We start from the raw sequence: 109,133 nt of genomic DNA, 5'->3' as shown, positions 1-109,133 counted from the left end.
ATCGGCCGACCTACAAGCGCTGAGCGACGCGCGCACGATCGAAGCGCAGGACCGGCTCGCCGGCCTGACCCCGGTCGAGATCGCCACCGCGGAAGCCCTGTTGCGCAGCGACGGCGTCGCGCTCGCCGCGCGCTGACGCGAGGGTGGGATCAACGTTCGTTGCGGCCGTGACCCCAAGACCTTGATCCGTCACCCCGGGCTCGACCCGGGGTCCCGCTTTGTCCCGATCGACACGTTCAAGATGCAGCGGGACCCCGGATCAAGTCCGGGGTGACGAGGCTTGATGTGGCGGGGTCGCGACCGCGACGAACGTCGCTCCGGCCGCGCGTCGACCGCTTCCGGTCATTCGACCAGGAAGCCCTCGGGTGGCGTGCGGGTGATGAAATGGCCCTTCACGCCCGCGGGCCATTGCTTGAACGCAACCTGCCCGGTGTCGCTGGCGGCGTAGAGCGCGGCATAATCGAGGATCGCGCGCGCCGCTGCCTCGTCCGGAGTGAAACGGCCGAGGACGTAGCCGACCTTGCCCGGCGCGCGCAGGTGGACGGTGCAGAAATCGGCGCAGGCGAACAGGCACGGCATCTCCTGTACCGCGACGCCGGCATAAGCGGGATCGGCAGCGCGTGCCGCATGGAGCGCCGCGACGAGCAGCGCGCCGCCGCGACGGCCGTCGCCATCCTCGCGCGCGTCCGCGGTCAGGCGGCAGGTGCTGCATGCGACTACGGCGGGCCCGGCGGCAACGGGGGTGAGCTTCATCGCGCGACCCGGCGGTGTCCGTCCCGCACCGTCCGCTCCGCGGCGCGGCCGAACAGATCGGCGGCGACCAGCCAGAACAGCGCCTGCGTGCCGATCGCGGCGAGACGGAATTGCCAGAGCAGCGTCGCCGGGAAGCGCGCCGGCACCTCGTCGATCACCGGCAGCAGCCGCTGCACCAGCGCCACCGTGGCCGCATAGATGCCGATCGCGATCAGCAGCCGGTCGAGCCCGGCGATACGGCCGGCGAGGCGGCGATAGCTCCACAGCGCCAGGGTCGCCGCCGCCACCGACAGCGCGAGCATCGCGAAATAGGCGGCGGTGCGCAGCCGCACCGTCTCGTGCAGCCCGACCGCGGGCGGGGTCGGCGGATATTTGATCGCCGGCACCAGCACGATCGCGACGAAGGCCGCGAGCGCGAGCAGCAGCGCGAGGCTGCGCGGCCCGACCCGCGCGAGCCGGCCGTACAGCCCTGCGAAGACGATCGCGAGCAGCCCGCCGAGCGCGGTGCCGTACAGGCCCATCGCGGTGTAGAGGCCCCAGGTCTTCTGCGTCGCGCGGCTGACCAGTTCCTCGTCCGCCGCCATCGCGTGCGCGGCGTTATGCGCCTCCAGCGCCACCGCGGCGTCGATCTGCGGCTCGGCGAACAGCAGCGCGAAGGTGGCGGCGACCAGCGCGCCGATCAGTCCGGCGAGCATCCCCCGCCAGAGCAACGTCCTCATCATGACCGTGCGTCCGTCGGGATCAGTGACAGGGGAAGCCGAGCAGGTGGCGGCCGTCGTGGACATATTCGTGGACGTACATGCCGTCGAACAGCGCGAAGGCGCCCTGTTCGGTGCTGACGAAATACAGCAGGATCAGCGCGACGACCGCGGCGAACACCGCCCAGGGGGCGATATCGGCGAGCGGGATGTGCGTGGTGCCGACGGGAAGAAACGCGTCGTCGAAGGCGGCGGTGGTGCCGGACATCAGTCAGTCTCCTGCCGGGAAAGCGCGCCCGGATGGGGTGGAGGCGCCGGGCGGGGTCTGACTCTCGACAGGCTGGCGCCCGGCGATCACAGTGGCGCGACCGCGCCGGATTTCCACCGGCTTCCCGCCCGGCTCCGATCCGCCATGCTGTGGACGCGGGGCGGGGATGCGTCAACCGATCAGGAGATCCCGCCCGATGCCGACCCGCCTCGTCCTGCTCTGCGCCGGTGCCACCGCGGCGACGCGCGCGGCGCGCTTCGCCGATCCGGCCGAGCCGCTCGACGCCGGCGGGCGCGCCAAGGTGCTGGCGCTCGATCTCGCCGGGGCGGCGGCTGCGCATTGCTGGGTCAGCCCGGCGGCGGCGGCGCGCGAGACCGCCGCACTGATCGGTGTCGCCGCCGAGGAGGCACCGGCGCTCCGCGACATCGATGCCGGCGCATGGACGGGCCGCAGCCTCGAGTCGCTCGCGCCCGCGGCGGTCGCGGCGTGGCTGGCGGCACCCGAGGCGGGCGCGCCGGGCGGCGAAAGCATGGCGGCGGTACGCGCGCGGGTCGGGCCGTGGCTCGACGGGCTGGGCGAGGGGCGTGTGCTGGCGATCAGCCATGCCGCGGTGCTGCGCGCGGCAATCGCGCACGCGCTCGACGTGCCGGTGGCGGCGACGCTGGCGATCGACGTCGCGCCCTTGTCGATCGTCGGACTGTCGCGGCACGGCCGCTGGCGGGTGCAGGAGCTGCGCCGCGGCTGAGGCGTCAGCGTTCGACGATGCGGTCGGCGAGCGGTTCGCGCGCCTGCCAGCCGCGGCGCGCCAGTTCGGGGGTGGCGGCAGGTGCCTCGGGATAGCCGATGCAGAGCACAGCGATCAGCGTCCACTCCGCCGGTACGTCGAGCAGGGCGGTGACATAGGTCGGATCGAGGATCGAAACCCAGCCGAGGCCGATGCCGCGCGCGCGGGCGGCGAGCCACAGCGTGTGGATCGCCATGACGGTGGAATAGCGCAGCATCTCCGGCATCGTCGCGCGGCCGAGGCCGTGGCCGGCGGCGGGCGCCTCGTCGCTGAACACCGCGAGCAATTCGGGCGCCTCGCGCAACCCGTGCAGCTTGAGCCGGGCATATCGCGCGCGGCGCTCGGCATCGGGCAGCCGGTCGGCCGCCGCGGCGCTGGCGCTATCGACATGCGCGGCGAGCGTCTCGCGCAGGCCGGGCGAGCGCAGCCGCACGAAGCGCCACGGCTGGGCGTTGCCGACCGAGGGCGCCAGCGCCGCGGCGGCGAACAGCGCCTGCATCGCCCCCTCCGCCACCGGATCGCGGCGGAAATGGCGCACGTCGCGGCGCCAGTGGAGCAACAGGTCGAGCCGGTCGCGGAGCGCCGCGTCGAAAGCGGGGGCGGTCACGCGGCCGTCCGGCGCAGGAGATAGGTGTCCATGATCCAGCCGTGGTCCGCACGCAGCGCCGCGCGCCGCGCGACGATCGCCGCGCCGGTGTCGGCGAGCGGACCGGCGGCGAGCGCCTGCTGCGGCATGCCGAGATAGGCGCCCCACCAGATCGTCACGCCGGCGGGGTCGAGCGTCGTGAATGCGCAATCGCCGTCGAGCATCACCGCCAGCGTGTCGATGGCCGCCGGCCAGCCGCTCGCGCGCAGCCGGCGGCCGGTGGTGACGAGCACCGGCGCGGCGAGCGTGTTGAGCGGGATGGCATGCGCGGCGGTCAGCGCCTGCAGGCTGGTGATGCCGGGCACCACCGTGACCGTCAGCGCCATGCCGCCACGGCGCAGGCGCGCGGCGATCCGCAGGCTGCTGTCGTAGAGCGAGGGGTCGCCCCAGACGAGCAAGGCGAGCCGCCCGCCGGCGGGCAGGTTGGTGGCGATCGCCCCGGCCCAAGCGGCGGTGATGGCGTCGTGCCAGTCGCGCACCGCCCCAAGATATGGGCCGAGATAGGGGCCGTCCGCGGCGCGTTCGGGCAAATCGAAGACCACGACGCGCGTCGTGTCGGTCAGCACCTCGGCGCAGAGCGCGCGGCGCAGGTCGAGGAGATCGGCGGCTTCGGCGCGCTTGCGCGGCAGCAGGATCAGGTCGGCGGCGCGCATCGCGCGTTCGGCGGCGCGGGTGAGATGATCGGGATTGCCGGTGCCGATGCCGATGAGGTCAAGGTGGATCACGCCTCCTCCATCAACGGGCCATAGAGGATCAATGCCGGTGCCTCCGACACGGTCGCGCGCAGGCGGTCGGCGAGCGCGGCGACGGTGGTGCGGGTCAGCCGCTGGTCGGGGTGGCCGACGTTCTCGGCGAACAGCGCCGGCGTATGGGGTGGCAGACCGTGCGCGACGAGATCGTCGGCGAGCGCCGGAAAGGTGCGTTTGGGCATGAAGACGACGGTGGTCGCGTCGGGATCGGCGAGCGCCGCCATGTTGCGCGCCTGCGGCAGCGTGCCGGTGACGTCGTGGCCGGTGACGAACTGGACGCGCCGCGCCGACAGCCGCCGGGTCAGCGGGATCGCCGCCGCCGCCGCCGCGGCGCTCGCCGAACTGATGCCGGGGACGATCTCGAAGCCGATCCCCGCGTCGCGCAGCGCGACGATCTCTTCCTCGAGCCGGCCGAAGATGGCGGGATCGCCCGATTTGAGGCGGACGACGCGCGCGCCGGTCGCCGCATGCGCGACGAGCAAGGCCGAGACGTGGCTTTGGCTCGGCGAGGGGCGGCCGGCGCGCTTGCCAACCGCGACCAGATCGGCGTCGGCGCGGACGTGACGCAGCACCGGCCCGGCTGACAGATCGTCGAACAGCACGATGTCCGCGGCGCGCAGCCGGTCGACCGCTTTCAGCGTCAGCAACTCGGGGTCGCCCGGTCCCGAGCCGACGAAGGAGACGAAGCCGCTCATCCCACCGCCGCGATCAGGTGGAAGAAGGTGCCCGACACGCGGCGCCGGTACGAACCGGTGTCGGCGAGCTCGGTCCCCTCTGCATCGATGACCCGCGCCAGCGCGGCGTCGGGCTGGTCGAGGATCGTCGAATAATGGAAATCGTGCCCGGCGAGCGTCGTCCCCGCCGGCAGCGCGGCGAGCGGCGCGTGCAGCGCGGCGCGACGATAGCCGAGGTGCATCCGCCGCCGTTCGTAGCTGGTGACGAGGCCGAGCAGCCCGGCCATGCGGTGGCGCACGCCGGCGGCATCGATCAGCCCCTCGCCGAGCGCCATATAGCCGCCGCACTCGCCGTGGACCGGCCGCGTTTCGGCATGGAGGTGGAGCGCGGCCCGGAACCGCTCCGCCGCGGCGAGGCGGCCGGCGTGGAGTTCGGGATAGCCGCCGGGCAGCCAGACCAGATCGGCGGCGGCGTCCGGCGCCTCGTCGGCGAGCGGCGAGAAGGGCAGGATTTCGGCACCGGCGGCGCGCCAGCCGTCGAGCAGATGCGGATAGGTGAAGGAGAAGGCCGCGTCGCGGGCCAGCGCGATGCGTTGCGCGGGCGGCACCAGCGGCGTCGATGGGACCGGCAGGCGCGTGTCGGCGCCGGCGGCGGCATGGAGCGCGTCGAGATCGACGTGCTCCGCCAGGAAGGCGGCATAGGCAGCGATGCGCGCGTCGAGATCGTGATGTTCGGCGGCCTGTACCAGGCCGAGGTGGCGTTCGGGCAATTGCAGGTCGGCGCGCCGCGGCAGGCTGCCGAAGACGCGGAGGCCGATCGCCGCCATCCCGACCCGCGCGAGCCGTTCGTGGCGCGGGCTGGCGACGCGGTTGAGGATCACCCCGGCGATCCGTACCGCGGGATCGAAGCGCGCGAAGCCCAAGGCAGTGGCGGCGGCGGATTGCGCCTGACCCGATATGTCGAGCACCAGCACCACCGGCCAGCCCATCCGTGCGGCGATGTCGGCGCTCGCGCCATTACCGGTCGCGCCCGCGCGGGCGACGCCGTCGAACAGCCCCATCGATCCCTCGGCGAGGACCAGATCGGCATCACCGGCGCGGTCGGCCAGCCCGTCGAGCATCGCCGCCGGCATCGCCCAGCTGTCGAGGTTGAACGACGGACGCCCGCTCGCGGCGCGGTGGAAGGCGGGATCGATATAATCGGGGCCGCTCTTGAACGGCTGCACGGTCAACCCGGCGTCGGTGAAGGCGCGGAGCAGGCCGAGCATCACCGTCGTCTTGCCGGCGCCCGAGGCGGGCGCGGCGATCATCAGGCCCGGAATGGGGCGGGGCGTCATGCCGCATCGCCTCCGGCGAAGCGCGAGTCCACCGATTGCGGGCGGAAGCGACGATCGTAACCGGGCGAATAGAGGCTGCTGTCGCCGAACCCCTCGGCGGCGAGGACGCGGCCGACGAGGATCAGCGCGGTGCGCTCGGGGCCGCCCTCCGCCGCCGCGACGATCGTGGCGAGCGTGGCGCGGACGATGCGCTCGTCGGGCCAGCTCGCCCGCCAGACGATCGCCGCCGGACAGTCCGCGCCATAATGGTCCGCGAGCTCGGCGGCGATCTCGGCGAGGCGGTGAATCGACAGATGGATGGCGAGCGTCGCGCCGGTCGCGCCGAAGGCCGCGAGCGTCTCCGCCGCCGGCATCGCGCTGGCGCGGCCGGAGGTGCGGGTCAGCACCACCGATTGGGCGAGGCCGGGCAGCGTCAGTTCGGCCTCCAGCGCCGCCGCGGCGGCGGCGAAGGCGGGCACGCCGGGGGTGATCGTGACCGGGATGTCCAATGCGCGCAGCCGGCGGAGCTGTTCGCCCATCGCCGACCAGATCGACAGATCGCCCGAATGGAGGCGAGCGACGTCCTGACCCGCCTCGTGCGCCGCGACGATCGCGGCAACGATCTCGTCGAGCGACAGCGACGCGGTGTTCACGATCCGCGCGCCGGGCGGGCAATGGTCGAGCAGCGCGGCGGGCACCAGCGATCCGGCGTAGAGGCAGACCGGCGAGGCGGCGATGCGGTCGCGGCCGCGCAGCGTCAGCAGATCGGGTGCGCCGGGGCCGGCGCCGATGAAATGGACGGTCATGCGGGAATATCCTGTGAGATGGCGAGCGCGCAGGTCGCCATACGGTCCGGCGAGATGCGGCGGGATGTGAGCAGGCGGGCGCCGCGACCGGCGGCGGCGAGCGCTGCGGCCTCGGCGACGCTGCCCGTGCCGCGTGCGGCGAGGCTGGCGGGCGAGCGGGTCGGCGTAACGATGGCGGCGAGCGCATCGGCGGCGATGCCGACCAGCGGCAGGTCGAGCGCGTCGGCCAGCGGCCGGGCGATCGCGAGCCGGTCGGCGGGGATGGCGAGCATCGTCGCGCCATAGTCTTCGCTCGCGACGACGAGTGCGGCGTGCAGTGATGCGGCGGTGGCGCCGGCGCGGCACCCGAAGCCGGCGACGATCATAGCGTCACGCTCCACTGGACCAGCGGATAGCTCGACCTCCAGCCGCGGCGGCTGCCGAGCGACACCGCTTCGGCGAGTTCGATGCGCAGCATTTGCCCGCCGCGCCGCGCGTGCCAGCCGGCGAGCAGGGCTTCGGATTCGAGCGTCACCGCATTGGCGACCAGCCGCGTGCCGGCGGGCAGGTCGGCCCACAGCCGGGCGAGCAAAGCCTCGCCGAGCCCGCCGCCGACGAACACCGCATCCGGTGGCGACCGGCCGGCGAGCACGGCGGGGGCGTCGCCCTCGACGACGTCGAGCCGGTCGACGCCGAGCGCGGCGGCGTTGGCGCGCGCGCGGGCAGCGCGGACGGGATCGCGCTCGAAGCCGATCGCCCGGGTCGAGGGGCAGGCGAGCAGCCATTCGATTGCGATCGATCCCGATCCGCTGCCGATGTCCCACAGCGTCTCGCCGGGCCGCGGCGCGAGTGCCGAGAGTGTCAGCGCGCGCGTCGGGCGCTTGGTGATCTGGCCGTCATGCGCGAACCAGTCGTCGGCGAGGCCGGCGGTGCAAGGCAGGACCGCGCCGTCGCCGGCGAAGGCGATGCCCAGCGCGACGGGATGCGCGATGTCGTCCAGCGCCAAATCCATCGCGGCGGCGTGGCGGATGCGTTCGCGGGGACCGCCGAGCGCTTCGAGGACGGCGATCCGCGATGCGCCGAAGCCGTGGTCGGTCACATAGCGCGCGGCGGCCAGCGCCGCCTCGCCGTCGCGGACCAGCACGATCGCGCGGGCACCCGGCGCCAGATGCCGGCGCAGCCGCGTCGGCGGCGCGGCGTGGAGGCCGAGGCAGACGGTCTCCTCCAGCCGCCAGCCGAGTTGCGCGGCGGCGAGCGCGAAGGTCGAGGGGGCGGGATGGGCGACCCATTCGCCGGGCGTGAGATGGCGGGCGAGCGTGCCGCCCGCGCCGAACCAGAACGGATCGCCCGACGCCAGCATCACCACGCGCTGCCCGCGCCGCGCGAGCAGCGGCGCGATCCCCGCCTCGAACGGCACAGGCCATGGTTCGACCGGGCAGGCGAGCGGCGGCAGCAGCGCGAGATGGCGGCGCGCGCCGGTGACCCATTGCGCCGCGTCGAGCGCGGCCCGGCTTGCCGCGGACAGGCCCGCGGGTCCATCCTCGCCGATCCCGACGATCGTCAGCCACGGATTGCCTTCAGCCATGCCCCATCTCCTGATCCTCGGCGGGACGACCGAGGCGAGCGCGCTCGCCGCCGCCTGCGCGGCGCGCGGGGTGGCGGCGACGCTGAGCTATGCCGGACGTACCGCGGCCCCCGCGGCACAGCCGGTGCCGGTGCGGATCGGCGGCTTCGGCGGGGTGGCTGGGCTGACCGAGCATCTCCGGCGGGAGGGCGTCACGCATCTGGTCGACGCCACCCATCCCTTCGCCGCGCAGATGAGTGGCCATGCCGTCGCCGCCGCCACCGCCGCGGGCGTGCCGCTGCTCGCGCTGACCCGCCCGGCCTGGGTGGCGCAGGCCGGCGACCGCTGGACGCACGTGCCCGACATCGCCGGCGCGGTGGCGGCGCTCGACGGACCGGCGCGGCGGGTGATGCTCGCGCTCGGGCGGATGCACGTCGAGACCTTCGCGGCGCGGCCGCAGCATCGGTATCTGCTCCGCTTCGTCGACCGTCCGGACGTGGCTCCGCCGCTGCCGCAATACGATCTGGTGGTCGATCGCGGGCCGTTCACCGTCGCTGGCGACCGCGCGCTGATCGAGCGGCACGGCATCGACCTGGTCGTCGCCAAGAATGCCGGCGGCAGCGGCGCGGCGGCGAAGCTGGCGGCGGCCCGCGACCTCGGCTTGCCGGTGCTGCTGATCGACCGGCCGATGCTGCCGGCGCGCGCCGAGGTGCACGACGTCGCCGCGGTGATGGCGTGGCTGGGTCATGCCGAGCGCGGCGTATAGAGGATCGGCGCGCCGGTGCGCGCGATTAGCCGGGTGCGGCTCGATCCGACGATCACCATCGTGCGCATGTCGGCCATCGCGCCGCGCGCCGCGGGCAGCGGCACGATGCGCAGCGCTTCCTCCGCGGTGGTGACGGCGCGCGCGAAGAGCACCGGGCGATCGTCGCCGCATGCCTCGCGCAGGATCGCGAAGGCGGCGTCGAGCGTGTCGGGCCGCGCGCGCGAGCGCGGATTGTAGAAGGCGATGGCGAAATCCGCTTCGGCGGCGAGCGCGATCCGGCGTGCGAGCAGCGGCCAGGGCTTGAGATTGTCGGAGAGGTTGATCGCGCAGAAATCATGGCCGAGCGGCGCACCGGCGCGGGCGCTGGCGGCGAGCATCGCGGTGATGCCGGGCAGCACGCGGATGTCGAGGTCGCGCCAGTCGGGCGGCCCCGCCTCCAGCGCCTCGAACACCGCCGCTGCCATTGCGAACACGCCGGGATCGCCCGACGACACCACGACGACGCGTCCCCCCGCCGCCGCCAGCCGCAGCGCGTGGCCGGCACGATCGATCTCGACGCGATTGTCGCTCGCGTGCAGCCGCAGGCCCGGCCGCGGCGCGATCCGCGCGACATAGGGGATATAGCCGACCACGTCGGTCGCGCGGGTTAGCGCGTCGGTCACCTCGGGCGTGATCAGCGCCGAATCGCCCGGTCCCAGCCCGGCGATCGCCAGCCAGCCGCTGTCGCTCATGGCCGCCGCCCCTGGCCGTGGATCAGCAGGATCGCGAAATAGGGTGCGGTCTCGCCCGCCTCGGCGAGCGGGGTGACGCGTTCTTCCGGCATCGCGGCATATTCGACCAGCCAGGCCGCGTCGGTGCGCCCGGCGGCGGCGATCGCGCGGCGCAGCTTGGCGAGGTGGCGGCCGATCTTCATCACCACCAGCGCATCGGTATCGCGGATGCGGCGGGTCAGCTCCTCTTCGGGCAGCGTCGCGGTGGCGATGGTCAGCACGTCGTCGCCCCAGGTGATCGGCCGGTCGGTCGCGGTCCAGGCGCCTGACATGCCGGTGATCCCCGGCACGATCCGCACCGGCACGCGGCCGGCGAGCCGCGCATGCAGGTGCATGAACGATCCGTAGAAGAACGGATCGCCCTCGCACAGGACCACCACGTCCTCGCCCGCTTCCGCCAGCGTGGCGAGATGCGCGGTACAGTCGGCGTAGAAGGCGGCGAGGCAGGCGTTATAGGCGGGGTCGGCGACGGCGATCTCGGTGGTGACCGGATAGTCCATCGCATATTCGACCACGTCGGCACGCAACAGGCCGTCGACCAGCCGGCGGGCACGGCCGGCGCGACCCCGTTTGCGGAAATAGGCGAGGTGGCGCGCGCCGCGCACCAGCCGGTCGGCGCGCACGCTCATCAGGTCGGCGGCGCCGGGGCCGAGGCCGACGCCATGGACGGTGCCGGTCGTCATTCGGCGCGGCTCGCCAGCGCGTTGACCGCGGCGACGGTGATCGCGCTGCCGCCGAGCCGCCCGGCGACGATCGCGCAGGGCACCGGCTGCTCGGCCCAGAGCGCGTCCTTCGACTCGCACGCGCCGACGAAGCCGACCGGGCAGCCGATGATCGCCGCCGGGCGCGGGCAGGCGGGGTCGGCGAGCATATCGAGCAGGTGGAACAAGGCGGTCGGCGCGTTGCCGATCGCCACCACCGCGCCGGCGAGATGCGGCCGCCACAATTCCAGCGCGGCGGCGGAGCGGGTGTTGGCCATCGCCGCGGCGCGCGCCGGCACCTGCGGATCGTGCAGCGTGCAGATCACCGCATTGCCGGCGGGCAGGCGGGCGCGGGTGATGCCCTCGCTGACCATGCGCGCGTCGCACAGGATCGGCGCCCCGTCGGCGAGCGCGGCGCGGGCGCGGGTCGCGAAGCCGGGCGAGAAGCGGATCGCGGCGGCGAGCTCGACCAGTCCGGCGGCATGGATCATCCGCACCGCGACCGGTTCCTCCTCGGGCGGAAAGCGGGCGAGATCGGCCTCGGCGCGGATGATGGCGAACGAGCGGCGATAGATTGCGGCGCCGTCGGTTTCGTAGCTATGCGACACGGGAGGGGCTTTCGAGCAGGGCGATGAGGTCGTCGGGCGACAGGCCGGCGACGGCGGCGGGATCGCCGGCACGGGCGTGGAAGGCGAGATCGAAACGGCCGTCGCGGCCGGTGACGACGACGTCGGCGGGGGCGGCGCGGGCGCAGCCCTTGGCGCATCCAGAAACGTGCAGCCGTCCGGCGACGTGCGGCGCGACACGCAGCGCGAGCGCGCGCGTCGCGACGGTCGCCTGCGGACAGGCGGGTGCGCCGACGCAGGCGTCGACGGCGAGGTCCGCAGCCGCGCAGGCGGGGAGGCCGGCGGCGGCGGGATCGAGCCCCTCGACCAGCAAATTGCGCCACGGCGTCACGCGGATGCCGGTGACGCCGGGCCGGTCGGCGAGATCGGCGAGCATCGCCGCGTCGGTCCGGCCGAAGGGGAGGCCGATCGTGGTGCCTTGGGTGGGTCGTAGCGGATGCGTATTGTGGTCCCCGGCGGAGGCGAGATCTTCGCGCAAGCCGACGCCATCCCCCGTTCTCCCGCGAAGGTGGGAGCCCAGGGCCCCCACTCCAAGACGGTGTCCTGCTTGGTCCTGTGTTCCCGCTTTGGCGGGAACACTGGGGGTGGTGGCACCCCCCGCGAGGTTCGCCGGCAACGGGGCGACATGCCGCGCCATTCGTCCCGCCGCGACGCCGCCGCTGGCGACGAACCATTCCGCCAGCGCGATCAGCGCGGTCGTTTCCTTACCCGGCGCCAGCGCGTACCCACCGGCGCGGCCGTCTGCGCGCAGGATCAGCCCACCGGTCGCATCGCGTTCGATCCGGAAGTCGGCGGGGCTGTCGATCAGGACCGGTTCGCGCCCCGCATCGATCGCGATGCCGATCTTGCCGGGCAGCGGCGGCAGCGCGTCGAGCCGGTCGAGCAGCGCGCAGGCGATGCGATGCGTGTCGTCGCCCTCCCGCCAGTCGGGCGCGACCAGCAGCGCGCGGGCCTCGCGGACCGGATCGGGATCGACCAGCCCGGCGGCGACCAGCGCGGTGAGGGCGACCGCCCAGCCCGCCTCGTCCAACCCGCGCAGCTGGAGCGCGGCGCGGTTGGTGAGGTCGATCAGGCCGTTGCCATGCGTGCGGGCCACCACGGCGATCGTCCGCGCCTGCGCCGGCGTCAGCCGCGCGAGCCGCGGGCGGACGCGCAGGATCAGCCCGTCGCCCGCCGCCATCGGCCGCCATGCGGTCGGGCACCAGCCACGCACGACGCTCATGCCAGCGACGCCACAATGGCGTTGCGCCGCGTCGGCCACAGGCCCGAGCGATGCAGCGCGGCGAAGCGCGCCTCCATCGCGGCGAGCGCGGTGGGATTGGCGGCGGCGAGGAAGGCGCGCACCGCGTCGCGGCCGAGCGTCGCGTCGTGATAAAGGTCGATCAGCTCCGGCGTCACCACGCGCGCGAGATGCGCGAAGGCGCCGAGATGGTCGAGCGTCGCGGCGATCTCGGCGGCGCCGCGGAAGCCGTGGCGCATCATGCCGTCGATCCACGCCGGCTGCGTCGCCCGGCCGCGGACGACGCGGGCGATCTCCTCGCGCAGGCTGCGCGCGCGCAGCCGCTCGGGATCGCGCGCATCGAGATGATAGAGCGCCGCCCGGCCGCCCGCGACCGCCTGGGCGGCGGCGAACCCGCCTTCGTGCGCCGCATAATCGGCGGCGAGCAGCAGGTCGCTTTCGGGCAGGTCCTGCAGATGGACGAAGGCGTCGGCGGCGGCGATGCGCGCGCGCAGGCCGGCGGCATCGGCGCGCGCGTCGGTGTCGTCGAAGGCGAAGGACGAGGCCGCCAGCCACGCCTCGCCCGCCATTGCGCGCGCGGCGTCGGTATAGGTGTCCGCAGCCTCACCCAAGCCGAGCCCGAACCGCCCCGGCGCTGGGCCATAGACGCGCGGCGCGGCGGCACGGCCGACGAACGGGTTCCAGTCGGCGGGCTCGTCGCGCGCCGCCAGCGCCCGTACCGCCTGGCCAAACAGCGTACACAGCGGCGCGAACGTGTCGCGGAACAGGCCGGAGATGCGCAAGGTCACGTCGATCCGCGGCCGATCGAGCAGCGCGAGCGGCAGGATGTCGACGCCGGTGACGCGATCGGAGCCGGTATCCCAGATCGGCGCGGCGCCGAGCAGGTGCAGCGCCATCGCGAATTCCTCGCCGGCGGTGCGCATCGTCGCCGATCCCCACAGATCGACCACCAAGCCGCGCGGATAGTCGCCGTGATCCTGCAGATGGCGGCGGATCAATTCGTCGGCGAGTCGCTGGCCCTGCACATGCGCCGAGCGCGACGGCACCGCGCGCGGATCGACCGCGAACAGGTTGCGCCCGGTCGGCAGCACGTCGGTACGGCCGCGATGCGGCGATCCCGCCGGGCCGGCGGCGACGCGGCGGCCGGCGAGCGCGGCGAGCAGGCCGTCGCGCTCCGCCGCGCCGCACGCGCCGCGCCCGAAGACGTGCAGGCCGTCGCCGAAGCGGCTGTCCTTCACGTCGCAGACGAAGGCGTCGATGCGGGTGATCGCCTCGGCGGCGGTGGCCGCGCCGGCGAGATCGAGTTCGGCGGCGAGTCCGATCGCCTGCGCCTCCTCGGCGATGTCGCGCTGCAACCGGTCGCGCCGCGCCGGGTCGAGCCCGTCGGCATTGGAGAATTCGTCGAGCAGCGTCTCGATCCGCGCGAGACCCACGCCGCCGTCCGCCGCGATCATCGGCGGCGGCAGATGGCCGAGCGTCACCGCGGCGGTGCGGCGCTTGGCCTGCGCCGCCTCGCCGGGATCGTTGACGATGAACGGATAAAGGATCGGCAAGGACCCGGTCAGCGCCTCCGGCCAGCAGGCGTCGGACAGCGCCACCGCCTTGCCGGGCAGCCATTCGAGCGTGCCGTGCGCACCGATCTGGATCGCCGCATGGCACCCGCGGCTGCGCAGCCAGAGGTAGAAAGCGACATAGCCATGGCGGGGAACGCGCGACAGATCGTGATAATCGTCGGCGCGGGTCGCGGGCGTGCCGCGTTCGGGCTGGAGCGCGACCAGCGTCGCGCCGCGCCGCGTCGCGGCGAAGCGGAAGGCGCCGTCGGCGACCGCGGGATCATGCTCGGGCTCGCCCCAGGCTGCGGCGAGATCGTCGCGCAGGCTGGGCGGCAAGGCGGCGAGCGCGGCGCGATAGGCGGCGACCGGCCAGCATAGCCACTCCGCCGCCAAGGCCTCGGCCAGCGGTACGCCGGCGGTGGCGGCATGTCCGGCCGTGGCGAGATCGGCGAGCATCGCCTCGGCCGAGGCGAGCGCGTCGAGCCCGACCGCATGCGCCATCTGGTGGCTCTTGCCGGGATAGGTGGAGAGGATCAGCGCCAGCCGCCGCGCCGCCGGTGCGGTCCGGCCGAGCGAGACCCAGGCGGCGACGCGATCGGCGATCGCCGCGATGCGGGCGGGGTCGGCGCGATGCGCGCGGCGGGCGTAATCGAGATCGGGGTCGCGCACCGCATCCTGCTTGCAACTGGCGATCCCGGCGAAGATGCGGCCGTCGACCTCGGGCAGGACGACGTGCATCGCGAGATCGGCGGGCGACAGCCCGCGCGCGCTCTCCGCCCAGGCGGCCTGCGTCGAGGTGGCGAGCGCGACCTGGAAGACCGGCACGTCGGCGCCGTCGAGCGGCGACTCGGTCTCGTCGCGCGCCGAGAAGGCGGTGGCGTTGAGGATCGCGACCGGGGCCAGCGCCTTGACCCAGCGCGCGATCCAGCCGCGCGCGTGCGCGTCCTTGAGCGACGGCGCGAACAGCGGGACGACGTCGAAGCCGCGCGCCGCCAGCGCCCCGGCGAGCGCCGCGACCGGATCGAGATCGGCGGCGAGCAGATAGGAGCGGTAGAAGGTGAGCAGCACCCGCGGCCGCGCCTCCGGCCGGATCGCGAGCGCCGCGGGGCAGGTGACGCCGTCCGTCTGCGTCCAGCCGCCGACCGGCGGAACCGCACGCACCCCGCCTACCGGTCCCGCCGCCAGCCCCGCGGCGAGCGCGAGCTGCGCCAGCGCCGCCTGCGCCGCGACCGCGCCGCCGGTGTCGCACAAGGCGGCGAGCCGGCCGAGCGTCGAGCCCGGCACCGTGGAGGCGGCGGCCAGCGCGGCGTCCTCGCGCCCGTCGGCGGCGAGCACCGCCAGCGCGATGCCCTGCGCCCGCGCCAGCGCCTCGACCTGTTGCAGGCCGTAGGACCAATAGGACCGCCCGCCGATCAGCCGGATCAGGATGCCCTTCGCACCCGCCAGCGTCCGCTCGACATAGGTGTCGACCGACAGGGGATGCGCGAGATCGGCGAGGTTGGCGAGCCGCAGCGACGGCAGCGGCACGCCGCCACCGCGCGCGGCATGCCAGCCCGCGGCGAATGCGCCGAGGTCGCTGTCGGAGAAGGACAGGACGACGAGATCCGCCGGCCGCTGGCCGAGATCGCGCGGCGTCGCGATCTCCTCCAGGCCGTGGCTCTCGCGGAAGACGACGTGCATCGTGGGGGCTCAGCCGTTCAGCACGGGCCCGATCGTCGCGGGGTCGATGCGGTCGCGCTCGGCGATCACGACCAGCCGGGTGGCGCGCGCCTCGCCCGGCCGCCACGGCCGGTCGTATTGCGTCCGCACCCGCGCGCCGACCGCCTGGACGAGCAGCCGCATCGGCTTGCCGCGCACCGCCGCATAGCCCTTGACGCGCAGCACGTCGGACTCGCGCGCGAGCCGTTCGATCCGCGCGACCAGATCGGCGGGATCGTCGATCTCGCCGGTTTCGTGGACGAGGCTGTCGAAATCGTCGTGCTCATGCTCGTCCTCGCCGTCATGATGCGAGGGGCGGGCGGCGATGTCGTCCTCGGCCGCGGCGTCGAGACCGAGGATCACCGCGGGATCGATCACGCCGTCGGTCAGCTCGACCACCGGCACCGGCCGCGGCGCCTCGGCGGCGATCACCGCTCGGGCGGCGGCGACGCCCTCCGGCCCGGCGAGGTCGGCCTTGGTCAGCAGCACCATGTCGGCACAGGCGAGCTGGTCCTCGAACACCTCCGCCAGCGGCGTCTCGTGGTCGATCCCCGGATCGGCGGCGCGCTGCGCGTCGAGCGCGGCGACATCGGTGGCGAAGCGACCGGCGGCGACCGCCTCGGCGTCGGCCAGCGCGATGACGCCGTCGACGGTGATGCGCGAGCGGATCGCCGGCCAGTCGAACGCCTTCAGCAGCGGCTTGGGCAGCGCCAGGCCTGATGTCTCGATGAGGATATGGTCGGGGCGCGGGTCGAGCGCGAGCAAGGTCTCCACCGTCGGGATGAAATCGTCGGCGACGGTGCAGCAGATGCAGCCATTGGCCAGCTCGACGACATTCTCCGCCGGGCAATCGGGGATCGCGCAGCCCTTAAGGATGTCGCCGTCGACACCCAAGGTGCCGAATTCGTTGACCACCACCGCGAGCCGGCGGCCGTTGGCGTTGCGGATCAGATGGCTGATCAGCGTCGTCTTGCCGGCGCCGAGGAAGCCGGTGACGATGGTGACGGGGATCTTGGCGAGTTGTGGATCGGCCACGGATGTTCCTTCGCGAGCGCCGCGACGACGAGAACACGGTGGGGCCACATATCGCCGATGCGCGAGCGACGGACGGGCGCTTCGCATGTCGCCCGCGCCACGCACCGATGCGGGCCAACCGCATGGGTCTTCGTCGCTCAGACGGAACACCGTGCCCCGGCCATCCCCTGGACCAAAGCAAGAGCGACCCTATCGCCGGCAGGTTTCCTGGCTCGCGGGTCGTCGCTCGGGGCACGGCCTTCCCGGATCGGGCGAACCCTTGCCAGTGGCCGCCTTCCCGCGGGGGGAAGGCATGTGTCCGTCGCTCGCCGCTTACAGTTGCAGGGACAGCCGCGGCATTGGAGCCGAGGCCCCGCACCGCATTCCCATTTACGCCCTCTTGCGAAGGGCACCGACGCGATCATGGCACCGGAGACCGGCGCCGCCGGTCGACTTAGCCGCTACCGCCGGCTTTGCCAATCGCGCAGGCGGGCGGAGACGGCGATCGCTGTGTACGGTTTCGTACATAGCCCGTTTCCGGTCGACTTGCCGCCGTTAACCATTAGAGCCCGTGCGCAGCAGGAAGGGTTCTCCCGATCCTTCGTGTGCAGTTCTCCAGGACTGTCGGAGCCGTCGCCGCATCATGCCGGCGGCGGCTCCACCCCGCCCCGTCAATGCGCCGCGAGGTGTGCGGCCTCATCCTCGATCAGCCGGCTGATCGAGCGTTGCAGCGTATCGTGCGACACCGGCTTTTCGATCACCGTCGATCCCGGCGGGCATTCGCCGCAGCGTTCGGGATAGCCGGTGACGTAGAGGATCGGGATGCGGCGTCCCTTGGCGATCCGCTCGACCGCACGGACCCCGGAGCCGTGGACGAGCTTGACGTCGGCGATGATCATGCCCGGCATGCAGCGCTGCGCCGCCGCTTCCGCCGCTTCCTGCGTCTCCACGATCTCCGTGCTGCCGGCACCGGCGAGCACCGCGGCGTCGGCGACGAACTGGCCGAACAAATAGGAATCCTCGATGATCAGCACATGGGTCATGACCGCTCCCGGCAGTATCCGGGGGCCGGCAGGCCAGAGGTGGCGACGCCGTCTCCCGAACCGGTTCCTAATGCGTCATGCTGATCTAAGTTCCTGATAGAGGTCATTTTCCGCATGTTCGACGGGCGATGCGTCCGGTCCCCGGCACGGTGCGTTGACGCCGCGCACGAGGAGAGAATGATGACCGACACGACCGATCAGAATGGCCCCGCCGAAAGCTACGGCGACCTGCCGATCCAGCCGACCGGATCGGGTGTCGCCGATCTCGAGATCGCCTATGAGCAGATGAAGCTCGCCGAACAGGCCGAGGCGGATGTCGGCGCGGTCGCGGTGACGCCGACCGATGCCAGCGACGCCGCCGCCGAGAGCGCCGCCCACCCGAGCTGAGCGACGGGACGGCGCTTGCGAGGCAGCGGCGGCACGGTGCCGCAAGGAGAATGACGATCTTCCACCTGATCTTTGCGACGCCGTCCCTGTACGTCATCGTCCGTTGGCTGCTGCCGCTGTCCCTGCCGCTTTGGGCGAAGGGCGGCGTCGCGGTGACGCTGCTCGCCGCCTCGCAATATCATTTATGGAGCCGCCTCTCGTCGGGATCGGTGTTCGCGCCGGAATTCCCGCGCGCGATCGTCATCCTGTTCAACTGGGCCTTCGGCGCCATCCTGTTGCTCGCGCTGCTGCAGATCGTGCTCGATCTCGGCACGCTCGCTACGATGGTGGTGCGGCGCGAGGTGGTGGGGGCGCCCGATGCGGCCCGCTATGGCATCGCCGGCGTCGCGGCGCTGCTCGCTGCGATCGGCGTCGCCGGGGCGATCCGCGTGCCGCCGGTGCGCGACATCACCGTCGCGGTGCGCGACCTGCCGCCGTCGTTCGACGGCTACCGGCTGATCCAGCTCACCGACCTGCATATCAGCCGTCTGTTTCCGCAGCGCTGGACCCGTGCCGTCGTCGATCGCACCAATGCCGCGGGGGCCGACCTGATCGTCGTCACCGGCGACTTCATCGACGGATCGGTCGACATGCGCCGCGCCGACGTCGCCCCGCTCGCCGGATTGCGTGCGCCCGACGGCGTCTACGCCATTCCCGGCAACCACGAATATTTCTTCGATTACGGCGGCTGGATGCGGCACCTCGCCGGGCTCGGCTTTCGCATGCTGCCGAACGCGCATCGCGTGCTGACGCGTGGCGGCGACGGGCTGGTGCTCGCCGGGGTCACCGACGCCTCCGCGCCGTCGCATGGCGAGCCCGGCCCCGATCTCGACGCCGCACTGTCACGCCGCCCGCCGGGCGCGCCAGTCCTCCTGCTCGACCATCAGCCGCGCAACGCGCGTCGGGCGGCGGCGCGCGGGGTCGCGCTGCAACTGTCCGGCCACACGCATGGCGGGATGATCGTCGGGCTCGACCGATTGTTCAGGCCCGCGAACGGCGGCTTCGTGTCGGGCCGTTATGCGGTGGACGGCATGACGCTCTACGTCAGCAACGGCACCGGCCTGTGGCCGGGCTTCGCGCTACGCCTCGGCCGGCCGCCGGAGATCACCCGGATCACGCTCCGCGCCGCAGCTGGCGGAGGCTGAGCTACAGACCGAGCTTGTCGAGCGCGGCGGCGAGTTCGGCGTCGATCGCCGCCGCTTCGCCCTTCGGCGTGAGACGGTTGAGTGCGGTCTGCACGCGGGTCTGCGCGACCTGAAGCGTCTTGTAGCGCACCTCGCGCGTCGCATTGGTCCGCCACGACGGGCTCTCGCCGAGCAACGCCGCCCATTTCGCCTCTTCGACGGCGAGGATCGCCAGCGCCAGCCGCAATCCGTCGCGCCGGCCGCGGGCATAATCGTCGGAAGGGGGCGGGGTCTTCAAACCGGGGCCACGCCGTCGGCATTGACCAGATCCGGCCCGACCAACGTGCCGACCAGCCGCACGCGTTTCTCGACCAGATCGACAGGCGTGCGATGAAGCTCCAGCTCGAACCGCCCGCCCGAATCGCGGCGCAGGTAGAAGGCGCCGCCGTCGCGGATCAACGTGCCGGTTTCATCGACCCGGGTTCCGATTGCGATCATAAGGAATTGGGCCTCGTGCTGGGATGCCGGAACAGGCGGCGGGGGAGAGCCGAAGGCTCGATCCCCCGCCCAACCGGTCGGGCCGTTGCCGGTCTTGCCGGCGGCTCCTCTCCTGCCGTTTCTGTTTCGATCCGCCCGGACACGGTAACTGGAACCTGCCGGAGATCGGGACAAAAAGAAAGGCCGATCGAAACGACCGGCCGTAAAAGTTTTTAGGAGAGGATGCCTGAAAGGCACGCTCTTTGTGCAGCGCAGCACCCGATCTCGCAAGTGCAAATGGTAGCGCTCAACCTGCAAAGTTTGCAATCGCAACCAATGCGGCGTTCCGGGCCGGTCAGTCGCGCTTCTTGCCCGAATTGGCGAAAAGGACCGCTGCCGCCACCGCGGCGGAGCCGATGCCGACACCGATGATCCGCATCGGCCAATGGCTCTTGGTCGACGGATCGCGCGTGTTCGCGGCGGCATCCTGTTGCGCCTTGGCCGCGGCGGCCGCGGCGAGAATCTCATTGGGCTGATCCGACATATTACTCTCCCTTGCCCCGCTTGTAGCGCGCGCGGAACGCGTTCGCGAACGGGGTCAGTTCCTGGGCTGCAATGGCGCGTCGCAGGTCCGCCATCAAGCATTCGTAGAACCAGATGTTATGCTCGGTCATCAGCATTGCGCCGAGAATCTCGCCGGACCGGACGAGATGATGGATATAGGCCCGGCTCCACGTCGTGCAGGCGGGGCAGGCGCATTCGGCGTCGAGCGGCCCCTGGTCCTCGGCGAATCTGGCGTTGCGCAGGTTGATCGGCCCGTCGCGGGTAAAGGCCTGCCCCGTCCGTCCGGACCGCGTCGGCATCACGCAGTCGAACATGTCGATGCCGCGCTCGACCGCGCCGACGATATCGTCGGGCTTGCCGACCCCCATCAGATAACGCGGCTGATCCGCCGGCAGCTGCGCGGGCGCAAAGTCGAGGCAGCCGAACATCGCCTCCTGCCCCTCGCCGACGGCGAGGCCGCCGACCGCATAGCCGTCGAAGCCGATGTCGACGAGCGCGTCCGCCGACGCCTTGCGCAGCCCCTCGTCGAGCGCGCCCTGCTGGATGCCGAAGATCGCATTGTTGGCGCCATGGTCGCCGCCCGCGTCGAACGCGGCGCGGCTGCGCTTCGCCCAGCGCATCGAGCGCTCCATCGCCGCGGCCTGTACCTCGCGCGTCGAGGTGGTCGGCACCAGTTCGTCGAAGGCCATGACGATGTTGGAGCCGAGCAGGCGCTGGATCTCGATCGACCGTTCCGGGCTGAGCAGATGGCGGGTGCCGTCGAGATGCGACTTGAACGACACGCCCTCCTCGGAGCGTTTGGTGAGATCGGCGAGGCTCATCACCTGATAGCCGCCCGAATCGGTGAGGATCGGCCGCTCCCACCCCATGAAGGCGTGGAGCCCGCCGAGCCGCGCCACCCGTTCCGCACCGGGACGCAGCATCAGGTGATAGGTGTTGCCGAGGATGATGTCGGCGCCGCTCGCCGCGACGTCCGCCGGCTTCATCGCCTTAACCGTGGCGGCGGTGCCGACCGGCATGAAGGCGGGGGTGCGGATCGTGCCGCGCTGCATCTGGATGGAGCCGGTGCGGGCACGGCCGTCGGTGGCGGCGATGGTGAAGGCGAAACGCGGGGACATGATCGTCCCGCTTTGGCGAAGCCGGCGCGCGGTGTCGAGCGTCGGGGTGCGATAGCAAGGCGATGGGCTGGCGGCTGGAACGACCTCAGGGATTTCGCGCGTTCGCTCCTTCGTCACACCGGATCAAACCGACACCTCGCCGAAGGTCCGCATCATCGGTTGAGCAGTACAGTGCTCCTGCGAAAGCAGGAGCCTAGGATCAAGCAAAGCAACGCCTTATGGCGCTCGGGACTCCTGAGCTCCTGCTTTCGCAGGAGCGCGGGGCAGTGTTGCAGACGTCTCGAGTCCAGTCCGGTTGACGGATCTCGTTTGAGTCGCAGCCTCAGCGGATGTCGACCGGTCTCAGCGCTTGCGCTTGCCGGGCGGCCCCATCGTCCGGCCGGCCATGGCGCGGATCGTCAGCAGCTCCTTGCGGGTGACGAAGCCGTCTTTGTCGACGTCGAGCCGCGCGAAGATGCGCGCGAACGCCGCCTGCAGCTCGGCGAGGGTGATCCGATTGTCGCCGTCGCCGTCGACCTCGAACGGGCTCGGCAGCGCATTGCGGTCGCCGAGCCAGCGCTCCGCCCAGTCGGCGAAGGCGATATAGCCGATCGTGCCGGCCTGCGCGCTGTCGACCGCGGCGAAGCTGCGGCGCACGCCTGCGTCGAGCTCGGCGCGGCTGGTCCGCCCGTCGCCGTCGGCATCGAACCCCGCGATCGCCATGCCGACCGGCTCGACGACGAAGGTCGCCGGCGGCTGGCCCGGCGCGGCGGGCGCGGGCGAGGCCGGGACGGCGGCCTGGAGCAGCAGCGCGAGCAGCATCACGATCGCGCCGGCAGCAGCAGCGACGCATCGCCATAACTGTAGAAGCGATAGCCCGCGGCGATCGCATGCGCGTAGGCCGCCTGCATCCGCTCCCGCCCCATCAGCGCCGATACCAGCATGAACAGCGTCGATTTGGGCAGATGGAAGTTGGTCACCAGCCCGTCGATGCCGCGGAAGGCGTAACCGGGGGTGATGAAGATCGCGGTGTCGCCCTCGAACGGGGCGATGACGCCATCGGCGCGCGCGGCGCTTTCGATCAGGCGCAGCGATGTGGTGCCGACCGCGATCACCCGGCCGCCGTTCGTACGCACCGCGTTGAGCCGGTCGGCGGTCGCGGCGTCGATCCGGCCCCATTCGGCGTGCATGCGGTGATCGGCGGTGTCCTCCGCCTTGACCGGCAGGAAGGTGCCGGCGCCGACGTGCAGCGTCAGCGTCTCGTGCGCGATCCCCGCCGCGGCGAACGCGTCGATCAGCGCCGGGGTGAAGTGCAGCGCCGCGGTGGGCGCGGCGACCGCACCGGGTTCGGCGGCGAACATCGTCTGGTAATCGGTCGCATCCTGCGCGTCGGTCGGGCGCTTGGCGGCGATATAGGGGGGCAGCGGCATGCGGCCGGCGCGCTCGAGCAGCAGCTCGACCGGCTCGTCGCCGGCGAAGTCGAGCGCGAAGCTGCCGTCCTCGCCGCGATCGGAGGCACGCGCGCCGACCCCCGCGCCGAAGTCGATCGTATCGCCGTCGCGCAGCCGCTTGGCGTTGCGGATGAAGGCTCGCCAGCGGCGCGGCCCCTCGCGCTTGTGCAGCGTCGCGCCGATCGTCGCATCGCCACGCCGCCCTTCGAGCTGCGCGGGGATGACGCGCGTGTCGTTGAACACCAGGCAGTCGCCGGCGCGCAGCTGGCCGGGCAGGGCGCCGACGGTCAGGTCACGCGTCGCCTCGCCGTCGAGGACGAGCAGCCGCGCCGCATCGCGCGGCACCGCCGGACGCAGCGCGATCCGCTCGGCCGGCAGGTCGAAGTCGAAAAGGTCGACCCTCACTTGCGCGCGGGCGCAGCCCCGGCGGGCGCACGCTTGGGCGCGGCGGTGCCGGCCGGGCCCGCACCGGGCAGCGTCACCGGCGCGCCGAGCGTCACCGGCGCCGGCGCGGCCGCGGCGGTATAGGGCGGGGGATTGTCGGCGGCGATATAGGCGCGGACGATCCGGGTCGGATTGGCGGGCGGCTCGCCGCGTTCGATCGCGTCGACATATTGCATCCCGTCGATCACCCGCCCGAACACGGTATACTTCTTGTCGAGGCTGAGCCGCGGTTGGAAGACGATGAAGAACTGGCTGTTGGCGCTGTTCTCGGCATCGGCCCGCGCCGCCGACACCGCGCCGCGGACGTGCGGCAGATAGTTGAACTCGGCCGCGACGTTGGGCAGCGTCGAGCCGCCGGTGCCGTCGCCCTTGGGATCGCCGCCCTGCGCCATGAAGCCGTCGATCACGCGGTGGAACAGCAGGCCGTTGTAGAAGCCCTGCCGGGTCAGCGTCTTGACCCGCTCGACCATCTTCGGCGCGACATCGGGGCGCAGCCAGATCGTCACCCGGCCGCCGTCCGACAGATCGATCAGCCAGAGGTTTTCCTTGTCGGTGGTCGCCGGCGGCGTCGCCCGTTCGGCGACCCCGGGCACCGCCTGCGCCGCGGCGGCGGTCGCTGCAAAGGGCAGCGCGAACAGGCAGAGAAGAAACGCGAACAGACGGGCGAACGGGCGCATGGAATATCCAACCTTGGGTGGTGCCGGCGGCTTAAAACAAAATGCGGATTGCACCAAACTGAACGTGGTCAGACGTTCCTGATACTTGGTCTGCGTCTCGCGCCGCTGCCCCGCTGGTCGATCCGCTATCATACTCACGTCGTCACCCCGGACTCGTTCCGGGGTCCACCCTGCGGCGAGGAGAGGCTTGAGGAGCAAGCGCGCAATTGCGGCCCGGTGGACCCCGGAACCAGTCCGGGGTGACGGGCCGTTGGGGAGATCGATCGAGCCTCGTCACGCCACCTTGTCCGATAGCCTTGGCCGTGGGGTACCGTGCGGAGCGCCCTCAGCTGCCCTTGCGGCCGATCACCTCGACGCGGGCGACCACTTCGGCGCAGACCGCGGGGGTGACGAACTTGCCGATCGGGCCGCCGAACAAAGCGATTTCCTTGACCAGCCGGCTGGCGATCGGTTGCAGCGCGACGTCGGCCATCAGGAAGACGGTCTCGACCCGCGGATTGATCTGCTGGTTCATCCCCGCCATCTGATATTCGTATTCGAAGTCGGCCACCGCGCGCAGGCCGCGGATGATGACCCTGGCGCCCTGGCGTTCGGCGAAGTCCATCAGCAGCGAATCGAAGGCGACGACCTCGACCGTGCCGCCGATCCCCGCCACCTCGCGGCGGACGATCGCCATCCGCTCCTCGATCGTGAACATCGGCGACTTGGACGGGTTGGTGGTGACGCCGATCATCAGCCGGTCGACCAGCTTCGCGCCGCGCCGGATGATGTCCATATGCCCCAAAGTGATGGGGTCGAAGGTGCCGGGATAGACGCCGATCCGCTCTGCCATGTCGTTCCCCTTCAGCGATCGCGTTCGACGACGTAGCGCGCGACCTCGCGCAGCACGTCGGCTTCGGCGCCGTACCCGTGGAGGTGCCGTACCGCCTGGTCGACGAGCATGCGGCATTGCTCGCGCGCCCGGTCGACGCCGAGCAGCGACAGGAACGTCTCCTTGCCCGCCTCGCCGTCCTTGCGCAGCGCCTTGCCGACCACCGCCTCGTCGCCCTCGGCATCGAGCAGGTCGTCGGCGATCTGGAAGGCGAGGCCGAGGTCGTGCGCATAGCCGTGCAGGCTGCGCCGCCCCTCCGGCGGCACGCGGCCGAGGATCGCACCCAGCTCCACCGAAACGGAGATCAGCGCGCCGGTCTTCATCTGCTGCAGCCGGGTGACGGTGGCGAGATCGAAGCGCGAGCGTTCGGCGACGAGGTCCATCATCTGCCCGCCGGCCATGCCGCCCGGCCCGGAGGCGCGCGCCAGTTCCATCACCAGCTCGGCGCGGACGAAGGGATCGGCGTGCGTCCTGGGATCGGCGAGGATCTCGAACGCCAGCGCGTGCAGGCAGTCGCCGGCGAGGATCGCGGTCGCCTCGTCAAATGCCTTGTGGACGGTCGGCTTGCCGCGGCGCAGGTCGTCGTCGTCCATCGCCGGCAGATCGTCGTGGATCAGCGAATAGACGTGGATCGCCTCCACCGCGAGCGCGACGTCGCCCGAACAGTCGCGGTCGACGCCGAACAGATCGGCGGTCGCGCCGACCAGCAGCGGCCGCAGCCGCTTGCCGCCGCCGATCGCCGCATGCCGCATCGCGCGATACAGATCGGCGCGGGGATCGTCGGGGATCGCCAGCAGCCGGTCGAACCGCGCGTCGATGTCCGCGGACATGCGCGCCAGTGCCGCATCGAGCGTCGTCGTCACGCGATCAGCCTGCGGCAAAGGGGCGCGTCGCCGTCGCCTTGCCCTCGGCATCGAGGCGGATCGCCTCGATCCGCGCCTGCGCGGCGTCGAGCCGCTCGGCGCAGCGCTGGCGCAGACGGTCGCCGCGCTCGTAGAGCTGGATCGATTCGTCCAGCGTCGCCTCGCCGCTTTCGAGCCGGCCGACGATCCGTTCCAGCTCCTTGAGCGCGTCTTCGAACGACAGGCTTTCGATAGGATTATCCATGGCCTCGCTATGCGGCAGCGCCGCAGCAGGCGCAAGCACGGGCGGCGGCATCGCCGCGTCGGCTCAGCGGCGGGCGGTCCAGGTGTAGAGCACCGACACGCCGACCAGCCCGAGGTCGATCGCCGCCTGGACGCGATGCGGGCGCGGATCGCCGATGTCGTGGGTGAGCAACCGGATGTCCGGCGTCGGGTGGCGCAGCGCGAGCAGCGAGGCGAGCGCGATGCCTGCCACGGCCAGTTTCCGACGGTCCCTCATCGCGCAATCCTCCCGATAAGTGAATTCCTACCAGAAAGCCGGCCCCGCTGCCAGCGGGTCATGCCACCTGGGCGAGCGGGGCGCCGTGGCGGACGCGGTCGCGTCCGGCCGCCTTGGCGGCGAACAGGGCACGGTCGGCGCAGCGGTACAGCGCCTTCCAGTCGGTCTCGCGGCGCAGCGTGCCGGTGCAGGTGCCGATACTGGCGGTGACGATCAGGTCGAACGGCATCCGCTCCATGCGCAGCCGGTCGAGCACCGCGCGCGCGTCGAGCGGCGTATCGGCACGCACCAGCAGCGCGAATTCCTCGCCGCCGATCCGCGCGACCAGCGCCTCGGGCGTGGCGGCGGCGCGCAGCGAGCGGGCGATGAGGCGCAGCACCTCGTCGCCGCCGTCATGGCCGATCGTCTCGTTGATCCGCTTGAAATGGTCGATGTCGACGAGGATCAGCTGATGCTCGTCCTCGCGGCCGATCGCGCCGTCGAGGAAGGCGCGGCGGTTGAGCAGGCCGGTGAGCGGGTCGGTCGCGGCGAGCAGGCGGGCGGCGATCTCCTGCTCGCGCGCCGCGTCGCGCTCCAGGCTGAGCAGGCGGATGCGATAGGCGACGCCGAGCGACGACAGCGCCGCCTCCAGCGCCATCGCCAGCAGCGTCGAATTGTCGATCCACAATTGCCAGGCGAAGACGTTGAACGCCGCCAGGATGCGGACGCTGCCCAGCACCACTGGCGCGCCCCAGGCGAGGCCGAAGACCCACAGATAGTTGCTGCGCCGGCGATAGGCGCGGATCAGGATCGGGGCGAGCAGGGTGATGACGAACAGATAGCTCGAGGTGCTGATCAGATCGGTGAACGCGGCGAAGCGCGGGGTCAGTCCGGCGTAAGCGGCGGCGGCGAGCAGGACGAAGGCGATGACCGCGCTGCTGTACGGCCGCAGCCAGCCGTCGAACACGCGGCGTTCGAAGAAGGCGCGCGCGAAGACCAGTGCCGCGGCGGCGGAGCCGGCGAGCAGCACGTAATTGATCCGCTGGCGATCGTTGTTGTCGATGCCGGTGATCTGGCCGAGCAGCCCCGACGAGGTGAAGGCATAACCGAGCAAACACAGCACCATCAGGCAATAGGCCGGCTGGAACGCCTGGCGCAGCGCCGCCCAGAGCGCGAGATTGTAGACGAGCAGCGCGAGGCACATGCCGGCGAACGCCGCATAGAGCGCGGCCATCGTCATGTCGGCGGCGGCGGCGGCGTCGCGGTCGATCAGCGTCGGGCCGATCACCACGCCGCGGCGGTTGAGCGCCCCCTCGACGTGCCACAGCAACCGCACCGGCGGCGCGGCGTGACGCGGCAGCGCGAGTTCGATGATCGCACCGAGGCGCAGGTGCCGGCCGGCATTGGCGCTGGTGAAGCCGGTCCGGCGGATCGCGCCATCGGCATAAAGCACGTAAAGCGTCGCGCGCGTCTGCCACAGGCTCGCCTGGCGCACGCGCAGCGGCGCGTCGCCGGTGGCGGGCAGGGGTTGCGACAGCACCCAATAGTCGCCCGCGCCATAGGCGGTCTGCTTGCCCGCGCAGTCGAAGCGCTGCGGTTGGGTGAACAGCATCGCGGCGGTGCGGCCGTCCGCCTGACCGGTGGCGGGGAGGATGCAGGCGCGCAGCGGGACGTGGACGGCGGCGTGGGCCGGATCGGCGGCGAACGCGGTCAGGACCAGCAACAGGACGGTGAGGATCCATCGTATTGCGGGCGCGCTCGACATGAGCCGCGGGCTAGCAGTCGAGTGCAAACCATTGGTTAACAACAGGGTAAGCCGATTTGCCCGGTGGCGGCGATCGGGCATACCGGTGCCCGGGGAAAGATCGACGTTCAGCTCGTGGACTATCGCAATGCCCCCCCCTTGCGGGCAGGGCAATCGCATATGGACGCCCGTTTGAGCCTGTCGTCTTCCAAGCTTACCCCGTCACCCCGGACTTGTTCCGGGGTCCACCCTGCGGCGAGGAGAAAGGCTTGATTCGATTCCATTCCCTCACGGCCCAGTGGACCCCGGAACGAGTCCGGGGTGACGATCCTGCTAAGGAAATCGATCGAACCTCATCACCGCATCCATATGCGATAGCCCTGCCTTGGCGCGCGAGGAATTTGTGACCATGATCATCGGCTCCACCCGGGGAGGCATGCATGCAATCCATGACTGAACCGCGCGTCGGCTGCGGCGCGGCGATCGTCGTCGATGGCCAGATCCTGCTGCTGCGTCGGCTCAAGCCGCCCGAGGCGGGCTGCTGGGGCCTGTCCGGCGGCAAGATCGACCTGTTCGAAACCGCCGAAGCGGCGATGCGCCGCGAGGTTTCGGAGGAGCTCGGCATTACCGTCGGTGCTGCGGAGTGGCTGTGCTGGGTCGACCAGATCGATGCCGACGCCGGCACGCATTGGGTCGCGCCGGTCTATCACGTCCGCGACTTCACCGGCACGCCGCGCAATTGCGAGCCGACGAAGCATGAGGGACCGCGATGGTTCGCACTCGACGCGCTGCCCGAGCAACTGACCACGCCGACGCGGGTCGCCGTGGTGGCGCTGGGGGTGATCGGGGCATAGGGTAGCGTGCGCGCCTCCGGCGGCTGTCCCCGCAAAGCGCCGTGATATCGACGGATCAGCACCGTATTCCTGCGAAAGCAGGAACCCAGGGCCAAGCAGACAATACCTTACGGTACCCGGGACCCCTGGGCTCCTGCGTTCGCAGGAGCACTGGTCGGGTATCGCCCTTGCCGGGGTAAATCGAGCAAACCACCACCCGCGCGAGGACGTCCGCGTGACGCACAGTCTGTCGACCGTACGCCGCACTCCCCAACCAAAACGGGCCGGACTGTCGCCAGTCCGGCCCGCTCTGCATCATCATCCAAACCCTATTTGGCGTCGACCGGTTCGGCCTTGCCCTTCTTCTTGGGCTTCTTCGGCGCCGCGGGCTCGATGCCGAACGACAGCGCACCGTCCTTCATCCGCACCGTGACCTCGCCGCCATGGACCAGCTTGCCGAACAGCAGCTCCTCGGCGAGCGGCTGCTTGATCTTCTCCTGGATCAGGCGACCCATCGGCCGCGCGCCGTACAGTTTGTCATAGCCCTTCTCGGTGAGCCAGCTCTTGGCGGCATCGTCCAGATTGATGTGGACGTTGCGGTCGGCGAGCTGGAGTTCGAGCTGGAGGATGAACTTGTCCACCACCCGTGCAACCACCTCGGTCGGCAGATAGCCGAACGGCACGATCGCATCGAGCCGGTTGCGGAATTCCGGCGTGAACATCTTCTGCACCGCCTGCTCGTCCTCGCCCTCGCGGGTGAGATTGCCGAAGCCGACCGTCTCGCGCGCCATGTCCGACGCGCCGGCATTGGTGGTCATGATCAGGATGACGTTCCTGAAATCGACCGACTTGCCGTGCTGATCGGTGAGGCGGCCGTTGTCCATCACCTGCAACAGGATGTTGAACAGATCGGGATGCGCCTTCTCGATCTCGTCGAGCAGCAGCACGCAATGCGGATTCTGGTCGACCGCATCGGTCAGCAGCCCGCCCTGGTCGAAGCCGACATAGCCGGGAGGCGCACCGATCAGCCGGCTGACCGAATGCCGCTCCATATATTCGCTCATGTCGAAGCGCTGGAGCGGGATGCCCAGGATCGACGACAATTGCTTGGCTACCTCGGTCTTGCCGACGCCGGTCGGGCCGGTGAACAGATAGTTGCCGATCGGCTTCTCGGGCTCGCGCAGGCCGGCGCGGGCGAGCTTGATTGCCGAGGCGAGCTTCTCGATCGCGCTGTTCTGGCCGAAGACGACGCGCTTCAGATCGGTCTCGAGGCTTTCCAGCGCCGCCTTGTCGTCGGTGCTGACCGACTTCGGCGGGATGCGCGCCATCGTCGCGATCACCTGTTCGATCTCCTTGGCGGTGATCGTCTTCTTGCGCTTGTTGAGCGGCACCAGCATCTGCATCGCGCCGACCTCGTCGATCACGTCGATCGCCTTGTCGGGCAATTTGCGATCGTTGATGTAGCGCGCCGACAGCTCCACCGCCGACTTGATCGCATCGGGGGTGTATTTGACGTTGTGATGGTCCTCGAAAGCCGAGCGCAGGCCGGCGAGGATCTTGATCGTATCCTCGATCGTCGGCTCGTTGACGTCGATTTTCTGGAAGCGCCGCAGCAGCGCGCGGTCCTTCTCGAAGTGGTTGCGGAACTCCTTGTAGGTGGTCGAACCGATGCAGCGGATCGTGCCGCCCGACAGCGCGGGTTTCAGCAGGTTGGACGCGTCCATCGCGCCGCCGCTGGTCGCGCCGGCACCGATCACGGTGTGGATCTCGTCAATGAACAGCACCGCGTGCGGCAGCTTCTCCAGCTCGTTGACGACCGCCTTCAGCCGCTCCTCGAAATCGCCGCGATAGCGGGTGCCGGCGAGCAAGGCGCCCATGTCGAGGCTGTAGATCACCGCTTCGAGCAGCACGTCGGGCACCTCGCCCTCGACGATCTTGCGCGCGAGCCCTTCCGCGATCGCGGTCTTGCCGACGCCGGGATCGCCGACATAGAGCGGGTTGTTCTTCGACCGGCGGCACAGGATCTGGATCGTGCGATCCACCTCCGGCCCGCGCCCGATCAGCGGATCGACCTTGCCGATCTTCGCCTTCTCGTTGAGGTCGACGGTGAATTGCTTGAGTGCGCTTTCCGTCTTGCCCTTCTCCTGTCCCTTGGCGGGCTTGTCGTCCTCGGCGCCCTTGGGCGTCGTGGCTTCGGTCGCGGCGCCGCCCTTGCCGACGCCGTGGCTGATGAAGCTCACGGCATCGAGGCGGCTCATGTCCTGCTGCTGCAGGAAATAGACGGCATAGCTCTCGCGCTCGCTGAACAAGGCGACGAGCACGTTGGCGCCGGTCACTTCGTCGCGACCCGACGATTGCACGTGCAGGATCGCGCGCTGGACGACGCGCTGGAAGCCGCTGGTCGGCGACGGATCGGTCGCCGCATCGACCTTGAGCGCGTCGAGCTCGGTATCGAGATAATGCGCGACGGTGGTCTTGAGATCGCCGAGCTCGACGTGGCACGCCTCCATCACCTTGGAGGCATGTTCGTCGCCGATCAGCGCGAGCAGCAGATGTTCGAGCGTCGCATATTCGTGCCGACGCGAGGACGCGGCTTCGAGCGCCTTGTGCAGCGTGGTCTCGAGCGCGGGGGCGAAGGATGGCATTCAGATTACTCCAGTCGGGTCGCGGTGGGTCGCCGCGCCCTTTCCAACCATGTCGGTATCGCGGGCGTCCGCATCAAGCACTTGACGTCGCACCGTCGGCATCCTGCACGCGGCCGGTCGAGTGCCCTGCCGGTTCATCGCCGGAATAACGCGTCGGCGGTTGCGCGGTGGTTAACGGATCGCTCGCGCGCCAGCCGGGTCCGGACGATCTCGCCCTCCAGCGCGTCGAGCCGCGCGTCGAGCTCGGCGACCGACAGCGGATCGAGATCCTGCCGCAGCAGCTCGATCAATGCGTCATTGGGACGCGACGGGGCGTCGTCCGATTCCATCGTCGCATAACGTTGACCCCCGCCCGCACGATGTCAATAAGGCCGTCATGCCCGTATCTCCGCGGTCGGGCGAGCTACGGACAGGATGCGACCGGATGAGCGAAGTGCCCGAGACGATGCAGGCGATCGATCCGGAGGCGCCCGGCGGCCCCGAAGTGCTGACGCTGGTTGAACGGCCGGTGCCGCGTCCCGGTGCGGGCGAGGTGCTGATCCGCGTCGCCGCCGCCGGGGTCAACCGCCCCGACGTGCTCCAGCGCAAGGGCGGCTATCCGCCGCCGCCGGGCGCGCCGTCGATCCCCGGGCTGGAGATCGCCGGTACCGTCGTCGCGCTCGGTGCCGATGTCGATGACGCGCTGCTCGGCCAGCGCGTCTGCGCGCTGCTCGCCGGCGGCGGCTATGCCCAATATGCGGTCGCGCCCGCCGGCCAGTGCCTGCCGGTGCCCGCCGGGCTCGACATGATCGAGGCGGCGGCGATCCCCGAGACGCTGTTCACCGTGTGGACCAATCTGTTCGAGCGCGCCTTCGCCACCGAGGGCGACAGCGTGCTGCTGCACGGCGGCACCAGCGGCATCGGCACGATGGCGATCGCGCTCGCCAACATCTTCGGCCTGACGATCATCGTTACCGCCGGCTCGGACGCGAAATGCGCGCGCGCCCGCGAACTCGGCGCGACGCATGCGATCAACTACAAGACCGAGGATTTCGTCGAGCGGGTCAAGGCGATCACCGACGGCAAGGGCGTCACCGCGGTCATCGACATGGTCGGCGGCGACTACGTGCCGCGCAACCTGCAATGCCTCGCCGACGACGGCCGCCACGTCTCGATCGCGGTGCAGGGCGGCGCGCAGGCGACGATCCCGCTGTTCGAGATCATGCGCCGCCGCCTGACGCTGACCGGATCGACGCTGCGCCCGCGCGACACCGCGTTCAAGTCGCTGGTCGCCGACGAGATCGGCCGCACCGTCTGGCCGCATGTCGAGGCCGGCCGGCTGCGCCCGATCATCGATCGCGTCTTCCCGCTCGCCGAGGCGGCCGCAGCGCACGCCCGGATGGAAGAGGGCGATCACGTCGGCAAGATCGTGCTCACCGTCTGATCCGCGCCGGCGCCGGATACGATCGGGGCCCCGCCACCATCGGTGACGAGGCCCCTCGGCATGGTCGAAGGATCAGTTGCTGTCCGAATCGTCGTCGTCGCCGGTGGCGACCAGCACGCCGACGACGAGCGCGGCGAGAATGCCGATGCTGATCAGCGTGGTGCCGGGCACCAATGCGCCGAGGTGGCTCTTCGACGAAGCCGGCGCCGCGGCGCGGGCGACCGACAGGCTCGCCGCCGGATTGGCGGCCGGGGCGACGGGGGCGGCCGAGGCGGCGACGGGGGCGGCGAGCAATGCCGTTCCGGCGATCGCCGTGCGCAGGCGCTTGATCGTGATCATGTTGTTAACTCCCTTGTCTTTAAACGGTAACTTATTGAAATCTATCCGACGGACATGCGCCGCGGTTTGTGTTCGGAGGTCCTTTCCGATGCAAGTGGAATCTTGACCCGCGGCAGGTGCGGTTCCGTACCGCACGCGTCCTTACTGGCGAAACTCTTGCTCCCCTCGCCGCTTGCGTCCATGCCTGCGGTTCATCCCCAATGGATTGTCCCGCGCGCGTCATGACTCTTCCTCCCGCTTCTCCGCCCCGCTCCTCCCGCCGGGCGGGTTCCGCGCCGACGATCAGCGACGTCGCCAAACGCGCCGGCGTCTCGCCGATGACCGTCTCGCGCGTCATCAACGGCGAAAGCAACGTCCGCCCCGCCACCCGCGACCGGGTCAACGACGCGATCTCCGCGCTCAATTACGCCCCCAATCCCGCCGCACGCAGCCTGGCGGGGGCGGGGCCGTCGCGCGTCGGGCTGCTCTACAGCAATCCCAGCGCCGGCTTCCTCAGCGAATTCCTGCTCGGCAGCCTCGACCAGGCGAGCCGCAGCGACGTGCAGATCATCGTCGAGAAATGCGACCTCGGCGATCACGAGCTGGAGGTCGCGCAGCATCTGATCGACGGCGGCATCGACGGTATCATCCTGCCGCCGCCGCTGTGCGAGGCGCCGGCGCTGCTCGCATTGCTCGACGCGGCCAATATCCCGAGCGTCGCGGTCGCCACCGCGCTGCCCGCGGCGAGCCAGATGGCGATCCGCATCGACGATCGCGCCGCCGCGGCGACGATGACCCGGCATATCATGGACCTCGGCCATCGCCGCATCGGCTTCATCGCCGGCAATCCCAATCTCTCCGCCAGCGACCAGCGGCTGGAAGGCTATCGCGAGGCGCTGGCCGAGGCGGGGATCGCGATCGATCCGGACCTGATCGTCGATGGCCTGTTCACCTATCTGTCCGGCCTCGACGCCGCCGAGCAACTGCTCGGCCTGACCGACCCGCCGACCGCGATCTTCTCGTCCAACGACGACATGGCGGCGGCGACGGTGGCGGTGGCGCATCGCCGCGGGCTCGACGTGCCCGGCGACCTCACCGTCTGCGGCTTCGACGACACGACGCTGTCGACCGCGATCTGGCCCGAGCTCACCACCATCCACCAGCCGATCGCCGACATGGCGCGCGCCGCGGTCGCGCTGCTCGTCGGCACCATTCGCCGCCAGCGCGGCGGCGACGCCCCGCGTCATCAGGTGCTCGACTATACGCTGATCCGCCGCCAGTCCGACGCCCCGCCGCGGCGGCGGCCGCGCGCCAGCCTTTAGGTTGGATCGACGGTCCCGAAGCGCCTAGAAGAAGAGGAATGTTCGCGCGGAGGCGCGGAGGCGCGGAGATGGACCGGATAGGCGATGTGGTCCTGTCATCGCCGTCGTTCGATAGGAAGGACCGCAGATCGGGCGAGCGCAACACCTCCGCGCCTCCGCGTGAACGTCACCTCGGCTCGTGCGAACCGGCGGCGCGGACCTCGATTGGTCGCGGCGGCCGGTTATGGGTTGCGTCGCGGCGCGCAAGCGTAGACGGTGCCGGGCAGGGCGGATGAAGGTGACACGCTAGGCTATGGCGACGCAGGCAGCGCCTCTCTTGGACGCCGCGACGCATGCGCGGCGCTGGATCACGGATTATTGCGCGCGCACCACCGCGGGCGACGTGCTGTGCGGCAGCGACGACGCCGCCTGGGCGGCGATGTTCGAGGAACTCGCCACCGTCGCCTCCGACGACCTCGACCACGTCCGCGAGCGCGTCCGCCGTCACGCCGCCGACATCGGCATGGGCTTCCGCATCATCGGCGAGGCGGACGAGCGGCCCTGGCCCGTCTCCCCCGTGCCGCTGCTGATCGCGGCGGACGAATGGGCGCAGATCGTCCGCGGCGTTACCCAGCGCGCCGCGCTGATGGAGACGGTGATCGCCGACCTCTACGGCCCCGGCCGGCTGGTCGAGCGCGGGCTGATCCCCGCCGCTCTGGTCACCGGCAGCCCCTATTTCCTGCGGCCGATGGTCGGGCTGGAGCCGCAGGGCGGCCGCCACCTGCATTTCATCGCGATCGATCTCGGCCGCGGCCCGACCGGCGAATGGCGCGTGCTCGCCGATCACCTGCGCGCGCCCGCCGGCGCCGGCTATGCGCTGGAGAACCGGCTCGCGGTCAGCCGCACGCTGGGCGGCCTGCAGGCGCGGATCAACGTCCAGCGCCACGCGCCCTTCTTCGCCGCCTTCCGTGCCGGCATCGCCGCGATGTGCCGCCGCACCGACCCGCGTATCGGCCTGCTGACGCCGGGCCGGTTCAACCCGAGCTATCCCGAACAGGCGCATCTCGCGCGCTATCTCGGGCTGTTGCTGGTCGAGGGCGCCGATCTCGCCGCGCTCGAGAACCAGCTCTACGTCCGCACCATCGCCGGCCTCAAGCGCGTCGATGCTCTGTGGCGGCGCGTCGATCCGCGCATGCTCGACCCGCTGGCGTTCGATTCGCATTCGCAGATCGGCGTGCCGGGGCTGATCGATGCCTATGCCGCGGGCAATGTCGTACTCTCCAACGCCCCCGGCGCGGGCGTGCTCGAGGCGCCGGCGTTCGGCGCCTTCCTGCCGCAGCTCGCGACGCGACTGTGCGGCGAGAGCCTGCATCTGCCCAATATCGCGACCTGGTGGTGCGGCCAGCCGTCCGAGCGCGCGCGCGTCGAGGAAGACCTCGACCGGATGCTGATCGGATCCGCGTTCGGCCCGGTGCCGCTCGGCCTGCCCGGTGGCCGTACGATGCCGGGCGCCGAACTCGACGCCGGCCAGCGCGCCGCGCTGCTCGCCGACATGGAACGCCGGCCTCAGGATTATGTCGGGCAGGAGATCGTCCGCCTGTCGACCATGCCGGTGGTGATCGACGACCGATTGGTGCCGCGGCCGTTCACGCTGCGCGTCTTCGCTGCGCGCGACGGCAATGGCGAATGGACGGTGCTGCCCGGCGGCTTCGCGCGGATCGGCGAGGCGACCGACCCGCGCGCCAGCGTGCTTGGCGAGGGGACGTGGTCCGCCGACGTCTGCATCCACGGCGCCGACACGGTCGAGCCGGTGTCGCTGCTCCCCGCGCCCGATTCGCATCAGGTCCGCCGCAATCCCGGCACGCTGCCGAGCCGCGTCGCCGATAATTTCTATTGGCTCGGCCGCTATCTGGAGCGCGGCGAGGCGCTGCTCGCGGCGATCCGCGTCATGCTTGGCAATTCGATCGATGCCGATGGCGGCGCGGCCTTGTCCTCGGCGACGGTCGGCAAGCTCGTCGGGCTGATCGCCGGCGGCGGCGCGGCGCCGCATCCCGCCTCGCTGCGCCGCGCCGACCTCACCGGTTTCGCCAGGACCGCGATGGAGGACGAGGGCTGGCATTCGGTCGCGACGATCAACCGGCTCGCGCGCGGCATCGGTGAAGGCTCGCGCGACCGGCTGTCGGCGGACATGGTACGCCTGCTTGAAGCGCCGTTCCCGACGCATCGCGGCATGCTCGATCGCGCCGGCTCGCTCCAGCGCCGCTATGTCGCGATCGCCGGCCTGTCGGCGGAGCATATGGGGCGCACCGCGGCATGGCGGTTCCACGATCTCGGCCGCCGCGTCGAGCGGGCGATGGCGATGACGCGCGCGCTGCGGCTGTTCGGCATGCCGGGGGCGACCGCCGACGATCTGTCGACGCTGCTCGACCTCGCCGACAGCCAGATCAGCTATCGCCAGCGCTATCTGACGGGAATCGCGCGCGTCCCCGTCGTCGACCTCGTCGCGCTTGATCCGGGCAATCCGCGCAGCCTCGCCTATCAGGCGGAGCGGATTGGCGAGCGGCTGCGCGACCTGCCGGTGCTCAGCGACGACGGCATGCCCGAACCGCAACAGGCGCACGGCCGCAGCCTCGCCGCCGCACTGGCGATGACCACCGCGGCGACGCTCGATGCCGACGTGCTCGGCGACCTCGAACGGCGGCTGGCGCAACTGTCGGAAAGCGTCGCCCGCCGCTATTTCCTGCAGGGCGCCGAGCCGCTGCGCGAAGGCGGGCTGACGCTGGCATGAGGGCGATGCAGTACGGCGGATGGGGGGCGGAACCGGTCCACTTACACTTCGTCACCCCGGACTGGTTCCGGGGTCCACCGGGCCGCAGGCGCGCGCTTCCGCCTCAAGCCATTCTCCTCGCCGCGGAGTGGACCCCGGAACCAGTCCGGGGTGACGGGGAGGGGCAGGCAAGCGATCGCCCCAAGCCAGTCGTCACAAGCCCGTATTCCGCGCACCGGACAGAAACGGCATGATCGGTGAAATGCTCTACGATATCCGCCACATCACGCGCTTCGACTATGGCGGCAATGTCAAGTTCGCGCGCTGCAACCTGCGGCTGAAACCGATCGACTGGCCGGGGCAGAGCCTCGAGGAGTATGCGCTCACCGTCGAACCGGTCGGCCGGCTCAGCCCGGCGCGGGCCGAGGCGGGACTCGCCAACGTCACCCGGCTGGTGATCGATACGCCGGTGCGCAGCCTGACGATCGAGAGCCGCTCGCGGATGCGCGTCGACCGGCTGGTGCCGGTGGCCTCGCCCGACGACCCGACGCTGGCCGAGGTCGCGGCGCTGGCGCGCGCCAGCCGCGACCTCTCCGCGGCGAGCCCGGCCAATTACCTGTTCCCGTCGCCGCTGATCCCGCTCGATCATGCCATCGCCGCTTATTGCGCGCCCGATCTCGACCCGGCGCGCGGCGCGCTGGAGGCGGGGATCGCGCTCGCCCGGCGCATCCAGGACGATTTCACCTTCGATGCGACCGCGACGCTGGTCGACACGCCGCCGCACGAGGCGTTCCTCAAGCGCAAGGGCGTCTGCCAGGATTTCGCGCAGATCATGATCACCGGCCTGCGCGCCGCCGGCCTGCCCGCCGCTTATGCCAGCGGCTATATCCGCACCATCCCGCCCGCGGGCCAGCCGCGGCTGGTCGGCGCGGATGCGACGCACGCCTGGGTGCTGTTATGGTGCGGGCCGGTGCACGGCTGGGTCGGGCTCGACCCCACCAACGGCATCTGGATGGCGGGCGACCATATCGTCATGGCGGTCGGCCGCGACTATGCCGAGATCGCGCCGGTCGACGGCGTCGTGCTGGGGTCGCAGGCGCAGAACATGGCGGTGAGCGTCGACGTCGCGCCGCTGGCCTCCGACGTCTGATACACTTCCCCCGTTCGCCCTGAGCCTGTCGAGGGCAGGTGGGACTCACCGTGCTTCGACAAGCTCAGCACCAACGGGGGAGGGGGTATCGTGCAAGGCGCTGCCCCTCACAAATCCGGCAACACCTGCTCCGCCACGCCCCAGCCCGCCAGCGCCCGCGACGTAGCGCGCTGCAACAGCTCATCGGCATCGCGCACGCCCCAGCGCGCCGCGGTGTCGATATCGCGCAGCTCGGTCCACGACACCGGCGCCGCGACCGGCGCGCCGGGGCGCGCGCGTGCCGAATAGGGCATGATCGCGGTGCTGCCGCGCTGGTTGCGCAGGTAGTCGATGAAGATCTTCCCCTTGCGCTTCGCCTTGGTCATCACCGCGACGTAGCGGTCGGGCTCGGCCGCCGCCAACGCCCGCGCGAAGCGATCCGCAAAGTCCTTCACCGCCGGCCATGCCGCCTGCGGCGTCAGCGGCACGACGACGTGGACGCCCTTGCCGCCCGACAATAATGGAAAGCTGACCAGCCCCAGTTCGGCGAGCTGCGCGCTGACATGCTCCGCCGCGCGCTTGGTGTCGGCGAAGTCGAGCCCCTCGTCGGGGTCGAGGTCGATCACCAGCCGGTCGGGCTTTTCCAGATCGTCGATCCGCGATCCCCAGCCGTGGAATTCGATCGTCCCCATCTGCACGCAAGCGACCAGCCCGTCGGCATCGTCGACATAGAGATAGGGCTGCACCGAGCCGTCCTTCTCCTTGACGTCGACATGATGCACCGTGTCGCCGAAACTGCCCGCGTCATGCTTCTGGAAGAAACATTGCTTGGCCCGCCCCTGCGGACAGCGCACCAGACTGACCGGCCGCCGCCCTGCCCAGGGCAGCATGATCGGCGAAAGTTGCGCATAATAATCGGCGAGCTCGCCCTTGGTGACGTCGCTCTCCGGAAAGATCACGCGGTCGCGGCTGCTGACCTTGATATGCACCTCGGGCGCCGCAGGTGCGGGTTCGGCGATCTCCGCCACCACGTCCGCCGCCGCCTTGTCGCCGCGCAGGCCGAGGAAGCTCGAATGGCGCAGCACCTTGTCCGGCGTCACCTCGGCGAAAGCGATTTCGGCGACGAGTTCTGGCTTCACCCATTTGGCGCCGCGCAGCGCCGCCTTGAACGGCTTGATGCTCTCCGCATCGACCGGCGGCGTCTTGATCGCGAGCCCCGCCAGCCGCTCCGCGAGGTCGTCCATCATCGCCTGATCGAAACCGGTGCCGACCTTGCCGGCATAACGGAAGCCGCCATCCTCGTGCAGGCCGAGCAGCAGCGACTTGAAGCCGCGCTTCTTGTCCGACGGCGTCCAGCCGATGATGACGAACTCCTGCCGCCGCGTGCATTTCGCCTTGAGCCACGTCCGGTTGCGCTTGCCGGCATAAGGCGCGTCGGCGCGTTTCGACACGACGCCCTCCAGCCCCTCCTTGCACATCGCCTCGAACAGCGCCTCGCCCGAACCGAGCACGTGCTCGGCGAACTGGAGGCGCGGCCCGTCGGTCAGCATCGCGCGCAGCCGGTCCTTGCGTTCGACGGTGGTCAGCGCCGCCAGGTCCTCGCCATCCAGTTCGAGCAGGTCGAAGGCGAACAGCGTCATGTCGCCGCCGGCCGAAATGGCGCCCTTGAGCGTCGAGAAATCGGGCCGTCCGTCCTTGAACGCGACGATCTCGCCATCGATCAGCGCGCTGTCGACGGGCAGCGCAGCGGCCGCCTCGGCGATCGCGGCGAATTTGTCGGTCCAGTCGAGTCCGCTGCGCGTGAAGACCTTCGCCTCGCCCCCGGCGACCGCGACCAGCGCGCGATAGCCATCATATTTCACCTCGTGCAGCCAGCCGGTGCCCGCGGGGACGGCGTCGACCAGGGTGCAAAGCTGCGGTTCGCGGAACGTCGGCAAATCCTCCCCGGCACGGGGAGGGGGACCGCGGCGCTTTCGCGCCGTGGTGGAGGGGGGCTTGCCACGGACGCTGCGCTTTCGGCCACCCCCCTCCACCAGCTTCGCTGGTCCCCCTCCCCGTGCCGGGGAGGATTTGGGTGGCTTGCCCGCGGCGATCTCCGCCATCGTCCGGCCCGTATCGACGCTGGTCAGCGCCTCCTCGACCAGCGTATCGGTGCCGCCGGCATAGGCGTCGTCGAGCTTGCGCAGCAGCCAGTTCTCGCGCTTCTCCTTGGCGCGCGGCTTCAGCCGGATCAGCAGCCATTCGCCCTTCATCCGCTCGCCGTCGAGCGTGAAGTGGAGATGCCCCTTGTCGATATCCTTGGCCGATTTGCCCGCCACCGGCGCCCAGGTGCCGCGATCCCACAGCATCACCGTGCCGCCGCCATATTCGCCTTTGGGGATCGTCCCCTCGAACGTCGCATAAGACAGGGGATGGTCCTCGGTGCGCACCGCCAACCGTTTCTCGTCGGGATCGAGGCTCGGCCCGCGCGTCACCGCCCAGCTCTTGAGCACCCCGTCGACCTCAAGCCGGAAGTCCCAGTGCAGCCGCGTCGCGTCATGCTTCTGCACCATGAAGCCGTTGCCGTGGCCCGGCGCCAGCGTCCCCGCCGGCTCGGCGGTCTTCGCGAAGTCGCGCTTGGCGTTATAGCGTTCGAGCGGATCAGGCACGTTTCTTCGCCGGCGCCTTCCTGGCCGGTGCCTTCTTCGCGGGCGCCCCCGTCTCCGCCTTGGTCTCCGCGTTGGCCGCGCCCGATTTCTCCATCGACTTCTTGAGCGCCGCCATCAGGTCGACGACGTTGCTCGACGTCTTGCCGCCGTCGTCCTTCTCCTCGATCACCTTGGCGCCCTTCGCCTTGCGCTTGCGCTCGACGAGGTCCTTCAGCGCATCGACATAGCGGTCGTGGAATTCCTGCGGATCGAACGCCGAGGTCTTCTTGTCGATCAGCGCCTCGGCGAGGTCGAGCAATTCGGCGTCGGGCTTGCCCTCGGGGATCTCGCGGAAATAGCTCTGCGCCTTGTTGACCTCGTCGGCATAGCGCAGCGTCTCGAGCACCAGCCCGCGACCGCAGGGTTTCAGGCTGACGACATATTCGCGCCCGCGCATCGCCAACTGCCCCAGGCCCACTTTCTTGGTCCGCCGCAGCGCCTCGCGCAGCACGATGAACGCTTCCTCGGCGAGATCGTCCGCCGGCACGACGAAATAGGGTTTCTCGTAATAGAGCACGTCGATCTCGCTCGCGTCGACGAACTGGGTCAGCTCCAGCGTCTTCTTCGATTCAAGCTTCACCGCGTCGATCTCGTCCTGCTCGAGCAGCACGAACTCGCCCTTCGACACCTCATAGCCCTTCATGATCTCGTCGGTGTCGACCGGGCCGACGCCGGTGACGATCTTCTCGTAATGAATCGGCTGGCCGGTCGGCTCGTGGATCTGCTTGAACGCGACCGACGCGCCGCTTTTGGTGGCGGCATAGATCTCGACCGGGATCGACACCAAAGCGAGCCGGATCTGTCCTTGCCAATAGGCGCGTGCGGGCATGTGTGGGTCTTTCCGTTGCGGAAGCGATTCAATCCGCGGGCCCGGGAGTCGTTCCGCCGAGGTCAATCCTCCCCCGGCGGGCAGGGCCATCGCATACGGGCGTTCGAGTGGGTCTATCGCTTTCCAAGCCTACCCCCGTCACCCCGGACTTGTTCCGGGGTCCACTCCGCGGCGAGGAGAGCGGTTTGATTCGAGGCCGTTTCCCTGCGGGCCGGTGGACCCCGGAACGAGTCCGGGGTGACGAATCTGATGAGGAAATCGATCAAACCTCATGACCGCAACCATAGGCGATAGCCCTTCCCCGGCGGGGGAGGAATTGATGGCTGCATTTCCCGTTGCATCAACATGCGCTAAGGGCAGCGCATGGCTGACGACCCCTTTGCGCTGTTCGACTCCTGGTACGCCGAGGCGCGCGACAGTGAGATCAACGATTCCAACGCGATGGCCTTGGCCACCGTCGATGCGACGGGGCAGCCGTCGGTGCGCATGGTGCTGCTCAAGGGCCATGGCCCGGACGGCTTCGTCTTCTACACCAACCGCGAAGGGCGCAAGGCCGCCGATCTCGCCGCGGTGCCCAAGGCGGCGCTGCTGTTCCACTGGAAGTCGCTGCGCCGCCAGATCCGCATCGAGGGACCGGTAAGCCTGGCCAGCGACGCCGAATCGGATGCCTATTTCGCCAGCCGCGGCCGCGATTCGCAGCTCGGCGCTTGGGCGTCCGACCAGTCGCGCCCCCTCGACTCGCGCGAGACGTTCGAGGCGCGGGTCGACGCCGCCAAGGCGCGGTTCGAAGGCCGCGACGTCCCGCGCCCGCCGCATTGGGGCGGCTATCGCGTCACCCCGCATGCCATCGAATTCTGGCAGGACCGCGCGCATCGCCTGCACGAACGCCGGCTGTTCACCCGCGCCGGCGACGGCTGGCGCGAAGGGTTGCTGTTCCCATGACGCGCGACGAACAGCGCCGGCTTCTGCCGCTGGCGACGCGCGCCGCGCTCGCCAGCGTGGCGATGGCGTGCTTCCTGCTCGCGCTCAAGGGCTTCGCCGCCTGGCATACCGGTTCGGTGGCGATGCTCGGCAGCCTTGCCGATACCGCGCTCGACCTGCTCGCCAGCCTCGTCACGCTGTACGGCGTCCGCCTCGCCGCGACGCCGGCGGATCACGACCATCGCTTCGGCCACGGCAAGGCGGAGGCGCTCGCCGCGCTGTTCCAGGTCGCGCTGATCACCGCCTCGGCGGCGGGCATCGCGTGGCGCGCGATCACCGCATTGTCCGAGAACGGACCGACCGCCGACGCCGAATTCGGCATCGGCGTGTCGATCGTCGCGATCGGCGCGACCATCGTGCTGCTCTGGTACCAGCGCCAGATCATCCGCCAGACCGGCTCGGTCGCGATCATGGCGGACAACATCCACTACCAGTCCGACGTGCTGCTCAACGGTTCGGTCATCATCGCTTTGGTGCTCGATCAATATTTCGGCTGGCACAAGGCCGATCCGATCCTCGGCATCGTTATCGCCCTGTGGCTGGCCTGGGGCGCGTTCCAGGCGTCGTCCAACGCCATCGACCAGCTGATGGACAAGGAATGGCCCGACGACGAGCGTGCCGCCTTCCTCGACGTCGCCGCGCGTCAGCCGGGGCTGAAGGGCATCCACGACTTCCGCACGCGCCGCTCGGGCAGCCACGATTTCGCGCAATTCCACATGGAGGTCGACCGCGACCTCACCGTCGGCGCGGCGCACGACATCGTCGAATCGGTCGAGCGTAACCTCCGCCGCACCTTCCCCAAGGTCGAGGTGCTGATCCACCTCGATCCCGAGGGCCATGTCGACACCGACAATCCGCTGGTCGAGGCGGACGTCACCCCCCATTGGTTCGGGAAACGCCTGTGAGAATACCGTTCGCGCAGATCGACGCCTTCGCCGACGCGCCGTTCGGCGGCAATCCCGCCGCGGTGATGCCGCTGTCGCAATGGCTCGCCGACGACGTGCTGCAGGCGATCGCCGCGGAGAACAATCTGTCGGAAACCGCCTTCCTGATCCCCGATGCGAGCGGCGAGGCGGATTTCGAGCTGCGCTGGTTCACGCCGGGGCATGAGGTGCGGCTGTGCGGTCATGCCACGCTGGCGAGCGGCCATTTCGTGCTGTCGTCGGACACCGACCGCACGCAGGTCCGCTTCCGCACCCGCCGGGCGGGCGTGCTGACCGTAATGCGGGAAGGCGCGGGCTATACGCTGGCGCTGCCGGCGTGGAAGCCCGAACCCCGGCCGCTGCCCGAGGTCGTCGCGGCGCTGGGCGTCACCGATGTGGTCGAGACCTTGTGGCGCGAGGGGGGGTACGGCGTGATCGTGCTGGAGTCGGAAGCCGCCGTCCGTGCCGTCCGCCCCGACCTGCGCGCCCTGGCGGCGACCGGCGACCATCAGGCGATCGTCACCGCGCGCGGCGAGACCGCCGCGGTGGTCAGCCGCATGTTCGCGCCCGGCGCGGGCGTCGACGAGGACCCGGTGACGGGCTCGGCGCATGCGGTGATCGTGCCCTATTGGGCGGAAAAGCTCGGCACCGACCGGTTCGCCGCCTATCAGGCGAGCGCGCGCGGCGGCGCTTTGTCCTGCCGGCTGGAGGGCGACCGCGTGGTGCTCGGCGGCGCCTGCGTGACGGTGATCGAGGGAACGTTCCTGCTGCCGTAGATCCGCCTTCGCTGTGGCGTTCCCCCAAAGTCTGTCATCCCCGCGAAGGCGGGGATCCAGACGCGCAGGTTCCCGATTGAGCCGCACCGTCAGCGTTTATGGATCCCCGCCTCTGCGGGGATGACGGAACTGGGGTGGACGCGTAGGCGCGCACCGGTCGGTCTGCTGATCGGGCGGCGAATACGTTGCCGCTGGCGTCCGCACCATCCCTCCTGTCGTCATCCCGGCGAACGCCGGGACCCATGGACACGATGTCGCGGATGGTAGTGTCCCTCATCAGCCGCCCGCAACCATGGGTCCCGGCGTTCGCCGGGATGACGAAGCGGGCAAGGGTGTCGCACGGCGAAGGGAGCGGTGCGTTGAGCGCAATACCTCCCCCCAATCTCCGAATGCACCCCTCGCGCGCTACCGCCCCCGCCGCTTGGTCATCGGATCGGGCTTGACCGGCTTCACCCAGCCTTCGGGGGGCACCACCCGCGACTGGCTCGTGCCGAGCCCCATCGCGCCCGGCCGCTGCCGCTCCAGCCCGGCCGGATCGACATCCTCGCCACCGGCGCGCAGCAGGCTGATCCGGTCGCGCAGCCGCCCCGCCGTCTCGAAGTCGAGCGCCGCCGCGGCCGCCTCCATCTCCAGCCGCAGGGCCTCGATCGAGACGGTCACGCCGCCGCCGCCTCGGCCAGCGCCGGTTCGGTCGCCGCGATCCAGCCGCCGCCGAGCACGCGCTCGCCCGCATAGAGCACCGCCGCCTGGCCCGGCGCGACGCCATATTCGGGCGCGGCGAAGCGCAGCCGGTCGCCATCGAGCCGCGCCGGCACCGGCTTGGCCATCGAGCGCACCTTGGCGGTGATCGGGCCGGCATGATCGCCGCCGATCCAGTTGAGGCCCGTCACCTGCGCCGCCGCCACCGCCAGCGCCGCGCGCGGGCCGACCACCACCTGCCGCGTCGCCGCATCGACGCGCACGACGTAGAGCGGCTCGGGCGTGCCGCCGATCTCGAGCCCGCGGCGCTGGCCGACCGTGAAATGGATGATGCCGCGATGGCTGCCCAGCCGCCGGCCGGCGAGGTCGACGATGTCGCCCGCGGTATCCGCCTCGGGGCGCAGCTTGCGCACCAGCCCGGCATAATCGCCGTTGGGGACGAAGCAGATGTCCTGGCTGTCGGGCTTGGCGGCGACGCCGAGGCCGAGTTCGGCGGCGATCTCGCGCACCCGCGCCTTGGGCAGCGCGCCGAGCGGGAAGCGCAGATAGTCGAGCTGCGCCTGCGTCGTCGCGAACAGGAAATAGCTCTGGTCGCGCGCCGGATCGGCACCGCGATGCAGCTCCGCCCCCGCCGGACCGACGACGCGGCGGACATAATGGCCGGTCGCGAGGCAATCGGCGCCGAGGTCGCGCGACAGGCTCAGCAGGTCGGTGAACTTCGGCCCGGTGTTGCACTGGACGCAGGGGATCGGCGTCTGCCCCGCCAGATAGGCGTCGGCGAAGGTGTCGACCACCGTCTCGCGGAACCGCGTCTCGTGGTCGAAGACGTAATGCGCGATGCCGAGCCGGTCGCACACCGCGCGCGCGTCGCGGATGTCGCGCCCGGCGCAGCAGCTGCCGGCACGGCCCGTCGCCTCGCCATGGTCGTACAGTTGCAGCGTGACGCCGATCGTCTCGGCGCCGGTCTGCGCCGCCAGCGCCGCGACCACCGAACTGTCGACCCCGCCCGACATCGCCACGACGATCCGCTTGCCGGTAAGCGCGTCGCCGAGCTGGAAATCCACATCGTCCATCCGGCCATCATACCCGGTCCGGCGGCGAACCGCAAAACAGCTACGGTTAACATCGGCTCACATAGGTTCGCACAAAAGTGACGGCGGCTTTACCCCGCCTTCATTGCTCGCCGCTACAAGGGAGGTTCGAACAGGCAACACGAGTGGATCAGCGTTGGACCTCAGCTTTCCAGGCTTCGACAGAAATACGGAGGTCACCAAGCTTCCGGGCGATCTGGCGGTGCTCATGGTCGGGATCGCCGCACGGCAGACGGCGTCGCCGACCGCCGTCGCGCAGGCGCGCTTCGGCCGGATCGGTCATCCCTCGCGTTTGCTGCAGCCGCTCGACGGCGCCTTCAACGGTCCGACCGCGGCGCTGCTTGCCCAATGGAGGGACGGAATTCCGCGCCCGGAAGAATGAAACTGCCGTTAACCTTGGCGTGCAAGGCGATCTTCAAGACCGTTCGCTAAGGTTCAGTATCGCGTTTGAGAGGGGGCCCCCAGCCCCGATCGAGGTTGAGTGATGATCGAGAACCAGAAAATCCGTCCTGCCAAAGTGATAGGCCCGCTCGGCGAGTCGCTCACGCTGGATTCGCTGCCGCCGCCGTCGACGACGCGCTGGGTGGTGCGGCGCAAGGCGGAAGTGGTCGCGGCGGTCAACGGCGGTCTGCTGACCGTCGACGAGGTCTGCGCGCGCTATGGTCTGACGGTCGAGGAATTCGCCAGCTGGCAGCGCGCGATCGACCGCTCCGGCATGCCCGGACTGCGCGTCACCCGCATCCAGCACTATAAATCGCTATACGAGCGCCAGCAGAAATATTGAGCGATCCGACGCCCCTGGCGCCCTAAAAACGAAACGCGTGCGGAACATTGTTACGGGGTTGAGAGTCTTTCCGAGCGGAGCCCACGGCGGGCACAACGGAGGGACCTATGGGTATCATTCTTTGGCTTATCATCGGCGGTGTCATCGGCTGGCTGGCCAGCATCATCATGCGCACCGACGCCCAGCAGGGCATCTTCCTGAACATCGTCGTCGGCATCGTCGGCGCGTTCATCGGTGGCCTGATCCTGTCGGGCGGTTCGATCAACAATCAGCCGCTCAACATCACCTCGTTCCTGGTATCGCTGCTCGGTGCGGTGATCCTGCTTGCGATCGTGAACCTCGTGCGTCGCGGTAGCGTCCGCTAAGACGTTCGCTTCGTCACGCGAAACGAAAGGGCCGTCCGGGCAACCGGGCGGCCCTTTTCGCGTCATTGCAGCAGGAAGCGCACCGACAAGGTGACGGTGACGTCCTTCTCGCCCGGCGCGATCTCGGTCGATGCGGCATCCGCCTTCATCGCGCGCGCCATGAACATCGGTTGCGGCCCCGGTCCGCCGGCATCCTGCCCCGCCTCGGCGATCGAGATCACCCGCGCCACCTTCATCCCCGCCGCCGCCGCATACAGATCGGCCCGCGCGCGCGCCCGCTTGACCGCATCGGTCCGCGCCTCGTCCAGCGCCGTCTCGGGCGTGTCGATCGACAGGTTGGGGCCGTCGATCTGGTTCGCGCCCTGCGCCACCAGCGCATCGAGCACGCTGCCCGCCTTGGTCACGTCGCGGAAGCGGACGCTGACCGTGTTGGTCGCCTGATAGCCGGTGATCGCGGGCGGCTGGCCGTCGGTATAGCGATATTGCGGGCTCAGTCCGACGTTCGACGTGGCGAGGTCGCGCGGCGCGATGCCGGCGCGCTTCAGCGCCGCGAGCACGCGCTGCATCCGCTGCGCATTGTCGGCGAGCGCGGCGGCGGCCGTCGGTGCCTGCGACACCACGCCGGCGCGGATCGTCGCCAGATCGGGCACCCGCGTCGTGCGTCCCTCCGCGCTGACGTCGAGGATCGTCCCCTGCGCCGGCACCAGCGGCTCGACGCTGGTCGCCGCGCTCTGCGCCAGCGCCGCCGTCGGAACCATCATTAGCGCCATTGCTGACAGATATTTCACTTAGTCTCTCCCGTGTTGGTGAACGCCAGGCCGAGCATTTGCCCTGATCGAGGTCAACCCTAGCTGAACGGGCGATCATGTTGCGGACACTGTGCATTTCGGGCATGGCAGCGCCATCGCGCCAGCGGGGGCTTGAGCGTGGTGATTTATTCAGATAACACAGTCGCGACGGACGATGGCCCGGCAGTGGCCGGCACGGGGATGGGACAGGCATGAACGACTATCAGGGTTCGATCGGTCACGAGGAACGGCTGGCTCTGCCGGTTGAATCCGCACCGTCGGGCCGCCGCCGCAAGATCGTCGTCGTCGCCGTCATCGTGCTGCTGCTCGCCATCGTCACCTGGGCGATGTTCGGCCGCAAGAAGGCCGATCCCGCCGCCGGCCAGAAAACCGAGCAGATGCCGACCGTCACCGTCGTCGTCCCCGGCCGCAAGACCGTCGACCGCACGCTGACCGCCACCGGCACGCTCGCCGCGCGCCGCGAGATGCCGGTCGGCGTCGCCGGCGAGGGCGGGATGATCACCCGCGTCCTCGTCGAGCCCGGCCAGTGGGTCAATGCGGGGCAGGTGCTCGCCACCGTCGACCGCTCGGTACAGACGCAGACCGCCGCCTCGCTCGCCGCGCAGGTCGCGGTCGCGCGCTCCGACCAGACGATCGCGCAGGCCGAGCTCGACCGCGCGCAGCAGCTCGTCGACCGCGGTTTCATCTCCAAGGCCGATCTGCAGCGCAAGGCCGCGACCCGCGACGCCGCCGCCGCGCGCGTGCAGGTCGCCGCCGCCAGCCTGCGCGAGGCCAACGCCCGCAACGGCCGGCTCGACATCCGTGCGCCCGAAGCCGGCCTCGTCCTCACCCGCGGCGTCGAGCCCGGCCAGATCGTCAGCTCGGGCAGCGGCGTGCTGTTCCGCATGGCGCAGGGCGGCCAGATCGAGATGCGCGCGCAGCTCGCCGAGGCCGATCTCGCCAGTCTGCACGCCGGCGCGCGCGCGCAGGTGACGCCGGTCGGCAGCGACCGGACCTTCGCCGGCGAGGTGTGGCAGGTCTCGCCGATCATCGATGCGAACACGCGGCAGGGCATCGCGCGGATCGCGCTGCGCTACGATCCGGCATTGCGCCCGGGCGGCTTCGCCTCGGCGACGATCGTCGGCGGCGCCGCGGTCGCGCCGTTGCTTCCCGATGCGGCGTTGCAGAGCGACGACAAGGGCAGTTTCGTGTATATCGTCGGCAAGGACGACAAGGTCGAGCGCCGCAACATCAAGATCGGCCAGGTCTCCGACGCCGGCGTGACCGTGGTGGCGGGCCTCGACGGCAGCGAACGCGTCGTCCGCTCGGCGGGCGGGTTCCTGGCCCCCGGCCAGAAGGTGAAACCGGTCGTCGCGACCGCCCAGCCAAAGGCGAGCTGACATGAGCTTCCGCAACATCTCCGCCTGGGCGATCCGCAACCCGGTCCCGCCGATCGTGCTGTTCCTCGCACTGACGCTGGCGGGGATCGTCAGCTTCATGCGGATGGACGTCAACAACGACCCCGACATCGACTTCCCGGTCGTCATCGTCGTCATCAGCCAGCCCGGCGCCGCGCCGACCGAGCTGGAGAATCAGGTCACCAACCGCGTCGAATCGGCGGTCCGCTCGCTCCAGGGCATCGACGAGATCACCTCCACCGTCACCGAGGGCCAGTCGACCACCGTCGTCCAGCTCGCCATCGGCACGCCGATCGACCGCGCGGTCAACGACACCCGTGACAAGATCGCGCAGATCCGCAGCAACCTGCCCGAAGGCATCCTCGAGCCGCAGATCTTCCGCGCCGACACCACCGACAACGACCTCGCCAGTTACTCGGCGATCGCCAGCGACATGACCGTCGAGCAATTGAGCTGGTACATCGACAATACGGTGACCAAGGAGCTGCTGTCGGTGCCCGGCATGGCCGCGGTCAATCGCAACGGCGGCGTCAGCCGCGAGATCCGCGTCATCCTCGATCCGCTGCGTCTGCAGAGCCAGGGCCTCACCGCCAGCCAGGTCAATGCCCAGCTGCGCCAGATCAACCTCAACGCCGCCGGCGGCCGCGCCGAGATCGCGGGCTCCGAACAATCGGTGCGCGTGCTCGGCAACGCCCGCAACGCCAACGACCTCGCGCAGACGCAGATCAACGTCGGCAACGGCCGCACCATCCGCTTGGGCGACATCGCCACCGTCCGCGATCTCTATGCGGAACAGCGCAGCCGCGCCGCGGTCGACGGCCGTCAGGCGATCAGCTTCGACTTCCAGCGCGCCAAGGGCGCCTCCGACGTCACCGTCTTCAACGAGGCGGTGAAGAAGCTCGCCGACCTCGAGAAGCGCAACCCCAATGTCCATTTCATCCTGCGCTCGAACAGCGTCAAATATACCGAGGCGCAATACGAATCCGCGATCCATGCGATGATCGAGGGCGCGGTGCTCGCGGTGCTCGTCGTGCTGCTGTTCCTGCGCGACTGGCGCGCGACGATGATCTCGGCGCTGGCGATCCCGCTGTCGGCGATCCCGACCTTCTGGTTCATGGAGCTGCTCGGCTTCAACCTCAACCAGATGACGTTGCTCGGCCTCAGCCTCGTCGCCGGCGTGCTCGTCGATGACGCGATCGTCGAGATCGAAAACATCGTCCGCCACATGCGGATGGGCAAATCCGCCTATCAGGCGTCGATCGACGCCGCCGACGAGATCGGCCTCGCGGTGCTCGCCACCACCATGTCGATCGTCGCGGTGTTCATGCCGGTCAGCCTGATGCCCGGCATCTCGGGCCAGTATTTCCAGAATTTCGGCCTTACCGTCGTCGTCTCGGTGCTGATGAGCCTCGCCGTCGCGCGTCTCATCACGCCGATGATCGCTGCCTATTTCCTCAAGAGCTTCGGCCACGCCAGCCACGGCGAGGGCAGGCTGATGGACGTCTATATGGCGGTGCTGCGCTGGACGCTCGACAGCAGCCGGCAGAAGGCGAGCGCGGCGCGCGGCGGCGTCCACCGCTTCACCAGCCGTTGGCGCGATCACCGCATGTGGGTGATGGGCTTCGGGTTCCTCACCTTCATCGCGACGATCCTGATGTTCGGCGCGGTCCCGATGCAATTCTCGCCCGCCGAGAACAGCGACAATTCGACCGCGACGATCGAGATGGTGCCGGGCGCGACGCTCGCCCAGACCGACGAGGTCGTGACGCGGGTCGGCGAGCTGCTGCGGCGCCAGCCCGAGGTCGCCTCGGTCTATACCCGCACCGGCTCGAACGGCGCGGTCAACACCGGCCGCGTCACCGCGACGCTCAAGGAAGACCGCACCGTCACCAGCACCGAATTCGAGCGCAACCTCGCGCCCGAACTCGCCAAGATCGCCGATGCGCGCGTCGGCTTCCGCTCGCAGTTCGGCTGGGGCTCGTCGGGCCGCGACATGACCGTCGTGCTCGGCGGCGACGATCCCGTGCTGTTGCAGAAGACCGCGAACACGCTGGTCGACCAGATGGCGACGCTGCCGACGCTCACCCAGCCGCGCATTTCGGGCAACCTCCAGCGGCCCGAGATCGTCATCAAGCCGCGCTTCGACCTCGCCGCCAATCTCGGCGTGACGACGCAGGCGCTGTCCAGCGCGATCCGCATCGCGACGCTCGGCGACATCGACCAGAATTCGGCGCGCTTCTCGCTGTCGGACCGGCAGGTGCCGATCCGCGTCGCGCTCGATCAGGGCGCGCGCACCGAATTGTCGACGATCCAGAACCTGCCCGTCTCCACCGCGAGCGGCGGGTCGGTGCCGCTGTCCCTGATCGCCGACATCAGCCTGGGCTCGGGCCCGACCCAGATCGACCGCGTCAACCAGCAGCGCCGCATCGCCGTCGGCGCCGATCTCGCCCCCGGCATCGTCTCCGGCACCGCGCAGAAGCAGATCGACAATTTGCCGATCATGAAGAACCTGCCGCTGGGCGTGAACAAGCTGACGCTCGGCCAGGCCAAGTGGCAGCAGGAGATGCTCAACAACTTCGTCGTCGCGGTGATCGCGGGCACCTTCCTCGTCTTCGCGGTGCTCGTGCTGCTCTACCGTCGCGCGCTGCCGCCGTTCGTCAACATGGCCTCGCTGCTCCTCGCGCCACTGGGCGGGCTGATCGCCTTGTGGGCGACGGGCAATCCGCTGTCGCTGCCGGTGTTCATCGGCCTGCTGATGCTGCTCGGCATCGTCGCCAAGAATTCGATCCTGCTGATCGACTTCGCGCTGGAGGAGATGAACAAGGGCGTCGACACGCTCACCGCGATCATCGACGCCGGCCACAAGCGCGCGCAGCCGATCGTCATGACGACGGTGGCGATGGTCGCCGGCATGGTGCCGACCGCCGCGTCGATCGGCAGCGACGGGTCGTGGCGCGCGCCGATGGGCATCGTCGTGATCGGCGGCCTGCTGCTCTCGACGCTGCTGACGCTGGTGATCGTGCCAGCGGCGTTCAGCCTCGCGGTCGGCATCGAACGCTACATCGGCCCCCGCCTCGGCAGCCGCCTGCTCACCTACCGCCCCGGCGACGACGGCAGCACCGTGGTCGGCATCGCCGGCCCCGATCAGCCGAGCATCGCGCCAGTCCCGGGCCGCATCAGCCGCGACGATCCGGGCGCGCAGCCCGCGGAATGACGGGACGGGCGTAGAGTCCGTCCCGCATGATCGTCATCCCGGCGCAGGCTAGGGCCATCGCATATGGACGCTCGTGCAAGCCTGTCGTCTTCCAAGCCCATCCCGTCACCCCGGACTTGTTCCGGGGTCCACCCTGCGGCGAGGAGCAAGGCTTGAGTCGACACCCTTCTCTCGCGGCCCGGTGGACCCCGGAACGAGTCCGGGGTGACGAATTCGGTAGGGAAACCGATCGAGCCTCATCACGCAGCAATATGCGATAGTCCCGCCGCGCAGGTCGGGCTTGGGCCGCAACCTCAGCGTATATGGATCCCCGCCTGCGCGGGGATGACATAGGAACAAGTGGTATCGACCGACGCCGCGCCACTCCAATCGCCCCATCCACTTGAACTTCCCCCGCGCTCGGGGATTGTTTCGCATATGACAGCCTTCCCCCGCGCCAGCACCACCGAGGCGGCACCGCCCGCGCTGGTCCGGATGCGGCGTATCGCCGTCGGCCTGCTCGTCGCGATGGCGGCGCTGTTCCTCGTCAGTCGCCAGCTCGCCCCGACGCACCCCGGCTGGGGGTTCGCGCAGGCGTTCGGCGAGGCGGCGATGGTCGGCGGGCTCGCCGACTGGTTCGCGGTCACCGCCCTGTTCCGCCACCCGCTCGGCCTGCCGATCCCGCACACCGCGATCATCCCGCGCAACAAGGACCGGATCGGTGATACGCTCGCCGCATTCCTGCGCACCAATTTCCTCCAGCCCGCGGTGATCGGCCGGCGCATGCGCCGCGTCGACGTCGCCACCGCGATCGCGCGCTGGCTCACCGATCCGCCCGAGGGGGCAGGGGGCCGTTTCCGCCAGGGCGCGTCGAAGCTCGTCGCGCAGGTGCTCGAAGGGCTCGACCCGCAGCGGCTCGGCGGCATGGTCAAGGCCGGCATCGCCGCCCGGCTGCGCGAGACGGAGGTCGCGCCGATCCTCGGCCGGGTGATGCAGGCGGCGCTCGCCGAACAGCGCCACGCGCCGCTGCTCGACGGCGCGATCCGCTGGGGAGCGAAGGCGCTCGCCGCCAACGAGCATCTCATCCGCCAGATGGTCCACGACCGCGCCGGATCGATCCTGCGCTGGACCGGGCTCGACGAGACGGTGGCGGACAAGCTCATCGCCGGGCTCGACAAACTGGTCGCCGACATGGCCGACGATCCGCAGCATCCGCTGCGCCTCAAGGCGGAGGAGGGGCTCGACCGACTCGCCTGGGACCTGCAATTCGATCCCGCCACCCGCGCCCGCGTCGAGGCGATGAAGGTCGAACTGATCGCCAATCCGGCGATGCAGCGCTGGCTCGACGGGCTGTGGGAGTCGGCACGCGCCGGCCTGCTCCGCATCGCGCGCGATCCCGAGGGGGCGATGCAGGGCCAGCTCGGCGACATGCTGCGCCAGCTCGGCCAGACGCTGACGCAGGACCCGCGGCTGTCGCATACGATCAACCGCTTCGTCCGCCGCGCCGTGGTCGGCATCGCCGCGGATTATGGCGACGGCATCGTCCGTTTGGTCTCGGAGACGGTGCGCGGCTGGGATGCCGATACGATCACCAGCCGGCTGGAGAATGCGGTCGGTCGCGACCTGCAATATATCCGCATCAACGGCACGCTGGTCGGCGGGCTGGTCGGCCTCGCCATCCATGCCGTCGACGTGCTGTTGTGAACCCGCGCTGTCCGGTCAACCCAACCGTCCCGTATGATAAACGCCTTGCCGTGGATCGGAACTTGCCGCACAAGCGCAAGCGATGAGCGCCACAGCCGAATTCGAGCAGGACAGCGGCGGAACCCTTCGCTTTTCCGGTGATCTGCTGTTGCGGACGCTCGGCACGCTGCCCGACCGGCTCGACGCGATCAGCGGCCCGGTCGAGCGGATCGATCTCAGCGGCATCGGCCGGATCGACACCGTCGGCGCCTGGGTCGTCCATCGCCTCGCGACCCGCCACGAGGCGGCGATCGAGGGGCTCGACGAGGACGGTTGCTATCTGCTCGATTCGGTGGTCGCCGCCGACCGTCCGGTCGCACTGGCCCCGCATGCGCGCAACGCCTTCAGCAAGATGCTCGGCGAGATCGGCGATGCGGTCATCATCACGCTGCGTACGCTGTACGGCCTGCTCGGCTTCATGGGCGCGACGACGATCGCCTTCGTCAACGTCGTGCGTCATCCCAGCCGTTTCCGCTTCAACGCGACGGTGCACCGGTTCGAGGTGGTCGGCGTCCAGGCGCTCGCCATCGTCGGTCTGATGAGCTTCCTGATCGGCATCGTCATCGCCCAGCAGGGCGCGGTCCAGCTCCGCCAATTTGGGGCAGAAGTATTTACCATTAATCTGGTCGGCCGGCTCACATTGCGTGAACTTGGTGTACTTATGACCGCGATCATGGTCGCCGGCCGCTCCGGCTCGGCCTTCGCCGCGCAGCTCGGCACGATGAAGCTGACCGAGGAGATCGACGCGATGCGCACCATCGGCGTCTCCCCGATGGAGGCGCTGGTGCTGCCGCGGACGATCGCCGCGGTGCTGCTGATGCCGCTGCTCGGCTTCTATTCCTCGCTGATCGCGATCATCGGCGGTGGCCTGCTCGCCTGGGTGTCGCTCGACATCCCGCCGGTCACCTTCATCCAGCGCATCCGCGAGGTCGTGCCGATCACCGACCTCTACATCGGCCTCATCAAGGCACCGGTGTTCGGTGCGATCATCGCCATCGCCGGCTGTTTCCAGGGCATGCTGGTCGAATCGGACGCCGAACAGGTCGGGCTGCGCACCACGTCGGCGGTGGTGCAGGCGATCTTCCTCGTCATCGTGCTCGACGCCTTCTTCGCGGTGTTCTTCACCTGGGTGGGGTGGAACTGATGGCGCAGCGCGAGCCGCAGGACGACGCACCGATCATCCAGGTGCGCGGCCTCAAGAACGCCTTCGGCGACGCGGTCGTCCACGACAATCTCGACCTCGACGTGCGTCGCGGCGAGATCCTCGGCGTGGTCGGCGGCTCGGGCACCGGCAAGTCGGTGCTGATGCGCTCGATCATCGGGCTGCAGACGCCGGTCGAGGGCGACATCACCGTCTTCGGCGAACCGACGATCGGCCGCGAGGAGACCGAGGCGACCGACATCCGCAAGCGCTGGGGCGTGCTGTTCCAGGGCGGCGCATTGTTCTCGACGCTGACCGTCGCCGAGAACGTGCAGGTGCCGCTGCGCGAGTTCTACGGCGACCTCAACCCCGCGCTGATGGCGGAGATCGCCGCCTACAAGGTGGTGATGACCGGCCTGTCGCCCGACGCCGGACCCAAATATCCCGCCGAACTGTCGGGCGGCATGAAGAAGCGTGCCGGCCTCGCCCGCGCGCTCGCGCTCGATCCCGAATTGCTGTTCCTCGACGAGCCGACCGCGGGGCTCGACCCGATCGGCGCGGCGGCGTTCGACGGCCTCACCAAATCGTTGCAGAAGACGCTGGGGCTCACCGTCTTCCTGATCACCCACGATCTCGACACGCTCTATGCGATCTGCGACCGCGTCGCGGTGCTCGCCGACAAGAAGGTGATCGCGGTCGGCACGATCGACGAACTGCTCGCCCTCGACCATCCGTGGATCGAGGAATATTTCAAGGGGCCGCGCGGCCGCGCCGCGATCGCGACCCAGGAAGCGCATGCGGACGCGTCGCAGCATCCGACCGAAGTGAAGACGCAGCAGATCGCGGCAAGTCCGGCCGCCGCCACCGAACCGGCCGAACCGGCCCGACCCCCTGTAGGGACCGACTGATGGAAACCCGTTCCAACCATGTGATCGTCGGCGCGGTGGTGCTGATCCTGCTCGCCGCGCTCGCGATCTTCACGATCTGGATCGCCCGCCTCGGCGGTGCCACCGAGCGTGAATACGACATCTTTTTCAAACAGTCGGTCGACGGTCTGGCGAAGGGATCGACGGTCACCTATTCCGGCGTTCCCACCGGCCAGGTCAAGACGATCGCACTGTGGAAGCCCGATCCGCAGTTCGTCCGCGTCCGCGTCACCGTCAACGAGGAGACGCCGATCCTGCTCGGCACCACCGCGACGATCCAGGGCAGCTTCACCGGCACCAGCACCGTCGCGCTCGACGGCGCCCGCAAGGGCGCGCCACCGATCGTCTGCCCCGAGCGTGCCGATGCGACGCAATGCCCCTATGGCGTGCCGGTCATCCCGACCAAGCAGGGCGGCATCGGCGCGATTCTCAATTCGGCGCCGCAGCTGCTCGAGCGGCTGTCGACGCTGACCGAGCGGCTGACCGGGCTGCTGACCGACCGCAACCAGGCGTCGATCGCCGGCATCCTCGAGAATACGAACCGTCTGTCGGGCGCGCTCGCCGATCGCGGGCCGGAGATCGCGGCGACGCTGGCGCAGACGCGCATCGCGATCCAGCAGGCGGGCGACGCCTCGCAGCAGATCGGCAAGCTCGCCGAGACGACCAACGGCCTGCTCGCCGAGGACGTCAAGCCGACGATGCAGAACCTCAACAAGGCGATCGCCTCGGCGCAGCAGAGCGCCGAGACGCTCAACTCGGCGATCCAGGACGCGCGGCCGGGCCTGCAGACCTTCTCCAAGCAGACGATACCGGAGGCGAACCGGCTGGTCCGCGACCTGCGCGTCACCGCGACGGCGCTGTCGTCGATCGCCGACAAGGTCGATCAGGGCGGCGCCAGTTCGCTGATCGGCCAGCAGAAGCTCCCCGATTACAAGGGCAAGTGAGATCATGAAGACCAAGCTTCTCCTCCTCGCCGCGGCGCTGCCGCTCGCCGGCTGCATCAGCTTCGGCGCCAAGCCGCCGCCCTCGCTGCTGACGCTCGACGCGACCTCGGCGCCCGCGGTCGGTGCCGACCAGAATTCGGCGAAGACGCGCTCGATCACCATCCAGGTGCCGTCGACGCCGACCGCGATCGCCGGCGGGCGGGTGCCGGTGCAGGCGACCCCGACGACGATCGCCTACGTCAAGGACGCGTTATGGGCCGAGCCGCCGGCGCGGCTGTTCGCGCGGCTGCTGTCAGACACGGTGTCGGCGCGCAGCAACATGGTGGTGCTCTCGACCGTCCAGTCGATCGCCGACCCGAGCGCGACGCTCGCCGGCGAATTGCGTCGCTTCGGCCTCGACGCGACGACGCGCGAGGCGGTGGTGACCTATGACGCGTCGCTGACCCGCGCCGGCAAGGAGACGGTCGAGAAGCGCCGGTTCGAGGCACGCGTACCGGTGACCGCGATCGACGCGGCGAGCGCCGGCCCGGCGATCAGCCAGGCGGCCAATCAGGTCGCGGTCGAGGTCGCCGCCTGGGTCGCCGCGAGCTGATCGGCTAGCGCGGCGTGCGCCGGACCGCCGGCAGCACGTCGCACACCGCCGCGCCGCCCAGCCCGACCGTCGGCGCGTCGGGGGTTTCGCGCTTGGCCACCGCGGCGGCGAACCGTGGATTGTCGGCGCTGCGATACTGGAAATGCGGCCGGTCGCCCGCGGCCATGTCGCTGACCAGCCGCACCGAGACGATCGGCAGCCGCTCCGCCGCGGTCGCATAGACGCCCATCGCCGCATCGCTGCGCGGCAGGCCCGACAGATACCCCATCCCCTCGACGATCCGCCCGACGACGGTATAGTTGCGATCGAGCCGCCGCGCCGACTGGCCGATCGGCGTGAACAATTCGGCACCCGAGCCGGTGCTCGGCAAGGCGTCGCGCGCGACGCCGACCATGCCGTAGCAATGCGTCAGCCACGCCTGCCGCCCGTTGGTCGCAACCGGCCAGCCGTCCGCGGTGATGCCGCTCGCGGTCGAATAGCTGTCCGCCTTCGTCATCCGTACCGCGGGCCGGAAGGCGGCGATCTCGAACTCGGCGGCGGGATGATCGGTGATGCCGGCGGGCAGCGGCTTCTTCTCGGTGGCGTCGCCCCATTGCGCCACCCAATTCTCCTGCACCCGATAGACGCTGGCATCGTCCCACCAGCGCGCCCGGGCGAGCGTGCGGATGTTGGCGACGTGCGCGGGGGCGAAGCCCGGCGCGAGCCGGATGACGACCTGCTTGCCGGTGGCGAGAGTCATCACCAGCAATTCGTCGTCGGGCACCGCGCGCCAGTCTGCCTCGACCGGGTCGGCGGGGGAGGCGGCGGGGGCGGCCTGGGGCGGCGGCGCGGCGGCGAGAAGGAGCAGACTCAGCATGGCCGCGAGACTGGCCCAGGCGCGCCGATCACGCAATCACTTGCAGCCCGGATGCGGACCGGCTACGCGCGCCTTTCCAGGACATGCGGAGCGGTGGCCGAGTGGTCGAAGGCGCTCGCCTGGAAAGTGAGTATACGTCAAAAGCGTATCGAGGGTTCGAATCCCTCCCGCTCCGCCACTTCAGTCCCAAGCTGGGCACGCCGATTGCCGCCGATTTCCCGCTGGAAACGGCGGAGAGCGTGCGCAGCAGCTCTCCCTTCGATCCCATGATGCGAACTTCGGTCTCTGCGACCTCGACCCGCTGGGCGAAGGCACGCAGATGATCCCGCCGATAGCCGCCCCCATCGAGCCGGATGCGCTGGCGCGCCACGTCGGCGAATCGACGCACCGTGGCGGGTGTGACGGCCTGATTGCCCGAGCTTTCGAGCATGGCCTGCGCCCGTTCGGCATCGACCTGCGCCTGGTCGCGGAGCGCCTTCAAGCCGGCGATACGGTCCTTCAGCGCTGGATCGGAGATATCGGCGACGCCTGATTCGATCGCGTCATAGAGGCGCTTCAGGCGCAGGTCGGTCTCGGCCGCACGGCGGTTCAACTCGGCGATATGGTCCTGCCGCCGTTCGGCCCGCTCGTGCCGGCGGTCGAGGACGGAGGCCAGCACCTCCTCCAGCCGGTCGGGCTGGAGCAGCCGGTCCTCGATATGGCTGGCGACGATCGTGTCGAGCTTCTCCATCGGGATCGAGCGGCCCGAGCAGCCGGTCTCGCCCTGCCGCGCCTTGATCGAGCAGGTGTAGTAGCGATAGCGACCGCCCTTGCCGGTGCGGATGGTCATGGCTCCGCCGCACTTGGCGCAGAAGCAGATGCCGGTCAGCAAGGTCGGGCCGCTGACCACGCGCGGCGGCGTGACCTTGGGATTGCGGGCTTTCAGATGCGCCTGCACCGCGTCGAAGGTTTCAAGGTCGATCAGCGGCGGCACGGGAACCGTCACGATCTCGCTGACGGGCTTCAGTTCCTTGGTCTTGGAGCGCTTGTTGAACTCGTGTTCGCCGATATAGGTGCGCCGCGTCAGGATGCGGTGAAGCTGGCCGATGCCCCAGCGCCCGCCGTCTCGGGTGAAGATGCGGCGCGCGTTCAGATGGCTGACGATGGCTTTGACGCCCATCGAGCCGGACATGCCGTTCCCCTCCAGCGCCAGCCGGTAGATCAGCCGCACGGTGTCGGCGTGGAGCGGATCGATCTCCAGCTTCTTCTTAGTCTTCGTCCCGCGCTGCTCGGCCGCGACGATGCGATAGCCGATGGGCGGCAGCGCGCCATTCCAGAAGCCCTGCCGGGCGTTCTCCTTCAAGGCGCGCATGACGTGCTTGCCGTTCTCCTTGGACTGATACTCGTCGAACAGCGCCATGATCTGGCGCATCATGACGTGCATCGGGTCGTCGCCCATCTCCTGGGTGATGGAGACGAGCTTCACCCCGTTCTTGGCCAGCTTGCGGACGTAGAACTCCAGCTCGAAGTGATCGCGGAAGAAGCGGCTGAACGAGTGGACGACGACGATATCGAACGGTGCGGGCTTGGACGTGCCCGCTTCGATCATGCGCTGGAACTCGGGGCGGCGATCGTTGGTGGCGGTCGCGCCCGGCTCGACGTAGGTGTCGACAAGCTGATAGCCACGCGACAGACAGTAAGCCTCGCCCTGGCGCTTCTGGTCGGGAATGGAGACGTCATGCTCGGCCTGACGCGCGGTCGAGACCCGAAGATAGAGGGCGGCGCGCGTGGCGACCATGGGAGCTTCTTTATTCATGGTCGGTCTCCTTGCGGCGGGATGGCTGGCGGCGCGGGCCGGTCAACGCCAGTTCCAGCACGACGCGATCGTGGATGAGCTTCGGTGCAAGCTTGCGACCATCGCGCTCCATACGGATCAGGCCGTAGCCGATCATGGCTTTCAGGGTACGGGAGAGGTTGGACTTCGCACGCCCGGTCAGTGCGGCCAGAGCGTCGAGCGAATCCGGCTTTTCGTGCGCGATGACGCGCAGCATCTCGCGATTGGGAGCCGACAAGACCTTGGCGAAGGATTCCGTCGAGACGAACCAGGCAGCCGGATCACCCGGCGACGGCTTCTCCTCCCCCCGCGCAACGCGCTGCGTGCGGGCCTTCATCTCTTCGGGATCGGCTATACCGACCTTCAGCGTGGTCACGGGCGTGGCCTCCCTTGGGGCGCTTGCCGACCGACGAAGGTGTCAAAACGGCGAACCAGATACTCGCCGATATAGTTATCATACCGACGCAACTTTAACAAGCGAAAACGGCGCAGCCGCGCCTATCCGCGATGCGCGAACGCATCATGTAGACGGTCCGAATATCTCGTCGAAGATGTCGCCGAACCATGCCTCGAACAGGTCGATCTCAGCCTCCGTCACCGGCACGCGCTCGGGCCAGTCGTCGGTCACGGTCCAGGTTTCGACGTCATGCTTCGGCGGCCGGCCGATGCGCGGGGCCGGCGTCTCGATGTCGTCCTGCGGGATATAGTCGTAGAGGTCGTCGGGCAGAGCGCCGGACACGATACGGAGCCGGCGTTGCGGGCGATCAGCGGCGCGCCGGGACATGGGAATCGCGTTCTGTGAGATGACCAACCGTAACGACACCTGACCCTTCATCCTGATGCTGGCCTTCGCCCTGACGCCGCGCAATTCTCCCAGCATCGGCGGTTTGCGCTGACTGTGAAGACGGCGCGCTGCGATACCTCGATCGGGTTTCGCGATCGGTCACGCGAACATGGGCGGCCCTCGTCATCATGATTGCCCACCCCTGCCGGAGGGCGTGATCCGCCGCGCCTTCGCGAACGCCCGATCGGTGGCGATGAACCGCTCCAGCATCGGCACGATCAGGCGAACGGGATCGGTCGGCGGATGGTTGTTCTCGCGGCCGAGTACGTCGGCATAGGCCGTGAGGTCGCGATGCAAGTCGGCGGGCAATTCCACCGTCACCTTCACCGGCTTGTCGTCGGCGATGGGGCCGAGCTTCAGCTTGGTCATGGCGTGGCTCCATAGGGTTCGAGCACGAGATCGCGGGTGACGATGACCCGGACGGGGAAGCCCGGCCGGATGGTGAGCGTCGGGGCGATATTGAGCTGGCGCTGGACGATCTGCCGGCCTGTCTGGGCGATGCTGTCGGAAGCACCGTCGCGGATGGCGCTGAGCAAATCGCTTTCGTCGCTGGACGATCCCGTGTTGGCGCCGATGCTGAGCAGCGTCGAGAGCGCCGCCGCCTTGAACAGTTCGCCCCAGTGATAATCGACGCCATCCTCGAGGCCCGCATAGCCTTCGGCGTCCGCGCCCGGCTGGCGTTCCAGCACGATCGAGCGGCCGTTGGGCAGGATGAGGCGGTTCCAGACCAGCAGGACACGGCGTTGCCCGAAGCCGACGCCATTGTCATACTGGCCGATCAGCCGGGTGCCCTGCGGCACGAGCAGGATGCGGCCGGTGGGGCTGTCATAGACGTTTTCCGTGACCTGGGCGGTGATCTGGCCGGGGAGATCGGAGCGGATGCCGGTGATGAGCGCCGCCGGGATCACGGCACCTGCCTGAAGCACGTTCGGCGAGGCCGGTGCGGCGACACGATCGGGCGCGACGGTGCGCTTGTCGGGCGTCTGGTTGAGGAAGGCGAGTTGGCGGTCCTGCGCCGAAGGTGTTGCCGGCTGTGGAGCCAAGCCAAGGCTGGTCAGGTCCGGCATTGGCGGCGTGGTATTGGTGGTCGTGGCCGCCGGTGACGTAACGTTGCGCGTCTCTGTCGATGCGAACAGCTTGCCGGTTCGCGCCGCTTCGATTTCCTGAAGCCGGCGCTGCTCTTCGGCGCTGAGACCCGGTGGAGTCGCGGCGGGTGTGCCAATGCCCGGCGCGGGCACGGGCTGACCGCGGTTCTGGGCGTCGAGGATCGGTCGCCCGAGGTCGCCCGGCAAAGCGGGTCCGAGGATCGGGCCGGTATAATCCTTCGGCAGACCATTGAGCCCATCGGCGGTTGCACGGTTCTCGGTCGAATGGAGTTCGACATTTCCGCCGCCGCCATCACGGGTCTGGAGCGCATAGATCAGCGCGCCGCCGATCCCGGCGCTGGCGACCAGGCCGAGACCGATCAGCACCTTGCGCGACAGGCGGGTAACGCGCGGCGGCTCGGCGCGCAGGCGCATGGGCGCGACCGGCTCCCCGGTCAGCGGCTTGGCGTCATCGTCATCCGTGTCTGGCGTCGGCCCAGGCTTGGCGCTGTTGTCGGGATCGATCTCGCTCACGATGCCGGCCTCCCGTCGGTTCGGGTGATGCGGACACGGCGCTGGGTGTCGCCCGTGCCGAAACGCAGTTCGGCGGCGGCGAACAGCCGGTCAACGATCATGTGCCGACCGCGCACCCGGTAGTTCACGAGCTCGGAGGTGTCGCCCTCGGTGCCGACGACGAACAGCGGCGGCATCTCGCCCTGGGCGATGCCGCGCGGGAACTCGATGAACACCTGCCGACCATCGTCGAAGGCGCGCAAGGGCCGCCACGGTGCCCGGTCGCCCTCGATCGCATAGCGGAAGTTGACGTTGGCGAGATCGACGCCGCTGGCGATCGGCTGCGCGGCCTCGGCCTGTTGGTTCTGGCGGCGCAGCGCGATGAGCTGATCCTGCGGATACTGCCAGGACACCGAGGCCATATAGGTCCGCTCGGTCGAGCGCAGTTCCATGTGATAGGTGCGCAGGTTGGTGTTGATGATGAGGTTGGTCATCAGCTCGGCCCGGGTCGGCTTGACCAGGATATGGACCTGTTGCGTTGCGCCGGAACCGCTGAGCGTATCGCCGATGATCCAGCGCACGGTGTCGCCGGCCGCAACGGGTCCGGAACCGACGAGGGTTTCGCCCGGCTGGAGCGCGATGTCGGTGATCTGGCCGACGGCGGTGTAGACCTGATAGAGCGCGCCGCCGGTATAGGGATAGACCTGCATGGCGTTGATGAAGCCGTCGCGCACCGGCTGGATGCGCGCGGCGGCATTGGCCTGATTGACGCGGGCGGCGGGATCGATTGGTTCTGGCGCGCGGCGGGATTGCTCCACCGGCTTCATCTGGCCGGGCACCGGCAAGGGTCGTGGCAGTTCGACGACCGTCACGGGCGATGGGGCATCGACAGTCTGCACGACCGGCATGGCATCGTCGTAGGCGATCTCGGGCGGCTTCTGCATCGTGGCGCAGCCGGCGAGCATCGTGGCGGAGAGCAACAGAACCGCGAATGCGGCTCTACGCTTCCGCGGCTTTGCGGGAATACGGTTCGCCGGAGATCCGGCGGTCAGTTGAGACGGCCGGATCATTGTCCAAGCTCCTTCGACCAGTTGATGGCGTTGATGTAGATGCCGAGCGGATTGGCCCGGAGTTTCTCTGCGTCGCGCGGGGCGACGACGGCGATGGTGAGGATGGCGGTCCAGCGCTCGGTGGAAGCGAGGCTTCCGTCCTGATAGCGGCGCTCGACCCAGGCGACGCGGAACGAGTCCGGTGACGCCCGGATGACGGACGACACATCGACGGCGACCTGTTGCTTGCCGACCTTGGTGAAGGGGTCGTTGACGCGGGCATAGTCATTGAGCGCCATCGCGCCGCGATCGGTGGTGAACTCGTAAGCGCGCAGCCAGTTCTGCCGCACGATGATCGCATCGGCTGGAATGCTGCGAACCTGCTCGATGAACCGCGCGAGGTGCCAGGCGATCTGCGGATCGGTCGGACGGTAGTCGGCGACGGCCGGTGCGATGGCCTGCGCCTGCCCCAGCCTGTCGACCTGCACGACCCACGGCACGATCGAGCCGTTGGCCGATTGCCAGACCAGCGCGCCGGATAGCCCGGCCGACAGGATCAGCGAGCCGAAGGCCATCAGCCGCCAGTTCTTCGCCTGCACTCGGGCGGAGCCGATGCGGTCGTCCCAGACCTGGGCAGCGCGTTGGTACGGGGTCTCGGGCTGGGGCGTCTTGCCATAATGGGTGGAAGGTCGTTTGAACATCAGCGGTCGCTTTCGGAGAGGTTGACGGAAGAGCCGCCGCCGTGGCTGTCACCGGATTTGACGGCATGGGCGGCGGCCTGAATGCCGTGCGAGGCCTGCTGGCCGCGCTTCATGCGCTTGGCCCATGCGGGCGGTCCGCCGGCGCTGGCGTGAGATGAGGATGATGCGGACGGTGATCCGGCGGCGTCATCCGGTGCGGCCTCGCCGCTGACAGCGCGTTCACCGGCCTGGAAACTGTCCTTCATGGACGCGGCGGCGCGTTTGAACGGACTGGCGATGGCGGCTCCGGCATTGGACGCGCCGGTGCCGGCGACGCCGGATGCGCCGCCCGCGCGATAGGCGGCGGTGGCGCCACCCGCCAGCGTCGCACCGCCTCGGGCGGCAGCGGCAGCGCCACCGGCGAGAGCAGCCCCGCCGGACGCGACGGCGCCGATCACCGCGCCACCGGCGGCGACCATGCCGCCTGCCGCCAGACCCGTGCCGATCGCCGCACCCGCACCAAGCTGCGGGCCGCCGGAGACGAGGCCGTTGGCGATGCCGGGACCGAAGATGCCGAGGCCGAGCAGCGATAGCGCCGCCAGCACGATCGCCATGGCGTCGTCGATCGTCGGCGCGGTGCCGCCGAAACCGGCGGTGAACTGGCTGAACAGGGTCGAGCCGATGCCGATGATGACGGCCAGCACCAGGACCTTGATGCCGCTGGAAATGACGTTGCCCAGCACCCGTTCGGCCATAAAGGCGGATTTGCCGAACAGGCCGAACGGGATCAGCACGAAGCCGGCCAGCGTCGTCAGCTTGAACTCGATCAGGGTGACGAAGAGCTGGATGGCGAGGATGAAGAAGGCGAGCAGCACCAGCGCCCAGGCGAACAGCAGGCAGGCGATCTGGATGAAATTCTCGAAGAAGGAGATCCAGCCCATCAGGCCGGAGATCGATTCGAGCAGCGGCCGTCCGGCGTCAAGACCGACCTGCGCCACCTTGCCGGGGCGAAGGAGATCGGCGGTCGTGAACCCCGTGCCCGATGCCTTCAGGCCGAGACCGGCGAAACTCTCGAAGACGATGCGGGCAAGGTTGTTCCAGTTGCCGATGATGTAGGCGAACACCCCGACGAACAGCGTCTTCTTGACGAGGCGGCCGATAATGTCGTCGTCGCCGCCCATCGACCAGAACAGCGCCGCCAGCGTCACGTCGATGACGATCAGCGTCGTGGCGATAAAGGCGACCTCGCCCGACAGCAGGCCGAAGCCGCTGTCGATGTAGCGGGTGAAGACGGCCAGGAACTGGTCGATGACGCCGGTGCCGCCCATGGTCAGCGCTCCTCAGCCACGCCGGGCTCGGCCGGCGCGGTCTGCTTGGTGACGGGATCGGCGTTCGCGGTTGCGGGCGGCGCAGATTGCGGGGCCGTGGGTCGCGGCGACCTGTCGAGACCCAGGAAACGGTCGCGGCTCTCGGCCCAGACGCGCAGGCATTCGGCGTCACGCGCGCCGGCCTCGCCGAGCCGTTGGCACCGGCGCTGTCCCTCGCGCAGCGGATCGGGCGCGGCCGGAGCCAGTCTGGGCGCAACCGCGTTGGCCGGTGCCTCGTCCTGGCGAGTCATCTCGATCGCCGTCGCCGTGACGGCGATGGCGACGAAGATGACCGCGCCGAGGCGCGCGAGGGTCTTGCCGTCCATAGCGCTATCCCCCGTTCAGTTGTTGCCGTTGTTGAACATCTGGGCGTTGCCGGGCTGGTAGCCCGTGCCCGGCGTCAGGAAGCGGCGACGCTGCTCGCGGCCCTGTTCGGCCGCCGCCGCGCGTTCGGCCTCGGTCAGCGCCTGCGCCCGGCCGTTGGCGGCAATGAGCGCGGTGAGATCGGCGAGCTGCTGGGCCTGGAGCGCAAGAAGCTGGTTGCCCGCCTGCGTCGCCTGGAGCGCGCCGGTGGCGGACTGGCTCGATCCGACCAGCGCCGACATCTGGGCGCGGTTGGTGTCGATATTGCCGACGACGCCGGCCTGCACCTTCATCGCGTCCTGCAAGCCGCCCACGGTATTTTGCCAGCGCGACCGGGCGTCCGTGACAAGCTGGCTGTCGGACGCCGACATCGAGACATTGCCGTATTGCTGCTGGAAGGCACGATCGATCTGCTGGACGTCGAAGGCGATGTTCTGCGCCTGGCTGAGAAGCTGCTGGGTGCGCTGGACCGACTGCTGCAATTGCTGGAGCGACGAATATGGCAGGCTGGCGAGATTGCGGGCCTGGTTCATCAGCATCTGGGCTTCGTTCTGAAGCTGGGTGATCTGCTGATTGACCGACTGAAGAGTTCGCGCCGCCGTCAGGATGTTTTGGGCATAGTTGGACGGATCGAACACGATGCGGCCGAACTGGGCATGAGCCGGGGCGATGAGCACCGGCGACAGCGCTATGGGGGTGGCGAGCAACACCGCTGCGATGCGGCGCCCGAAAAGACGACGAGAGGTCATGACGAAATCTCCAGGTTGGTGAGGTCGGGAATGAGGTCGGCGGCCCAATCGACGCCGCGATGGCGCAGCCAGGCGGCAAGGAAACCGTCGCAGCCGTGGTCGGCGACGATGCGGGCGATCTGGGTCTGGTCGGTCTTCGAGGATGCGGCGCAGAGCGCCAGCGCCACGTCGCTGAGGCCCAGCTCGAACAGCCGGTTGCCGCGCCGGGACTGGCAGTAGTAATCCCGCTTGGGCGTCGCCCGTGCGAGGATCTCGATCTGGCGGTCGTTGAGGCCGAAGCGCCGATAGATGGCGGTGATCTGTGGCTCGATCGCCCGTTCGTTGGGGAGCAGAAGCCGGGTTTGGCAGCTCTCGATGATGGCGGGTGCGATGGCAGACCCGTCGATGTCACTGAGCGACTGCGTGGCGAAGATGACGGACGCGTTCTTCTTGCGCAGGGTCTTCAGCCACTCGCGGAGCTGGCCGGCGAACCCTTCGTCATCAAGGGCCAACCATCCCTCGTCGATGATGATGAGCGTCGGAGAACCGTCTAGCCGGTCGCCGATCCGGTGAAACAGATAGGCCAGGACGGCGGGTGCGGCCTCGGTGCCGATCAGCCCCTCGGTCTCGAAGGCCTGAACGGTGGCGGAGCCGAGATATTCGGCCTCGGCGTCCAATAGGCGACCGTGCGCGCCGCCGACGCAGTAGGGTCGCAGCGCCTGCTTCAGGTCGTTGGATTGCAGCAGGACTGCAAGGCCGGTGATGGTGCGTTCGCCGACCGGCGCACTGGCAAGCGAGGTCAGCGCCGTCCAGATGTATTCCTTCACCTCGGGGGTGATGGCGACGCCCTCACGGGTGAGGATGGCCACGATCCAGTCGGCGGCCCAGCCGCGTTCGGGCACGTCGTCGATGCGGGCGAGCGGTTGGAGCGACACGCTCTCAGCGCTGCCGTCACTCAATCCACCGCCGAGATCATGCCAGTCGCCGCCCATGCCGAGCGCGGCGGCCCGGATCGAGCCGCCGAAGTCGAAGGCGAATACTTGCGCACCGGCATAGCGCCGGAACTGAAGCGCCATGAGCGCCAGCAGGACGGACTTGCCGGCGCCGGTTGGGCCAACGATGAGCGTATGCCCGACGTCGCCGACGTGAAGGGATAACCGGAACGGGGTCGAGCCTTCGGTCTTGCCGAACAGCAGTGGGGGCGCTGCAAAATGCTCGTCCCGTTCCGGACCCGCCCACACCGCTGAAAGCGGGATCATGTGGGCGAGGTTCAAAGTGGAAATCGGCGGTTGCCGGACATTCGCGTAGACATGGCCGGGCAAGCTGCCGAGCCAGGCGTCCGCCGCGTTGATCGTCTCCGCCATCGCCGTGAAGTCGCGGCCCTGGATGACCTTCTCGACGAGGCGCAACTTCTCGTCGGCGATACGGGGATCGTCGTCCCAGACCGTCACCGTCGCCGTGACATAGGCGAGACCGGCATAGTCGGCGCCGAGTTCCTGCAGCGCCATGTCGGCGTCGGCGGCCTTGTTGGCGGCGTCGGTATCGACCAGGGCCGAGGCCTCGTTGGTCATCACCTCCTTGAGGATGGCGGCGATCGACTTGCGCTTGGCGAACCACTGCCGCCGGATCTTGGTCAGCAGTTTGGTGGCGTCGGTCTTGTCGAGCAGGATCGCTCGGGTGGACCAGCGATAGGGAAAGGCCAGCCGGTTCAACTCGTCGAGCAGGCCGGGCGTCGTCGCGGTCGGAAAACCGACGATGGTCAGGACACGCAGATGCGCCGAACCCAGACGCGGCTCCAGCCCGCCGGTGAGCGGCTGGTCGGCGACGAGCGCATCGAGATAGATCGGCGTCTCGGGCACGCGGACGCGGTGACGATGCTTCGAAACGCAGCTATGCAGGTAGGTCAGGGTCTCGGCGTCATCGAGCCAGACGCATTCCGGCATGAAGCCTTCGACCAGTTGCAGCACACGGTCGGTGCGATCGACGAAGCCGGTGAGCATCTCGCGGCCATCGACGCCGGAGCGCTCGCGGCCCTCGTACAGCCAGGTCTCGGCGCGGGCGGCGTCCTCGGCCGGCGGCAGATAGGTGAAGGTCAGGAAATAGCTGGATTCGTAGTGCGATCCGGCTTCCTCGAAGTCCGCCTTGCGCTCGGCATCGACCAGTGCCGAGGCGGCATCGGGAAAGCTGCTGGCGGGATAGGACGACGCCTCATGGCGCTGCGCCTCGACGAAGATCGCCCAGCCCGATCCCAATCGCCGGAAGGCGTTGTTCAATCGCCCGGCGACCGCGACCAGTTCGGCCGGCACCGCCGAATCCAGATCGGGACCGCGAAACCGTGCGGTGCGCTGGAAGCTGCCGTCCTTGTTGAGGACGACGCCGGAGCCGACCAGCGCTACCCAGGGCAGGAAGTCGGCGAGACGGGTGGCGGCGCGGCGATATTCTGCGAGGTTCATCATGGTGAGCGCTCCCCTCAGACCGACAGGTGGCCGGGGATGCGCAGATGGCGGCGCACCACATCGACGAACATCGGATCGCGCTTCGCCGCCCAGACGGCGGCCAGATGCCCGACCGCCCAGATGGCGAGGCCGACCAGCCAAAGGCGCAAGCCCAGACCCAGCGCCGCCGCCAGCGTGCCGTTGAGGATGGCGAGGCCACGCGGCGCGCCGCCGAGCAGGATATGCTCGGTCAGCGCCCGGTGGACCGGCACGGCATAGCCCGGCACGTCTCCGGCATGATCGGCCATATCCGCCATCAGACGAGCGCCCCGCCGCCGAAGGAGAAGAACGACAGGAAGAAGCTCGACGCGGCGAAGGCGATCGACAGGCCGAAGACGATCTGGATCAGACGGCGGAAGCCGCCCGAGGTGTCGCCGAAGGCCAGCGCCAGGCCGGTCGAGATGATGACGATGACGGCGATGATCTTGGCGACCGGGCCTTCGATCGACTGGAGAATCGATTGCAGCGGCGCTTCCCACGGCATGGACGAACCGGAGGCATGGGCGGCGGGCGCCAGCATCAGGCTGACGGAAACGGCAAGGGCCGCGGTCGCCATGGTGTGGCAACCGCGCGAGAAGACGCGGATCATCGGATATCTCCTTTGGGTTCAAGATTGAGGACGGGCTGGATGTCGTCGCCGTCGGTGACGGCAGGCACGACGCGGTAATCGCCGTCGCGGCCGAGACCCCCGACGCGGGCGAGTTCGACAAGCCGGCGCTGCGATCCGCGCCCGGCGAGGACGGCGACGAGATCGATGGTCTCGGCGATCAGCGCGCGCGGCACGGTGACGACGGCTTCCTGAATGAGCTGTTCGAGGCGGCGGATCGCGCCGATGGCCGACCCGGCGTGGATGGTGCCGATGCCGCCGGGATGCCCGGTGCCCCAGGCTTTCAACAGGTCAATCGCTTCCGGGCCGCGCACCTCGCCGATCGGGATGCGGTCGGGACGTAGGCGCAAACTGGAGCGGACGAGATCGGACAACGACGCCACGCCATCCTTGGTGCGCAGGGCGACGAGGTTGGGCGCGGCGCATTGCAGCTCGCGCGTATCCTCGATGATGACGACGCGGTCAGTGGTCTTGGCGACCTCGGTCAGCAGCGCATTGGTGAGCGTCGTCTTGCCGGTGGATGTGCCGCCGGCGACAAGGATGTTCGCGCGGGACGCGACAGCCAGGCGCAGCGCCTCGGCCTGACCCGCCGACATGATCCCTGCGGCGACGTAATCATCGAGCGTGAACACGGCGACGGCGGGTTTGCGGATAGCGAAGGCGGGTGCGGACACGACCGGCGGCAACAGCCCCTCGAACCGTTCGCCGGTCTCGGGCAGTTCGGCGGAGACGCGGGGCGAACCGGCATGGACTTCGGCACCGACATGATGTGCGACCAGGCGCACGATGCGTTCGCCATCGGCCGGGGCGAGCCGCTCGCCCGTATCGGACAGGCCTTCCGACAGCCGGTCGATCCACAGCCGCCCGTCCGGGTTCAGCATCACTTCGACGACGGCGGGGTCTTCCAGAAATCGCGCAATGGCGGGGCCGAGCGCGGTGCGCAGCATCCGCGCGCCCCGCGTCAAGCTCTCCGAATTCTGGTGTGATACCGCCATTCCGTCCCCGATCTCGCCGGGGACGACACAGACGTTTCCCCAACGGGGATGATTAAAAGAGCCGGAAGTTTGGCTGATTCAACAAGTATTTAACAGCGTGCGACTATGGCGAAGAAACGGCGGCAATCGGCGTGGTTGGAAACGTCAGATGGATCGCCACTGATCTTTCTGCTTGCAGAGTCCGCACGACCGTAGCGGCGAAGATTGCTGTGATCTATGTATGCTGCGGGAACGGTCGAATAGGTCATGGAGATGATGTTGAATACCACATCACCTGTTCTCACCCTGCGTCCGCCGCCAGAACTCGATTACTACGACAGCAGGTCGGTCACGCTTCCCACCGCGATTACGCCGCTGGAGGCCTGGAATCTCATGACGGCGGAGCCTCGGCCGCTGATGCGCCTGGCTTTCAAGACGAGGGACACGATTTCCGCGTTGTTCGGCGTGAAGCGGATCGGTGGATTTTCGGGCGCGAGGCGAGAGACTGTGAAGGTCGGCGACCGGCTGGATTTCTTTCTGGTAGAGCACAATGCTCCCGACATGCTGGTTCTGACTGAACGGGACCGGCACCTCGATGTCATGATCTGTCTTTCGATAGCAGATCGTGTGCTCACGATCACATCGTCCGTCGTCACGCACAACGCCTTTGGTCGCATCTATATGTTGCCGGTCGGGCCGGCGCATAAGCTGATCGTCAATAGCGACCTCAGGCGGTTGAAACGAAAGCTGGGTGAGATCGCGGCAATGAACATGAACCGAGTTCAGCCACCCGTTTAGCTGTCGGATTCCCGACTGGAATTGCCGGCCCCATCCACATCCCGCGATAGCTCCTTCAGGAACCGATCGCCGGTCGCGAGCCGTCGCCCCAGCGATTGCAGGAATCCATCGAACCGCTCTGCGCCCTTCGCCCGCGCCGACGCCTGGGCGCTGTCGGGCAGCGGCGGGGTCACGGTCAGCCAGAAGCGGATGAACAGCGAGAGCGTCTCGCCGAGGATGGCGAGATCCTCGTCCAGGCCATCGACCTGCCGCCCGAGCTTGTCCATGCGGCGGGCGAACACCGCCTCCAGCCGTTCCGAAGCATCGGCCGACAGGAAGGACGCGACAGCAGCTTCGATCACGGCCGACTTGGAGACGTTGCGGCGCAGCGCCAGCGCCTCGACCTTCTTCAACAGGTCCGGATCGAAATAGACGTTCATGCGGGCCTTGGTCTGCATGGTGGCGGCTCCTTACAGGTCTATGCCGTCAGCCGGATCCATCGTCGCCTGCCGCGCGACAGACGTGACCTGCTGGCGCATGGTGCGGGATTTGGCGACGTCCACGTCCGGTTCGTCGTCGAGCACGTCGAACTCGCCGGCCGCCGGCCGCTCGTCGGGAACGATCTCTTCATGCTCGGGCAATTCCGGCTCGCGGCGGATGCCGGCATTGGCGGGATCGGCCTCGGCATCGGCGAGTGGCGGCGGTGTGGAAGAAGCGGCGGGCGTCGGGATCGTCAGCGCCGACCAGTCGTCGCCGGATGGCGCTTTCGACATCTTGGCCCCGGCGGAAAGGTCCGGCGGCGGCAGCAACCGCTCCTTGAAACGAGCGTCCTCGTAATAGCGCGCCTTCTTCGCCCGGATCGGCGGTACACCCGCGACCAGCAGCAGCTCGTCGGTAGGCGGAAGCTGCATCACCTCGCCGGGGGTGAGCAGCGGCCGGGCCGTCTCCTGACGGGAGACCATGAGATGGCCGAGCCAGGGCGATAGCCGGTGGCCGGCATAGTTGGTGGAATCGCGCATCTCGGTCGCGGTGCCGAGCGAATCCGACACGCGCTTGGCGGTGCGCTCGTCGTTGGTGGCGAAGGCGACGCGGACATGGCAGTTGTCGAGGACGGAATTGTTGGCGCCATAGGCTTTCTCGATCTGGTTGAGGCTCTGCGCGATCAGGAAACTCTTGATGCCGTAGCCCGCCATGAAGGCCAGGGCGGACTCGAAGAAGTCGAGCCGCCCCAGCGCCGGGAACTCATCGAGCATCAGCAGCAGGCGATGGCGGTTGGCGGCGTTCAACTCCTCGGTCAGTCGCCGCCCGACCTGATTGAGGATCAGGCGGATGAGCGGCTTGGTGCGGGCGATGTCGGACGGCGGCACGACGAGATAGAGGCTGACGGGCCGCTTGCCGGCGACGAGATCGGCGATGCGCCAGTCGCAGCGCGCCGTCACCTTCGCCACCACGGGATCGCGGTAGAGGCCGAGGAACGACATGGCGGTGGACAGGACGCCAGACCGCTCGTTGTCGGATTTGTTGAGCAGTTCGCGCGCCGACGAGGCGATGACCGGATGCACGCCGGCCTCGCCGAGATGTGGCGTCGACATCATCGCGCGCAGCGTCGCCTCCATCGGCCGCTTCGGATCGGAGAGGAAGTTGGCGACGCCGGCCAGCGTCTTGTCCGGTTCGGCATAGAGGACATGCAAGATCACCCCGACCAGCAACGAATGGCTGGTCTTTTCCCAATGGTTCCGCTTATCGAGCGCGCCTTCGGGATCGACCAGGATGTCGGCGATGTTCTGAACGTCGCGCACTTCCCAATCGCCGCGTCGTACCTCCAGCAGCGGATTGTAGGCCGAGGACTTCGCGTCGGTCGGATCGAACAGCAGCACGCGGCCGTAGCGCGCGCGAAAACCCGCCGTCAGCCCCCAGTTCTCACCCTTGATGTCGTGGACGATGACGCTGCCCGGCCAGGTCAGCAATGTCGGTACGACGAGGCCGACACCCTTGCCGGAACGGGTCGGCGCGAAGCACAGCACATGCTCGGGACCGTCATGGCGCAGATAGTCGCGGTCCAGCCGGCCCAGCACCACGCCATCCGGTCCGAGCAGCCCGGCCGCCTTCACTTCCTCCGGCGACGCCCAGCGTGCCGAGCCGTAGGTGGCGACGTTCTTCGCCTCGCGCGCCCGGATGATCGACAGGGTGATGGCGACGGCGATGGAGAGGAAGCCGCCCGATGCGGCGATGATCGCCCCTTCGACGAAGATCGCGGGCGCATAGGCGTCGTAGGAATACCACCACCAGAAGAACAGCGGTGGATAGTAGACCGGCCAGCGGGCCAACTCGAACCATGGGCTGCCAAGTTGTGCCTGAAATCCGAGCCGCCATGCCGTCCACTCGGTCGCGCCCCAGATCGCCGCCACCGCGATGACGACGACGATGGTAATCTGGCCCCAGAGGACACGGCTTCCCGACATACAGGTTCCAATCGGCAAAAGAGACGGAGCCGATCAGAGAATGGGCGGTTTCGCGAGAGGCAACCGGAAAGAGCGGCGAGCGTGCTGCCGGATACCGTGGCGTAGAAATCGGATGGTCTGCGGAGGCGGTCGTAGCTGTGTTCAGCGACCGGGCACCAGGTAGTCTCTCACGATGTCGAGTTGCCGGCTCAACAGGCGCATCGCCTCGGCCGGTTCGAGCATGGGCCAGTCGAACCATTGCGGGTAGCGGAACGCCTGCATGGCGTGAGGCCGATCCAGAGCTTCCATGAACGCGGCGAACTCCTCGTTCTCCAGACCAGCAGCGCCACCCTCGATCGCCCGGACATGGCACCGCTCAAGCCAGTGTCCCATCATCATCAGCCTTTCCTCGTCGTGTCCCTGACGACTGAGCACCGCCTTCAGCATCAGTTCGATCGCATGGGCGACGAGCTGAAAGAACGGGATGCGCACTGCGCTTATATCATCCGCGCGGTCGGCCAACCGCTTGGCGGCTTCGGTATAGGCTTCAGCGTAGGCGAGATATTGCTGATCGCGGCCGGGATCGGCGTGCCCCGGCGTGCTCATCATGGATGTCCGCGTGGTGTGGAGCGTGCATCCTCGACCGCTTGTTCGAGGATGCGGCGATAGCCGATCTTCGTCATCCATTGCGCACGGGCGAGATGGCTTTCCCAGCATGTGCGGGTCCGGCCGGTCTCCGCCGCTGGATCGCGATGCAGCACGATCCGCGCGACCTCCGCCCAGTCGGCACCGTCGGTCTCGGCGTCCAGCAGACGCAGATAGGTGACGAAATGCGCCTCGTCATAAAGCGTCACGTCCGGCTCCACAGGAGCCAGATCATCGACGTCGGGATCGAGTTCGGGTTTTACACGCATTTGGCGGTCCTCCCTCGGACCTACGGTAACGGCAATCCTGAAATGGGATAATCCTGAATCAGGATTAGCGGATTGGCTTCTCATTTTCAATGGAGAGCCGTTCCGAATGCAGAAATCCTTGCGCTCGCCCCGCCAGCAACTTCTTCAGACACTTCTCTCGGCAGCGCGCAAGGACAGTAATCTGACGCAAGCGGAACTGGCCGAGCGGCTGAACAAGCCGCAGTCCTTCGTCGCCAAGTATGAGAATGGCGAACGGCGGATCGACGTCATCGAATTTATCGACATTACACGCGCGCTCGATATCCGGCCGGCCGATATGCTCGATCAGCTCAAAGCGGATACCGATCAGCCCAAGAATTAGTCAAGCGACAGTCGGGCTGCACCGTGGACGGACTTGCCCGTCTGGTGCGCCAGGTCGAGCAGGTTCTTCAGCGACTGGCTGCGGTTGTGTGGCGACCACACGGCGCTGAAACGCGCTTGTTCCGTCTCGTCGGCGATCATACGGAACGCGACGCCGGGAAATGGCACATGGGTCGCCGCTTCTGTGGTGAGCGTAACCCCTTCGCCATCGGCAACCACGTGCATCAGCGTGTCGCGGCCGACATCGCAACGTCGGATGTTGGGCGTCCGACTCTGCTCGGCGATCCGGCGGGTGATATGGTTCAGCAGTTGCGGACCAGCGCCACCATGTCGGACAAGGAAAGTTTCCGACGCTAGGTCGAGCCATCCAAAACTCTCGGCCGTCGCCAGCGGATGATGGACAGGCATGGCGATGACAAAGGGCTCACTCCAGATCATGCGGGAGCGGCAGTCGGATTCATCAGCCACGCCGATGACGAAGGCGATGTCGAGCGAACCTTCCCGCACCCGCCGGATTGTGTCGGCGGACCGCCCCTCGGCGATCACAAGCTCGACGTTCGGGTATTCGTCCCGATACCGGCGCCGGAGATCGGCAAGGAAGCCAGCCGCGATCGACGAATGTAGCCCGATGGCGAGACGCCCGACAGTGCCGGTCGAAATAGCGCCAGCCGTCATGATGGCATGGTCGAGATGCTCGATCCCGGTTTTGACTTCTGCGATGAAACTGCGCCCTGCCTCCGTCAGGCGCACGCCGCGATGCCTTCGCTCGAACAGTAAGATGCCGAGATCCTCTTCCAATGCCTTAATCCTGGTACTGACGCTTGACTGGCTGACGCCGAGCCTGTTGGCCGCGTGCCGAAAATTGAGATATTCTGCGACGGCAATGGCCTGCTTCAGGGCAACGAGTGGTATTCTTCCCGCGCGGCGGTTCGGCACGTCCTCATCATCGCTGGCCTTATTTGGCGCTGTGCGTCTCATCGTGGCCTATCGCTCGAAGCTATCGACGCACGTCAGGTCGGCTGACAGTGCCCAGAGTCGTTTTGCCTCATCCCGTCCGGTGGCGTAGTCGCGCACACCGGTGAAGGGCTCGTCGAGCTGTTCGGCGCGGACGGCCACGTCGCAATCCTCACAATAGAGCCCACCAAGCCCATTGAGTTGCGGCGAAGTCGCCGCCCAGATCTGTGTCGCAGCTCCCTGGTGCGGTGTCTTGAATGTCGGGTCGGCAGGCACGCCGCTGGCATCGAGCCAGCCTTCGGCGGTCATCTCGTCCGTCGTCAGATGCCGCTGGAGTGGCGTGAAGATCTTGCCGGGGTGAAGCGAGAAAGCGCGCACGCCGTGGTGTTGCCCCAACCAGTCGAGATGGACGGCGAACAGCGCATTGGCGGTCTTCGACTGGCCGTAAGCGAGCCACTTGTCGTAACCGCGCGTGAACTGGATGTCGTCCCAGCGGATCGGCGAACTGTGATGGCCGGCGGAGGAAACCGAGATGACGCGCGCACCGCCCCGCAGGGCGGGCCACAGCCGATTGGTCAGCGCGAAATGGCTGAGGTGGTTTGTGGCGAACTGCGCCTCCCAACCGGGACCGACCCGCGTCTCAGGGCAAGCCATGATGCCGGCATTGTTGATCAGCAGATCGATATGGATACCTGCTGCGAGGATGCGTCCCGCGAACGCGCGAACACTGCTGAGGTCCGACAGGTCAAGTTTCTCGATCGCGACGCGGGGAAGCTCCTTCGTCGCCGCCTCCGCTGCCGCCGGATGACGCGCGGCGACAATGACCCGCGCACCAGCCCCGGCCAACGCCTTTGTCGTCTCTAGGCCGAGGCCTGAATGACCGCCGGTGACGATCGCGATCTTTCCCGAGAGGTCGATCCCGGTCAGGACTTCCGCCGCCGTGGTCTGTGCTCCAAACCCGGAGCCGAGTGGTTTCTGCTGATCGATCATGATGCTTCTCCGCGACAGGCGACTTGTGTTCGCTCAGCATGATGATCAGTAGAAATCGTATGATCCATGCGGTATAATCCGCCATTCATTCTTGATCGTTCGGATTTATCGTCTTGGACCCGTTGTCTGAAGTCCTCTCCCTGTTGAAGCCGAGAAGTGCGATCAGCGCTGGTCTTGACGCCGGCGGTGACTGGGCGATCCGTTTCCCGCCGCACGAAGGCATTAAGTTCAATGCCGTCATGCGCGGTGCCTGCTGGGTGTCGGTCGAGGGCCAAGCTGCGCCACAACGGATTAAGGCCGGAGACTGTTTCCTGCTGACCCGTGGGCGCCCCTTCGTCTTCGCGACGGACATCGCCCTGCCGACGATCGAGTCCCCGACTATCTACGACACGGCAGTCGACGGCATTGCGACCTGCAACGGTGGCGGTGACTTCCTGCTGATGGGCGGCCGTTTTTCGTTTGCGGGCGACCATGCGGATATGCTGCTTGGCGCGCTGCCGGCCATCGTCCATGTGCGTGATGCTTCGAACCAGGCCACGGTGCTGCGGTTCGCGCTGGAGCAGCTTGCGGCGGAGCTGAAAAGCCGCCCGCCTGGCGGCACGCTCATGGCCGAACACCTTGCGCAGATCATGCTGCTCCAGGTGCTGCGGCTCTGGCTCGCCTCGGACAGTGACCGGCGCTCCGGCTGGCTGGGCGCGCTGTCCGACCCGCGCTTGGCGAAGGCCATCGGCGCCCTCCATGCCGACCCCGCCCGGCGCTGGCGGCTTGTTGAACTTGCGGACACCGCCGGCATGTCGCGCACCAGCTTCGCGGTGAGGTTCCGCGATGCTGTCGGCCAGCCGCCGCTCGACTATCTGATCGGTTGGCGGATGCGCCTTGCCGCCGACCGTCTGCGACGCACGCAAGATAGCGTTGGCACCATTGCCTTCGCAGTTGGGTATGAATCCGAAGCGGCTTTCAGCACCATTTTCCGGCGCGTGATGGGCTGCGCGCCGGGGAAGTACCGGCGTAATCCCACTGTGGCCCTGTCCGCCTCGGGAATCACAGCCCGGCATAGATCGCCTGGGTGAGTTCTGCCGGAAACCGTCCGCCGGGTGATTGGCCCTCCAAGCCCGAGTTCGTGAAGGCGACGACCGTGAGCTTGTTGGTCCGATCGACTGACCACGAATGCCCATAGGCGCCGCCTAAGCGCCATGTGCCGGGTGGTTCCGGAAAGCCCGCCTCTGCGGGATCGCGCAGAATGCTGAAGCCGAGGCCGAATCCGCGCCCCGGCCAGGGCGCGAGGTCCATACTGACAGTGTGGTCGATTGCCATCTCGTCCACCAACGATGTCGGCAGCAGGGGTGCACCGCCGTTTCGCAGGGTTTCGAGGAGACAGAGCAGATCGCCCGCCGTGCCGATCATACCCGCCCCACCGGACGGAAAGGCGTTTGCCTCAAAGGCCCGCGTTGGCAAGAGGCGCAAGCCTTCAACCCCCTCCCACAGTTGCACGATCTCCAGATCGCTCATGCGACGCAAGCCGGCCGGATCGGCGGTGTAGGCGGCCGCGAGGCGATCGGGATTGATCGGTGTGAACCTGGTATCGACAAGGCCGAGCGGCTCCGTGACAAGACTGCGCACCGCTTCGCCGAGTGGCAGGCCGGTTGTGCGCTGGATCACTGCACCGAGCACGTCGGTCGCCAGCGAGTAGGTCCAGGACATGCCCGGCGCAAAGATCAGCGGCACCGTCCCGATACGACGGACATTTTCGTCGAGGGTGAGGTCCGACGCATCCATGCCGTCCGAGACGCCCGCCCGATGATAGGGACCGTCCGCCGGCTCCAGAAATCCGTAGCCGAGACCGGCCGTGTGGCTGAGCAGTTGCCGGATGGTGATGTCGGGCATCGTCCCGTCCGGAGCAAGTGGCCTGAAATCCGGGAGCCAGTGCGTCACCGGCGCGTCGAGCGCCAGCTTCCCTTGATGCACAAGCACCATGGCCGCGACGGAGACATAGGGTTTCGAGACGGACGACAGGCGGAACAGCGTATCGAGTTGCATCCGCCGTTCCGCCTCGCGATCGGCGAAGCCAGCGGCGCGGGCGAAGACCGTCTCGCCATTGCGGGCGATGAGCACCACGGCCCCAGGGATGCGCTGTTCGACAATCGCCGTGTCGATCACATCATCGACGTGCCCAGTGAGCGCCGAGAGATCCGGAAGACGCTCCGGCGATGAAGGGTGGGCAGTGACTTGCGGCATAAGCGCCTCCTGTACGGATGTTTGATGTGTTGAATCAGGATCGGCGCGCGGCCGGAAATCCGTGGGTTCGCGAAGCCCAGATCACCACGAAGGTCGCCAGCAGCAGCACGACCAGCGCGAACGGGAACGGGCGGACCCCGGCACTTTCGAGCAGCAGCCCGCCGACGATTCCACCACCCGCGATGGCCGTGTTCCAAGCGGTGACGAGCATGGACTGCGCGACATCGGCGGCATCGCCTGCGGCTTTTGCCAATGCCGTCTGGAAGAGTGTTGCGGCCCCGCCGAAGGCGAGCCCCCATGCGCCGACCGCGCCATAGATCACGGCGGGCGCTTCGCTCCAGATTCCGAGCGCCAGAGCCGACAGGCCGAACAGCATCGTGCTGACGAGCGTGAGCTGACGTAGCCGATGGTCGATCAGAACGCCGACGATCCAGATGCCGATGAGGGATGTTAGACCGAAAACCAGCAGCACGAGATCGGTTCGCTCGCTCATGCGGGCCTCACCGAGGAACGGCGCGATATAGGTGTAGAGGATGTTGTGGGCGAGCACGAAGGCGAGCGTGACGAACAAAACCGGGCGGATGCCGGGCATGGCGAAGACAGTGCCGAGCCGCTGCCTCTTGCCCGCCGCCTGGCCGGGAAAGTCCGGCACCTTGATGAACACCCAGACGATCAGGATCAGCGTTAATACGCTCATGATGCCGAAGCAGGCGCGCCAGCCGATGGCAGCCCCGAGGAACGTGCCGGCGGGCACGCCGAGCGACAACGCCAGCGGCGTGCCGACCATGGCGACCGCAATCGCGCGTCCCTTCAGATGCTCGGGCACCATGCGCGCGGCATAGCCGGCGAGCAGCGCCCAGAGTAGTCCCGCCGAGACACCGGCGAAGAAGCGCGCCACCATCGTCAGCGTGTAGCTGCCGGACACGGCCGTCACGGTGTTGGCGACCGCAAATCCGGCGATGGCGGCCAGCAACAGCGGACGCCGCCGCATCCCTTGCGTGGCGGCGGTCAGCGGGATGGCGGCGACCAGCGAGCCGATGGCATAGATCGTGACGAGTTGTCCCACCAGCGCTTCGGACACCGTTAGGCCGTCGCCGATCTGGGGCAACAGGCCGGCCGGCAAAGCCTCGGTCAGGATGGTGACGAAACCCGCCATGGCGAGCGCCAGCAGTCCGGCCATGGGCAGTCGCGCCGGTCGGCCGTCGCCCTCGTGCGTTTCGCCGGTCGTCTTCGCTTCGATGCTGATCGTCATGGGCCTGCCTGCTTTGGAGGTGCGGCGGACGGGCGCGCAGCCGAGCGGGCGGCAGCGCCGGTCCCCGGCTAAAGCTTTGGTGGCTATAATAAATCGATGGGCCATGGATGATAATCACGCTATAATTCCAAACACAATGGACACTGATGTCCATAATGACGGTGCTAAGGATGGATAGTCTCGGTTCGCTCAACGCCTTCGTTCAAGCGGCGGACGCCCGCAGCTTTACGCTCGCCGGACGACAGTTGGGCGTGTCCCCCTCGGCGATCGGCAAGGCGATTGCACGGTTGGAAGAGCGGCTGAACGTGCGGCTGTTCCATCGCTCGACCCGCACGATCACATTGACGCCGGAAGGGACGCTGTTTCTCGAACGCTGCCGCCGCATCTTCTGCGAGGTCGAAGCGGCCGAACTGGAGCTGTCGCAGACCCAAGACGCGCCGCGCGGCAAGCTGAGGGTCAGCCTACCGCTCGTCGGGATGCTGATGATGCCGACGCTGACCGCCTTCATGCGCGCTTGGCCGGAGATCGAACTGGATCTCGATTTCACCGACCGGCTGGTCGATGTGATCGACGAAGGGTTCGACGCCGTGGTGCGAACCGGCGAGGTCAGCGATTCACGGCTGATGATGCGGGTGCTGGGCGCCTACCATCACCAGATCGTTGCAGCGCCGGACTATCTGGATCAGCGCGGCACGCCCCAGACGCCCGATGATCTCCTTTCGCACGCCTGCCTTCATCACCGCTATCCGACGACCGGAAAGCTCGAGCGCTGGCCGCTGAAGCGCGGCCGCAAGGATCTGGATATCACGCTGCCTCAGTCGGCCATCGCCAACAATATCGAGCCGCTGATCCATATGGCCGAACAGGGCATAGGCATCGCCTGCCTGCCGGATTTCGCCGTGCGCCGCCAGATTGAAGAGGGGCGACTGGTGGCTGTCCTCACCGATCATGTCCAGAACGCGGGTGCCTTTCGGGTTCTCTGGCCATCCAGCCGTCAGCTCTCACCTAAACTGCGCGTCTTCGTGGACTTTCTGGCCGAGAACTTGTTCGCGGAGCGGCCCGCCGTTCCATAGGTCGGCCCGTGAAGGGCATTGGATGGGGCGTCAAACTCTTCGCGGTTCACAGCCCGAGCCCTCTTTGCCGCCCCATCTGCCACGACACCGATCCGCCCTGCACGATACCCGTCACCTCTTTGCCGATCTGACGGTCGATTACCGGCCTCCACGGGACCAACGTGAACTCGTGGCTCTTCTCGACGATGGCGAACTTGCCGCTGGTGAGCTGGACGGTCCCGTTGAAGGTGCCGCTGACGGTCTCGCCGTCCCCGGCCGCGCGGAATGGCATCGGCTTGGTGGCCGCCAACTCCGCCCCGGCGCGGGCCACTTCGCGAGCCTCCAGCGTCGATAGAAGATCGCGCCGATAGAGGATGCGGCCGTTCTGCTGGCGCGTGGCGTCGCCCTGTTCGATCAAGCGCTCACGGCGGCGGTCCATGGCCTGGCTTACGTCCTGTCCGAACCCGACGGGTGCGATGTCTGACGGGCCGCGCCCGACCAGCCGCCGGTCGAGCCAGGTCGCGCCATCCGCCGTGATCTGCTTCTCCAGATCGAAGGTGGAGAGGACGCGGATGTTGAGCTGGCGGCCACGGCCTGCGTCATGGGCGGCGGTCTGTGCCTCGAAGTCCTGCGGGATGCGCCACTGGTCGGCGTCGATCCGCTCGACGATCCCGTTCCGACGCAGCGCCTCCAGACGGCGCACATGGGCGTCGACAAAGCCGTCATAGTCGCCGCCAGGCACGCGGCCATCGAAGCGGGCCTGCTCCAGATGACGGCTCGGCCGGTAGATGCCGTCCTCGGCCATGCCGGCGATAGCGCGGTCGGCGGGGCGCGGTCCGGCGTCGGCCGCGGCGATCTCGATGGCGCTGCCGAGCGGGGCGTCCGCGACCTTCGCCTGATCGACGCCGGAGATGTGATGCGTGCGGCCGTCGATGCCGTCGATCACCAGCGTGAGGTTCTCGCCCAGCTCGTCGGTGAGATGCTTGTCGACCACGCGGCCGACGACCGGCGTCGCGGGCGCTGAGTCGTGAATCTGGAAGCTCATCGGGTCGCGATCATGGCCCTCGGCGCGCATCGCCTTCTGCATGGTGCGCACGATGTCGCCGCGCTCGCCCATCTCGCGCAGCGTCGGCTCCAGCCGATCGCTCAGTTCCCAGACGCCCGGTGACGGCTCGATGGCGAGGCCCATCTTCTCCAGCTTGCCGAGACGGCGCAGGCGAAGTGTCCGATCCTCCTGGCCCCGCGTGTCCTCCGGCGCGTGACGCAGGTCGAGTGCGCCGCCGTCGGTCTCGTTCAACATCGCCCGGTCGATGCGGGTGAAGCGGTCCTGGCCGATTTCGGCGGTCAGCTTGCGGCGCTGCTCGATCTCGGTGACGGGACCGAGTTCCAGCGTCGCCAGTTCGCTCGCCCGTTCGCGGACGCCGTTGGCGATATAGTCGCCGTTGATGACGAGATCCTGGCCCAGTTCGTCGCGGCCGTTGATGATGACATGGACATGCGGATGACCGGTGTTGAAGTGGTTGACCGCCACCCAATCCAGCTTGGTGCCGAGATCGGCTTCGACGCTCGCCATCAGGTCGCGGGTGTGGCCGGTCAGGTCTTCGATGTCGGCAGCGTCCTCCGGCGAGACGATGAAGCGGAACTGGTGGCGATCGTCCTTGCCGCGATCGAGGAAGGCGTTGCCGTCGGCGCGGTCTTCGGTCGCCGAATAGAGCCGGCCGCGCTCGCCGTCGCGCGAGGTGCCGTCGCGCTGAATGTAGCGCAGATGCGCGGCGGCCTTGCCGCTCTTGCCGGCGGCACGGACGAACCGCGTCTTGACGACCACCCGGCGGCTTCCCGCCGCGCTGTGACGCCAGCCGCCGGTGAGGTTCCGGGCCTGGACGAAACTGGCGCCCCGTCCACGCCGGACGCCCGGACCGGCGAGGCCATTGCGCTTCGTTCCCGTCTTCGTGGCGCCGCCGGATTTGCCCGATGACGAACGGCGTGGCGCTGCCGTGCTCTGCTGACGGGCGATCTTCCTGACCTTGGTGAGGAAGCTCTTGGTGTTGCCCGCCATCGACGCATCGGAGCGGATGCGGCCGGGCTTCGGGCGAAAGCGGTTGTCGTCGTCTTTGCTCACGGTTGCCGATCCACCCGGAACCGCCGCTTCCGGCCCGGAGTGCCGCGAGAAACGCGGTCAATGCTGGCTTTGCCGCGCATCGCGGCACCATGACGGACCACAGAGGGTGCCGCTCCAAACAGTGTGCAGACAAGGGCTTGGCCCCCGGATCGGACCCATGGGGTGCCGTCCGCTTTTATCTTGCCCTCCCGCCTCTCTGCCCCTTCCGCCCGTCCTGACCCTGGTTCAGCCTGATCCCGCCCATTCCCCCTGCACACTGGAAAGGACCGCCGGGCACACCCAACCACCACGCTCATCGCGGCCGTCCCGTTTCCGCGCGGGCCACGAACAGGCCACCCGACTGTGACGCGATGGCCGAGACATCGCTCACGGGCGTTGCGGTCGGAGTGTCATTCGATCGCGTGTCGGACTGCACCGGATCGGCGGACGCTGTGCGCTCGGCCTGCGCGACGAACAGCGGCGCGCGGGTCCATGACAGCGGATCGGCCACCGCGAAGTCGACCGACCCGGTATTCACGCCGCCGCCGATCAGCGGTGCGAGCATGGCGACATAGGCGCGCGTTTCCGCTGGCAACGGCCGGCCGGCGAGATGCTCTTCGTACCGACCGGGACCGGCATTGTAGGCGGCGAGAAACCCCGGCGATCCGTAGCGGTCATGCAACTCGCGCAGATAGGCCGCGCCCGCCAGAATGTTGTCGCGCGGATCGTAGGGATCGCCGCCGAGCCGATGGCGGGTGCGCAAATCCGCCCATGTCGCGGGCATGATCTGCATCAGACCCATCGCCCCTTTGGGCGAGACTGCGCGCACGTCGTTAGCGCTTTCGACGCGCATGACGGCCCTGATCCATGCTGCAGGGATGCCGAACCGCTGCGCCGCCTCGGCGATATGCGCGGCATGTGGATCGGTCTGGGATTGGCGCTGCACCGGCTCGGGCTGCGCCTGACAGGGCAACGGCATGGCGACACCGAGCACAGCGGAAAGGAGAAGGACCGCCGATCGGACGTGGGTTCTGTCTCCGCAACGACGCCAGCCTGCCAGCGTGCTCGCTGCGGTCAAGGGTGCGCGCGACGCGCCGATCTTCGATCGCCCCCGGATCAAGTCCGGGGCAGGCTCTTGACCTTCGCTGCGCGCGCCGGCCGACAGATCGTCGAGCGGGAAGAAGGGATGAGACGGCCTGTTCGCGAACAAAGGGATGGGACTTTGACGGGAAAGCAGGCGCGCAATTCTAAAAGGATAGTGCATGGGATCACTCCCGCTCGCCGCGCTTGACCGGGCGCGTCCAGTGCAGCGACCAGGCGGCCCCGCCGTCGTCGTCGCGGAACAGGTTGGCGCGGATCGGTTGCGGCAAGGCCGGATCGTCGATCAGCAGCGAGATGTACTCGCCGGCACGCTCCCCGGTGCGTTTCCAGCCCGCGCCGATCTCCGGTCCGTCGTCGGCGCCGTGATGGATGCGATAGTCCGGCGCGTTCTCGGCATCGGACGGCTCGGCCGGCACGATGGTGAGTTCGCGGTAGAGGGTGAGCGTATGGAAGCGCCCGACGAAGCCCGTCGTCTCACGGGTAAACTGGCCGATCTGCGGCATGGGAAACTCCTCGATGCTGGGGGTTGGGTGAAAGCCGGCGAGCGCCATGCCCGCCGGGATCTCGGCGGTCAGCGCGTCGCGGCGCGCCAGACGAAGCGGCCGTCGCCGGCTTCGTCGGTGTAGATCGGCGTCGCGCGACCGGTGACGGCGCTGACCGGAATCGGGCCGAAATAACGGCCGTCCAGGCTGTCGCGGACATTGGCATTCATCAGGAATATCTCGTCACCGGCGATGCGGCGGCAGCCCTGCCAGACCGGCAGGTCGCGGCCCGCCCGGTCGCGGTCGAGCGCCGCGCCGAGTTCGATGCCATCGACCGTAACGGTGCGACGGACCCGGCAGACTTCCTGCCCCGGCAGCCCCATCACGCGCTTCAGGAGCGGCACGCCGCGGCCGATATAGCCGCGCTCCACCATAAAGTCGGCGAGCGGTTCGGGCGGATCGACCGCGACCAGATCGGTGACGACAAGATCGCCGGGCGGGTCGATGTCGTAGAGGCCGATCGGCGCGCTGGCGGAGACGTTCCAGACCAGTCGCGTCGGCGTCGGAATGAACGACGCGATGGCGACGCCCATGATCGAGAAATACGTCACCATGACGTAGCCGAAGCGGGTCATGGCGCGATGCTCCGACGCTTGAGGAACGCCCGGTGCTGGTCGGCGGTGTAGGCGCGCGGTTCGTGACCGGCGGTCAGACGGTTGTGGACGTGACGCCAGTGATCGGGCGAAACATCCTCTGGATCGATGCCGATCGCCTGGATCGCATCGATGTGGCGGAGCACCTGTTCGACCTTGGGCCAGCCGTCGATCTTGAGCAGGATCTCGCCGCCGGGACGCACGAAGGGCAGCGTCTGATAGGGTTCTCCCAGCTCCACCGCGCGCACGATGTCGATGCGCGAGATGATGGTGCCGAAGTCGTTGGAGGCCCAGCGGACGAAGGCGAAGATGGCGCCCGGCCGGAACGCGAAGATGCGCCGCCGCCGGTCGATGATGGTTTCTTCCATGAGACGGCCGAAGCGAACCCAATGCTCGATCTTCTTCTCGATATGGATCAGTTCGACATGCGTCAGGCTGTCGGAGGGAAGTGCTGACGGCACGGGGCCGCCGCGCACGCGGGGAGCCGCGTTGCCGGTCATGAAGGGTCTCCTGCGGTGGGTGGAAATTCGCGCGCGAGCAGCGCGCGCAGCATGTCGGCGACGGTGACGCCGCGCTGGAAGGCGACGATCTTGATCCGGCCGCGCAGCTCCGGCGTGATGTCGATCGTCAGTCGCGCGGTGAACGCAGCACCGTCTCCCACTCGGGCTGGTGGCGGTTCGCTGGCCTTGATCCAGCTCTCGGGATCGGCGGGACGCGCCGCGAAGCCGCGTTTCGGGGATCGCTCGCTCATCGGGCAATCCTTCCGATGTTGAGGCGGCCGATCTCGGCGGCCAGCACGGCGATCTCGCGCGCGGCCGGACTGTCCGCGTCGATCTCCGATGCGAGTCGGCCGGACTGCGCGGCGTCGGCGAAGACGACGCGCTGGCCGATGGTGGTGGCGAGCAAGGGCGGATCGTGATCGGCCAGCGTCTCGGCCGTCTCACGGGCGATAACGGTGCGCGCGCCACAACGGTTCAGCACGAAGCGCGCGGCGAGATCGGGCCGGTAGATGCGCGCCTCGGTGAGCAGCGCCAGCATCTCGGCCGAGGCCCAGCCGTCGAACGGCGACGGCTGCACCGGGATCAGGACCAGGTCGGTCGCGAGCAGCGCCGAGCGCATCAGACCGGCGACGCGCGGCGGTCCGTCGATCACGATGTGATCGACGTCGCGCGCCAGCTCGGGCGCTTCCCGATGCAAGGTGTCGCGGGCCAGGCCGACGACGCCAAACAGCCGTGGGCAGCCCTCGCGGGCGCGTTGCTGCGACCAGTCGAGCGCCGAGCCTTGCGGGTCCGCGTCGATCAGCGTGACGCGGCTGCCGGTCCTCGCCAATTCCCCTGCGAGATGCAGGGCCAGCGTCGTCTTGCCGACGCCGCCCTTTTGATTGAGCAGCGCGACGATCATGGCACGCGCCTCGATCGCCCGACGGCACCGGCACCATGGCTCGCGCCCGCGCGCGTCAAAGAAAAAGAGTTAGATTCTTTATTAGACTCTAAGTTAGCGGTCGGATTCCGCGTTTCAGGCCAAAGGTTTAACTGCGGTCCGTGCGCCCGAAATCCCGATAGCCCTGCGCCCGAAGTCCCGATACCGTTTGCGCCCGAAGTCACGAGCGTTTCCACAGCCTCGTCCACAGGCACTGTGGACAAGCGGGAGGGCCGGATTTGCAGCAATTCGCGCCGTCCCTCCCGCCAGATGTCGAGGCGGTATCCGGGCAGCGGCTGGCGGGCGACGATACGGCGGATGTCGAGGGCGAAATCAGACGGCCGCGCCAGGCTGCCGGACTTCTCATGGAGGTGGGCGACCTCGAAGATCCAGCCATGGACCTGACGGCCGGCGTGCTTGCGGGCGACGCGGTAGAGCCAGCGTTCGATGCCGCCGGTCAGCCGGAAATAATCGGGGTCGATGGTCAGGACCAGCGAGCGGTCGATGACGCCGCGATAGAACCAGTCGGCCAGCACGAACTCCATGCCCTCGACACGGTCGTCATGGGTGGTCATTTCCTCCCATTCGTTGATCCAGGAGAATTGATGCCGCCGCCAACGCTCGCCGTGGCGGATGGTCGTGGCGATGACGGTGGATTGCAGGCGGGCGAACGCACCCTTGAGCAGCCGGTATTCGCGCGCGCCGGTGCCCCGTCCGATCGCCATCAGGAGTTGGTAGGGCGTGAAGCGCAGGAAGCGCGACGTTTTCAGACCATGGTTCTCTGCCTCGACGATCTGGCTGGCCGCCCAGATCAGCACGTCGGCGTCCCAGATGGTCGCCATGCCATGCTCGGGCATGGCGAAGACCTCGACGCGGACGCCGCCGGATTCGTAGAGGATCGGCGTCACCCGCTTGGCCTTGGCGAGCGAGAAGAACGGTCGCTCCATCAGGTCGCGTTGGTCGCGGGGTGACGCATCGCCCGTCGCGACGACGAAGGGATCGAGCCGCGCTCGCTCGCTGCCGATCAGGCGCTGCGCGCGGCGACCGCCGTCATGGGGTGGACCGCCGGACATTCAGCGTGCGCCCCGCTCGGCGGGCGTCAGGGGACGCGCCGGGAAAACCCGGTCGGCGTCCTTGTCGGTAGTGGATTTGCGGGCGGCGACCGCCGTCCAGGCTTGCAGGTCGTCCAGCGCATAGACGACGCGCCCGCCGATCTTGCGATAGGTCGGGCCGGTGCCATAGGTGCGGTGCTTCTCCAACGTCCGCAGCGAGATGCCGAGGAAACGCGCCGCATCGGGCGTGCGCAGGAATCGGGGCGGCAGCCCCGTCTTTGGGTCGATCATGGTAAGGCCTCCGGGTCGGGTTCGGCGGCTGTCGGCGGCGACAGCGGGCTATGGCGAACCGTGGCGGAGGATCGGCGGCTTGCAGCGTGCCGGAATCAGGGGGGTGCGATTCCGGCACCCGATGCCGGAATCAGAGGGGTGACAATCCGGCACCCCGAAGATGTCGGCTGAAACCGAGGCCACGCCGCTTTTCAGCGGCGACGTGGCAGGCGGACGGGATAGTGAAGCAGTTCGCGGTAACCGCCGCGCATGTAGAACAAGCCGTCGGCAACGAGGCGGCGGGTCTTGTTCTTCAACGGGTTGACTTCCCAATCGTTCTTCGACCGACCGCGAAAGCCGAGCAGCGCCTCGGCGATGACGCGATAGCTGGCGCCGGCCAGCTTCGCGTCGAGCGCGCGCAGGATCAGGATGTGCCGGTCGCGGGTCTGCGACGGAAGGTCGTGCCGCCGGTCTCCGGGCGGGCGTCCGGCCAGCGCCAGCCAGAAGCGCAACGCCGCTTCGGCGCGCAACTCGAATAGGGTGTCGAGCGGCAGGATGACGACGAAGCCTGTCGGACCTTCGGGCGGAGCGTTCGCGAGCCAGAAGCGATGTTCCTCGCCCGATCCGCGCCAGAGGCCGTGCCAGGCGCCATCGACCGCCGATCGCGCCGCGAGGCCGGGAAGCCCCGGCAGCACGATGGGCATGGCAAAGTTGTCGGGCGGATCGCTCGATGGCTGGAGCCGGAAGGCGTCAGGCTGGAGCGCGGGCGTCCAGAAGAGCGTGGCGCGATCGGCGGGCTGGTCCGGGTCCGCCGCGAAATCGCAACCCCCATCGGTTCGTGAACGCGGTCTGCGCCTCGGTATCGTGACGGGATGTCCGTTTCAGGCGATGGAAGTCGCGGCGATACTCGTCGTCGCGGCGGAGATACTCCCAAGCGAAGCCGGCGGCAGGAATGCTTCGGGCATGTCCATAGGCGGCCGGCGAGCGCCAATCAGAACTTGGCATGGCGTCACCTCTTTTCTTCCAGCATGGGATCGGCGCTGGAAAGACGAAGTGTCCACAACTTGGGATATGCTTTGAAGTCAGCGTTACCGGATATGTAGATCACGCAAAGCGATCAATATTGGTGAATCATTACTTAACATTGCAGCAGTGTTTTGGCGAGCCGGGCGCAGCCCGGCGAGCGGCGGCCGTGGGACAACATGGCCGCGCCGCCGATCCGGGTCCACGGATCGGCGGAAAATCGGACAGCCGCAGACACGGAAAGCCGTGCAACCGGAAACCCGGCTGCACGGCTCCACGATCATCCGTGTTTCAGGCGCTGCATCCCCTCCGCCAGCGTCCAGAGCGCGCGGTTCAGCCCGACATTCTGGTCGATACCATTGATGGCACGGGTCTGGCTGCGGCGAATGCGGCCCTCGGCATTGGTGCGGCGAGCGTCCAGCCCGCCGCGTATCATGTTCTCCTGAATGACGTTGAACGTGCTCCACAGGCTTTGCCCGACATCCTCGCGGCGGCGCGGGGCGATGATCTGATCCGGGCGGACGGGGCTTTCGTCCTCGCCATAGCGGGCGACAAGGCTCGCCTCGGCCAATACGCGCTGTTCGTCCTGCGACAGGCGGGTCTCCTTCATCGTCTCGGTCGCATCGATCAGGCGGGGGAAGTCTTCCGCGACCGTATAGACGCCTTCTATGATCTGATCCTGTATGCCGCCCTTGTGGGGCACGCGGACTTCCTCGAAGCGCTCGCCGGCGATCATGCTGTTGGTGCAGACGAACCGCAGCATCCCGGCGAACATCTGGTAGGCCGACGTCCCGTCATGGCTGTTGACGATGATGACTTCCGCCGCCTCGGGCTTGCCGATGCCGTCATCCCGGCGCAGGCGCAGCATGTGTTTGGCGTGTCCGTGACGGCTTCCGTCGCGCGGCACGGACTGCACGGCGAAGAACGGAAACCATCCTTCCTTCCGCAGCCCCTCCACGATCTCGATGGTGGGGACGTACACATAGCGGTCCGACCGGCTGTCATGCGCCTCGCGGGCGAACACGGACGGGACGTGGCGGTAGAGGGCTTCGTTGTCGAGGGCTTCGCGCCCGCTGATCTGGTGGCTGTTGCGGCCGAACCGGGTGGCGAGTTGGTGATACATTTTCTGTCTCCGTGGGTCTGGGTTGGAGCGCAGCGCTGCGCTGCAACCCTGGCCGTCGCCGAGACCGGGGTAGCAAGGTGCAAGGGCGGCCGGGCCGGAGGGGGATCACCCGGCCTGCACGGAACGGAGGAACGACGTGGAGGAAGGCCGGGGACACCGGCCCGGACGAGCGTCAGCGATCCCTTGCGCCGCGCGGGGGCAGCGCCCCTAGCCAGACCCGCCCGGCATGAGCGTCAGCGGGCGCCGGGCATGGAAATCCGATCGGGATGTGCAAGGCCGTAGAACCTGAAAACCGTCCATCCTGATCTCTTTCAGGATCGGTCGATGAACGTCACGGACTGTCAAGCCGTCGTGTTTGCTTCTGCCACCTTCAAGCTTTGCACCGTTTCTGCCGATGACGTCGTCAGGACGTTCTCCTCGCCCCATCTCTTCAAAGCCAGGATCACGGGTTCAAGCGTCCGACCGCGCGGCGTCAGGCTGTATTCGACCTTCGGCGGAACCTCGGGATAGATTTTCCGATGCACCAACCCGTCCGCCTCCAGCTCACGCAATTGGTTGGTCAGCATCCGCTGCGTGCAGTTCTGCAACTGCCTGCGGAGTTCGTTGAAGCGCATCGTCCCGCTCAACAGATGGAAGAGAACGACGCCCTTCCATTTGCCGTCGATCAGTTCGAGCGCGCCTTCCACAGGACAGCCCGGCCCACAGTCCATGCTCAAATGACGGCTACGTCCCACGACAGTATCCTTTTCGACACTATATGCTTTTTATGTGCGTTCTTGCGACATGTAACACAACATATAATCTCTTCCCCGACAACACGCTTGAAGCACAGGAGACTAGATATGAAAGCTGTCGGGTATCGCGCTGCGGGCGCAATTGATCGCGAAGACGCGCTCGTCGACATCGACCTGGAGACGCCGCGCGCAAGCGGACGGAACCTCCTCGTCGAGGTGAAGGCCGTTTCCGTCAATCCAGTCGACACGAAGGTGCGTCAGGGCATGGCTCCGGTCGAGGGCGAGTGGAAAGTGCTAGGCTGGGACGCCGCCGGTGTGGTGGTGGCGGTGGGCGAAGATGTCGAAGGCTTCTCGCCGGGAGACGAAGTCTATTATGCCGGGGCGCTCGGGCAACCGGGCACGAATGCGGAATATCACCTCGTGGATGAGCGGATCGTTTCCCTCAAGCCGGCGAGCCTCGGCTTTGCCGACGCCGCTGCCTTGCCGCTGACGGCCATCACGGCCTGGGAAGTGCTATTCGACAGGCTGGACGTGAAGAAGACCGTGCCCGGAGCCGCTCCCGCGCTACTGATCGTCGGTGGAGCCGGCGGCGTAGGCTCGATGGCGATCCAGATCGCGCGCGCCCTGACCAATCTGACCGTCATCGCTACGGCCTCCCGACCGGAGACGACGGAGTGGGTCCGCGCGCTCGGCGCACATTTCATTGTGGATCATTCGGCATCGCTCGCCAGTGGGGTCGAGGCGCTTTCGCTCGACGCGCCACCGGCCTTCGTGTTCTCGACGACGAAGACCGATGCGCACCTCGCCGACATCGTTGATCTGATCGCCCCGCAGGGCCGCTTCGCGCTGATCGACGATCCGGCGGTCTTGGACATCAATCCCTTCAAGCGAAAGAGCGTCTCCACGCATTGGGAGTTCATGTTCACGCGCTCGATGTTCGAAACCGCCGACATCGCTGCGCAGGGCCAGCTTCTCGCGGAGGTCGCTCGTCTGGTCGACTCTGGTGCGATCCGCACCACACGCACCGAGAGCTTTGGTGCGATCAACGCCACAAACCTGAAACGCGCGCACGCTTTCGTCGAGAGCGGACGTGCCATGGGCAAGGTCGTCCTCGAAGGGTTCGACGCCTGACACTTACGGAGATGTCGGCATGTCTCAGGAGAACATCATGGATCGAACTGCTCTCGAAACCGTGCAGGACTGGTATCGGACGGGCGATCCGGCCCTTCTGGCGGAGGAGATCGAATGGCGGGTGCTGGAGAGCTTTCCGTCAGGGGGCGTCTATCACGGTCGAGGCAACGTGGTGGATCGGTTCTTCCCGTCTGTGAAGGCAAACTTCGCATCCTACGAAACGTGCCCGACCCAATTCATTTGCGATGGGGAGGTCGTCGTCGTCACCGGCTTTTATCGAGTGCGAGGATGGTCGGGCACGGAAACGGAGGCTGATTTCGCGCATATCTGGACGGTTCACGACGGCACGATCACGACTTTCCGTCAGATCGCGGATACCGCGTCGATCAACGTCGGCGTATGATCGCCCTGGCCCGCAGACATATGCTCCGCCAGGAAATCGACGAAGGCCCGGATACGCGCCGCCAGGTGGTCGTGCCCCACATAGACGGCGCTCATGACGTCGGTGTCTCCCGGATTGAATGCCTCCAGCACGGGCACCAATCGCCCGGCCTCGATGTCAGACTGGACGTGGAACCGGGCCATGCGGGCAAGCCCCATGCCGGCGTTGGCAAGCTGGCGGACCGTTTCGCCATTGTTGACGCGGATGCGGCCCTTCGGTGCGGCATAGGTCATCGTGCCATCGCCGGGATGTCGGAACGGCCATTCGTCCATGGCCCGGCGGAAGTTGAAGGCGATGCAGCGGTGCGATGGCAGATCGGCCGGCGTTTCCAGCGGAGGGCTCTCCGCGAGATAAGCCGGGGCTGCGACCACGACATTGCGGCTTTCGAGCAGCTTGCGGGCCTTCAGACTGGAGTCCTGCATTGGCCCGACCCGGATCGCGACATCGGTCTTGTTCTCGATCAGATCGACCATTCCGTCGCTGAGCGACAGGTCGACTTCGATCTCGGGATATCGGGCCATAAACGCCGGCAGCAGCGGCGTCACCGCGCAATGGGCGATCGGTATCGAGGCGTTGACCCGCAACAGGCCGCGCGGGGTCGAGCAGGCCCCCGAAGCGATCGTCCGTTCGGTGTCGTCGATCTCGGCCAGCACGTTGCGGGCGCGGCGCAGATAGATCTCGCCTTCCTGGGTAAGGTGGAGCGAGCGGGTCGAGCGGATCAGCAGGCCCGTCCCCAGACGCGCCTCGATGCGTCCGATGACCTTGCTGACGGCCGATGGCGATAGACCGAGGACGCGACTGGCAGCGGCAAAGCTGCCCCGGTCCACGGCCTCGACGAAGACCTCCATCTCTCCGGCCCGATTGTTCACGACCGCTGCCTCCACTCGCGAATTCAATTCAGCACTGTCGTTCCTGTATAGTGGATTATCACCATAATGCGAAGCGATTACAGTGTTGTCGAAGCTGTTTGAAGCATGCCGCCAACATCGAACAGCAGAGACAAACAGTTCGCCGATGTCGCGACAAACGCCGGTGGCAGTTCTATAGACGAAGGAGCTTCTTTTTGGGAATGAGCACGACCCGGCTACCCGCCTTGCTATCGATGATGGTCGGCGCCTTCGCCATCGGCACCACGGAATATGCCAGCGCCGGCGTTCTCCCCGACATTGCCGGTGACTTCGGGATCAATCTGGCGCGGGCGGGGCTGGTGGTCAGCGGCTATGCGCTTGGGGTCAGTTTCGGCTCGCCGGTCCTCGCGGCGCTGACGGGCCAACTGTCGCGCAAGACGCTGATGCTGGCGATCATGGCTTTGTTCGTCGTCGCCAATGCGGCAGCGGCGCTGAGTACCAGCTATGAGGTGCTGATCCTCGCGCGCATCGTCTCCGCCTTGCCGCACGGCATCTTCTTCGGCGTCGGGGCAGCGATCGCCGCGAGCTTCGTCGCGGAGGACCGGCGGGCCTCGGCGGTGGCGATCGTGTTCGCGGGCCTGACGATCGCCGTCGCGGCCGGGGTGCCCCTCGCGACTTTCATCGGTCAGCGTCTGGGCTGGCCGATGTCCTATTGGTTCGTCGCCGGCGTAGGCCTCGTGTCGCTGGTCGCGATGGCGGCGACCTTGCCCCGCAAGATCGACATCGCACCGACCGGAAGCCTCGTCGACCAGATCAAGGTGCTGGGCAGCGGACGCCTGCTCATTGCGTTCGGCATGAACTTCTGTGCCTGGGGTGGCACCTTCGTCGCTTTCGCCTACCTCCCCAGCATTCTGGGGCAGATCACTGGTTTCACGCCGAACGGCGTGGCCTGGATGCTGGCGCTCTATGGGGTGTCGGTGATCGTCGGCAACTTCCTCGGCGGACGGGTATCGGACAAGGCTGTTGTGCCGACGCTCGCTGTGATGTTCGCGGCGCAGGCGGCCGTGCTTCTGATCTTCACCTTCACCGCCACGTCCATGCCCGGCACGATCGTGACGCTGGCGGTCCTCGGGGCGCTGATGTTCTGCAATGTCCCCGGTCTGGCGCTCTATGTCGTGCAACTCGCCATGCGCCATCAGCCCGGAAGCGTCGATATCGCCTCCACCATCAATGTGTCGGCCGCCAACGCGGGGATCGCGCTCGGCGCGTTCATCGGCGGGGCAGTCGCCGATTCTAGCCTCGGGCTGGGCGCGACGCCGTGGGTTGGCGCGATCATGGTCGGCGTCGGCCTGCTGCTGACCCTCTGGAGTGGCCATCTCGACAAGCGTGAGGTCCGGGGCGGCGCGATCCCTAAATCAGCGCCATCGTGCTCGTCCTAACGGGACCGGTCGCGAATGCGAAAGAGTCGGCATATCTCGCAGGACGCTGGGATCGCAGCGGGACGCATTCCCATGACCGCGCTTCGTCAGGTGCTGGCGGTTGCCGAGTATCTCAACTTCCGCCACGCAGCGAACTCACTCGGCGTCAGTCAGTCGTGTGTCAGCGCGCGGATCAAGGCGCTGGAAGAGACGCTGGGTATCCTTCTGTTCGAACGTCGGCATCGCGGCGTGCGGTTGACCGAAGCCGGGCAGCGTTTCGTGGCCGAAGTGGCGACCGGTATCGGCCATATCGATCTGGCCGTGCAAACGGCCGGCGCGATCTCCAGCGGCACGGAGGGCCGGCTGGCCATCGGCCTGCACTCCTCCATCGCGGGCGGCTTCCTCGCCGATCTCCGCCGACGATACCGCTCGGTCTACCCCGCCATCGAGCAGAGCGTCGTCGAAGGTCGGTCGTCGGAAACGATCGCAATGGTCCGCGAGGGCAAACTCGACGTGGCCTTCGTGCTCGGCGTGGTCGATCCGCGTGACTGTCACTCCCGACGGCTTTGGGAAGAGCCGTTCATGATCGCCTTGCCCCTGGACCATCCGCTCGCCTCCGACCAACCGGTCGCCTGGCCCGATCTCTCGGCGGAACTCTTCCTCGTTCGTCATGATGGCGCGGGGCCGCAGCTCCAGGATCAGGTCGTTCGCCGCGTCTCGGAGTCGGGACAGGCGGCGCGCATCCGCCGCTGCGATGTCGGGCGGGATACGTTGATGCACATGGTCGCCATCGGCGAAGGGATCACCCTCACGACCGCCTCGGCCAGTCATTTGCCCTTTCCTGGCGTCGTCTTCCGGACGCTCGCCGACGAGCCGGAACCGGCCCGGTTCAGCGCGGTGTGGTCGCCGCACAATCGTAGTCCCGCGCTCAAGAACCTGCTGGACCTCGCCGATGCGATGATCCGATCGGCGCATCCGTCTGAAATCCGTACATCCTGACTGCCGTGTTCCCTGACAGGCGGTGACGGCAATGACCATGACGAAGCCCCGCTCGGGTGAGCGGGGCTTCGGGAGGTGTCCGGTCTCAATCGCCGTTGCGGCGGGACCAGATGAGATTGTGGCCTTCGCCGTCCTCGCCCTCGACCAGGCTGGCGTAGATCGGTGCGGGGAAGCTCGGATCGTCCAGCTTGACGGAGAGATATTCGCGTTGCGTCTCGCGGGCCGTCTTCTTCCAGGCCGCGCCGAATTCCGTGGCGCCTGCGAAGATACGGAAGTCGGGGCCGCGCTCGCTGTCGCCTTCCGTGGGGACGAACTTGGCCTTGACGTTGAGGGTCAGGGTCTTGACCGCGCCGGTGAAGCCCGCGCCGTTCTCGTTCTTGGTGAAGGTGCCGATGGTCGCCATTGTCGTGTTCCTTTTTCCTTCGGGCCGCGCCTATCGCGGCCTCGATGGTGGTCGTGCGACCGGGGACGCTCGGCCCCGCACCCGTCAGGGCGGGAACGCAGTGGACGGCGGACGGCGACGGCTTTTTTGCTTCGCGATGCAAAGCGCGCTCGCGCGCGGCGGAAAAAAGCTGGCGACGCACGTTGCGGGAAGACGAGCGAGGCGCAGCCGGTCTTCGGTCAGACCCAATCCAGTCGAGGACGCCGTGGGCGTGGCTGAAGGGAAATCTAGGGAATACGGCACTGGTGGCGGCCGGCCTCCGCGCCAGACGTGAAAAACGATGACGAACCCCCGGTCGCGTCAACCTTCCCTGACCTTCGACGGCAAGGCCCGTCCATCGTACACGGGCGGACGCGGCCTATCCCCGATCGCCTTTCTTCGCAGCGCCGGCGTTGGCAGGCCGGAGATGACACCCGCCGCAGCAACGTGACTGTTCTCGCCAGCGGACGATCCAAGATTCCGCGCCGTAACCTAGCCGAAGGTATCGAGGCCGAGAACGGAGAGACCGCTGTCTTGGCCTTGCCGCCATCGCTGTGAGCAGACATCTCATGCCCTTGCTCACCCGAGCTGGGCTTCACCAGCGGAAAGGCCAGCGACTGCCGCTCTTCGCGTTAGCGATTGAAGCCGAATGGCGGAAACGCGCCCTTGGCGTGGTTCCGGCGCAGCCGAAAGCGTGGCCCGCAGGGCAACGCCCACCATCTCATCTCCGGAACGCCTCTTTGTGCCTGTTGGGTGTCGCTTTCTGGGAACGCGCCGATCGACCTCGCCAGAAAATTCTTGACCTTGCGGCTACCGGGCAATTGCAAATCAGGTATTCTTCTCTCCCGTGAGCAATCATAGCTGTCGGGGGTTTCATGGACTTCTCAACCTTACTTGCGTTTGCAGCGGCCTTCTTTGTGTTCGCCGCCAGTCCTGGCCCCGACAACATGACGATCGTCGCTCGCACGATCTCCAATGGTGCGGCGTCCGGTATCGCCTACGGCGCTGGAACCGTTGTCGGCATCCTGATTTTCCTTACGCTCGCCGCCTTCGGTCTCTCGATCCTTGCCGCCGAGATGGGCGTCGTGATGACGATCCTTCGCTACGTAGGCGCAGCCTATCTGATCTGGATGGGGATCAAGCTCTGGACGGCGGAGCCGGTCGTGCCCGAACTCCAGCCGGTCAACGGGCGGGGTGGGCTGCTATCCGTCTTCGCAACCGGCATCGCCCTCAACCTCGGCAATCCGAAAATGCCGCTGTTCTACATTGCCCTGCTGCCGAACATGGTCGGGGCGTCTCTTACCCTCGGCCATGTTGGTGTGCTGGCAGCGGTCATTCTGGCCGTCGAGGTTGTGGTCATCGGCGGCCATGTGATGCTCGCCAGCCGCGCTCGCAAGCTCCTGCGCAGTCCTCGGATTGTCCGCCGGGTCAATCGCACGGCAGGCGGGGTCATGGTCGGTGCGGGGCTGGCCGTGGTCGCTACGCGATAATGGGTTCGATCAAGTCGATTCCACGGTCGGCTTATCCGTTAGCTGTGGGAACAGGCGCGCCCAACCGCACCAATGCCGACACACCGACGAGCGTGCCACCAATGATACAGAAGATCTGCCGCCAGACCTCGGACGGCACGGCCTCACCTGTAACGCCGTGAACGAGGGCATAGCCCGCGACGGCAGCGGGCGCGGCGAAGATGAGCGCCACGATCAGGCGCAGCACCGGCGAGCGCAGCGAGGCGAAGGCGAACACCAGCAGGCCATAGGCGGCGGGTCCGGCGACGAGGCCAACGAGGCCCGAGCCGATCAGGCCGGAGCCGGTGGCGTAGGCGAAGCGCGCGGCTTCGACGGCCAGCATGAAGGGCAACGCATAGACGGCGAGCGTATAGGCTAGGACGCACAGTCCTGCGATCAGCGCCACGCTCATCAACATCACGGCGATCATGACGGTTCTCCATAGCGCCGATGACGGTCGCCGTCATCGGACAGTCGAGGTCAGCCGGTCGCGCGGTGAACACCGCGCGACCGGAATTTTTGGCGGTGTGGGATGGGAGGAAGGCCGGGATCGCTGATGCGATCCCGGCCCGGTCTTCACTCTGCTGCAATCTGGAAGGCCTCACCATCTTGGCGGTCGTCCAGCCACGCGGGCCGCCCCGTCCGCAGGGCGGCGGGCAGCCAGCCGATTCCGGCCAGAAGCTGCTCGGCAGCCTCCGCCATCTCGGTTTTCTTCAAGCCCGCGATCCGCTCCGCCGCCGCGTCGCTGACGGCCTCGCGCACGGCGGAGAGGATATGCGCCTTGGTGATGCGACCCAGATAGGTCCGCACCGTGGGCGTCCAGTGCGCCGTCATGTCAAGCGCCACCGCCGTCGCCAGTCTGTCCGCCGTCGCGTGGGCGTTGGGCTTGCGCTCCCAAGGCTGCTTCACCGCATTGACGGTCAACGATGCGCAATGGGCGAACAGCGCCATGACGCTGGCGTGGTCCAAACCGGCGACGAAGCCCCACAGGTCGCCCACGTCGCGCGGCATGTCCGCCGCCCATCCGCCATGACGATCCGCCAGCGCCTTGCCCGCCGCCGTGTCCTCAATGCCGTCCGCATGGGACGCGAGGGTGCTGCTCGTCGGGCGGATTTCGAGGCAGGCGGCGTCCACCCCGCGATAGAAGGTCTGCGCCGCCAGCGCATGGGTGACGGCGATCAGCGCCATGTCCGGCTGCTCGCCCAAGGCAAGGCGAAGGCCCAGCGTCCGGTGCGAGGTCAGGTCGCGGATGAGAAGGTCGGACAGCGGTTTGCCCGCATCCCCGGTATCTTCCTCCTCGCTCTTGAGAGCGGAAACGGCATTGCCGTCCTCGTCATGGTCGCCGTCTTCGATGATCTCGCCATCGCTGTTGACGCGAACGCCGTCCACCACGCTGCCGCCTTCGCCGTCCGCATCCTCTTCGGGTTCCGGCTTCTCGTCCTCGGCCCGGATGAAGCCGCGCTCGATACGGGTCTCCCCATCATGGGAAAGAATGACGAACACACCGCCACGCGCGATCTCGTCGGCATCATAGGCGTGACGCAGGGCGTCGATCCGCTCGATCTCGGCTTCCAACTCCCCGAAGCGCTGGTCCACGTCCTCGGGCAGTTCCTCGGAACTGTCATACTGCTCAGTCAGCGCGTCATATTCGCCCTGCGCGGCGGCATAGGCGGCCTCGTCTTCCTCCGACAAGGCCACCGGATGCGGATAGGTGCGGCGCAGACCGTTGCCGTGCGGGTAGTCGATATGGACCGAAGCCCATTTCCAGCCTTCCCCGGCCTTCACGCTCTCCGCGATTTCGTGCAGGTTCTCGATGACAAGCCGGTCGAGCAAGGCGGCGTCCTCATAGAAGCCGCCGCGATCCTCGGTGAACAGGTCGCGCAAGATCACGCCGCCCGCTTCGGTGTAGGCCTCCGCGCCGACGAACACCGCCCGCCGATCTGTCGCCGCGATGTGCATCCGGGTCAGGTCGCGGCGGATGGTCGAGGGGTCCTTGTTCCACGACAGATTATCGTAAACCTGCTCCTGCCGGGCCGGATCGTCCACGATGGCGAAGGCCATCAACTGCTCCAACGTCAATTCACCATCGCGATAGACTTGCATTAGCTTGGGGCTGACAGCACCGAGGCGCATCCGCTGGCGCACGACATGCGGCGTCACCCCGAAGCGGGCGGCAATTTCCTCCGCGCCCCAACCGCGCGTTTCGGCCAACTCGCGGAAGCGCTCGAACTGGTCGGCGGGCGAGAGGTCTTCGCGGGTGACGTTCTCGTCCAGACTGATTTCGCTGGCGTCGTTCACGGTGTCGATGACGCAGCGGATGGATTCGGTCTTCTTGATCTGCTTGCGCTTCACGCGCAGCAACTGCGCCAGCCTGCGGCCTTCACCGATGCTGACGAGATAGAAGCCGGTCGCGATCCCCTCGGCGTCAAGCTCCGGCTCCACCACGAGGTTCTGCAGGATGCCCTTGGCGTGGATGCTCGCCGCCTTCGCCTCGATGGACGCTTCGCTGTGCGGCGTCTTGCGGGCGTTGTTCGGATGCTTCTTGAGCTTGTTGAGCGGGATGAACACCTCCGTTCCAGTCACGGCAACGGGTGTGGCGGTCGTCTCATTGGCAGGGGTCGTCATGGTCTTTCTCCTATGGGCTTGGGTTTCGCGCAGCGAAGCGCCGCGCTGAAACCCTGCCCGTCGGCGAGACCGGGGGGTGCAAGGGCCAGGGCGGCCGGGGTGGAGGGGGATCACCCGGCCTGCACAAGCGGATGTCCGTCATGACAGATGTGCTGGGCATCGCATCCGCGCGGAAGGTCGGGGAGACCACCCCGGACGGCGCCGGCTCGCCGGCGCTCTACCCTTGACCGCGCCAGGGGGCGGCGCCCCCAAGCAACCCGCCCGGCGTGAGCGTCAGCGGGAGCCGGGCACGAAAGCTGGATCAGGGTGCGAGGCCTTCGATGCCGAAACTCATGAGACCCTGATCGCCGTATCGCCTCGGGGCGTTGCGGGGTGTCCCCGCAGAAGGGGTTGGGCGAGACAGTGGCTCGACCGCAGGGGAAGGCTTTCTCCGTCAGGACACAGATACTGGATCAAGGAAAAGGCGGCGGCGGAGATAGACCTGCGCGTTCAACTACAGATATTGCACGCCGTGATCGAGGAGGTCGTTCAGCGCGTCTGCACGCGGTCGCGGATCTTGTAAGGCGACATCGACGAGGCCGCGTGCGACGCTCTGCGCCAAACTGCGCGCCATGACACGCTGCGTGGTCGAAACCTTTTGGAGTCCAGCGCGACCGTGAACGAAAGTGCTGCGCAGGTCGAAAAGGTCTTTGTACGCCTGCACACTTGCGCCGTCTTTCATTACTGCGGCCACGCGCGCCGCGACCCGTTCCGTCGCCGAGGATACCTTCTTGTGCGGATCGGGCTTGGGACGAAGCCCCTTCTTGTGGTCCATCTCAAGGCCGACGCCGGCCTCGATCGCGGTCATGTGCGCCATGACCTCATCCATGCCATCTGCCAGGAAACCACGAACGAGAAAGTGCGCGATCGGCGTCTCAAAGAGAGCGGACGCCCGAGCAATTTCGAGCTGCCGCCACGCACTATCCGTGAACAGGGCCAGTTCCGACTGGGCTTCGTCATCAAGCCGCAGGGCGGTCGGTCGTTCAAGCTCGACGTCTTCGCCCCAGTGGTCTTGGACGATCCAAGGTTCGAGGGTGAGACTGTCCGCGCTCGGCGGCGGCGATGGCCGAACGAAAAGATCGTCGTCCACGGTGTGAATCCAGGGAACGCGAAAGCCCCGCCAGTCGACTTCCTGCATCGTCGACCACCTCTCCCAAGGAGCCAGAAGCAGGAAGAACAGCGCCGCTTCGACGGCCGGCGGGAAACGACCGAGGTGGGGATCGATCTCGCCGAAATCTCGGTCGAAGGTCATGTGCCCGAACAGGGAGGTGCGCACACTGGGATCGAGTTCGATCTCCTCTTCGACAACCAGCCAGTGAAATTGTGCCAGCCGGCTAGCCTCGAAGGGTTGGTTGTGAAAGTTCCGGGCAAGACGCTGCGCGTCGAACAGGTCTGTCAACTCGTCGGCGCTGAACCGGGCGACACGCGCGTTGCCGAAGCTCATGACCGGCAGTTCGTCGGCCAAATCCAGAGGGCAGAGATGCCGCCGCAGGGTCGTCTTGCGCCTGTATGTCTCGTCGATTGCGTTGGCCGCGATCACCGGGTCGAGGCTTAGGCCAGCACTGTTTGCTGGAAGATGGCACGGCAGCCCCAGCGAGCGCAGCGCCGTACTCAGGGCAAATACCGGTTTGCCGCCGCCATGTACCGCTTGGCACGCTTCACTCAGCGCGACGAAGCTCGGAGCCGCCAGAAGGTTGTCCGGGCCTGGTCGCGGAATACGCCAGAGGGCTTCGACCGCAGCGATCATCGACGGACTGGCTGCCATCAGCGCGGCCCCGCCCTAGAGTCCAGCACCGGCGCTTCGGCGATGTAGTCGCGGTAGGCGAAATTGATGAGGTCTCTCACCAGTTCGAGGAGGCCGCCTGTGGGCAAGCCCTCGAAAGGGTCGCCGTGTGCCAGCGTGTTCCGACGCTCGGCGAGAGTTGGGCGGGTGTCGCCCGTTAACTGACCGATGACGGTTCCGCCGCAGCGCGTAACCATCGGGATCTGCGCATCGGTCAGCCCATCCGAGCCGACCATAAACTTTAGGAGCGCCGCGAAACTGCGCTTCGACTTTGAGATGCGCCCGCCGTAGCGATCCATCACCGCCAGTTCCAGCGCGATCAGGGCGGCGAGTTCGCCGGCTTTCACCACGCTGAAATCCACCCAGCCCAACAGATAGAGCGTTTGCGCGCGTGCGAACTTCGCGCAGACGATATCGGGAATCCGCTCATCGACGCCAAGACTCTCGACGAAGTCCCGCCAATCAGCGGCTTTCTCGAAACGAAGGAATCCTCCCGGATTGCCGGGCGTCGGCCAAGCCAGTAGCACCGGTTGTTCTCGATCGGTGAGCGTGATGTGCGATCGATCCATCATGGTATTATCGCCCTTGTTTAAGCGCGCTTACCTTAGCTTCCTTCCTATTTAAGCCAAAGGGGAATTGTTTAAATAAGGATATGGTCCCATACTCGTGCCATGTTCGAACCCGCGCCCAATCTCCGGCTAGGCCGCTTCGTTGAAACGCCCGTTGCAGGCGAGATGGTGCGCGCCTTCATTCCGCCGCCCTTGCCGCCGGAGCCGTCGATCGACGTGCTTGCTCTGCTGGAAAGGCTGAGTCTGGCCGAGCGCGCCCTGGGGCGTTTGGATGGCATCACCATGCTGCTGCCACGACAGGAACTGTTCCTCTATATGTATGTGCGAAAGGAAGCCGTTCTTTCGTCCCAGATCGAGGGCACGCAATCCACCCTTTCGGACCTGCTCCGCTTCGAGACCGAGGCACAGGACGGTCAGCCGATCGACGACATCCGCGAAGTCTCGAACTACGTCGATGCCATGATGTATGGGCTGGAGCGTCTGGAAGACCTGCCGTTATCGCTGCGCCTGATCCGCGAGATGCACGCGCGCCTGCTGCAAAGCGGGCGCGGCGGCACGAAAAGCCCCGGCGAATTCCGGCGCTCGCAGAACTGGATCGGCGGCACCCGCCCCGGCAACGCGCTCTTCGTCCCGCCGCCGCCAACCGAGATGGATGCCTGCCTCGATGCGCTGGAGCGTTTCATGCACGAGGAGGGCTCGCGTCTGCCGGCCCTCATCAAGGCCGGCCTGTTGCATGTTCAATTCGAGACCATCCACCCGTTCCTCGACGGTAACGGCAGGATCGGCCGCCTGCTGGTCACGCTGTATCTCTGCGTCAACGGCGTACTGCGCAAGCCGCTGCTCTATCTGAGCCTCTATCTCAAAACCCATCGCGCCGACTATTACCGTCTGCTTCAGGAAGTGCGCGAGCATGGCGCGTGGGAAGCTTGGCTCGACTTCTTCCTCACGGGCGTCGCGGATACCGCCAATCAGGCGTTCGATGCCGCCACCCGAATCGTCGAGCTGTTCAAGCAGGACCGCGAGCACATCACGCTGAAGAGCGACCGGGCCGGATCGGCGCTGCGCATCCACGATCTGTTTCAGCAGAATCCCTACCTGACGGCGAACCAGCTTGTTCACCGAACGGGCCTGTCGGCGCCCACGGTCAACGCGGCACTCGCCGATCTGGAGCGGTTCGGCATCGTCGAGGAAGTCACGGGCCGCAAGCGTGGCCGCGTGTTCAGTTACCGGGGATATCTCGCCATCCTGAGCGAGGGCACCGACCCGCTCCCCACTGCGGTGTGAGGGCAACCCAATATCTGCCGATCCGGCCCGGAGGAGCGTCAGCGATCCTTTGCGCCGCGCCAGGGACAGCGCCCCCAAGCAATCGAGCGTGTCAAGCATGAGCGCCGGGGCTGGTTTTAGGGTATGCGAACGACGCTCGAACAAGCTCTTGTATCCTGTGACTTTACGGGATACGCACTCTAAGTCGACAATTCGATCACTGGGAGGGCCTATCGGAATGGTGGCTAGGTTCAAAGCAGACACGCCAGAGCATCCCGGTGGTTTCGTTAAAAGTGAAGTCATTGAGGCCCATGGATTGTCGGTGACGGAGGCAGCGTCTGCGCTCGGTGTGACACGGCCAGCCTTGTCGAAACTGCTCAACGGTCGCGCGCATCTTTCTCCTGAAATGGCGCTGCGGATCGAGAAAGCTTTCGGCATATCTATGGATAGTCTGATGGGGATGCAGAACAGCTTCGACATTGCTGAAACAAGAAAAAAAGAAGGAGAGATCAATGTTCTCCCCTTCAGAGTGAAAAATCGGCAGGCGCAAGCGAATCCTGCTTAATGAGAATCCAACTTCCGCAGCGTTACGGTCTTAGAGAAGCAATGTTTTTTATTAAACTGTGTAAGTTGATCTGAAAGACCAAGGCATGTCTATCCCAATTGTATCTAAGCGTATTTGGTCTCTTTGTCACGTCCTCCGTGATGACGGCATCGTTTTTCACAAATTTCTCTCCGAACTCACATATCTTTTATTCTTGAAGATTGCCGAGGAGACCGGCCGCGAGGATTTGTTGCCGGATGGGTGTCGGTGGACCGACCTGACGTCGCAGCCCAACGGCAGTATGCTTGGCGGCTATCGAAAGATGCTGACCATCTTGGGTGAGGATGCGCCGGATTATACCGTGCGCGAAATCTTCCGGTTTCCTACTACCGTCTTCAATCATGAGGAAAATCTACGTAAGGTTGTTGACGGAATTAACGCGATCGACTGGCATGAGGCGAAAAGCGACGGCCTGGGCGCGGTATACGAAAGTCTGCTGCAACGGAGCGTGGCAGAAGCGCGCTCAGGTGCCGGCCAGTACTTCACGCCGCGTCCGCTAGTTGATGCCATGGTGAGCGTGCTGCAGCCGAGCCTAGGAGAGACGATTCAAGATCCAGCGGCGGGGACAGCAGGATTCTTGATCTCTACGCAGGAATATATCGCCGGCAGACATACTGCTGCTGCGCACAAGAAGAAGCCGCCGCGCTATCAGGCGGTCGAGATCGAAGGTGACACTTATCGCCTATGCCTGATGAACATGTTCCTGCATGGCATGAAAGGCGAGTTCATCCATGGTGATGCGCTAACAGAAGATGTCGTCACACTGAATGCACCAGACGTCATAATTGCGAATCCGCCGTTCGGTAGCAGTGCCGGTGGAGCACGCGCTCGTCGGAGTGACCTGCCTTTCCCAACCTCCAACAAGCAATTGCTCTTTCTGCAGCATATTTATCTGGCGCTAAAGCCTGGTGGTCGGGCTGCGGTAGTAATGCCGGACAATGTGCTCTTCGAAGAGGGAGTGGGCCGACGCGTGCGTACGCATCTTATGGAGACGTGTGACGTCCATACGTTGCTGCGCTTGCCCAGCGGCATCTTCTACGCCGCTGACGTCAAGACGAGCGTATTGTTCTTCTCACGGCCACGCACAGGCGAGCCCGCGACGCAGCGGATGTGGGTCTATGATCTACGCACGAATATGCAGCGGTTCCGCAAGGGCCGAAATCTCACCAACGAGGTGTTCGCGGATTTCATTCGACTTTACGGACCCGATCCACTGGGGCGCAGCCCGCGCGACCGCACCGCTGATCCTCGCTTTCGGGAATACAGTCGAGAGGAAATCGCAAAACGTAATGACAATTTAGATTTGCGCTGGCTAACCGAAGGCCGCAAGGATGAACTCGATGAGAGGGAGCCTGAAGAGATCTTAGCTGCGCTAGTTCAGACGTTGAAATCGGCCCTCGCAGATGTTGAGAACGTCACCGCAGAACTCGACCAGGTGTCGGATGCGGACTAGGATCGTGGCCCCAATTCCGACGGACAGGAAATCCCGTGGTGATTCTACATGGGTTAGTGGGGGCGCCCGATGAACTCGGCACCTGCCCACTGGACGCGCGCACCGCTTAAGAATGTTGGCGCGTGGCGCGGAGGCGGTACGCCCTCCAAGTCGCACATCGCCTATTGGTCGGCTGGCGTCATGCCCTGGGTTTCGCCCAAGGACATGAAGCAGGCGGTGATCGAGTCTGCAACTGATATGGTAACCGAGCGTGCCATCACCGAAACCGGTCTGGACGTGGTTCCGACTGGTTCGATCCTTCTGGTCACGCGTAGCGGTATCCTCGCGCGTACGCTTCCCATCGGCCTGACCACGGTCCCGGTTGTCATCAATCAGGACTTGAAGGCGCTCACCCCCGTTGCGGACGTAGATGCGGAGTTCCTTCAGCATCAGTTGATGTACCTGGAACCGGCGGTTCTGGCTCACGCGCTGAAGCCCGGCACGACGGTAGAAAGCCTTCAGTTGGCTGCTCTCTTGAGTTTCGAGGTGGCTCTGCCGCCGCTCGCGGAACAACAGGTGATCGCTAAGCGGCTAACCGCGATAAAGCACTCGCTGGACTCCGCGCGTATGCAACTGGAGTCAGTGCTAAACCTCCTCGACGCCTACAAGCGCGCCGTGCTGATCCGGGCGCTGTCAGGGAGTTGGGACGAGACGCGCTCAGCACAGTACGTGACGCTGGGAGATATTGCGGACATCCAGAGCGGCCTGACGCTAGGCAAGCGGTACGGCGGGGCCAATCTTGTGTCACGACCGTATCTGCGCGTCGCGAACGTTCAGCGAGGGTGGCTGGACCTAGAGGACGTGAAAGACATTCTTGTGCCCCCTGCGGACGCCAACAAGTATCAACTTGCCGATGGCGACGTGCTCATGAACGAGGGCGGCGATCGCGACAAGTTGGGTCGCGGCTGGGTGTGGCGGGGTGAAGTAGCTCAATGTCTCCACCAAAATCACGTTTTTCGCATTCGGCTGAATGATCCGGCGTTTCCATCAGAATTCCTCTCTCTCTACGCCAACGAACTCGGACGCGATTACTTCCTCTCGGAAGCCACGCAGACAACAAATCTCGCTTCAATCAGCAAGACCAAGCTGAGTGGTCTTCCAATCCGTCTGCCCAGCGTGGACGATGCTCGAGCCGCGCTAAAGTACTACGAGGATCAGACGCGCTGGACGGATGGGGTTCAGGCACACGTTCTTTCCTCAATCGCAGAGACGAACGCCGCGTGGGCCTCCGCTATGCGCAAGGCCTTTTCCGGTCGCCTTGTGCCGCCTGTTCCAGGTAGGGCACCATTGCTTTTAGAATCCGGGGCGATTGAGCGACCGGCGCGCACCCCACGCCGGCGGAACCGGCCAATCGAGGGAGGGTCTGACGTGAATACGCTCACCGAAATGTTGAAAAAGTGGCCGAAAGAGGGACTGTCGTTCGAGGCGGTGCGCCAGCAGGTGCCGAGCGACTAGGGCTCAGACTCATTCACAGCCAGAACGCGAGAGCTGTTGCGAGCGCCACGCCTGAGAGGAAGTTGGCGGCAA

At 67.8% G+C, this 109,133-nt stretch carries 115 protein-coding genes, 1 tRNA gene, 1 pseudogene and 1 riboswitch (1 of these 118 running past the window's edge); of the genes and pseudogenes, 38 read left to right on the top strand and 79 right to left on the bottom strand.

Going from position 1 to position 109,133, the window contains the following annotated elements; all coding sequences use genetic code 11:
- A protein-coding gene (locus tag AC07UH_RS17315; protein ID WP_495181242.1) for a hypothetical protein crosses the window boundary here: on the top strand, nt 1-136 show its 3' portion. It extends 50 nt beyond the left edge of the window; only the last 136 of its 186 coding nucleotides appear in the window; its start codon lies off the left edge, out of view; its stop codon occupies nt 134-136.
- A gap of 206 nt (nt 137-342) precedes the next feature.
- On the opposite strand, the gene AC07UH_RS17310 is transcribed toward AC07UH_RS17315, so the two are convergent.
- From AC07UH_RS17310 to AC07UH_RS17300, 3 genes are read right to left on the bottom strand one after another with little or no spacing between them, the layout of a single operon-like run.
- The gene (locus AC07UH_RS17310) at nt 343-753 is read right to left on the bottom strand and encodes a DUF1636 domain-containing protein (RefSeq protein ID WP_495181243.1); all 411 of its coding nucleotides are present in this window, start codon (nt 751-753) and stop codon (nt 343-345) included.
- Complete coding sequence (locus AC07UH_RS17305; protein ID WP_495189919.1) at nt 750-1,472, bottom strand: CbtA family protein; 723 nt, start codon at nt 1,470-1,472, stop codon at nt 750-752. The genes AC07UH_RS17310 and AC07UH_RS17305 overlap by 4 nt, the downstream gene beginning before the upstream one ends.
- A gap of 22 nt (nt 1,473-1,494) precedes the next feature.
- Nucleotides 1,495-1,719, bottom strand: coding sequence for a CbtB domain-containing protein (locus AC07UH_RS17300; RefSeq protein WP_495181245.1), 225 nt, complete (start codon nt 1,717-1,719; stop codon nt 1,495-1,497).
- A 196-nt stretch (nt 1,720-1,915) separates the two neighbouring features.
- Between AC07UH_RS17300 and AC07UH_RS17295 the strand changes: the two genes are divergently transcribed.
- Nucleotides 1,916-2,464, top strand: coding sequence for a histidine phosphatase family protein (locus tag AC07UH_RS17295; protein WP_495181246.1), 549 nt, complete (start codon nt 1,916-1,918; stop codon nt 2,462-2,464).
- 4 nt (nt 2,465-2,468) lie between these two features.
- Here the strand turns inward: AC07UH_RS17295 and bluB are convergent, their stop codons facing one another.
- From bluB to cbiE, 7 genes are read right to left on the bottom strand one after another with little or no spacing between them, the layout of a single operon-like run.
- Complete coding sequence (gene bluB / locus AC07UH_RS17290; protein WP_495181247.1) at nt 2,469-3,110, bottom strand: 5,6-dimethylbenzimidazole synthase; 642 nt, start codon at nt 3,108-3,110, stop codon at nt 2,469-2,471.
- Nucleotides 3,107-3,874 (bottom strand): precorrin-6A synthase (deacetylating), encoded by a 768-nt coding sequence (gene cobF / locus AC07UH_RS17285; RefSeq protein WP_495181248.1) that lies wholly within the window; start codon nt 3,872-3,874, stop codon nt 3,107-3,109. Before cobF ends, bluB begins: the two co-directional genes overlap by 4 nt.
- A complete protein-coding gene (gene cobA, locus AC07UH_RS17280; RefSeq protein ID WP_038665359.1) occupies nt 3,871-4,593 on the bottom strand; it encodes a uroporphyrinogen-III C-methyltransferase in 723 nt (240 codons plus the stop codon). Before cobA ends, cobF begins: the two co-directional genes overlap by 4 nt.
- On the bottom strand, nt 4,590-5,909 hold the full coding sequence (locus tag AC07UH_RS17275) for a cobyrinic acid a,c-diamide synthase CobB (protein ID WP_495181249.1): 1,320 nt from the start codon (nt 5,907-5,909) through the stop codon (nt 4,590-4,592). The genes cobA and AC07UH_RS17275 overlap by 4 nt, the downstream gene beginning before the upstream one ends.
- Nucleotides 5,906-6,694 (bottom strand): precorrin-4 C(11)-methyltransferase, encoded by a 789-nt coding sequence (cobM, locus tag AC07UH_RS17270; RefSeq protein ID WP_495181250.1) that lies wholly within the window; start codon nt 6,692-6,694, stop codon nt 5,906-5,908. The genes AC07UH_RS17275 and cobM overlap by 4 nt, the downstream gene beginning before the upstream one ends.
- Nucleotides 6,691-7,059: a cobalamin biosynthesis protein gene (locus AC07UH_RS17265; RefSeq protein WP_495181251.1), complete on the bottom strand. Its 369-nt coding sequence runs from the start codon at nt 7,057-7,059 to the stop codon at nt 6,691-6,693. The genes cobM and AC07UH_RS17265 overlap by 4 nt, the downstream gene beginning before the upstream one ends.
- Nucleotides 7,056-8,258, bottom strand: coding sequence for a precorrin-6y C5,15-methyltransferase (decarboxylating) subunit CbiE (cbiE, locus tag AC07UH_RS17260; protein WP_495181252.1), 1,203 nt, complete (start codon nt 8,256-8,258; stop codon nt 7,056-7,058). The genes AC07UH_RS17265 and cbiE overlap by 4 nt, the downstream gene beginning before the upstream one ends.
- Between cbiE and AC07UH_RS17255 the strand changes: the two genes are divergently transcribed.
- The gene (locus tag AC07UH_RS17255; protein WP_495181253.1) at nt 8,257-9,003 is read left to right on the top strand and encodes a cobalt-precorrin-6A reductase; all 747 of its coding nucleotides are present in this window, start codon (nt 8,257-8,259) and stop codon (nt 9,001-9,003) included. The two genes, cbiE and AC07UH_RS17255, sit on opposite strands and share 2 nt — an antisense overlap.
- Here AC07UH_RS17255 and cobJ read toward each other — a convergent pair.
- The 7 genes from cobJ to AC07UH_RS17220 all read right to left on the bottom strand — a co-directional run bounded on the left by cobJ (nt 8,982) and on the right by AC07UH_RS17220 (nt 17,648).
- Complete coding sequence (gene cobJ, locus AC07UH_RS17250; protein WP_495181254.1) at nt 8,982-9,734, bottom strand: precorrin-3B C(17)-methyltransferase; 753 nt, start codon at nt 9,732-9,734, stop codon at nt 8,982-8,984. The genes AC07UH_RS17255 and cobJ overlap by 22 nt on opposite strands.
- A complete protein-coding gene (cobI, locus tag AC07UH_RS17245) occupies nt 9,731-10,456 on the bottom strand; it encodes a precorrin-2 C(20)-methyltransferase (RefSeq protein WP_495181255.1) in 726 nt (241 codons plus the stop codon). Before cobI ends, cobJ begins: the two co-directional genes overlap by 4 nt.
- A complete protein-coding gene (locus tag AC07UH_RS17240; RefSeq protein WP_038665383.1) occupies nt 10,453-11,082 on the bottom strand; it encodes a precorrin-8X methylmutase in 630 nt (209 codons plus the stop codon). The genes cobI and AC07UH_RS17240 overlap by 4 nt, the downstream gene beginning before the upstream one ends.
- Entirely contained in the window at nt 11,072-12,322 is a 1,251-nt protein-coding gene (locus tag AC07UH_RS17235) for a ferredoxin-like domain-containing protein (protein ID WP_495181256.1), read from the bottom strand. The genes AC07UH_RS17240 and AC07UH_RS17235 overlap by 11 nt, the downstream gene beginning before the upstream one ends.
- Nucleotides 12,319-15,573: a cobaltochelatase subunit CobN gene (cobN, locus tag AC07UH_RS17230; protein ID WP_495181257.1), complete on the bottom strand. Its 3,255-nt coding sequence runs from the start codon at nt 15,571-15,573 to the stop codon at nt 12,319-12,321. The genes AC07UH_RS17235 and cobN overlap by 4 nt, the downstream gene beginning before the upstream one ends.
- A 9-nt stretch (nt 15,574-15,582) precedes the next feature.
- Nucleotides 15,583-16,626 (bottom strand): cobalamin biosynthesis protein CobW, encoded by a 1,044-nt coding sequence (cobW, locus tag AC07UH_RS17225; RefSeq protein WP_495181258.1) that lies wholly within the window; start codon nt 16,624-16,626, stop codon nt 15,583-15,585.
- A gap of 180 nt (nt 16,627-16,806) precedes the next feature.
- A riboswitch (cobalamin riboswitch) is annotated at nt 16,807-17,037 on the bottom strand.
- A gap of 239 nt (nt 17,038-17,276) precedes the next feature.
- Complete coding sequence (locus tag AC07UH_RS17220; RefSeq protein WP_137899010.1) at nt 17,277-17,648, bottom strand: response regulator; 372 nt, start codon at nt 17,646-17,648, stop codon at nt 17,277-17,279.
- 180 nt (nt 17,649-17,828) lie between these two features.
- Between AC07UH_RS17220 and AC07UH_RS17215 the strand changes: the two genes are divergently transcribed.
- Together AC07UH_RS17215 and AC07UH_RS17210 are read left to right on the top strand one after the other, a co-directional pair.
- Nucleotides 17,829-18,035 carry a hypothetical protein gene (locus tag AC07UH_RS17215; RefSeq protein ID WP_137899009.1) on the top strand — a complete coding sequence of 69 codons (207 nt, stop codon included), beginning with the start codon at nt 17,829-17,831 and terminating at the stop codon, nt 18,033-18,035.
- A gap of 50 nt (nt 18,036-18,085) precedes the next feature.
- Nucleotides 18,086-19,219 (top strand): metallophosphoesterase, encoded by a 1,134-nt coding sequence (locus tag AC07UH_RS17210; protein ID WP_495181259.1) that lies wholly within the window; start codon nt 18,086-18,088, stop codon nt 19,217-19,219.
- A gap of 1 nt (nt 19,220) precedes the next feature.
- On the opposite strand, the gene AC07UH_RS17205 is transcribed toward AC07UH_RS17210, so the two are convergent.
- The 12 genes from AC07UH_RS17205 to AC07UH_RS17150 form a co-directional block, all read right to left on the bottom strand.
- Nucleotides 19,221-19,496 carry a hypothetical protein gene (locus tag AC07UH_RS17205; RefSeq protein ID WP_137899007.1) on the bottom strand — a complete coding sequence of 92 codons (276 nt, stop codon included), beginning with the start codon at nt 19,494-19,496 and terminating at the stop codon, nt 19,221-19,223.
- Nucleotides 19,493-19,696 (bottom strand): DUF5818 domain-containing protein, encoded by a 204-nt coding sequence (locus AC07UH_RS17200; protein WP_038665404.1) that lies wholly within the window; start codon nt 19,694-19,696, stop codon nt 19,493-19,495. The genes AC07UH_RS17205 and AC07UH_RS17200 overlap by 4 nt, the downstream gene beginning before the upstream one ends.
- 334 nt (nt 19,697-20,030) lie before the next feature.
- Complete coding sequence (locus AC07UH_RS17195; protein WP_038665407.1) at nt 20,031-20,219, bottom strand: hypothetical protein; 189 nt, start codon at nt 20,217-20,219, stop codon at nt 20,031-20,033.
- Nucleotide 20,220: 1 nt separating this feature from the next.
- A complete protein-coding gene (tgt, locus tag AC07UH_RS17190; protein ID WP_495181260.1) occupies nt 20,221-21,357 on the bottom strand; it encodes a tRNA guanosine(34) transglycosylase Tgt in 1,137 nt (378 codons plus the stop codon).
- A 342-nt stretch (nt 21,358-21,699) separates the two neighbouring features.
- Nucleotides 21,700-22,158, bottom strand: a complete 459-nt coding sequence (locus tag AC07UH_RS17185; RefSeq protein ID WP_495181261.1) for an EF-hand domain-containing protein — start codon at nt 22,156-22,158, stop codon at nt 21,700-21,702.
- Nucleotides 22,158-23,192 (bottom strand): tRNA preQ1(34) S-adenosylmethionine ribosyltransferase-isomerase QueA, encoded by a 1,035-nt coding sequence (gene queA, locus AC07UH_RS17180; protein WP_495181262.1) that lies wholly within the window; start codon nt 23,190-23,192, stop codon nt 22,158-22,160. Before queA ends, AC07UH_RS17185 begins: the two co-directional genes overlap by 1 nt.
- On the bottom strand, nt 23,189-23,908 hold the full coding sequence (locus tag AC07UH_RS17175; RefSeq protein ID WP_495181263.1) for a peptidylprolyl isomerase: 720 nt from the start codon (nt 23,906-23,908) through the stop codon (nt 23,189-23,191). The genes queA and AC07UH_RS17175 overlap by 4 nt, the downstream gene beginning before the upstream one ends.
- 325 nt (nt 23,909-24,233) lie before the next feature.
- A complete protein-coding gene (coaD, locus tag AC07UH_RS17170; protein ID WP_038665421.1) occupies nt 24,234-24,740 on the bottom strand; it encodes a pantetheine-phosphate adenylyltransferase in 507 nt (168 codons plus the stop codon).
- 11 nt (nt 24,741-24,751) lie between these two features.
- Nucleotides 24,752-25,609, bottom strand: coding sequence for a polyprenyl synthetase family protein (locus AC07UH_RS17165; RefSeq protein ID WP_249340680.1), 858 nt, complete (start codon nt 25,607-25,609; stop codon nt 24,752-24,754).
- Between the two features lie 37 nt (nt 25,610-25,646).
- Nucleotides 25,647-25,886 (bottom strand): exodeoxyribonuclease VII small subunit, encoded by a 240-nt coding sequence (locus tag AC07UH_RS17160; protein ID WP_038665424.1) that lies wholly within the window; start codon nt 25,884-25,886, stop codon nt 25,647-25,649.
- A 63-nt stretch (nt 25,887-25,949) separates the two neighbouring features.
- The gene (locus AC07UH_RS17155) at nt 25,950-26,141 is read right to left on the bottom strand and encodes a hypothetical protein (protein ID WP_038665427.1); all 192 of its coding nucleotides are present in this window, start codon (nt 26,139-26,141) and stop codon (nt 25,950-25,952) included.
- Between the two features lie 58 nt (nt 26,142-26,199).
- The gene (locus AC07UH_RS17150; RefSeq protein ID WP_495181264.1) at nt 26,200-27,885 is read right to left on the bottom strand and encodes a GGDEF domain-containing protein; all 1,686 of its coding nucleotides are present in this window, start codon (nt 27,883-27,885) and stop codon (nt 26,200-26,202) included.
- Nucleotides 27,886-28,313: 428 nt separating this feature from the next.
- Between AC07UH_RS17150 and AC07UH_RS17145 the strand changes: the two genes are divergently transcribed.
- Nucleotides 28,314-28,718 carry an NUDIX domain-containing protein gene (locus tag AC07UH_RS17145; protein WP_495189935.1) on the top strand — a complete coding sequence of 135 codons (405 nt, stop codon included), beginning with the start codon at nt 28,314-28,316 and terminating at the stop codon, nt 28,716-28,718.
- 308 nt (nt 28,719-29,026) lie between these two features.
- Here the strand turns inward: AC07UH_RS17145 and clpA are convergent, their stop codons facing one another.
- Nucleotides 29,027-31,342 (bottom strand): ATP-dependent Clp protease ATP-binding subunit ClpA, encoded by a 2,316-nt coding sequence (gene clpA, locus AC07UH_RS17140; protein WP_038665433.1) that lies wholly within the window; start codon nt 31,340-31,342, stop codon nt 29,027-29,029.
- Between the two features lie 134 nt (nt 31,343-31,476).
- Nucleotides 31,477-31,671, bottom strand: a complete 195-nt coding sequence (locus AC07UH_RS17135) for a DUF1192 domain-containing protein (protein ID WP_495181266.1) — start codon at nt 31,669-31,671, stop codon at nt 31,477-31,479.
- A 95-nt stretch (nt 31,672-31,766) separates the two neighbouring features.
- Between AC07UH_RS17135 and AC07UH_RS17130 the strand changes: the two genes are divergently transcribed.
- Nucleotides 31,767-32,765 (top strand): NAD(P)H-quinone oxidoreductase, encoded by a 999-nt coding sequence (locus AC07UH_RS17130; RefSeq protein ID WP_171009487.1) that lies wholly within the window; start codon nt 31,767-31,769, stop codon nt 32,763-32,765.
- Nucleotides 32,766-32,837: 72 nt separating this feature from the next.
- On the opposite strand, the gene AC07UH_RS17125 is transcribed toward AC07UH_RS17130, so the two are convergent.
- Nucleotides 32,838-33,104: a hypothetical protein gene (locus AC07UH_RS17125; RefSeq protein ID WP_495181267.1), complete on the bottom strand. Its 267-nt coding sequence runs from the start codon at nt 33,102-33,104 to the stop codon at nt 32,838-32,840.
- A gap of 221 nt (nt 33,105-33,325) precedes the next feature.
- On the opposite strand from AC07UH_RS17125, the gene AC07UH_RS17120 reads away from it, so the two are divergent.
- The 3 genes from AC07UH_RS17120 to AC07UH_RS17110 all read left to right on the top strand — a co-directional run bounded on the left by AC07UH_RS17120 (nt 33,326) and on the right by AC07UH_RS17110 (nt 38,301).
- Nucleotides 33,326-34,405 (top strand): LacI family DNA-binding transcriptional regulator, encoded by a 1,080-nt coding sequence (locus tag AC07UH_RS17120; protein WP_081974566.1) that lies wholly within the window; start codon nt 33,326-33,328, stop codon nt 34,403-34,405.
- A 292-nt stretch (nt 34,406-34,697) separates the two neighbouring features.
- The gene (locus tag AC07UH_RS17115) at nt 34,698-37,172 is read left to right on the top strand and encodes a circularly permuted type 2 ATP-grasp protein (protein ID WP_495181268.1); all 2,475 of its coding nucleotides are present in this window, start codon (nt 34,698-34,700) and stop codon (nt 37,170-37,172) included.
- A 241-nt stretch (nt 37,173-37,413) separates the two neighbouring features.
- Complete coding sequence (locus AC07UH_RS17110) at nt 37,414-38,301, top strand: transglutaminase family protein (RefSeq protein ID WP_495181327.1); 888 nt, start codon at nt 37,414-37,416, stop codon at nt 38,299-38,301.
- Between the two features lie 107 nt (nt 38,302-38,408).
- On the opposite strand, the gene ligD is transcribed toward AC07UH_RS17110, so the two are convergent.
- On the bottom strand, nt 38,409-40,928 hold the full coding sequence (gene ligD / locus AC07UH_RS17105; RefSeq protein WP_495181269.1) for a DNA ligase D: 2,520 nt from the start codon (nt 40,926-40,928) through the stop codon (nt 38,409-38,411).
- Nucleotides 40,921-41,796: a non-homologous end joining protein Ku gene (gene ku, locus AC07UH_RS17100; RefSeq protein ID WP_495181270.1), complete on the bottom strand. Its 876-nt coding sequence runs from the start codon at nt 41,794-41,796 to the stop codon at nt 40,921-40,923. The genes ligD and ku overlap by 8 nt, the downstream gene beginning before the upstream one ends.
- 363 nt (nt 41,797-42,159) lie before the next feature.
- Between ku and pdxH the strand changes: the two genes are divergently transcribed.
- Genes pdxH through AC07UH_RS17085 form a run of 3 tightly spaced genes read left to right on the top strand, consistent with a single transcriptional unit; the run spans nt 42,160 to nt 44,476 of the window.
- Nucleotides 42,160-42,738 carry a pyridoxamine 5'-phosphate oxidase gene (gene pdxH, locus AC07UH_RS17095; protein ID WP_495181271.1) on the top strand — a complete coding sequence of 193 codons (579 nt, stop codon included), beginning with the start codon at nt 42,160-42,162 and terminating at the stop codon, nt 42,736-42,738.
- Nucleotides 42,735-43,682, top strand: coding sequence for a cation diffusion facilitator family transporter (locus AC07UH_RS17090; protein ID WP_495181272.1), 948 nt, complete (start codon nt 42,735-42,737; stop codon nt 43,680-43,682). Before pdxH ends, AC07UH_RS17090 begins: the two co-directional genes overlap by 4 nt.
- Complete coding sequence (locus AC07UH_RS17085; protein WP_495181273.1) at nt 43,679-44,476, top strand: PhzF family phenazine biosynthesis protein; 798 nt, start codon at nt 43,679-43,681, stop codon at nt 44,474-44,476. The genes AC07UH_RS17090 and AC07UH_RS17085 overlap by 4 nt, the downstream gene beginning before the upstream one ends.
- 405 nt (nt 44,477-44,881) lie before the next feature.
- Here the strand turns inward: AC07UH_RS17085 and AC07UH_RS17080 are convergent, their stop codons facing one another.
- Both AC07UH_RS17080 and mnmA read right to left on the bottom strand, forming a co-directional pair.
- Nucleotides 44,882-45,136: a UvrB/UvrC motif-containing protein gene (locus AC07UH_RS17080; RefSeq protein ID WP_081974480.1), complete on the bottom strand. Its 255-nt coding sequence runs from the start codon at nt 45,134-45,136 to the stop codon at nt 44,882-44,884.
- Nucleotides 45,133-46,248, bottom strand: coding sequence for a tRNA 2-thiouridine(34) synthase MnmA (gene mnmA / locus AC07UH_RS17075; protein ID WP_495181274.1), 1,116 nt, complete (start codon nt 46,246-46,248; stop codon nt 45,133-45,135). Before mnmA ends, AC07UH_RS17080 begins: the two co-directional genes overlap by 4 nt.
- Before the next feature lie 154 nt (nt 46,249-46,402).
- Between mnmA and AC07UH_RS17070 the strand changes: the two genes are divergently transcribed.
- The 3 genes from AC07UH_RS17070 to AC07UH_RS17060 all read left to right on the top strand — a co-directional run bounded on the left by AC07UH_RS17070 (nt 46,403) and on the right by AC07UH_RS17060 (nt 47,415).
- On the top strand, nt 46,403-46,648 hold the full coding sequence (locus tag AC07UH_RS17070; protein ID WP_038665457.1) for a hypothetical protein: 246 nt from the start codon (nt 46,403-46,405) through the stop codon (nt 46,646-46,648).
- 102 nt (nt 46,649-46,750) lie between these two features.
- A complete protein-coding gene (gene sciP / locus AC07UH_RS17065) occupies nt 46,751-47,050 on the top strand; it encodes a CtrA inhibitor SciP (RefSeq protein WP_037531838.1) in 300 nt (99 codons plus the stop codon).
- 107 nt (nt 47,051-47,157) lie between these two features.
- A complete protein-coding gene (locus tag AC07UH_RS17060; RefSeq protein WP_038665458.1) occupies nt 47,158-47,415 on the top strand; it encodes a GlsB/YeaQ/YmgE family stress response membrane protein in 258 nt (85 codons plus the stop codon).
- Nucleotides 47,416-47,477: 62 nt separating this feature from the next.
- Here AC07UH_RS17060 and AC07UH_RS17055 read toward each other — a convergent pair whose 3' ends face one another.
- Nucleotides 47,478-48,176, bottom strand: a complete 699-nt coding sequence (locus AC07UH_RS17055) for an SIMPL domain-containing protein (RefSeq protein ID WP_495181275.1) — start codon at nt 48,174-48,176, stop codon at nt 47,478-47,480.
- A 239-nt stretch (nt 48,177-48,415) separates the two neighbouring features.
- Between AC07UH_RS17055 and AC07UH_RS17050 the strand changes: the two genes are divergently transcribed.
- From AC07UH_RS17050 to AC07UH_RS17020, 7 genes are all read left to right on the top strand, one after another.
- Nucleotides 48,416-49,603: an efflux RND transporter periplasmic adaptor subunit gene (locus tag AC07UH_RS17050; protein ID WP_495181276.1), complete on the top strand. Its 1,188-nt coding sequence runs from the start codon at nt 48,416-48,418 to the stop codon at nt 49,601-49,603.
- 1 nt (nt 49,604) lies between these two features.
- Nucleotides 49,605-52,835: an efflux RND transporter permease subunit gene (locus tag AC07UH_RS17045; RefSeq protein WP_495181277.1), complete on the top strand. Its 3,231-nt coding sequence runs from the start codon at nt 49,605-49,607 to the stop codon at nt 52,833-52,835.
- A gap of 417 nt (nt 52,836-53,252) precedes the next feature.
- The gene (locus tag AC07UH_RS17040) at nt 53,253-54,518 is read left to right on the top strand and encodes a DUF445 domain-containing protein (RefSeq protein ID WP_495181278.1); all 1,266 of its coding nucleotides are present in this window, start codon (nt 53,253-53,255) and stop codon (nt 54,516-54,518) included.
- Nucleotides 54,519-54,600: 82 nt separating this feature from the next.
- Nucleotides 54,601-55,701, top strand: a complete 1,101-nt coding sequence (locus AC07UH_RS17035) for an ABC transporter permease (RefSeq protein ID WP_495181279.1) — start codon at nt 54,601-54,603, stop codon at nt 55,699-55,701.
- Nucleotides 55,701-56,606 (top strand): ABC transporter ATP-binding protein, encoded by a 906-nt coding sequence (locus AC07UH_RS17030; RefSeq protein WP_038665469.1) that lies wholly within the window; start codon nt 55,701-55,703, stop codon nt 56,604-56,606. Before AC07UH_RS17035 ends, AC07UH_RS17030 begins: the two co-directional genes overlap by 1 nt.
- A complete protein-coding gene (locus AC07UH_RS17025; RefSeq protein ID WP_038665471.1) occupies nt 56,606-57,568 on the top strand; it encodes an MlaD family protein in 963 nt (320 codons plus the stop codon). The genes AC07UH_RS17030 and AC07UH_RS17025 overlap by 1 nt, the downstream gene beginning before the upstream one ends.
- A 4-nt stretch (nt 57,569-57,572) precedes the next feature.
- Nucleotides 57,573-58,160 carry an ABC-type transport auxiliary lipoprotein family protein gene (locus tag AC07UH_RS17020; protein WP_038665473.1) on the top strand — a complete coding sequence of 196 codons (588 nt, stop codon included), beginning with the start codon at nt 57,573-57,575 and terminating at the stop codon, nt 58,158-58,160.
- A gap of 4 nt (nt 58,161-58,164) precedes the next feature.
- On the opposite strand, the gene AC07UH_RS17015 is transcribed toward AC07UH_RS17020, so the two are convergent.
- Nucleotides 58,165-59,016 (bottom strand): peptidylprolyl isomerase, encoded by an 852-nt coding sequence (locus AC07UH_RS17015; protein ID WP_495181280.1) that lies wholly within the window; start codon nt 59,014-59,016, stop codon nt 58,165-58,167.
- An 87-nt stretch (nt 59,017-59,103) separates the two neighbouring features.
- Between AC07UH_RS17015 and AC07UH_RS17010 the strand changes: the two genes are divergently transcribed.
- A tRNA-Ser gene (locus AC07UH_RS17010) sits at nt 59,104-59,194 on the top strand.
- Nucleotides 59,195-59,335: 141 nt separating this feature from the next.
- The gene (locus tag AC07UH_RS17005) at nt 59,336-59,548 is read left to right on the top strand and encodes a hypothetical protein (RefSeq protein ID WP_495181281.1); all 213 of its coding nucleotides are present in this window, start codon (nt 59,336-59,338) and stop codon (nt 59,546-59,548) included.
- Between the two features lie 222 nt (nt 59,549-59,770).
- Here the strand turns inward: AC07UH_RS17005 and AC07UH_RS17000 are convergent.
- From AC07UH_RS17000 to trbB, 14 genes and pseudogenes are all read right to left on the bottom strand, one after another.
- A pseudogene (locus AC07UH_RS17000) lies at nt 59,771-60,793 on the bottom strand (recombinase family protein); the annotation flags it as partial.
- A 10-nt stretch (nt 60,794-60,803) separates the two neighbouring features.
- Nucleotides 60,804-61,205, bottom strand: a complete 402-nt coding sequence (locus AC07UH_RS16995) for an HVO_A0114 family putative DNA-binding protein (RefSeq protein WP_495181282.1) — start codon at nt 61,203-61,205, stop codon at nt 60,804-60,806.
- 144 nt (nt 61,206-61,349) lie between these two features.
- Complete coding sequence (locus AC07UH_RS16990) at nt 61,350-61,709, bottom strand: hypothetical protein (RefSeq protein WP_495181283.1); 360 nt, start codon at nt 61,707-61,709, stop codon at nt 61,350-61,352.
- Between the two features lie 90 nt (nt 61,710-61,799).
- Nucleotides 61,800-62,042, bottom strand: coding sequence for a DUF2274 domain-containing protein (locus tag AC07UH_RS16985; RefSeq protein WP_495181284.1), 243 nt, complete (start codon nt 62,040-62,042; stop codon nt 61,800-61,802).
- Nucleotides 62,039-63,193, bottom strand: a complete 1,155-nt coding sequence (locus AC07UH_RS16980) for a TraB/TrbI/VirB10 family type IV secretion system protein (protein WP_495181328.1) — start codon at nt 63,191-63,193, stop codon at nt 62,039-62,041. The genes AC07UH_RS16985 and AC07UH_RS16980 overlap by 4 nt, the downstream gene beginning before the upstream one ends.
- A gap of 95 nt (nt 63,194-63,288) precedes the next feature.
- The gene (trbG, locus tag AC07UH_RS16975) at nt 63,289-64,236 is read right to left on the bottom strand and encodes a P-type conjugative transfer protein TrbG (RefSeq protein WP_495189938.1); all 948 of its coding nucleotides are present in this window, start codon (nt 64,234-64,236) and stop codon (nt 63,289-63,291) included.
- A 101-nt stretch (nt 64,237-64,337) separates the two neighbouring features.
- A complete protein-coding gene (trbF, locus tag AC07UH_RS16970) occupies nt 64,338-65,021 on the bottom strand; it encodes a conjugal transfer protein TrbF (RefSeq protein ID WP_495181286.1) in 684 nt (227 codons plus the stop codon).
- Nucleotides 65,021-66,328: a P-type conjugative transfer protein TrbL gene (gene trbL, locus AC07UH_RS16965; RefSeq protein WP_495181287.1), complete on the bottom strand. Its 1,308-nt coding sequence runs from the start codon at nt 66,326-66,328 to the stop codon at nt 65,021-65,023. Before trbL ends, trbF begins: the two co-directional genes overlap by 1 nt.
- Before the next feature lie 2 nt (nt 66,329-66,330).
- A complete protein-coding gene (gene trbK-alt / locus AC07UH_RS16960; protein WP_495181288.1) occupies nt 66,331-66,693 on the bottom strand; it encodes a putative entry exclusion protein TrbK-alt in 363 nt (120 codons plus the stop codon).
- Nucleotides 66,694-66,708: 15 nt separating this feature from the next.
- Nucleotides 66,709-67,479 (bottom strand): P-type conjugative transfer protein TrbJ, encoded by a 771-nt coding sequence (gene trbJ, locus AC07UH_RS16955; protein ID WP_495181289.1) that lies wholly within the window; start codon nt 67,477-67,479, stop codon nt 66,709-66,711.
- Nucleotides 67,476-69,914, bottom strand: a complete 2,439-nt coding sequence (gene trbE, locus AC07UH_RS16950) for a conjugal transfer protein TrbE (protein ID WP_495181329.1) — start codon at nt 69,912-69,914, stop codon at nt 67,476-67,478. Before trbE ends, trbJ begins: the two co-directional genes overlap by 4 nt.
- 14 nt (nt 69,915-69,928) lie before the next feature.
- Entirely contained in the window at nt 69,929-70,210 is a 282-nt protein-coding gene (locus AC07UH_RS16945; protein WP_492032897.1) for a VirB3 family type IV secretion system protein, read from the bottom strand.
- Entirely contained in the window at nt 70,210-70,509 is a 300-nt protein-coding gene (locus AC07UH_RS16940; RefSeq protein ID WP_495181330.1) for a TrbC/VirB2 family type IV secretion system protein, read from the bottom strand. The genes AC07UH_RS16945 and AC07UH_RS16940 overlap by 1 nt, the downstream gene beginning before the upstream one ends.
- A gap of 29 nt (nt 70,510-70,538) precedes the next feature.
- A complete protein-coding gene (gene trbB / locus AC07UH_RS16935; protein ID WP_495181290.1) occupies nt 70,539-71,555 on the bottom strand; it encodes a P-type conjugative transfer ATPase TrbB in 1,017 nt (338 codons plus the stop codon).
- Between the two features lie 246 nt (nt 71,556-71,801).
- Between trbB and AC07UH_RS16930 the strand changes: the two genes are divergently transcribed.
- Entirely contained in the window at nt 71,802-72,332 is a 531-nt protein-coding gene (locus tag AC07UH_RS16930; protein WP_495189934.1) for a DUF2867 domain-containing protein, read from the top strand.
- On the opposite strand, the gene AC07UH_RS16925 is transcribed toward AC07UH_RS16930, so the two are convergent.
- The 4 genes from AC07UH_RS16925 to AC07UH_RS16910 all read right to left on the bottom strand — a co-directional run bounded on the left by AC07UH_RS16925 (nt 72,329) and on the right by AC07UH_RS16910 (nt 75,666).
- A complete protein-coding gene (locus AC07UH_RS16925; protein ID WP_495181292.1) occupies nt 72,329-72,769 on the bottom strand; it encodes a ribbon-helix-helix domain-containing protein in 441 nt (146 codons plus the stop codon). The two genes, AC07UH_RS16930 and AC07UH_RS16925, sit on opposite strands and share 4 nt — an antisense overlap.
- 12 nt (nt 72,770-72,781) lie before the next feature.
- Nucleotides 72,782-74,773 carry a conjugal transfer protein TraG gene (locus tag AC07UH_RS16920; RefSeq protein WP_495181293.1) on the bottom strand — a complete coding sequence of 664 codons (1,992 nt, stop codon included), beginning with the start codon at nt 74,771-74,773 and terminating at the stop codon, nt 72,782-72,784.
- A gap of 141 nt (nt 74,774-74,914) precedes the next feature.
- Complete coding sequence (locus tag AC07UH_RS16915) at nt 74,915-75,361, bottom strand: hypothetical protein (protein ID WP_495181294.1); 447 nt, start codon at nt 75,359-75,361, stop codon at nt 74,915-74,917.
- The gene (locus tag AC07UH_RS16910) at nt 75,358-75,666 is read right to left on the bottom strand and encodes a DUF2285 domain-containing protein (RefSeq protein WP_495181295.1); all 309 of its coding nucleotides are present in this window, start codon (nt 75,664-75,666) and stop codon (nt 75,358-75,360) included. Before AC07UH_RS16910 ends, AC07UH_RS16915 begins: the two co-directional genes overlap by 4 nt.
- 106 nt (nt 75,667-75,772) lie before the next feature.
- Between AC07UH_RS16910 and AC07UH_RS16905 the strand changes: the two genes are divergently transcribed.
- Nucleotides 75,773-76,027 carry a helix-turn-helix domain-containing protein gene (locus AC07UH_RS16905; protein ID WP_495181296.1) on the top strand — a complete coding sequence of 85 codons (255 nt, stop codon included), beginning with the start codon at nt 75,773-75,775 and terminating at the stop codon, nt 76,025-76,027.
- On the opposite strand, the gene AC07UH_RS16900 is transcribed toward AC07UH_RS16905, so the two are convergent.
- A complete protein-coding gene (locus tag AC07UH_RS16900; RefSeq protein ID WP_495193957.1) occupies nt 76,024-76,962 on the bottom strand; it encodes a LysR family transcriptional regulator in 939 nt (312 codons plus the stop codon). The two genes, AC07UH_RS16905 and AC07UH_RS16900, sit on opposite strands and share 4 nt — an antisense overlap.
- A 48-nt stretch (nt 76,963-77,010) precedes the next feature.
- Complete coding sequence (locus AC07UH_RS16895) at nt 77,011-77,970, bottom strand: SDR family NAD(P)-dependent oxidoreductase (RefSeq protein ID WP_495181298.1); 960 nt, start codon at nt 77,968-77,970, stop codon at nt 77,011-77,013.
- A 113-nt stretch (nt 77,971-78,083) separates the two neighbouring features.
- Here AC07UH_RS16895 and AC07UH_RS16890 point away from each other — a divergent pair, with 113 nt between their 5' ends.
- The gene (locus AC07UH_RS16890) at nt 78,084-79,040 is read left to right on the top strand and encodes an AraC family transcriptional regulator (protein WP_495189933.1); all 957 of its coding nucleotides are present in this window, start codon (nt 78,084-78,086) and stop codon (nt 79,038-79,040) included.
- Here AC07UH_RS16890 and AC07UH_RS16885 read toward each other — a convergent pair.
- Nucleotides 79,012-80,205: a serine hydrolase domain-containing protein gene (locus tag AC07UH_RS16885; protein ID WP_495181300.1), complete on the bottom strand. Its 1,194-nt coding sequence runs from the start codon at nt 80,203-80,205 to the stop codon at nt 79,012-79,014. The genes AC07UH_RS16890 and AC07UH_RS16885 overlap by 29 nt on opposite strands.
- A 34-nt stretch (nt 80,206-80,239) precedes the next feature.
- Nucleotides 80,240-81,457, bottom strand: coding sequence for an MFS transporter (locus tag AC07UH_RS16880; protein ID WP_495181301.1), 1,218 nt, complete (start codon nt 81,455-81,457; stop codon nt 80,240-80,242).
- A gap of 170 nt (nt 81,458-81,627) precedes the next feature.
- Here AC07UH_RS16880 and AC07UH_RS16875 point away from each other — a divergent pair, with 170 nt between their 5' ends.
- Nucleotides 81,628-82,530, top strand: coding sequence for a LysR family transcriptional regulator (locus AC07UH_RS16875; protein WP_495181302.1), 903 nt, complete (start codon nt 81,628-81,630; stop codon nt 82,528-82,530).
- Nucleotides 82,531-82,576: 46 nt separating this feature from the next.
- On the opposite strand, the gene AC07UH_RS16870 is transcribed toward AC07UH_RS16875, so the two are convergent.
- From AC07UH_RS16870 to AC07UH_RS16810, 13 genes are all read right to left on the bottom strand, one after another.
- Nucleotides 82,577-83,698: a DUF3363 domain-containing protein gene (locus tag AC07UH_RS16870; protein ID WP_495189937.1), complete on the bottom strand. Its 1,122-nt coding sequence runs from the start codon at nt 83,696-83,698 to the stop codon at nt 82,577-82,579.
- Nucleotides 83,699-84,920: 1,222 nt separating this feature from the next.
- Nucleotides 84,921-85,586, bottom strand: a complete 666-nt coding sequence (locus AC07UH_RS16865; RefSeq protein WP_495181332.1) for a lytic transglycosylase domain-containing protein — start codon at nt 85,584-85,586, stop codon at nt 84,921-84,923.
- 289 nt (nt 85,587-85,875) lie between these two features.
- Nucleotides 85,876-86,211 (bottom strand): DUF736 domain-containing protein, encoded by a 336-nt coding sequence (locus AC07UH_RS16860; protein ID WP_495181333.1) that lies wholly within the window; start codon nt 86,209-86,211, stop codon nt 85,876-85,878.
- Between the two features lie 68 nt (nt 86,212-86,279).
- Nucleotides 86,280-86,825: a S26 family signal peptidase gene (locus tag AC07UH_RS16855; RefSeq protein ID WP_495181303.1), complete on the bottom strand. Its 546-nt coding sequence runs from the start codon at nt 86,823-86,825 to the stop codon at nt 86,280-86,282.
- Nucleotides 86,822-87,343, bottom strand: coding sequence for a DUF2840 domain-containing protein (locus AC07UH_RS16850; protein WP_495181304.1), 522 nt, complete (start codon nt 87,341-87,343; stop codon nt 86,822-86,824). Before AC07UH_RS16850 ends, AC07UH_RS16855 begins: the two co-directional genes overlap by 4 nt.
- Complete coding sequence (locus AC07UH_RS16845) at nt 87,340-87,594, bottom strand: hypothetical protein (RefSeq protein WP_495181305.1); 255 nt, start codon at nt 87,592-87,594, stop codon at nt 87,340-87,342. Before AC07UH_RS16845 ends, AC07UH_RS16850 begins: the two co-directional genes overlap by 4 nt.
- Nucleotides 87,591-88,244 (bottom strand): ParA family partition ATPase, encoded by a 654-nt coding sequence (parA, locus tag AC07UH_RS16840; protein WP_495181306.1) that lies wholly within the window; start codon nt 88,242-88,244, stop codon nt 87,591-87,593. The genes AC07UH_RS16845 and parA overlap by 4 nt, the downstream gene beginning before the upstream one ends.
- Nucleotides 88,241-89,335 (bottom strand): replication initiator protein A, encoded by a 1,095-nt coding sequence (locus AC07UH_RS16835; RefSeq protein WP_495181307.1) that lies wholly within the window; start codon nt 89,333-89,335, stop codon nt 88,241-88,243. Before AC07UH_RS16835 ends, parA begins: the two co-directional genes overlap by 4 nt.
- Nucleotides 89,336-89,605: a helix-turn-helix transcriptional regulator gene (locus AC07UH_RS16830; RefSeq protein WP_156629778.1), complete on the bottom strand. Its 270-nt coding sequence runs from the start codon at nt 89,603-89,605 to the stop codon at nt 89,336-89,338.
- A 191-nt stretch (nt 89,606-89,796) separates the two neighbouring features.
- Nucleotides 89,797-90,288 carry a DUF2285 domain-containing protein gene (locus AC07UH_RS16825; protein ID WP_495181308.1) on the bottom strand — a complete coding sequence of 164 codons (492 nt, stop codon included), beginning with the start codon at nt 90,286-90,288 and terminating at the stop codon, nt 89,797-89,799.
- 46 nt (nt 90,289-90,334) lie between these two features.
- Nucleotides 90,335-90,589 (bottom strand): transcriptional regulator domain-containing protein, encoded by a 255-nt coding sequence (locus tag AC07UH_RS16820; RefSeq protein ID WP_495181309.1) that lies wholly within the window; start codon nt 90,587-90,589, stop codon nt 90,335-90,337.
- Nucleotides 90,590-90,887: 298 nt separating this feature from the next.
- Nucleotides 90,888-91,730: a DUF932 domain-containing protein gene (locus AC07UH_RS16815; protein WP_495181310.1), complete on the bottom strand. Its 843-nt coding sequence runs from the start codon at nt 91,728-91,730 to the stop codon at nt 90,888-90,890.
- A gap of 341 nt (nt 91,731-92,071) precedes the next feature.
- A complete protein-coding gene (locus AC07UH_RS16810; RefSeq protein WP_495181311.1) occupies nt 92,072-92,464 on the bottom strand; it encodes a winged helix-turn-helix transcriptional regulator in 393 nt (130 codons plus the stop codon).
- 108 nt (nt 92,465-92,572) lie between these two features.
- Here AC07UH_RS16810 and AC07UH_RS16805 point away from each other — a divergent pair, with 108 nt between their 5' ends.
- Both AC07UH_RS16805 and AC07UH_RS16800 read left to right on the top strand, forming a co-directional pair.
- Nucleotides 92,573-93,595 (top strand): zinc-binding alcohol dehydrogenase family protein, encoded by a 1,023-nt coding sequence (locus AC07UH_RS16805; RefSeq protein ID WP_495181312.1) that lies wholly within the window; start codon nt 92,573-92,575, stop codon nt 93,593-93,595.
- A 37-nt stretch (nt 93,596-93,632) separates the two neighbouring features.
- Entirely contained in the window at nt 93,633-93,998 is a 366-nt protein-coding gene (locus tag AC07UH_RS16800) for a nuclear transport factor 2 family protein (RefSeq protein WP_495189932.1), read from the top strand.
- Here the strand turns inward: AC07UH_RS16800 and AC07UH_RS16795 are convergent.
- Complete coding sequence (locus tag AC07UH_RS16795) at nt 93,959-94,906, bottom strand: LysR family transcriptional regulator (RefSeq protein WP_495181314.1); 948 nt, start codon at nt 94,904-94,906, stop codon at nt 93,959-93,961. The two genes, AC07UH_RS16800 and AC07UH_RS16795, sit on opposite strands and share 40 nt — an antisense overlap.
- Nucleotides 94,907-95,106: 200 nt before the next feature.
- Between AC07UH_RS16795 and AC07UH_RS16790 the strand changes: the two genes are divergently transcribed.
- A complete protein-coding gene (locus tag AC07UH_RS16790; protein ID WP_495181315.1) occupies nt 95,107-96,324 on the top strand; it encodes an MFS transporter in 1,218 nt (405 codons plus the stop codon).
- Nucleotides 96,325-96,396: 72 nt separating this feature from the next.
- On the top strand, nt 96,397-97,302 hold the full coding sequence (locus tag AC07UH_RS16785) for a LysR substrate-binding domain-containing protein (RefSeq protein ID WP_495181316.1): 906 nt from the start codon (nt 96,397-96,399) through the stop codon (nt 97,300-97,302).
- Between the two features lie 85 nt (nt 97,303-97,387).
- On the opposite strand, the gene AC07UH_RS16780 is transcribed toward AC07UH_RS16785, so the two are convergent.
- On the bottom strand, nt 97,388-97,705 hold the full coding sequence (locus AC07UH_RS16780; RefSeq protein WP_393992795.1) for a DUF736 domain-containing protein: 318 nt from the start codon (nt 97,703-97,705) through the stop codon (nt 97,388-97,390).
- A gap of 893 nt (nt 97,706-98,598) precedes the next feature.
- On the opposite strand from AC07UH_RS16780, the gene AC07UH_RS16775 reads away from it, so the two are divergent.
- Entirely contained in the window at nt 98,599-99,213 is a 615-nt protein-coding gene (locus AC07UH_RS16775) for a LysE family translocator (RefSeq protein ID WP_495181317.1), read from the top strand.
- A gap of 31 nt (nt 99,214-99,244) precedes the next feature.
- On the opposite strand, the gene AC07UH_RS16770 is transcribed toward AC07UH_RS16775, so the two are convergent.
- The 4 genes from AC07UH_RS16770 to AC07UH_RS16755 all read right to left on the bottom strand — a co-directional run bounded on the left by AC07UH_RS16770 (nt 99,245) and on the right by AC07UH_RS16755 (nt 104,250).
- Nucleotides 99,245-99,661 carry a hypothetical protein gene (locus AC07UH_RS16770; protein WP_495181318.1) on the bottom strand — a complete coding sequence of 139 codons (417 nt, stop codon included), beginning with the start codon at nt 99,659-99,661 and terminating at the stop codon, nt 99,245-99,247.
- 146 nt (nt 99,662-99,807) lie between these two features.
- A complete protein-coding gene (locus AC07UH_RS16765; protein ID WP_495181319.1) occupies nt 99,808-101,856 on the bottom strand; it encodes a ParB/RepB/Spo0J family partition protein in 2,049 nt (682 codons plus the stop codon).
- Between the two features lie 493 nt (nt 101,857-102,349).
- Entirely contained in the window at nt 102,350-103,660 is a 1,311-nt protein-coding gene (locus AC07UH_RS16760) for a hypothetical protein (protein ID WP_495181320.1), read from the bottom strand.
- Nucleotides 103,660-104,250, bottom strand: a complete 591-nt coding sequence (locus AC07UH_RS16755; RefSeq protein ID WP_495181321.1) for a hypothetical protein — start codon at nt 104,248-104,250, stop codon at nt 103,660-103,662. Before AC07UH_RS16755 ends, AC07UH_RS16760 begins: the two co-directional genes overlap by 1 nt.
- Nucleotides 104,251-104,349: 99 nt before the next feature.
- Here AC07UH_RS16755 and AC07UH_RS16750 point away from each other — a divergent pair, with 99 nt between their 5' ends.
- From AC07UH_RS16750 to AC07UH_RS16735, 4 genes are all read left to right on the top strand, one after another.
- Nucleotides 104,350-105,531, top strand: coding sequence for a Fic family protein (locus AC07UH_RS16750; protein ID WP_495181322.1), 1,182 nt, complete (start codon nt 104,350-104,352; stop codon nt 105,529-105,531).
- Between the two features lie 217 nt (nt 105,532-105,748).
- Entirely contained in the window at nt 105,749-106,075 is a 327-nt protein-coding gene (locus AC07UH_RS16745; protein WP_495181323.1) for a HigA family addiction module antitoxin, read from the top strand.
- Between the two features lie 85 nt (nt 106,076-106,160).
- Nucleotides 106,161-107,567: a class I SAM-dependent DNA methyltransferase gene (locus AC07UH_RS16740; RefSeq protein ID WP_495181324.1), complete on the top strand. Its 1,407-nt coding sequence runs from the start codon at nt 106,161-106,163 to the stop codon at nt 107,565-107,567.
- Nucleotides 107,568-107,636: 69 nt separating this feature from the next.
- Nucleotides 107,637-109,061, top strand: a complete 1,425-nt coding sequence (locus AC07UH_RS16735; RefSeq protein ID WP_495181325.1) for a restriction endonuclease subunit S — start codon at nt 107,637-107,639, stop codon at nt 109,059-109,061.
- Nucleotides 109,062-109,133: the final 72 nt, after the last annotated feature.

It is taken from the genome of Sphingomonas sp. GW821-FHT04B01, assembly GCF_059420425.1.
Note: the sequence above shows the minus strand (reverse complement) of the source record. Positions and strands in the feature narration are given on the sequence as shown.

Excerpts from the sequence above, each read along its gene's own strand:
- AC07UH_RS17310 (WP_495181243.1), bottom strand. The coding sequence starts at position 753 with ATGAAGCTCACCCCCGTTGCCGCCGGGCCCGCCGTAGTCGCATGCAGC.
- AC07UH_RS17305 (WP_495189919.1), bottom strand. The coding sequence starts at position 1,472 with ATGAGGACGTTGCTCTGGCGGGGGATGCTCGCCGGACTGATCGGCGCG.
- AC07UH_RS17300 (WP_495181245.1), bottom strand. The coding sequence starts at position 1,719 with ATGTCCGGCACCACCGCCGCCTTCGACGACGCGTTTCTTCCCGTCGGC.
- AC07UH_RS17295 (WP_495181246.1), top strand. The coding sequence starts at position 1,916 with ATGCCGACCCGCCTCGTCCTGCTCTGCGCCGGTGCCACCGCGGCGACG.
- cobA (WP_038665359.1), bottom strand. The coding sequence starts at position 4,593 with ATGAGCGGCTTCGTCTCCTTCGTCGGCTCGGGACCGGGCGACCCCGAG.
- AC07UH_RS17275 (WP_495181249.1), bottom strand. The coding sequence starts at position 5,909 with ATGACGCCCCGCCCCATTCCGGGCCTGATGATCGCCGCGCCCGCCTCG.
- cobM (WP_495181250.1), bottom strand. The coding sequence starts at position 6,694 with ATGACCGTCCATTTCATCGGCGCCGGCCCCGGCGCACCCGATCTGCTG.
- AC07UH_RS17265 (WP_495181251.1), bottom strand. The coding sequence starts at position 7,059 with ATGATCGTCGCCGGCTTCGGGTGCCGCGCCGGCGCCACCGCCGCATCA.
- AC07UH_RS17255 (WP_495181253.1), top strand. The coding sequence starts at position 8,257 with ATGCCCCATCTCCTGATCCTCGGCGGGACGACCGAGGCGAGCGCGCTC.
- cbiE (WP_495181252.1), bottom strand. The coding sequence starts at position 8,258 with ATGGCTGAAGGCAATCCGTGGCTGACGATCGTCGGGATCGGCGAGGAT.
- cobJ (WP_495181254.1), bottom strand. The coding sequence starts at position 9,734 with ATGAGCGACAGCGGCTGGCTGGCGATCGCCGGGCTGGGACCGGGCGAT.
- cobI (WP_495181255.1), bottom strand. The coding sequence starts at position 10,456 with ATGACGACCGGCACCGTCCATGGCGTCGGCCTCGGCCCCGGCGCCGCC.
- AC07UH_RS17235 (WP_495181256.1), bottom strand. The coding sequence starts at position 12,322 with ATGAGCGTCGTGCGTGGCTGGTGCCCGACCGCATGGCGGCCGATGGCG.
- cobN (WP_495181257.1), bottom strand. The coding sequence starts at position 15,573 with ATGCACGTCGTCTTCCGCGAGAGCCACGGCCTGGAGGAGATCGCGACG.
- AC07UH_RS17220 (WP_137899010.1), bottom strand. The coding sequence starts at position 17,648 with ATGACCCATGTGCTGATCATCGAGGATTCCTATTTGTTCGGCCAGTTC.
- AC07UH_RS17215 (WP_137899009.1), top strand. The coding sequence starts at position 17,829 with ATGACCGACACGACCGATCAGAATGGCCCCGCCGAAAGCTACGGCGAC.
- AC07UH_RS17210 (WP_495181259.1), top strand. The coding sequence starts at position 18,086 with ATGACGATCTTCCACCTGATCTTTGCGACGCCGTCCCTGTACGTCATC.
- AC07UH_RS17200 (WP_038665404.1), bottom strand. The coding sequence starts at position 19,696 with ATGATCGCAATCGGAACCCGGGTCGATGAAACCGGCACGTTGATCCGC.
- AC07UH_RS17195 (WP_038665407.1), bottom strand. The coding sequence starts at position 20,219 with ATGTCGGATCAGCCCAATGAGATTCTCGCCGCGGCCGCCGCGGCCAAG.
- tgt (WP_495181260.1), bottom strand. The coding sequence starts at position 21,357 with ATGTCCCCGCGTTTCGCCTTCACCATCGCCGCCACCGACGGCCGTGCC.
- AC07UH_RS17185 (WP_495181261.1), bottom strand. The coding sequence starts at position 22,158 with ATGCTGCTCGCGCTGCTGCTCCAGGCCGCCGTCCCGGCCTCGCCCGCG.
- AC07UH_RS17175 (WP_495181263.1), bottom strand. The coding sequence starts at position 23,908 with ATGCGCCCGTTCGCCCGTCTGTTCGCGTTTCTTCTCTGCCTGTTCGCG.
- coaD (WP_038665421.1), bottom strand. The coding sequence starts at position 24,740 with ATGGCAGAGCGGATCGGCGTCTATCCCGGCACCTTCGACCCCATCACT.
- AC07UH_RS17165 (WP_249340680.1), bottom strand. The coding sequence starts at position 25,609 with ATGTCCGCGGACATCGACGCGCGGTTCGACCGGCTGCTGGCGATCCCC.
- AC07UH_RS17160 (WP_038665424.1), bottom strand. The coding sequence starts at position 25,886 with ATGGATAATCCTATCGAAAGCCTGTCGTTCGAAGACGCGCTCAAGGAG.
- AC07UH_RS17155 (WP_038665427.1), bottom strand. The coding sequence starts at position 26,141 with ATGAGGGACCGTCGGAAACTGGCCGTGGCAGGCATCGCGCTCGCCTCG.
- AC07UH_RS17150 (WP_495181264.1), bottom strand. The coding sequence starts at position 27,885 with ATGTCGAGCGCGCCCGCAATACGATGGATCCTCACCGTCCTGTTGCTG.
- AC07UH_RS17145 (WP_495189935.1), top strand. The coding sequence starts at position 28,314 with ATGACTGAACCGCGCGTCGGCTGCGGCGCGGCGATCGTCGTCGATGGC.
- clpA (WP_038665433.1), bottom strand. The coding sequence starts at position 31,342 with ATGCCATCCTTCGCCCCCGCGCTCGAGACCACGCTGCACAAGGCGCTC.
- AC07UH_RS17135 (WP_495181266.1), bottom strand. The coding sequence starts at position 31,671 with ATGGAATCGGACGACGCCCCGTCGCGTCCCAATGACGCATTGATCGAG.
- AC07UH_RS17130 (WP_171009487.1), top strand. The coding sequence starts at position 31,767 with ATGAGCGAAGTGCCCGAGACGATGCAGGCGATCGATCCGGAGGCGCCC.
- AC07UH_RS17125 (WP_495181267.1), bottom strand. The coding sequence starts at position 33,104 with ATGATCACGATCAAGCGCCTGCGCACGGCGATCGCCGGAACGGCATTG.
- AC07UH_RS17120 (WP_081974566.1), top strand. The coding sequence starts at position 33,326 with ATGACTCTTCCTCCCGCTTCTCCGCCCCGCTCCTCCCGCCGGGCGGGT.
- AC07UH_RS17115 (WP_495181268.1), top strand. The coding sequence starts at position 34,698 with ATGGCGACGCAGGCAGCGCCTCTCTTGGACGCCGCGACGCATGCGCGG.
- AC07UH_RS17110 (WP_495181327.1), top strand. The coding sequence starts at position 37,414 with ATGCTCTACGATATCCGCCACATCACGCGCTTCGACTATGGCGGCAAT.
- ku (WP_495181270.1), bottom strand. The coding sequence starts at position 41,796 with ATGCCCGCACGCGCCTATTGGCAAGGACAGATCCGGCTCGCTTTGGTG.
- pdxH (WP_495181271.1), top strand. The coding sequence starts at position 42,160 with ATGGCTGACGACCCCTTTGCGCTGTTCGACTCCTGGTACGCCGAGGCG.
- AC07UH_RS17090 (WP_495181272.1), top strand. The coding sequence starts at position 42,735 with ATGACGCGCGACGAACAGCGCCGGCTTCTGCCGCTGGCGACGCGCGCC.
- mnmA (WP_495181274.1), bottom strand. The coding sequence starts at position 46,248 with ATGGACGATGTGGATTTCCAGCTCGGCGACGCGCTTACCGGCAAGCGG.
- sciP (WP_037531838.1), top strand. The coding sequence starts at position 46,751 with ATGATCGAGAACCAGAAAATCCGTCCTGCCAAAGTGATAGGCCCGCTC.
- AC07UH_RS17060 (WP_038665458.1), top strand. The coding sequence starts at position 47,158 with ATGGGTATCATTCTTTGGCTTATCATCGGCGGTGTCATCGGCTGGCTG.
- AC07UH_RS17055 (WP_495181275.1), bottom strand. The coding sequence starts at position 48,176 with ATGATGGTTCCGACGGCGGCGCTGGCGCAGAGCGCGGCGACCAGCGTC.
- AC07UH_RS17050 (WP_495181276.1), top strand. The coding sequence starts at position 48,416 with ATGAACGACTATCAGGGTTCGATCGGTCACGAGGAACGGCTGGCTCTG.
- AC07UH_RS17045 (WP_495181277.1), top strand. The coding sequence starts at position 49,605 with ATGAGCTTCCGCAACATCTCCGCCTGGGCGATCCGCAACCCGGTCCCG.
- AC07UH_RS17040 (WP_495181278.1), top strand. The coding sequence starts at position 53,253 with ATGACAGCCTTCCCCCGCGCCAGCACCACCGAGGCGGCACCGCCCGCG.
- AC07UH_RS17035 (WP_495181279.1), top strand. The coding sequence starts at position 54,601 with ATGAGCGCCACAGCCGAATTCGAGCAGGACAGCGGCGGAACCCTTCGC.
- AC07UH_RS17030 (WP_038665469.1), top strand. The coding sequence starts at position 55,701 with ATGGCGCAGCGCGAGCCGCAGGACGACGCACCGATCATCCAGGTGCGC.
- AC07UH_RS17025 (WP_038665471.1), top strand. The coding sequence starts at position 56,606 with ATGGAAACCCGTTCCAACCATGTGATCGTCGGCGCGGTGGTGCTGATC.
- AC07UH_RS17020 (WP_038665473.1), top strand. The coding sequence starts at position 57,573 with ATGAAGACCAAGCTTCTCCTCCTCGCCGCGGCGCTGCCGCTCGCCGGC.
- AC07UH_RS17015 (WP_495181280.1), bottom strand. The coding sequence starts at position 59,016 with ATGCTGAGTCTGCTCCTTCTCGCCGCCGCGCCGCCGCCCCAGGCCGCC.
- AC07UH_RS17005 (WP_495181281.1), top strand. The coding sequence starts at position 59,336 with ATGATCCCGCCGATAGCCGCCCCCATCGAGCCGGATGCGCTGGCGCGC.
- AC07UH_RS16990 (WP_495181283.1), bottom strand. The coding sequence starts at position 61,709 with ATGCTGGGAGAATTGCGCGGCGTCAGGGCGAAGGCCAGCATCAGGATG.
- AC07UH_RS16985 (WP_495181284.1), bottom strand. The coding sequence starts at position 62,042 with ATGACCAAGCTGAAGCTCGGCCCCATCGCCGACGACAAGCCGGTGAAG.
- AC07UH_RS16980 (WP_495181328.1), bottom strand. The coding sequence starts at position 63,193 with ATGCGCCTGCGCGCCGAGCCGCCGCGCGTTACCCGCCTGTCGCGCAAG.
- trbG (WP_495189938.1), bottom strand. The coding sequence starts at position 64,236 with ATGCTCGCCGGCTGCGCCACGATGCAGAAGCCGCCCGAGATCGCCTAC.
- trbF (WP_495181286.1), bottom strand. The coding sequence starts at position 65,021 with ATGTTCAAACGACCTTCCACCCATTATGGCAAGACGCCCCAGCCCGAG.
- trbL (WP_495181287.1), bottom strand. The coding sequence starts at position 66,328 with ATGGGCGGCACCGGCGTCATCGACCAGTTCCTGGCCGTCTTCACCCGC.
- trbK-alt (WP_495181288.1), bottom strand. The coding sequence starts at position 66,693 with ATGGACGGCAAGACCCTCGCGCGCCTCGGCGCGGTCATCTTCGTCGCC.
- trbJ (WP_495181289.1), bottom strand. The coding sequence starts at position 67,479 with ATGACCTCTCGTCGTCTTTTCGGGCGCCGCATCGCAGCGGTGTTGCTC.
- trbE (WP_495181329.1), bottom strand. The coding sequence starts at position 69,914 with ATGATGAACCTCGCAGAATATCGCCGCGCCGCCACCCGTCTCGCCGAC.
- AC07UH_RS16945 (WP_492032897.1), bottom strand. The coding sequence starts at position 70,210 with ATGGCGGATATGGCCGATCATGCCGGAGACGTGCCGGGCTATGCCGTG.
- AC07UH_RS16940 (WP_495181330.1), bottom strand. The coding sequence starts at position 70,509 with ATGGCGACCGCGGCCCTTGCCGTTTCCGTCAGCCTGATGCTGGCGCCC.
- trbB (WP_495181290.1), bottom strand. The coding sequence starts at position 71,555 with ATGGCGGTATCACACCAGAATTCGGAGAGCTTGACGCGGGGCGCGCGG.
- AC07UH_RS16930 (WP_495189934.1), top strand. The coding sequence starts at position 71,802 with ATGGAGATGATGTTGAATACCACATCACCTGTTCTCACCCTGCGTCCG.
- AC07UH_RS16925 (WP_495181292.1), bottom strand. The coding sequence starts at position 72,769 with ATGCAGACCAAGGCCCGCATGAACGTCTATTTCGATCCGGACCTGTTG.
- AC07UH_RS16920 (WP_495181293.1), bottom strand. The coding sequence starts at position 74,773 with ATGTCGGGAAGCCGTGTCCTCTGGGGCCAGATTACCATCGTCGTCGTC.
- AC07UH_RS16915 (WP_495181294.1), bottom strand. The coding sequence starts at position 75,361 with ATGATGAGCACGCCGGGGCACGCCGATCCCGGCCGCGATCAGCAATAT.
- AC07UH_RS16910 (WP_495181295.1), bottom strand. The coding sequence starts at position 75,666 with ATGCGTGTAAAACCCGAACTCGATCCCGACGTCGATGATCTGGCTCCT.
- AC07UH_RS16905 (WP_495181296.1), top strand. The coding sequence starts at position 75,773 with ATGCAGAAATCCTTGCGCTCGCCCCGCCAGCAACTTCTTCAGACACTT.
- AC07UH_RS16895 (WP_495181298.1), bottom strand. The coding sequence starts at position 77,970 with ATGATCGATCAGCAGAAACCACTCGGCTCCGGGTTTGGAGCACAGACC.
- AC07UH_RS16885 (WP_495181300.1), bottom strand. The coding sequence starts at position 80,205 with ATGCCGCAAGTCACTGCCCACCCTTCATCGCCGGAGCGTCTTCCGGAT.
- AC07UH_RS16880 (WP_495181301.1), bottom strand. The coding sequence starts at position 81,457 with ATGACGATCAGCATCGAAGCGAAGACGACCGGCGAAACGCACGAGGGC.
- AC07UH_RS16875 (WP_495181302.1), top strand. The coding sequence starts at position 81,628 with ATGGATAGTCTCGGTTCGCTCAACGCCTTCGTTCAAGCGGCGGACGCC.
- AC07UH_RS16870 (WP_495189937.1), bottom strand. The coding sequence starts at position 83,698 with ATGGGCCTCGCCATCGAGCCGTCACCGGGCGTCTGGGAACTGAGCGAT.
- AC07UH_RS16865 (WP_495181332.1), bottom strand. The coding sequence starts at position 85,586 with ATGCCGTTGCCCTGTCAGGCGCAGCCCGAGCCGGTGCAGCGCCAATCC.
- AC07UH_RS16860 (WP_495181333.1), bottom strand. The coding sequence starts at position 86,211 with ATGCCGCAGATCGGCCAGTTTACCCGTGAGACGACGGGCTTCGTCGGG.
- AC07UH_RS16855 (WP_495181303.1), bottom strand. The coding sequence starts at position 86,825 with ATGACCCGCTTCGGCTACGTCATGGTGACGTATTTCTCGATCATGGGC.
- AC07UH_RS16850 (WP_495181304.1), bottom strand. The coding sequence starts at position 87,343 with ATGACCGGCAACGCGGCTCCCCGCGTGCGCGGCGGCCCCGTGCCGTCA.
- AC07UH_RS16845 (WP_495181305.1), bottom strand. The coding sequence starts at position 87,594 with ATGAGCGAGCGATCCCCGAAACGCGGCTTCGCGGCGCGTCCCGCCGAT.
- parA (WP_495181306.1), bottom strand. The coding sequence starts at position 88,244 with ATGATCGTCGCGCTGCTCAATCAAAAGGGCGGCGTCGGCAAGACGACG.
- AC07UH_RS16835 (WP_495181307.1), bottom strand. The coding sequence starts at position 89,335 with ATGTCCGGCGGTCCACCCCATGACGGCGGTCGCCGCGCGCAGCGCCTG.
- AC07UH_RS16830 (WP_156629778.1), bottom strand. The coding sequence starts at position 89,605 with ATGATCGACCCAAAGACGGGGCTGCCGCCCCGATTCCTGCGCACGCCC.
- AC07UH_RS16825 (WP_495181308.1), bottom strand. The coding sequence starts at position 90,288 with ATGCCCATCGTGCTGCCGGGGCTTCCCGGCCTCGCGGCGCGATCGGCG.
- AC07UH_RS16820 (WP_495181309.1), bottom strand. The coding sequence starts at position 90,589 with ATGCCAAGTTCTGATTGGCGCTCGCCGGCCGCCTATGGACATGCCCGA.
- AC07UH_RS16815 (WP_495181310.1), bottom strand. The coding sequence starts at position 91,730 with ATGTATCACCAACTCGCCACCCGGTTCGGCCGCAACAGCCACCAGATC.
- AC07UH_RS16805 (WP_495181312.1), top strand. The coding sequence starts at position 92,573 with ATGAAAGCTGTCGGGTATCGCGCTGCGGGCGCAATTGATCGCGAAGAC.
- AC07UH_RS16800 (WP_495189932.1), top strand. The coding sequence starts at position 93,633 with ATGGATCGAACTGCTCTCGAAACCGTGCAGGACTGGTATCGGACGGGC.
- AC07UH_RS16790 (WP_495181315.1), top strand. The coding sequence starts at position 95,107 with ATGAGCACGACCCGGCTACCCGCCTTGCTATCGATGATGGTCGGCGCC.
- AC07UH_RS16785 (WP_495181316.1), top strand. The coding sequence starts at position 96,397 with ATGACCGCGCTTCGTCAGGTGCTGGCGGTTGCCGAGTATCTCAACTTC.
- AC07UH_RS16780 (WP_393992795.1), bottom strand. The coding sequence starts at position 97,705 with ATGGCGACCATCGGCACCTTCACCAAGAACGAGAACGGCGCGGGCTTC.
- AC07UH_RS16775 (WP_495181317.1), top strand. The coding sequence starts at position 98,599 with ATGGACTTCTCAACCTTACTTGCGTTTGCAGCGGCCTTCTTTGTGTTC.
- AC07UH_RS16770 (WP_495181318.1), bottom strand. The coding sequence starts at position 99,661 with ATGATCGCCGTGATGTTGATGAGCGTGGCGCTGATCGCAGGACTGTGC.
- AC07UH_RS16765 (WP_495181319.1), bottom strand. The coding sequence starts at position 101,856 with ATGACGACCCCTGCCAATGAGACGACCGCCACACCCGTTGCCGTGACT.
- AC07UH_RS16760 (WP_495181320.1), bottom strand. The coding sequence starts at position 103,660 with ATGGCAGCCAGTCCGTCGATGATCGCTGCGGTCGAAGCCCTCTGGCGT.
- AC07UH_RS16755 (WP_495181321.1), bottom strand. The coding sequence starts at position 104,250 with ATGATGGATCGATCGCACATCACGCTCACCGATCGAGAACAACCGGTG.
- AC07UH_RS16750 (WP_495181322.1), top strand. The coding sequence starts at position 104,350 with ATGTTCGAACCCGCGCCCAATCTCCGGCTAGGCCGCTTCGTTGAAACG.
- AC07UH_RS16745 (WP_495181323.1), top strand. The coding sequence starts at position 105,749 with ATGGTGGCTAGGTTCAAAGCAGACACGCCAGAGCATCCCGGTGGTTTC.
- AC07UH_RS16740 (WP_495181324.1), top strand. The coding sequence starts at position 106,161 with ATGTCTATCCCAATTGTATCTAAGCGTATTTGGTCTCTTTGTCACGTC.
- AC07UH_RS16735 (WP_495181325.1), top strand. The coding sequence starts at position 107,637 with ATGAACTCGGCACCTGCCCACTGGACGCGCGCACCGCTTAAGAATGTT.